The following is a 115343-nucleotide window of genomic DNA, read 5'->3' on the forward strand; positions in this document are numbered from 1 at the left end:
TGAAGTCTATATAAAAATAATAGACATTGCATTGAAAGATAAGCAAGATGAATTTTATTTTAAGTCGATATTTTCATCAATTTCAGATTATATTGACATAGAATATGCCATCCCTTTTGTACCGCAGCTCGACTTATCATTAATAAAAAATAACTTTGATAAATGCAAACAGGGTCACGCTATTCATTCAGAAATTTGTTCTATGCCATTTTATATGCAAGTAGTTACACCAAACGGTGATGTACTGCCTTGTTGCTCTATTGATATACCAATAGTTTTAGGTAATGTTAATAATGAAAGCCTGAAGCAATTATGGGAAAGTGAACAACAGAGGAAATTTTTATTAACTATGTTAAGCGATAGAGAATCTAATAAAGTATGTAGTCGATGTTCTGTACCGATATATGGATTGCAGGAAGGAGATTATCTCGATAGTTGTAAAGATAAATTACTTAAAGCTTTCGAAAATGGAGCACCGAATGCAAGCTAAGATTAAGCCTGGGTACGACAATCAGCGTAGACTATTAAGAGACATAGTTCCTCTAGACACTCCATTTACCTTATTTATAGCACCATCACAGGTATGTAATTTTAAGTGCAGTTATTGTTTGCATGCACTAAGCAACTCGGAAAAAAAAGCTAAGGGATTTAGTTTATCTAAAATGAAATTTTCTGTTTTTAAAAAAATTGTTTATCAATCTAAAAAATTTCCTAGAAAGTTCAAACGTGTGTTGTTGACTGGTCTTGGAGAACCAATGGCAAATCCAAGAATTGCGGACATGGTTAAGCTGATTTCAGAAAATGACATATCTGAAAAAATTGAAATATTTACTAACGGCTACTATCTTAATGAAAAGATTTCTAGTGAATTAATCAAGTCAGGATTAACTAAATTAAGATTATCCATACAAGGAATTAATGATGAGCAATACAAACTAAATACTGGAGTAAAAATAGATTTTTTGTCTCTTGTAGAAAAAATTTCTAATTTTTTTATTCAAAGCAGAGGGAAGTGTGAAGTTTACATTAAAGTAATAGAAGAAGAATTAAGAGACAAAACTGATCACGACCGGTTTTATGATATTTTTGGGTCTATCTGCGATGAAATTTTTATTGAGAATCTGACGCAGGCTCAACCAATGTTGGGCAACTACAACAATAAAATATCTAATGACAAAACATTTTATGGCGAACTTTCTGCTAAAAGAAATGTATGCCCATTCATATTTTATTCATTACAAATAGATATAAATGGTAATTGTTTCCCTTGTCCACCATTAAGTTTACCTTTGGAATTCAGTCTGGGTAATATTAACGATGAAGACATTACACTCATATGGAATGGAACTAACCATAAGAATCTAATGCTATCACATTTAATGGAAAATAGAGAAAAGCCAGATATATGTAAATTCTGTACCAATTATCTTTGCTTTACACCTAAAGAAGACAATTTAGATGAAATAGATAACAATTTAATTAAAAAAATTGAGGGATTATAATGGCAAGCATTGAACCTATTTGTGGCCATAATGATCGAGTAAGGTTAAAAGATGTTTTACCACTCAAAACACCTTTTACCTTGAATATTTTTCCTACTAATGCTTGTAACTTTAAATGTCACTACTGCGCTCAAGTACTTGGAAAGAAAAAACTAGCATCAGAATTTAACTATAATTCTTCAGAATTAATGAGCATCTCAACATTTGAAAAAATAATTGAACAGTCAAAAAATTTCCCACAACCTTACAAATTACTTTCTTTTATGGGGCATGGAGAGCCGTTAATAAATAAATTATTGCCAAAAATGATTGAGATGGCAAATTATAATAATATTGCAGAGCGTATTGAGATCATTACTAATGGCTCCTTACTAAGCCATGATCTATCAGATAAATTGATAGATGCAGGTGTCTCAAATATACGAGTTTCGATTCAAGGATTAAACTCTAATAAATATTCTTTAGTTGCAGGAGTGAAAGTTAATTTTAATCAATTAATTAAGAATTTAGAGTATTTTCACAAAAAAGGAAAAAAATTTAATTCTCATTTATTTATTAAAATCATGGATTGCTCTCTTGATTTAGACGAAGAAAAAAAGTTTTATGAATTATTTGATAACATTTCAACTCGAATGTACATCGAACAGGTAAAACCAGTTTATGCTGGAGTGAACATTGATGGTGAACAACATAATTTCTTGAAGACAGATCGTTATGGAAATACTCATGCTCCTCGTATAGTTTGTCCTCTTCCTTTTTTTTCTATGGCAGTTTGGCCCAATGGAGATATAGCTCCCTGTGACGCCATATATAAGCCAGCATTACTTGGAAATATCAGCGAAACAACACTAGCCCAAGCATTTAGCAACAAGACAATCAATTTGTTTCGCCAAGAACATCTAAATGGAAACAAAAATACTCTAAATGGTTGTGCCAAATGCTGTGCACCTGATGATGTAAGCAACGAAATGGATGAATTGGATAGTGCCCGGAAACAATTAAGCGCGCTTTATTCAAATTTTAAGTAAATTAAATACTGGAGTGTATTTCATGAATGTACTGTTAGTCAGCTGTAAAAAATTAGATTGGATGCAAGAATCAAAAGGGGCTATTCCCTTACCTCTGCTGTACTTAGCTTCAGTATTAAAAAGTAAAGGCCATGAACCAATCATACTAGATCTATCTGTGAAGGCTAGATATACAGAAAATTATAACAATATGGATGCACTAAGGGATATCGACGCCGCAATACAGCAACACGATCCGAGCTTAATTGGGTTTAACTGCTTTGTGAGTCAGCAGTTCCCTTTCATAATGCAAGCTGCTGAGCATATCAAAACATACACTGACATTCATATTACTCTTGGCGGGGCTCACCCTTCCTTATTCCCAGTTGAAATACTAGAACACTGCCCTGCAATTGATACAGTAGTTATTGGTGAAGGTGAAACGCAGATTATTGATATTATAAACTCTATTGAAAAAAATAATGTACACGTCTTATCATCAACTCAAGCCCTGGCATGGCGTAGCGACAGTAAAGTAATTAAAAATGATAGAGTTGGTTTTATTAAGGATCTAGATTCAATTCCCATGCCATCATGGGATCTTATTAACCTTGAAGACTACTACGGTGATCATACAGGGTGGCATAATCCAAAAGGCTTTGACATTAAGGTTTCAATTCCTATCTTAACTTCTAGAAGCTGCCCATTCAGTTGTAATTTCTGTGCGTGCTTCACAACAATGGGTAGAATGTTTAGAGTTCGTTCTCCCTATAAGGTTGTTGATGAAATCGAGTATCTTAATAAAGAGTTTGGTATGAATTACTTTGGATTTATTGATGATATAGTCAATATTAGAAAAGATCATATTATTGGTATATGTAATGAAATTATTAGACGTAAATTAGATATTCAATTTGAACCAACTTGTGGATTGTATCTAGGAAAAGTAGATGATGATATTGCAAAAGCAATGGCTAGAGCAGGATGTACATTTGCCAGACTTCCTGTAGAGCACGGTAGTGACTGGATTCGAACCAATGTAATTGGAAAAAAAATAAGTAGAGAATCAATCTTTAAGGCGCAAAAGGTTTTGAAAGCAAATGGAATAAGAACGAGCACCATGTCAATTATGGGTTTTCCTGAAGACACGGTAGAAACATTGCAGGAAACATATGACCTACTTATTGAATTAAACGCTGATTTAAATTACGTTTTTAATTTAATCCCTATGCCTGGATCAAGAGTTTTTGAACAAGCTGTAAATGAAGGACTATTAAATGTAAATTTTGATATCAATTCTCTATGGCGTGGTGATGTTGAGCTTGATCCTGTTCAAAAAGATCAGCAGTTCTATATTAAACCAAAAGATATGACGTTTGAGGAAATGGCAATGTTTAGGCAAAAGTTCAATCAAATTCGAATACTCAGTGACGAAATAAAAGAAGAAATAAGTAAAAGCAATGAAACGAACAAGCCATCACATTCCAGTTTAATAAACGATCTTGCCAATGGGGTTGAGAGCCAAGTCGAATCTGGAATGATATTGCAAGCTGGGCGCTGACTGTTAGTCAATAGAACTATTGTTTAAAGCTTATGAGATAGATAAGAAAATATGAAAATAATATCTATGTTTTAAGCAGCTATTAAAAAGCTAACACACTTGTAGCGCAAAGATTCTCTTCTATCAATTCTTAGCTAATAGAATAACCCAGTCTACGTGCATAATTGTTCAGTACGTTTTTAACCCCTATAAGATTTATTTCAGGTGCTAAGTAAAGCCCAAGTGCCAAAAAGCCATTTTGCATACATGATCTACAAATAGAATAATCATATCTTTGCTTTTGTATTTCTGTTATAGGCATATCTAGATAATTCCCAAGACGATACTTCTTCGCATCGTAAACACTGCAACAGAGCGTTGCATCACCGGATGAATCTAGCACCATCTCAACTTCTCTTAACCGACACCAATCCAACTTAACCTTCTTACAAGCATCAAGAGTTTCATCGTAACCTAGCGCCAGTAAGTCTAATAATTTTTTATCATCGTCTGTTACAATAAAATCATTTGCATGCACATCTCCCATCAATGCTAAACTTTTTTCGAGTGGCATAAACTGTGCCCAGGCTGACTGAAATCTCCACCCTAATTCTTCAGCATATGCTTTCATTAAAAATTCATCATCTATATTGTCATTGTAGCGTAGGTAAAACACATTAAGATTAGTATTAAGTTTAAATTCAGCTTTTATTTCAGACAAATATCTCATATTTTTTTTTACAACTTCAATGTCGCCGCCACGATGCGTTCTTTGATAGACCTCATTAGAAAAGCCTGATACCGATGCCTTAAGCGAGTCTAGGCCAGCGAGTAAGATTGATGCAAATCTTTTAGTAGTATTTAGGTTAGTACTTATGTGGCAGGGAATACCAAATGATTTCACAATTCTGATTAGTTCAGGTAGATGCTTATTCAAGGTTGGCTCAGTCCAATTATGTAAAAAAACTCCTCTGACACTACATTCTGTCACTGCTTTTGTTAAGATTTTATTTAACAACTCAGGTTGCATTATCTTTTTTGAATTTGTATCAATGCTGCCAATATTTCCAACAGGACATGAGGGGCAAGATAACTGGCATGTGCCAACCACATCAATAATAAAGTTATATTCTCTCAATTCAGCCATAATAAAAACCTTTTACTTTAGGATAAGACAACAAAATTACTTAATCTTAGTTAATTAGATGAAAGAAGTAGTTAATAAGTAATAAATAATACTTATCGACAATCTTTTGCCATTCGGAAAAGTTTGTCAGTAACAGGTAGCTAGAGGTCAGTCTCTAATTACGTACCCTAGAATGCTGCGCATTCACTAACGGGCGCTTATTGAACAGATGGCTTGGCAACTGACACGCGCCATGCTGTGCTGCTGCCAATCCCACTCCTGGCCATAAAGATCATAGGTATAATATTTAAACAATCAGGTATAATTAAGCTCTGTTCAGTATGTAGCTGTCAAGCGCAAAAACGTAATGGCAGCATTACGCGTTTGTTCCGGGTACGCTCAACCCTACATGGCAGCAGTATCAATGAGGATTTTGGGCAAAGACTTGGGTTCCCGGTCCTCTTCCAATCGACCACTGATGCCTACTTAGCTGGACGGCCTCGGTACTTTGGTTGCTCTGGAACAATCAGGTAATGCTCCCTACGTAATCGAAGTTAGGCATCTTCTTCCCAACTGAAACAGAGTGCATGAAACCTGAGCAGTTGTATCAGTCTTTCCATATTACTGCCCCAAACAATTTTGTGGCATAAATTTTTTAGTATAGCAACTAATATACAAAGCAAGCAGCCATTATGACCAGGTATTATGCTGAAAGAGAATTTGAGATTTTTAACAAGCAGGCAGAAATACTATCTAGCCTAGCTATTTATAACCCTATCGTATTTGATGTTGGTGCCAATGAAGGTCAGTCAATAGAGAAATATCACCAGTTATGTACTAGTGCCACAATTTATTCGTTTGAACCTAATCCTTTAGCGTGGGATAAATTACAAGAATCTTATGGACATAACTCTAAGGTTAAGTTATTCAAAAAAGGCTTAAACGAGCAATCAGGACTCTGTTCTTTTTTTGTAACCCGTGAGTTAAGTGCAAGCTCACTATTTCAGCCTGAAGTTAAGTTACAACGTTTAAGTAAAGATCGTAAATATGATTTTGAAGAAATTAAGGTTGACTGCATAACTTTGGATAAATTTTCTATAATGTTTGGTATTGACCAGATTGACATTTTAAAGATTGATGTACAGGGTGCTGAACTTAACGTTTTGAAAGGTGCCTGTAATCTACTCTCAAGAGGCAGTATTTCTGTAATTTTTCTTGAGATTACTTTTGCTGAAACCTACGTTAATCAAATGCAACTTATAGACTTACTAAGTTTTATTGAACAACACAATTATAAAATATGGGATTTAGCTCCATTTGTGTATACAAGAACGGGGAGGCTATGGGCAGCTAATGCTATTATTTTAAGTAGAGACGCATACAATAAGATCGAATCTACATGATCACATCTTAGCTTGCTATTTATATCATTTATAAATTTTTTATCTTTAAAGTTTTTTAATTATTCGGTCGAAAACAACTCTCCAGAACTTACTTTTTCTATAAATTTTAAGTATCCTTTCATTTTTTCCGGATTAACCATTACAAGGAATTCGCTAATATCTTTCTTAAGTTCTTCAATTCCAAGAATCTCTTTATTCACCCATTTTTCGCGTAATTCGCAAGCCTCTTTAAAGTATTTCCCTTTTCTTTCAGGATGATACCTTAAGGTGCTTTTTAAGTTGAGGTGCTTGATTTGAAAATATCTTATTATGGCCTCGTTGTAATCATCTGAAAATCCCATCCCTTTTTTAATTCCAAGTAAATAGTGATACACTTCTAATGATAAAAGCAAGTCATGAATTACTGTGAGCGATTCATCTAAATCTAACTGTCGGTAGTAATTTAAATGTGTAGATAACGATGCCTCACTACTATTCCAATTCAACATATCGTAAATAAAAAATGGAGAATTTGTAGCGTAAACCTTACCAAATATAATAATTGACGCCGTCAAAAGCAAATCATTAAAATGAAATACTGCCGGATGATTGTTATAGTACTTTACAAACATCTCCACAAATTTTCTTCGAATTACACTGAATAATATAACATTAAGTCCTCCAGCAGAATGAAAAAAACTCATCACTCGCTCGGTTGGACTATCATGATCTAGTGGATTGTATTTAAAGCTTTGAAACTCTCCACTTCTATCTAGATAATATCTACCTGTAAATGCAGATACTTCTACACCATAGGTGGATGAAAAAACTAGTTGAATCAGACTATCGAACCCTGAAGGTAGCAGCACATCATCATCTGTTCCTATGAATATATATTCACCTGATGCTTGTTCCATACCTATTTTAAGATTTGTTTTTCCATTTACATCTGGATTGCAAATATAGGTAATGTTCTTCCCATTTAGTTTCTTAAGAAAATCTGATTTTTCTTCATTTCCTGAATTATCAACAATTACCACTTCAATTTCATCTGATGCAAAAGCAATATACTCACATATAATTGAAATCGCCGTTCTTCCCGCCCTATTAGTGGGAATAATTATTGACAGTTTCATGAGCATGCCTCTTTATCAGTAGATGCATATTCAACAAATTTCATTTCAAAGCCTTTAACATACTGATATACCAAACTCATTAATGAATCAATAAGGTTCTTACTAGCTCCAGGGATCAAGCCTTTTCTTGCAGTGCCATGACCTTATAGGGCGTCATACTCAGGATATTGGCTGACATTACATGCCATTGTCTGGCGTTTTGAACTTTTGCTTAGTATGGTGTGTTTCCCGCTCAATAGCACGTATCCTCATCAGGTTCCAAATGCTTGCATCAGCCACCATGTCCATGACCACCTTCTGCCTAGGACGGACTTGTTCCAGAGATTGTTGCAAGGCAGCAGTGCTTTTTCACGGGTAAGCGTGGGATAAGAATCAAGAACCTCGTCAGTGCCAACCCATCAGCAAGGTTCTCGAACAGAACGGACACAAGGATTCTGGTTCCAGCGAAAACAGGGGTTCCACCAAGAACTTTAGGGTAACTCGTTACAACGTTTACACTCATGATGCCCCCCTCAATTCCAGTTTAGAATAAATAATACCTTTTTCTGAGTCTAACTCAAGGTCTAGTGACATATCAGGCTGATGGTATCTGATTGTAAAGTCACTCTTATTCAGGCGAATATTATGCAAAAGAATGTTCGTCTTCTGCATACCTGCTTACTCTTAGAGGAATTGTGCCGAAATATCTAAACCTACCGACTTAAGCATATCTTCTCTCTTCTTTTTAAGGTCCAGGGTAGGCGCTGGCCACCTGCGGTAAACATAGAGATAGTCGAGTACCAACTCAAAGTTTCGAGCTGCTTCTGTGGTGCTACGGCGGTTACCTACATTGATATAGTCTTTGTACACAATGGCAACTACCTGGTCCAGTGGTTTGAACTCAACCCTGGAGATCACTGACAGCACGAATTCCCAATCTTCAAAGGATCTCATGTGCGTGTCTTGCTTGATGCCGCGAATCAAGTGGGAGGGATAAAGACAGGCCGGGGTATAAATGAAATTCTTGACATAGATGCTTTGGAATTCATAGGTTGTGGAGGGCATTCGCTCTGGTGGATCAGGTAGGAGTACGCCCTTTTTTCTGTCCTCTTTTATTATTACCACATCTCCATATACGGCTTTATCGGGATTGGCCAGGGCAAAATCAACAAAGGACTGGTATCCGGTTTCTGGTAGCGCATCGTCATCATCCAGCAAGAGTACGCGACTGCCCTCGACCAGTTCCAAAGCCAGGTTTCTGCTCTCAGCCGGGCCTGGCTTACCATTTCTGACTATGAAGTAGTCTTTACCCCCCAGGTATTGCTCGGCCACTGCCGATATCTCCTGATCGTGCACATCAGAAACAAGGATGATCTGATAACTGCGCAGATTGCAATTTTTTACCGATTCAAGGCAGCGAACCAGTTCTCGGGTTCGTCCACCATGGGTCGGGATGATGATGCTTAGTTCAATCAATGGGCGCTCCTTTCACCAGGGCCTGCATCTTTTCTTCCAGATGGGAAACAAAGCGAGGTGTGTCGAATAATACGCCATTGATGCGCACCATCTTGGTACGCTCTCTTAGCTCTTGGTACTGGTGATGATCAGTTGCCAGTTCTACAGCCTTGTTTTCGTATTCAGCGAGATCATAGGTGATCAACTCGGGCAACTTGGCCGCTGTGAGCAAGGCTCCAGCCATGCGTGATGCAAAAGAACGGCCCGTCAGTGTCAGTACGGGCAGGCCCATCCAGATACAATCATTGGCCGTGGTTCCTGCGTTAAAGGGGAAGGTGTCGAGGAACAGGTCGGCCGTAGCGAAACGGGCCAGATACTCTTCAGGCGATACCCGTGGAGCAAAAAACAGGCGGTCTCCCTCTATCCCCTGTTCTTTTGCTGCGTTGCGCAGATTGATCTCGGACCAGGGATTGTCTGCCAATAACCAAAGCACGCTATCGGGTACCCTGCGCAAAATATTCATCCAGACTGCGAATACCTCGGGGGTGTATTTGTAGTTGTTATTGAAGGAGCAGAAGACAAAGGCATCTTCTGGCAGGCCACAGTCTGTTTTACTGGGCATGGGTGCATGTTTTCTCTGTCGGTCGCTGACCTGATAGACATCCGGCATGTAGATTGGCTTTTCCGAGTAATATTTTGTGTATTCTTCGGGTATGAGGAATCGGTCCGCTATGACGTAGTCGATAAAGGGGAGACCCGTGGTGGCGGGAAGGCCCAAATAGGTTATTTGAATGGGGGCGGGCCTATGGGCCAGCAAGTTGGGTCTTGCCCCCAGGGTTTGGCCCTGCAAATCGATCAGAATATCAATCTCATTGGAGCGAATCAGTTGCGCGGCCGTTGCGTCATCCATCCCCAGGATGCTGGTGAAGTGATCCATACCGTTGATAACACGCTGTCTTAGTGGAGAATTACCCTGATTGGTCCAACAGAATCCATAGATCTCAAAGCGGTCTCGGTCGTGCAACTCGAAGAGTTCGACGGTAAGCATGCTCACGGGGTGAATGCAGAAGTCCGACGAGCAGTAGGCAACACGAATCTTTTGATGCCTGTAGCCGCCGGACGGAGCCAATGCCGGCAGGTCGGTTTGCACCTTTTTCTTGACGAATTGCCGTGCCGTTGAAAGCTGGGTCTCGGGGTCATCGGATAGACTGATCATGGCCAGGGCCGAGGTGTGTTCCTTCATCAAGGCCTCGGTCACGCCCGCAAAGGGCTGATAGACCGGCCAGGCACAGTGTTTTGCCTTGAGAAATACCCAGTGGTGAATCACGTCTGGCTGGTTGGGTTCCAGCGTAAGGCTCTTGGTCATGTAGCCCAGGGCGCTGTGGTATTGCTTTTGGATCTCCAGCAGGCGGCCCAGATTATTCAACGCCATCAACAGGGTGGCTCGCTCTGCCACCTGATTGGGACGGACATGGTCATCGATCCAGCGCCATTGGGCTACTGCCTCCTCAGGTTGGCCCAAGTGCTCATAGGTCATGCCCAGATTGAAGCGGGGCTGGAAGAAGCTGGGGGCTAAGGCGATGGCCTGGCTATAGGCCTCCTTGGCCTGCTCCAGTTCACCCAACTTGAACAGAAGCGCACCCAGATTGAAACAGGCTACATGGTTGAGGGGAGTTTGGTTGCGTTTGAGCCAGGTTTGGTAGAGCACGGCGGCCAGTGAGGCAAAGCCTGCCGATTCAAGGGATTCCGCCTGAGGGAGGAGGTGGTTCAAGTCCAGATTGCCCTTCCAGGCATTCTGTATTGCGACTGCGAAACCGACTTCTACCGAGGATTCTTGCATGACCCACCCATCTACGCTTTGATTTCCTCGGACTTATCCCATAGAAAAAGTCATTTGTCAATTAATTACATTCCGTTGCCTTAGTATATGAATGCAAATTATTTTAATAAAAGCTTATTTTATTGTTTTATATGTACTTTATTAGATAAAGCAACACTTACTTTTTCCTGATTACCCACAAATCTCAGCCAATCGAATAGGGCGGCCCGTGGCCGCCGAGCAACCACTAGGGGCAGGCTTCATGGCTGTGGCTTGGCGGCGGGCGCGGCCCGCCCTAAGCCGCATGGCAAAGTCGGCCTCCCAGCCCGGGACGTGCATGGCTAGCCAACTATGTCGTATCTCCATCCCTTGCGGCCCAATCGTCTGTTGCTATTGCCTGTATCTGTGCGTAGGTAAAGGCCTGCTCCTGGGCAAGGGTCAACCACTCGATCTGTTCCGTGGTGAGAGAGGCGGCCTGCTCTGTGGTCAGTGACTCAATCTGATTGCTGTCCAGGGCCTTGATCTGCTCGGAACCGAAGCCATCCTGGATCTGGTCCGTGGTCAGGGCAGCTATCTGGGTATAGGCCATGACGGCGATCTGGGCGGCCTTCATGGCCTGCAAGTCCTCCGTCTCCAATGCCTGGATCTGGCTGGCATTGAGTTCACGCAGATCCTCGCCTTCTAACGCGCGCACTTGGTCAGTGGTCAGGGCGGCAATGTTGGTTGAGGACATTTGGCTCATCTGATAGGTGGTCAGAGCGACAATGTCCTCGGTACCAAACGCCTGCACCTGGTCTGTGGTCAGGGCCCCAATCTGCCCGCCGCTGAGATTGGCCGTTTGCTCTGTTGTCAGCGCTGCAATTTGATCTGTCTTCAGCTCCGAGAAATTATCCGTGCTGATGAACTGGATCTGGGTCGTGGTCAGCTCGGAAACATTGTCTGTCGTTATGGCCCGCAGCTGGTCACTGCCCAGGGTTCCTATCTGACTACCGGTCAATGCCTTGGTTTGATCGCTGCTTAGGGCCTGAATGTTCTCCGTACTCAGGGCCGCAACCTGGGTGGTGGTCATGGCTTGCAGGTCAGTCGTCTCAATTGCCTGAAGCTGATCCGTACTCAAAGCATTGAGGTTGTCCGTGGTCATGGCACGTATCTGTCTTGTACCCAAAGCGGCAACGTCTTCGGTACCAAATGCCTGAATCTGATCGGAACGCAAGGCAGCCAGCTGGGTGGTGGTCAGGCTCGCGGTTTGCTCTGTGGTCAGGGCGGCGATCTGGTCGGTGGCGAGCTTGTTCAGGTCGTCTGTCTCTATCGCCTGGATCTGGCTGGCGCTCAGCTGGGCAAGGTTATCGCTGGTGAGTGCATTGAGTTGTTCAGAACCCAGCGCCACAATCTGGCTTGTGGTCAGGGCCTTGGCCTGGTCGGAGGTAAACGCCTCAATCCCTTCCGTACTCAGGGCCGCTACCTGCGTGTTAGTCAAGACTGCCAGGTCATCGGTTTCAATGGCTGCGACCTGTTCAGTGGTCAAGGCATTGATATTTTCCGTGCTGAAGGCCCCCATCTGACTGGTGCCGAGGGCAGCAATGTCTTCGGTATCAAAGGCCCTGACCTGATCGGAGGTCATGGCCCCCAGTTGGTCGTTACTCAGGGCTGCCGTTTGCTCGGTACCCAGGGCGGCGATCTGCTCTGTGCTCATCTCCTTGAAATCGGCCGTATCAATGGCCTGCACCTGGTTTGCGCCCAGCTTGGCGATATTGTCCGTGCTCAGGGCCTTGACCTGTTCACTGGTCAGGGCGCTGATCTGGCTGGCGGTCAGGGCGGTTGCCTGATCAGAGGTCAGTTCCTTGATGTTGTCCGTGCTCAGGGCGGCAATCTGGGTTGCATTCAACTGCACCAGGTCTTCGGTCTCCATGGCGCGCATCTGATCGGAACTCAGGGCGGACAGGCTCTCCGTGGTCAGGTTACTGATCTGAGCCGTAATCAGGGCCTCGATGTCTTCAGTATCAAAGGCCTGCATCTGCTCTGAGGTGAGCGCGCTGAGCTGCGCCCCGGTCAGGTTGGCGGTTTGTTCCGTGGTGAAGGCCGCTACCTGGTCAGAGGAGAGCTGCTGGAAGTCATCGGTTTCAATGGCACGAATCTGATCTGTGCCCAGTTGGCCAATATTGTCCGTGGTGATGGCCCGCAGCTGCTCGCTCCCCAGCGCAACCATCTGGCTGGCAGACAGCGCCGTGGCCTGATCAGAGGTCAGTGCCTCGATATTTTCGGTACTCAAGCCCGTTACCTGATCCGTGGTCATGGCCCGCACATCCTCGGTTTCAAAGGCGCGGAATTGATCCGTACTCAGGGCGTTGAGGTTGGTTGTAGTCAACGAGGGTATCTGTCCGATGGTCAGGGCCGCCAGATCTTCTGTGCCGAAGGCGGTCATCTGATCACTGGTCAGGGCCCCCAATTGAGAGCCGGTCAGACTGGTCGTCTGCTCCGTGGTCAAGGCACCTATCTGTTCAGACTGTAGGGCCTTGAAATCATCGGTCTCTATGGCCTGTATTTGATCGCTGGTGAGGACGCTGAAGTTATCCGTAGTCACTGCCCTGAGCTGGTTGCTGTCCATCGAAACGATTTGATCGGCAGACAGCGCCCTTGCCTGATCCGAGGTCAGGGCATCGACATTATCCGTACTCAGACCCTTGACCTGGTCGGTCGTCAGGGCACGAATATCTTCTGTTTCAATGGCCTGGAACTGATCGGTGAGCAGGGTATTGAGGCTTTCTGTCGTCAGGGATTGAATCTGCTCGGTGCTGAAGGCCGCCAGGTCATCGGTTTCAAGGGCGCGCACCTGCTCCGTGGCCAGCAAACCAATTTGGCTAGCATTAAGGCCTGGTATCTGTTCCGTGGTCAGGGCCTCTATCTGTTCGGTGGATAGACTCGGGAATACGTCCGTATTGATGCTGCCGACCTGGTCTGTGGTCAATACCTGGAAGTTATCCGTGGTCATGCTGTTGAGCTGATCACTGACCAGTACACCAATTTGATCAACCGTGAACGCCTTGGCCTGATCGGAGGTGAGGTTTGCCATGTGCTCCGTATTCAGGCCGACCATTTGCTCTGTGGTAAGTGCACGCAGATCATCGGTCTCAACGGCTTGCAGCTGTTCCGTGCTCAGGGCATCGATGCGGTCCGTTCCCAAGTAGGATATCTGTTCCGTGACCAGGGCAGCGACATTTTCCGTTTCCAGCGACTGCACCTGGTCGGTGGTCAAGGCAGCAATCTGTACGCCACTCAACTGACCGACCTGCTCAGTGGTCAGGGCATTCAGGTTATCCGTGGTTAGCCCGGCTATTCCATCGGTTTGAATCGCTTGTAGCTGATCCCGTGACAATTTGGTCAAATTGTCCGTGGTCATGAAATTGATCTGATCGCTATTGAGCGTGTTGACCTGCTCCGTCAGCAACGCTTGGGTCTGATCCGAGGTCAGCGCCCCAATGTGGTCCGGGCTCAGGGCGGTAACCTGCTCAGTGGTCAGGGCCTGCAGGTCATCGGTTTCAATGGCGGCAAACTGGGAGCGGAACATGGTGCTCAGGCTATCGGTGGCAATAGCACTGACCTGGTCGGCACTCAGCGCCACGACATCATCGGTTGACAGAGCGCGAATCTGGTCTGAGTTCAGGGCGTTGATCTGCTCTGTAGTCAGTCCACCCACCTGCTCTGAGGTCAAGGAATCAATCTTGACTTCAGATAGGCTGGCAAGGGAGGCGGTATCGATCGAACGCAGTTGGTCCGTGGTCAGACCCACCATGGTATCCGTTGACAGGGCATTGAGCTGGTCGGTGGTAAAGGCCGCCACCTGCTCATTCTTCAAGGCTCCGACCTGCTCTGAGGTGAGTGAGCCTATGCTGTCCAGGCTCAGGGCCGTCACCTGCTCGGTATTGAGTGAGCGCAGATCATCGGTCTCCATGGCGGCCAGCTGCTGGGCGCTCAGGGCGGCAACATCATCGGTGTCCATGCTCGCGACCTGGGACTCGGTCAGGGCGGCCACATCCTCGGTCTGCAAGGCGCGTATCTGTGCCGAGGAAAGCGCAGACAGCTGGTCATTGGTCAGGCTGGCCACCTGGTCCGATGTGAGGGCGGAGATCTGCTTGGTCTCCATGTTCTGCAGATCATCTGTTTGAATCGACTGCACCTGGGTAGAACTCAGTTCCACCAGATTGTCGGTAGTCATGGCATTGAGCTGATCACTGGAAAGCGCGGCAATCTGGGTACCTGTCAGTGCCTTGGCCTGATCCGAACTCAGCGCCTCGATACTTTCCAGTGTCAAGCCGCCAAGCTGCTCGCCCGAGAGCAATTTCAGATCATCGGTTTCCAGCGCCTGTACCTGATCTGAGGCAAGGGCGGCAAGGGTATCAGTGGTGAGATTGGTTACCTGGTTGGCACTCAGCGCGGCAACATTCTCCGTACTCAAGGCCTGTACCTGAGCCGATCCCATGGAGGCCAGCTGATCAGTGCTCAGCGCCACCGCTTGCTCGGTATTCAGCGCGCCTATGAGATCGTTTGACAAGGCGGCAAAGTTATCCGTGCCTATGCTGGTTATCTGTCCTGCGGACAGTTTGGCAAAGTTATCGGTCGTCAGGGCATTGAGTTGGTCGCTGGACAGGGCACCGACCTGACTGGCCGTCAAGCCAGTAGCCTGATCGCTGGTCAAGGCGGCGACTCCATCCGCAGTCAAGGCACCGACCTGGTCGGTACTCAGGGCCTGCAAATCGGCAACCTCCAAGGCCTGTACCTGGTCTGTTGCCAAGGCGGCCAAGTTGTCTGTGCTCAGAACCCTAACCTGAGAGGTGCTCAGCGCTGCCAGGTCTTCAGGATCAAAGGCCTGGATTTGATCCGTGGTCAATGCAGCCACCTGATTATTGGACAGCGTACTGGCCTGATCAGAGGTCAACGCGGAAATGCTCTCCGTACCCAGGCTGGCAAAGTTATCCGTGCCTATGCTGGTTATTTGATCCGCGGACAGCTTGGTCAGGTTATCCGTGGTCAGGGCATTGAGTTGGTCGCTGGATAGCGCGGCTACCTGACGGGTAGTCAGGGCCTGTGTCTGGTCACTGGTAAAGGCGTTCACGCCATCCGTGGTGAATGCGCCGATTTGTTCGGCGCTGAGTACGCGAATGTCTTCAGTCTCAATGGCGCGCACCTGATCAGAGTCCAATGCGGCCAGGTTGTCCGTGGTCATGGACAGGATGCGCAAGGAGCTGATAGCAGCCACATCTTCTGGGTCGAAGGCCTGAATTTGCTCAGTGGTCAGGGCAGCCAACTGAGATGTCCTGAGACTTGCCGCCTGATCCGAAGTGAGGGCCGAAATTTGCTCGGTCGATATGTTTGAGAAGGTCTCAGCCGAGATCCTGCCCAGTTGGCCATCGTTGAGTTTGGCGAAGTTATCGGTTGTCAGGGCGTTGAGTTGGTCACTGGAGAAAACCCCAACCTGAATATTCATGAAAGAGCCAACCTGCTCAGAGGTCAGGGCAGCCATCTGTTCAGTGGTCAGCACAGACAGCTGTGAACTGCTCATGCTGGAGGCCTGCTCCGTGGTCATGGCCGCGATATTATCAGTAGTCAGAACCTGAAAATCATCGGTCTCGATTGCACGAAACTGATCGCCGGTCAGCGCCTTGAGGTTGTCTGTTGTAAAGCTATTGAGCTGCTCGCTGGAAAGCGCTCTGATCTGAAAGCCGGTTAATGCCTGCGTTTGATCCGAGGAGAGAACTTGTACGTTTTCAGTAGAAAGCGCAATGACCTGATCTGTGGTCATATTTCTCAGATCGACTGCCTCCATGGCTGCCATCTGCTCAGTACTAAGGGCTGCAACATTTTCCGTGCTCAGAGAACGCACTTGCTCTGTGGTTAATGCCACAATATCTTCTGTATCAAGAAAAGCTATCTGATCTGTACTTAGGGCTAAAATTTGATCTGTGGTAACTTGCCCAATTTGGTCAGAAGATAGTGCGGATATGAAATTGGAGTTAAGACTTGAAAAATTATCGGTTGTAATTCGTTCTAGCCAGTATGTCTTCATGCTTGCAACATTATCAGTTGCAAGTGCATTTAACTGATCACTATCGAGTGCTAAAAATTGTAGATAATTCCATGATTCAAATTGCTCATTTGATAGCGCAGAAACGCTATCGCTATTTAAAGATCGTATTTGCTCAGTAGTCAGTACTCCAATATTAAAGGTTTTAAGTGAAGCTGCTTGATCTGACGTCAGCGCACTGATAAAGTCTGTAGTAAGAACTTGTGCCTGAGCGTACTTCATAGAAGCAATATTATCAGTACTAATAACTTGCACTTGTTCTGAAGTTAACACTTGTAGCTGATTTGCGGTAAGTGACCGGAACTGATCAGCTGTCATCACATTAACTAAATCAGTTGTAAGTGATTTCACATTATCTGTAGTCAGACGACTAATCTGCCACGTCAAAAACTCAGAAAAACTTTCCGCTTTCATCCCGTTCAGCTGATCAGAGGTCATGGATTTTAGCTGGGGAGTAGTTACTGCCCTTGCTTGATCTGATGTCAAAGCAGCTATGCTGTCGGTTGAAAGAGATTGAAATTGCTCACTACTAAGAGCTCTAAGATCCCACGTCTCTATTGCTTTAACCTGATCAGTTGTTATCCCTGACAATGCCTCAGTTGTCAAAGCAGAGATCTGCCATGAATGAAATGCTTCTATAGTTTCAGTACTTAAAGCCGCAAGATGGTCCGAACGGAGTGCGGCAACTTGGGCACTACTCAGACGAGAAGTTTGGTCAGTCGTCAATGCTGAAATAGCACCAGTCGCAAGAGAAGTAACATTATCAGTGGAAATAGCGCGAACTTGATCAGCAGTCATGCTTACAACTTGCTCAGATGATAGCGTATTTATCTGATCACTGGAGAGCGCCTCAATCTGAGCTGTTCCCATCGACTGTACTTGATCAGTTGACAATGCTTTAACATGTTCTGTGGAAAGTACCGCCAATTGCGAGGCACTCAGCGCCTGTAAATCCCGAGTTTCCATGGCGCGCAACTGTTCTGTACTTAATGAGGCAATATGTTCAGTGGAAAGGCGACGCACTTGCCAAGAATGCATCGCTTCTATATCACCAGTACTGAATACCTGAAGTTGGTCTGAGGTTAACACCAGCAACTGAGATCCGGTCAAACTCTGTGTTTGCTCAGTCGTGAAAGCAGCCACTTGGTCTGTTGTTAATGAAGCAAAATTATCAGAACTTATTGCCCTAATCTGTGTAGAACCAAGACTTGCAACTGTATCAGTAGTCAAGGCATTAAGCTTATCACTAGAAAGAGCTGCTATCTGGGACTCCGTCAGCGCTCTTGCCTGATCAGTCGAAAGTGCTGAAAGGCTTTCATCTGTGAGTGCTGAAAGTTGCGTAGCACTTAGGGCCTGGATGTCCCATGTCTGCATTGCCCCGATCTGAGCCGTACTCAGTGCGGCCATACCATCTGTGGAAATACGGGAGAATTGCCAGGTTTTCATCCCTTCAATATTTTCAGTAGTGAGTCCCTGAATTTGCTGAGCGGTCATTGCAGCCATCTGGTCGCCAGACAAGGAGCGAACTTGGTCTGTCGTCATAGCAGCAATTTGAGAACTAGAAAGCTTTGAAAAATTATCAGTGCTGATTGATCGAATATTATAGGTATTGAGAGAAGCAAACTGGTCTGTTGAAAACGCTTCAAGCTGATCACTAGAAAGCGCTGCAATATGGACGCCCCTGGCCGCACTGACCAATTCAGTAGATAAGCTGGCTAACTGGCTTGCACTCAGTGAGCTAAACTGATCTGCATCTAGCGCTCGTAATTGCTGCGCCTTTACTACACCAAGTTGCTCTACTGTTAATGCTGAAATTTGATCGGTTGAAAGACGTGCGTACTGCCATGTCTGCAAAGCTTGTACATTCTCAGTCGCAAGGCTTTTAACCTGATCTGTCGTAAGACTAGTAATTTGCCCACCTGTCAGTGCATATGCCTGATCTGAAGTCATTGCCCCTATGGTGTCAGCAGAAAGGCGTGACAAGGTATCAGCACTGATAGATCGAATTTGCGACGAACCAAATGAGGCAAACTGTTGGCCAGAGAGTGCATTTAGTTGTTCGTCAGAAAGTGCAGAAATTTGAACATCACGCAAGGATCCAAGCTGCTCAGTACTCATAGCACTGAGATCAAGAGCATGAACTTGGGTGGTCCACAATGCACGTAGGTCTTGAGTCTGTATGGACTGAATTTGATTTGAGGTTAGAGCAGCCAAAGCATCAGTCGTCAGCTTGCTCATCTGCCCTGTACCAAGGGCAGCTATATCCTCTTCAGAAAATAGTCGTATCTGGTCAGACGTAATCGTATTAACTTGATTGGCAGTAAGCACACTCGTCTGCTCTGACGTCAGTGCAGTCATCAAATCATCAGAGAGATTTGCAAAATCCCCAATTTCAATGGCTTGAATCTGGTCATTACGGAATACTGCAAAATTTTCGGTAGATAACGCATTCAACTGTTCACTAGACAGATACCCAACCTGCGCCTCAGTCAAGGCCCGCAACTGCTCAGACCGCAGGGAGGCAATGTTGTAGGTATCTACCGCCTGTATCTGATCGGAACTCAGCACCACCAAATCTGTATTTTCAATCGCACGAACTTGCGCGCCTTCCAAGGCACCCACTTGCTCCGTGGTCATAGCCCTGAAGTCGGCACGGGTCAGATTGACGATCTGCTCAGTGGTGAATGCACTGATCTCTGATGGGCTCAATCCGATGACGATAGACATTCTCAACTCCTCAGCAGGGCTATGCCCTGTAAAACGTCGTGGTGAGACGGCGCAGGTTTGTACAGCAAATCACTAGGCTATTCAGGAATAAGCGGCAAGTATAATTTATTGTGAATTCAATGCATTATCTATCATAATGCAGTAGCCAGCCATTGATCTCCGGCCTGATTGAAGCCGCAAAAAATACCCCAACACGGGGTTCTTTGATTATCCTAGCGGCCGCTTGGCAAATATCTTTAGCCTTTTTTTCGGCCCTGGCCAGTAGTTGCTCCCTCAGCTAGGAGCCTGTCGGGTTTAGGTGCCCGTAGCGAGCAAGGTGGGAGAGCGAGAACAAATTTTCATGATTTTGAGGCGCATAGTTGGCCTACGCAACGAAAAATCGGGGCCAATGTTCAAAACAATTCTGGGCCGTTCTTCCCACCGGCGCAGTAGGTGCATCCTAAATCCGACAGGCTCCTAGCGCCCTGTTATTTGTCGGCAAGCATGTCAAGCCTCAATCCATCCTAGTACAATTAAGCACTTAAGCGCAATGTAGGCTGATTAACGGCAGTTTTTCCCATCTAAGCGATAACGAAACCCTGTTTACACTGTCCGGATCTGCCATGCGGGAAGCGCATACTAAGCAGCCCTGGCTGCACCCAAATAATCTGAGCAAGGCACCCCAGATGCAACGCTTCTTCAATAACGCAGGCCCCATCAAACCTGAACTACACTACCATTTGCCACTGCTACAACGGCTGGATTGGGTAGAAATTCAACAGCTTATTCACGAGCAACGCTACTTCGTGCTGCACGCCCCGCGCCAGACCGGCAAGACCAGCACCCTCCTGGCGATGATGCAGGCGCTCAATGCGGCCGGTGACTACGCCTGTGCTTACGCCAACATCGAAGGTGCCCAAGCCGCCCGGGGAGACGAGACCCAGGGCATACCGGCGGCTTGCAGCGCCATTGCACGCTCCATCTCCCTCTATCTGCCGCAAACGGCCATCAATGATTGGTACCAAACACAAGGGCGCAATCGATCCCCTCAGGATCAGCTCACTAGCTTGCTGGAGCACTGGGCGCAACATTCAGACAAACCCACCGTCCTGCTACTGGATGAGGTAGATACCCTGGTCGGCGATACCCTGATCTCCCTGCTGCGCCAGATTCGCGCCGGCTACGCCCAGCGGCCCGAATACTTCCCCCAATCCATCATCCTCTGCGGCGTGCGCGATGTGCGCGACTACCGCATGGAACAAGAAGGTGCCCAGGTCATCACCGGCGGCAGCGCCTTTAACATCAAGGCCAAATCCCTGCGCATGGGCAACTTCACCGAGGAAGAGACCCAGAGCCTTTGGCTGCAGCACACGGAGGAAACCGGCCAAGTGTTTGATTCCGCGATATTCCCCGAGCTGTGGCAAGACAGCCGTGGTCAGCCTTGGCTGGTTAATGCACTGGGTTACGAGGTGACCTGGGAGAACAAGGCGGCCCGTGATCGCAGCCAGAGCATCAGCCTGATCGATTACAAGGCTGCCCGCGAGCGGCTGATCCAATCCCGCGCCACCCATCTGGACCAGCTCAGCGACAAGCTCAAGGAAAAACGGGTGCGCGAAGTCGTTCAGGCACTGCTGGTAGGCGAAGAAACCGGCCTGCAGATGCCCGAGGATGACCTGCAATACGTCACCGACTTGGGCCTAATCGAACGCAAGCCGCAGATACGCATCAGCAACCGTATCTATCAAGAGGTCCTGCCCAGAGAACTGACCAGCGTGCTGCAGGACACCATGGTGCAGCAGCAAAGCTGGTACTTGAATGCCAACAACAGCCTGAACATGGCCAAACTCCTCACCGCCTTCCAACAATTCTTCCGCGAGCACTCCGACAGTTGGAGCGAGGGCTTTGATTACCGGGAGGCCGCACCGCAACTGCTGATGCAGGCCTTTCTCCAGCGCATCATCAACGGTGGCGGCCGGTTAACCAGGGAATACGGCCTAGGGCGCAAGCGCACCGATCTGTTCATCGAATGGCCGCTGGACCCTCAACAAGGGATGTATGGCCCGCTGCAAAGAGTCGTCATCGAACTCAAGCTGCTGCGCGGCTCTCTGGATGCCGTCATTGCCCAGGGACTAAAGCAGACGCTTGACTATTGCCAGCGTGTCGGGGCCGATGAGGCCCATCTGGTCATCTTCAATCGTGATCCCAAGGTGGCCTGGAATGAGAAGATATGGCAACGCAAAGTTCAGCACCAGGGCTGGGGTATCGGAGTCTGGGGGGCTTGATAATAACAACGCATGAAGGCATAGCGCCGGAATTTGAGCATCAAGGTAGGCTAAAAAATGCAACGATTTTTTAATAACGCCGGCCCGATCAAGCCGGAAATGCACTACCACCTGCCGCTGTTACAGCGGCTAGACTGGGATGAGATCGAGCAATTCATTCGCGAGCAGCGCTACTTCGTGCTGCATGCCCCGCGCCAGACCGGCAAGACCAGCACCCTACTGGCGATGATGCAAGCGCTCAATGCGTCCGGCGACTACGCCTGTGCCTATGCCAACATCGAAGGTGCCCAAGCCGCGCGGGGGGACGAGACCCAGGGCATACCGGCGGCCTGTGATGCCCTGGTCAATGCCATCGATGTCTATCTCCAACAACCGGCCCTGCTCAGTTGGTACGAAGAAAAAAAACAGGGCCTAGCCCCACAGCATCTCCTCACTCAGGTACTGCAACAGTGGGCCAAATCATCGGACAAACCCACAGTCCTGCTACTAGACGAGGTCGATACCCTGGTCGGTGATACCCTGATTTCCCTGCTGCGCCAGATTCGCGCCGGCTACGCCCAGCGCCCGGAGTACTTCCCCCAGTCCATCGTCCTCTGCGGTGTGCGCGATGTGCGCGACTACCGCATGGAGCAAGAAGGAGCCCAGGTCATCACCGGCGGCAGCGCCTTCAACATCAAGGCCGAGTCCCTGCGCATGGGCAACTTCACCGAGGAAGAAACCCGCAGCCTCTGGCTACAGCATACTGAGGAAACCGGCCAGCTATTTGACCCCGACATTTTCCCTGAACTCTGGCAAGACAGCCGCGGCCAGCCCTGGTTGGTCAACGCCCTGGGCTACGAGGTGACCTGGAAGAACAAGGCGGCCCGTGATCGCAGCCAGACCATCAGCCTGATCGATTACAAGGCTGCCCGCGAGCGGCTGATCCAATCCCGCGCCACCCATCTGGACCAGCTCAGCGATAAACTAAAAGAAGCCCGAGTGCATGGCGTGATTTCCCGACTGCTCAGCACCGAGGAAGAGGATACCGAAGGCCTTAAAACTGATGACCTGCAATATGTGGCCGACCTGGGCCTGATCACCCTGCGTCCATCGGTACGCATCAGCAACCGCATCTATCAAGAAGTGCTACCCAGGGAACTGACCTGGCCGACCCAGGTGATGATCGCCAATCAGGAAACCAGCTGGTACATAGACGCCGGCCATCGCCTGAACATGGCCAAGCTGCTGACCGCCTTCCAACAATTCTTCCGCGAACACTCCGACAGTTGGAGCGAGGGCTTTGATTACAAAGAGGCCGCCCCGCAACTGCTGATGCAGGCCTTTCTGCAGCGCATCATCAACGGTGGCGGCCGACTAACCAGGGAATACGGCCTAGGGCGCAAGCGCACCGACCTCTTAATCGAGTGGCCGCTAGACCCTCAACAAGGGATGTATGGCCCGCTGCAAAGAGTCGTCATCGAACTCAAGCTGCTGCGCGGCTCTCTGGATGCCGTCATTGCCCAGGGACTAAAGCAGACGTTTGACTATTGCCATCGTGTCGGTGCCGATGAGGCGCATCTGGTCATCTTCAATCGCAACCCCAAGACTCCATGGAGTAAAAAAATCTGGCAGCGCAAGGCCAATCATCAGGGCCAGGAGGTCGGAGTCTGGGGTACCTGAGGATAACAATCCGGGACCGCCCAGCGTCAAAATGCAACCATCAAGGTAAGCAAAAAATGCAACGATTTTTTAATAACGCCGGCCCGATCAAGCCGGAAATGCACTACCACCTGCCGCTGTTACAGCGGCTAGACTGGGATGAGATCGAGCAATTCATTCGCGAGCAGCGCTACTTCGTGCTGCATGCCCCGCGCCAGACCGGCAAGACCAGCACCCTACTGGCGATGATGCAAGCGCTCAATGCGTCCGGCGACTACGCCTGTGCTTATGCCAACATCGAAGGTGCCCAAGCCGCGCGGGGGGACGAGACCCAGGGCATACCGGCGGCCTGTGATGCCCTGGTCAATGCCATCGATGTCTATCTCCAGCAACCGGCCCTGCTCAGTTGGTACGAAGAAAAAAAACAGGGCCTAGCCCCACAGCATCTCCTCACTCAGGTACTGCAACAGTGGGCCAAATTATCGGACAAACCCACAGTCCTGCTACTAGACGAGGTCGATACCCTGGTCGGCGATACCCTGATCTCCCTGCTGCGCCAGATTCGCGCCGGCTACGCCCAGCGCCCTGAGTACTTCCCCCAGTCCATCGTCCTCTGCGGTGTGCGCGATGTACGCGACTACCGCATGGAGCAAGAAGGTGCCCAGGTCATCACCGGCGGCAGCGCCTTTAACATCAAGGCCAAATCCCTGCGCATGGGCAACTTCACCGAGGAAGAGACCCAGAGCCTTTGGCTGCAGCACACGGAGGAAACCGGCCAAGTATTTGACCCCGCGATATTCCCCGAGCTGTGGCAAGACAGCCGTGGTCAGCCTTGGCTGGTTAATGCCCTGGGCTACGAGGTGACCTGGGAGAACAAGGCGGCCCGTGATCGCAGCCAGACCATCAGCCTGATCGATTACAAGGCAGCGCGCGAGCGGCTGATCCAATCCCGCGCCACCCATCTGGACCAGCTCAGCGACAAACTCAAGGAAAAACGGGTGCGCACGGTAGTTCAGGCACTGCTGGTGGGCGAAGAAACCGGCCTGCAGATGCCCGAGGATGACCTGCAATACGTCACCGACTTGGGCCTAATCGAACGCAAGCCGCAGATACGCATCAGCAACCGTATCTATCAAGAGGTCCTGCCCAGAGAACTGACCAGCGTGCTGCAGGACACCATGGTGCAGCAGCAAAGCTGGTACTTGAATGCCAACAACAGCCTGAACATGGCCAAACTCCTCACCGCCTTCCAACAATTCTTCCGCGAACACTCCGACAGTTGGAGCGAGGGCTTTGATTACCGGGAGGCCGCACCCCAGCTGCTGATGCAGGCCTTTCTGCAACGCATCATCAACGGCGGCGGCCGGTTAACCAGGGAATACGGCCTAGGGCGCAAGCGCACCGACTTGTTCATCGAATGGCCGCTAGACCCTCAACAAGGGATGTATGGCCCGCTGCAAAGAATCGTCATCGAACTCAAACTGCTGCGCGGCACACTCAAAAGCGTCATCGCCCAAGGCGTGGAGCAGACGGTGGACTACAGCCAGCAAGTCGGTGCCGATGAGGCGCATCTGGTCATCTTCAATCGCAACCCCAAGACTCCCTGGAGTAAAAAAATCTGGCAGCGCCAGGCTGAGCATCAGGGCTGGCAAATAGGAGTCTGGGGAGCATGAAGATGACCACAAATTTAACCGCTCCAGTAAAAGTCAGCGCCATAGTACCAGCCTACAATCTTGAGGAATTTATTGGCCCATGCCTGGAAAGTTTGCTCAGCCAGAAAACCCAATATAGTTCTGAAGTCGTAGTCTGTAATGACGGATCAAATGACCATACTGGCCAGATAATCGATAGCCTGGCACAGCAATACGCAAATCTGAAAGTACTACATAACCAACCTAACCAAGGCCTGGCTAAGACCATGCGCCGCCTACTGGCAGCCAGTAGCGGCGAATATATTGCCTATCTGGACGGTGACGATCTCGCGCTACCGGGCAAATTTGAGGCACAGGCGAATTATCTGGATGCAAATCCGCAATGCAACATGGTCTATACCGAAATGGAAGTCTTTGATAGCGAAACCGGCCAGCGCCTCAGTCTATACAGCAGAGACTATTACAATGCCGAATTTATTCCGGCACAAGCAACAATAGAACACCTCATACGCTACGGTTGTTTTATGCAAGTAAGCAGCGTGATGATTCGCCGTCATCCAAGATTGACCGAATCTGTAGATGACCAATGCAAAATTGCCCTGGACATGCCCTGGCTTGCGTTAAATTTACTTTATGCTGGGGGAACGGTCGAGAAAATTGACCAGATACTGGGGCGCTACCGCATTCACGCCAATAGCTTTGGCGGACAGAATAGGCGCTCCAGAGAAAGACGTCTGCAGGTACATGCAGACCAAATGAGGGTATGCGAACTAGCCGAACAGCATGGCCTGGATCAAGAAATAGTGGCTGCCGGCAAACGCCACTATCAGTATGCAACGGCGTTATTTTTTCTAAAAGCAGAAGACTTTGATTTGTTTAGGGAGCATATTGAGCAATCCACGGATGGAGCTTGGTTTCTTCACGCCAGGCATCAAGACATATACCGGCTGAAAAATCACCCTGAAGAGCTGCTCAAGAAATATTTCTCAGCATAGATTTACCTGATAAGCCATATATCGAAGCCGTGGTTAAAAAATTGGCAAGCCGCATAGGGCAGGCCGTGCCCGCCGACTGCACTTATGCCTGTGTAGGGCTCCATTCAGAAACCTCAGCAGCCATCTGCATCGCCTTATACACTGCATCATCCATGTCATAATACTTGTATTCAGCCAACCTACCCAAAAGCGTCAGATTAGCAATGCCTGCTGCATGTTGCTTATATCGCTCAAACAGCGCCTGGTTTGCCTGAGTAAACAACGGATAATAAGGCATTGATGAATCATTAGAATCAACGTCATAAGCCATGGGAAACTCGCGCATGATCACGTCAGGGCCATTGGCCTTGCCGACAAAATGGCCAAACTCGGTGATACGGGTAAAGTCATGCTCATTGGGGTAATTGACCGTAGCCACCGGTTGCCAAGGTCCGCTCACCTGCTCTAGCTCAAAACGCAACGATCTATAGGGCAAAGCACCAAACTCAAAGCCAAACAGGGCATCAATCATCCCCGTGTATATCACCTGGCCGGTAAAAGGCATGCCATCAAACAAAAAGCCAGTGCCGTGCGGATTTAGCTGCAGATGCCTTCGCATGGGTGTGCCCAAGCGCACCTCAATGAGTGGATGATCGACTATCCGTTCCACCATTCTAGTGTAACCCTCTGCAGGGATAGCCTGATAGGGGTCCTGAAAATAACGATTATCCCGCGATACCAGAACAGGCACCCGCCCCGTTACTTCTGGATCTAATTGATCAGGGTCAATACCCCACTGCTTCAAGGAATAGCCGCGAAAGACCTTGTCATAAACATAGTCAGCCAACTGCCGAAGCAAGGCATCTGCGTTTTGCCGCAATAGCAGAATCGGAACCCTAGCCTCGGCTCCGTACTCTTGTAACAGCAACTGGCTATACTGCTGCGCCTGATCGGGGGGAAATAGCGCATCTATAGAGTTCAGGTTGAATGGCAAAGGCACCAGCTTGCCATCAATGCGCCCATGCACTCTATGTTCGTAAGGAATCCAATCGGTAAAACCCGATAAGTAATCCCAAACTTCGGCCTTATCGGTATGAAAAATGTGCGGGCCATAGCGGTGAATCAAGATCCCATCGCTATTGGACTCATCATGACAATTCCCAGCCAGATGATCCCGCTGCTCCAGAATCAAGACCCTCCAACCAGCCAGGCTAGCCAGGCGCTGAGCCATGACAGCACCGGACAGACCGGCGCCTAGTACAATCGCATCATAGCTAAACATAGCTTCAAATCCGTGGCTCAGGCCGGGCAATAATCACAGACCCCGTTTCCATTAACACTCATAAATCCTTGACGAAACTTACTATAGCCTTGACTAAACCAAATTTGCGCTAGATCACCATCCACCCCAATCTGGCCCAGATTAAAACAACAGGGATCCATGCGAATACAACAGGGTGTAACAAAACCATCAACAGAGACAAAAAGACCCGCGCTAGGCCAGTGACAACGACCTAACCGGGGTGAGGCGCCAGTAAAACTAATGCTTATGCCTAAGCTAAACAGCTCAGCCGAATAATAGGTAATTTGATCCCTATAGACCTGTTCCCATGCGGCAACAGAAGATGCAAGGGCATGCCCCCCTGAAAATTCAGGCTGGGTAGGGATAAACCAGTTCTCCGCCAACTGAAAATGCAGCTCTTGCGGGCGATAGCGCTTGGCAATATCAACCACCACATCAATGCCCGACTCATCACCAGCACAGAGAACATAATTAAAAGCCAGTCGCGTACGGCAATCGGCCGGACGATTAGCCAAATACCAGCCTAAATTATCTTCAAGCTTTCCCAGAGAACCACCGATGCGGCTCAAAAAGGCCCCCTGTTCATTGGCTTGATCAATAGACAGCACAAGCTTATACAGGGAATAAATCGCCTTGTGGCCCAGCCTGGTGAAACTGACCATGCCATTACTGGTTAGTGAGACATCAATAGCACGCTTGCGGCAATGCTCAATCATCAGGGGCAAATCACGATTGAGCAAAGGCTCACCCAGGCCTTGCAGGTGAATCCTTTTAAGATGATGCAGTGGTTCTATCCAGTGGGCAAACCGAGCAAAGTCCAAATCCATGGACTTCCTCGACTCAGGCAAGGTCTCCCTTGAGCAATAACTACAGGAAAGATTACAGCGTGCGGTAGGTTCCAGTTGCAGACTAAAGGGTTGCCACAGGGGTTGTGTAACTATGCGACCCAGGTCAATGCCTAAAGCAACCAGCTGATCTATAGCCACGGCCATATCCAAAGTGGCTAAAACAATCTCCGCCTGCGCAAAGTCATACAGTTGTTCTAGGGGAGCAACCGTTATGCCCGCTAAGCAGCTACCTATACGCTGATGATCATGATCCACAACCGCCAAAACCTGATCCCTCGGCAGTGCCTGCAGCACATGGGCAGCAAAGCCAAGGGAGCCATAAACAACGTAACTCAAGAATTAGGCCCTATCGTGGAACACGCGAAGTGCTCTATTACTCCCCCTCCCCCCGGGAGGGGGTTGGGGGGAGGGAACAATCTGGGGCGAGCAGACTTTCATTGTCTGGGGGGGACTCTGCTCGCCCCTTGATCGTTACTGTGAAACTCGCGAAGCGTTCGTTTGCTCCCCCTCCCTTCGGGAGGGGGTTGGGGGGAGGGAACAATCAGATGCGAGGAAACTTTCATTACCAAGGGTGGCTCAACTTGCCCCATGATTATTAGGTAAGCTATCTAAATGCTCGCGGATATAGCCGATGGTATCTTCAAGAATATAGTCCATATCAAAACGCGGCTGCCAGCAAAGCAGCTTCTTGGCCTTCTCAGAATAACCCACGCGGAAGCGCACATCAGCAGCAGGTGCTTCCAAGTGTTCAAACTCTGGCATAGCCATATCAGGATTGATCCTTTGCCAGATTACCTTGGCCAGATCACCCATCTTGTACGGTGTGGCACCACAAAAATTAAAGTCCTCGTTGACAATATCATTCTGCAGCGCCAGCACAGTGGCCTCCGCAATATCTCTGGCATGGGTCATGGTGCGGACTTGCTCGCCATCACCCAGAATCTGAAACGGTGATTGCTGAATGAGGGCCTTATAGATGAAATCAGGGATCACATGGGCCATACCAAAGGCCACTTGCCCTTGCCGATCCAGCATGGGTAGTTCACCACTACCCACGGCATTGAAGGGGCGAATAATCAAATAGCGTAAGCCATATTCCTGGGCTGCCCCCCGGACCAGATATTCGCCGTAGAGCTTTTGCATACCGTAATTGGTAAAAGGGACGAGCTGTTGATATGCATCTTCCTCGGTCACCGGGCGCTGTACGCGCTCATAAACCATGGAAGACGAATAATAAACAAAGAGCGCGTCCGGACAAGCTGCAAGGGTACAGTCAATGGCATGGGCCAGTATTTCGTTGTTATCACGAGCGATTTGATAAGGAATGCGGTGAAAATAGCGAATCCCACCGATAAGCGCAGCCAGACAGACGACCACGTCGTAGCCATTGAAGTCCACAGGATAGAGATTTCGGACATCCTTGATGACCAGATTGACCTGGGGATCACTGAAAAAATCATGTTCAAGATGACCGTATTTGCTGAAATTATCGACAATAGTGAGTTGATAACCCTGCTTGAGCATCTCGCGAACTGTGTACGAACCGACAAAACCGGCCCCACCCAACAACAGAATATTTTTGGACATAGTGTCTTCCTGATTTGTTATGAAGCTAATTGGGCTCTTTGACGTTTTGTCAGAAATTCAACGTGATTGCTCGATACTCTTCCATTGCGTCGAGGAGCCGTAAACAGACGTTAAGTGCTGTAGTAAAACATCTCGCCCTTGCCGCAGGCATTCCAGACATCAACAACTAGGACTCCATGGCGCAGGCCTTGCATCAACTCAGGCCACTGGTCGATGAAGGTGCTGTGGTTCATGGCCAGAATAACCACATCAGCGCCTACAACGGCTGCCTTCGGATCCAAGTTGGCAAAGCGCTCAAAGCCACAATCCAGCATGGTGCTAGCAGGCAGATTAGGTTCACTGACCCTAATCTGTCGCGGCACCTCTCGCAGCAGATAACGCAATAATTTTTGTATCAGACTATCCCGAATATCATCGCTGTCCCGCTTGAAGGTGAAGCCCAAGACTGCAACCCGCTTGTTGGTTATGCGCACCCGTTCACCAATCTGATCCACAATGGCCTTGGGCAAGGATTCATTGATACGCCATGCCGACGTAAACAGATCTGACTGGGGGAACAACTCGCTGATCATGGCAAAATCTTTGCGCAGGCAGGGTCCACCGGTGAACCCCGGGGTAAACAGGATGGGGCGGGGATAATCCTCGTTGGTGACTTCCAACAGGCGATAGATGTCTTCGCCGAATTCATTGGCCACCATGAAAAAGTAGTTCACCAGCGCGAAATAGACGTAGCGGCCGGTGTTGCAGAACAGCTTTACCAGTTCGGCACCACGAAAACTGACATGAAAGGTCTTGGCCGTCAGGCGAGTGAACAGGACCCGAGCCGATTGAAAGCTCTCATCGTCCTCGGCCCCAATGGGCTGCGGCAGCCGGCTCAACTCCTCCAGGGCCTTACCTTCGAGAATGCGTTCTGGCGCGAAGGTCAGCAGGAACTCGCGCCCCAACTGCCAGCCACGCTCGACCTCGATGCGATGACGGACGAATTCCGTCGTACCCACCGCAACTGTACTGCGCAGGATAATGGACTGGCCCGGCACCAGCACCGGAATCATCGCCTTCAACACTTCATTGACGTGACCCAGGTTCATCTCGATATGTTCGGAAAAAGGGGTGCCCACGGTAATGATGATCTTTTCCGCCCGGGCACAGTCAGCAATCCGATCACTGGTTTCAATGGCGCACCCCCGATCCAGCAATTCTTGGAACCCCTCTTCCTTGAAGGGCATCCGTCCCGAGTTAACGGGATCGAGAATGGTTCTGTCGCGATCCACCCCGAGGACACGCAACCCCTTTGAGGCAAACAGCAAGGCCAGCGGTAGGCCTACCCGGCCAATACCAACAACCGCGACGTCAAAATCAAATATTGATGAACTCATTGATCCAATCCGAAAATCTCAGGGAACAACACGCATCCAGGCCAACGGGGTGCTCACGGAGCAACGCAGCGCTTCAGGGCATGTTGTCACCACACGATCGACCGGGAATCATCCGATCAGGGAAGTACAACCTGCCACATGGGCGCTTTCATATCGTACAGCGGCAAAATCGTGGCCCCGACGCCCCTCGACTGAAGAAACTCATGTATCTTGAGACCCGATGACTCTGCCGCGATCAAGATCAAATCCGGGCGCAAGGTTTCCAATTCGTGCGGGGCCGCAACGATCCAGTTTGCCACCCGTCTCCCGGCAATGCCCTGATCCATCAGCCCCACAAGGTTCAAGCCCGGATAATGCGCGAGCATCTTCAGTACCTGGTCAGCCATTTCCCCGCGTGCCCCGTAGATCAATAGGCGGTGGCCACTATACAGGCACTGCCGCAGCAATTCACCCAAGCGCGTCAGATAGTCGTCGCCGGGCAGCGGCAAGGCACGAGACGACTTGAGTTCAAAATCGTTCACCACGCGCCCGGTAAACTGAATTCGAAACGCCTGATCGTAATGCCCAAGACAAGCGGCCAGCACCTCCCTCAGGCATTCGACTCGGATCAGCAGGTTGCACAGTGGGTAGAGATGGCCATCACTGCGTATCCAGGGCAACTCCTCGACCAAGGCGTCAAAAAAAGGTCCGCCGAGATGTTGCGGGTCCATCCGCTCAGAGAGTAGGACCCCCTTTATATCCTGCTTCTTTCGCTGAAGTACGTTGCCGTGCAGGCGATCGAGTTGCACGTAGCTGCGAACTCCCCACAGGTCAACCGATCGCCTTTCCCAGCCTGGCGGCATGATACTCCATTCCTGTCCAAGCACCGCCAGGGGCCCGGCGATGATCTGGCAAATATTGGACTCGAAGGCGATTGTCCCGGCCAACAGCGCGTCATACAGCGACTGCAGCTCCGACCTGTCGGCACAATAAAACGACTCTACCGACGGCGCATTCCCCGGTCGCCGGGTTCCAGTCTTGCGGAAAATGTGCTCGAGTCGGCGCTCGATGGCATGCTGTTCCCTGGCCTTGCGCGCCGCATTCCGACCCACACGATGGCGCTCCTTCCGGTCAGGAAGATAACGAGAAATCTTCTCTCCCAGGTCCTCAAGATCCCGATAAAAAACAATCTCCTCATTCTCCTCGAACAGGTCGGCCAGTTCCGGGTTTGCGTTGACGATCTGAAACAGGCCTGAACCTGCCACTTCAAAATGTCGCAACTTGGTCTGCCAGTCGAACACATCATCCGCGCTGAATCCCGGGTTGAAGAGTATGCGAGTACGACGATAGATCTCCTGCAGTTCGGCATGGGAGGGAAAGCCTTCATAGCACTCCTTGAGAACAGGATGTCGATCCCAGCCGTAGCCAAACAGGCTCAGCCGAACGTTTCGCTCCTGGCAGAGGTGATAGAGCCCCACCAACAATCTCTGCCTGCTGTCTCCATCACGATAATAATGGCCCGGGGCCGCCTCATGCTCCAGATTAGTTCCAACAAAAACGACATCGTAGACCTCCTCACTGGGCTCTAGGAGGGGAAACCGTTGGGTGTTATAGCCCCAGGGCAGGTATGAGACATGCTCGACACCCGAAGCCAAGCGTCGCTCCACCCCACGGCGAGAGGGGGAAAAGATCCCGTCGTAGCGATGATCGTGCACCTGATTTTGCCGAAACCAAACCTCTGGATCGTCATCGGCATGAAAGGTCAAGACCTCTACCCCTTGCGCGCGGACCTGCTCGAAAAACCCGTCCGAGAAAAAGGGCTGAATGGCATCGGAATAGAAAAACATCTGCTGCGGCCGATGCTCCCCGAGAATGCGTAACAGGTACGCCTCGGCGAAAGCCTCCCCCTCGGAATTTAGCAGCGGCGAAACGTCAACAAACAGGGCCTCATAGCGGCTCCTGATGGGCTCTACCCAATGCCAGCGCACGTACTCAATGGCCAGTGCGCCCACCACGAGGATCTTCATCGGCGCTCACTCATCCAGGTCAGAAAACACGGCATACAGGACCGTTTCCGTGCCCTTCAGGCTATGCTGACCGACGAAATAGCAGTAGCCCGGCTGGATGGCGTCGATCTGTTGCTTGATCTCCCACAGGTGTTCCACCTGATGATAAATGGATATCTGCAGTTTTGGCCTGAATTCGCGGATAGTCCCCGCCGCGCCAGCCAAAACCTGGGGCTCAGCGCCTTCCACATCGGACTTGATCAGGGACACCCGGTCCAAGCCCTCCTTCTCTACGAAGGAATCGAGTGAAACCACATGGATAAGGGACTCCCCGTGCTCGGTTATCTGATGGCAACCGGGCTCACTGTGCTCGGTACTGAAACGAAGCTCGGCCCGCTTATCCCAAAGCCCCATCTTGACGGGAGCGACACGCTGCCCGATACCCGACGCCTGCAGCTTTTCGATCATCCAAGGATAATTTTCCTCGCTGGGCTCGAAGGCATACACTTTGCCCTCGTCCCCCACAAAATCGGCGAACATCAGCGAGGTGTCTCCATTCATTGCCCCGACATCTATGACCCGATCCCCTTCCTTGGCCCGCACCTGCGGATGGGCGTACTGCGGATAAGTCGAAAGAGACAGAAATCCGTAATCGCCCTTGCCGATTGAGTGAATCAGGGATGAAAAGACCCTCCGCGATTCGTCGTCGGCAAGCCCCACCAAAATGGAATCAATCTCATCTCGTACCTTCTCGTACACCCAGGGACGAAACTCAGCTGCGCCTGCCAGATTGGACCGAACACAGACCCGACCAATGGTGGTATCGAATCCCATGCGCCTCAATTGCATGAAAATTGAGTCGAAGTACATGCTGGACACAATGATTCGGCAGTCCCCGTAGCCAGACAAATCATGGGGCGACAAGACAGGCACCCCGTCCTTTTGCGTTCCCCACAATTGTTCGTTGTTATCCACGAAGGCCAGTACTTCGACACCGTAATACTCCAGGAGGGCTTTGACCTTGCTGCCCAGGAGCCCGGCCCCAAACAAAACGGCCCTGCGAAAAGTGACAGGGCCATCGGGGAGCCACAGATAATGATTGGAAAGGGCATGCAAACTCAATGGGTTGATCCTCAGAAGAACAAGGGGTGCGATGGCGGATGCACCCAGAATGCCTAGAACCCGTTCAGTTGTTCACAGGCTACCGAATCCATTAGACTCGACGCCCATTCAGTCAGCACCGGATTCTCTCATGAAGATCCTTGTCATCGGTAACTTCAGCTCCGCCTACGTTGAGCAAAGTTGGGGAGCACCTCTTCGCAAGCGCCGCAACACGCAGGTAGTGGACATTATCCCCCTGCTTTCCCAAGGATTTCAGCATGGCGAGAGCGCCGAAGGCTATGTCCTTTCGCTGTTGCGCCAGGGCGACTTTGATCTCTTCTTCTTCTATTCGGACGGCATTCAGACCCTGTTCCCAGAGTCTTTTTTCGACGCCGTTCGCGCAATCCGGGTCCCGATACTGACGTTCCATGCCGATGACGAACCGGAAAAGCAGTTCGAGCTCAATAGCCGCCACGACGCACGCTTCGATATCATCGCTAGCTGCTCGGCCCGGGCGCACGCGCGGCGAGCCCGTGCGTCTTCTTCCCACTCCCTGTATCTACCCTGGGGGTTCAATCCCGACAATTTCTATCCGGTCCCGACATCGGGATACGACTACGATCTCGTCTTCATCGGCAAGCACAAGGTCGGCGGCAAAAACGCCCCCACCAATGAGGACGGGATTGAACGCCAGCAGATCCTGGTGGAACTCAAGGAGTTTGCCGATCGGGCAGGTATCCGCTTCGCCGTGTTCGGCATGGACTGGGATCAGCACCCCATCCTCAAAGAAGTCGACGGAGGCGCCCTGAACCACGACGAAATGCTGTCGGTCTATGGTCGCAGCAAACTGGTCTTCAACCCCGGCTGGTCATTCGATAGCGGCGTCCACAACTACCAAATCAAGCTCAGGCATTTCGAGGTGGCGGGCTGCCGGGCCTGCCAGATCACCAATCACAATCCCGAACTGGCCGAGCTGTTTCGCCCCAACGAGGAAGTCCTTTTCTACCGGGATCTGGAGTCTCTCAAAGACACGATCCTGCACTACCTGCAAGCGGACGAGACTCGGGAGGCCATCGCCGAGGCGGGGTATCTCCGGGCCCTGCGGGAACACACCATGGGACATCGGCTCGATGATCTATTCGAGGAATGCGCCAGACTCTTCCCGCCCAGCGCCAGCCCCCTCCAAACCACCCCCCAGGTCATACGGGTGATCGTGGGAGCCTGCGCGCCCGGCAATCCCCATGCCCGAGATTGCCTCCAGATCGAGCGGATGGATGATCTATTCAGGCCCGATATCGCCGAACAGCTTCCAAACGGCGGCTACGTCCACCTCATCTCGGGTACGATACTACCGCTGATTCGCACCACCGACTATGGTTCTGTCCTGCCCATGCTCGCCCGCTGCAAGGCACCGATCACCCACTGTGACAGCTTGCTGAGACTGCCGCCACTGGGTAAGAACCCGGTCCAGGTCGACCGAGGAAATTTCAACGGAAGCACACTAAATCAGGCACGCTCGCTTGGTTTGCCCCCTTCGATCGGGGCTTATTTTGAGGAAATGGTCATCTCGGGGCGGAACTATTTCCAGATCAACCTGCTGTTTGCCGCGCATCTGTTCAAATCGGCAGCGCCAGACCCATTGGACAGTCTTGACCGAAATGACATCTACGAGAGCCAGCGGCTCATCTGTGATCTGGACATTCCTCAGCGGGGCCCTGCGTTCAAAACTTGCCTGAACCAGCGGCTTGCCGATGCTTTCTGCGCCATCGAACAACTGGAGCTCAAATATGTCGTCTGGGGGGCGGCGGGAGAGATGTCCATTATCCTGCCCTGCTGGATAGACGACCACCCCAGCGGATTTCTTGGTTACCTGGATCGATCCCTGGCGGGACAATCCAAGGGGGGACACATCATTCATTCACCCGAGAGATTGGACGAACTGCAGCCCGACCTGGTGTTCATCGCCGCCACCATATCGGGGCCCACCATCTTCGAGTCCATGCGCGATCAGCGGGCCCGATATCTGCTGCTGCCGCTATACGATCTGAACCATCGCAACTGGTTTTGCGGATTCAGTTGATTCGGCAGGGCTCCTCCTAAGCCGCCGCCGTCTCCCTCTTGTAGCAATCCAGGATCCCGTCGGCTGCCACATCGCACTCCCGGGCCAGATTCCACATGGACTCCCGAGTGCAGGCATTTCTCGGGGTAAGAACCACGAAAGCACCTGGCCTCAGGATATCCTGAGGCTTGCGCACCGTCTTCCCCAACACCTCGCGTCCGGCCCACGCGTAGTCCAGTAACTCAACCCCCGGCTCGGCCAACAACGGGTGAAGATCGGGGAAGGTCTCCAGCATCAAAGCGAAGTCCGTACCCAGCCCCCAGATCATGACCGGAGCCCCCCGCCCCGCCCGTTCCCGGATCGAGTCTAAGATCCGTTGCCAGGCTTGATGAAGCCGACTATCCACCTTGGCCAGGCGGCCAAAATTCACGCTGCGGTGCACCGCCGCCTCCACATCCGGCATCCCCATATTGCGAATCTTTTCGGCACCATCACCACCCCAATCATAACTGGGGTCCGAGGTGGCACCATCGTAGCGTTCCAAGTGGCTCTGCTGGGCCAGGGTGGCCAGGGGCGTGCCCTCCAGGGTAGCGGTACCCGATTCCTGCAGCGAATCCAGAGGGAGCGAGGCAATGAAGCGTTTGGTATCGAGCATCTGCTCCGAGGTTTCGCCAGGCAACCCGTAGGTGAAGGTGCCATGTACCTTGAGACCTATGCTACTAAGGAAATCCGTTGTTTCCCGCGCCTTTTCAAGATCAAGACGCTTGTTGACAATATGATCCAGCACCCACTGATTGCCACTCTCGTAACCGATCTTGACCTTATAGCAGCCGCTCTCCTTCATGGCCACCCAGGTATCTTGCTTGATGGTGTCGGCCCGGCACATGGCGGCCCAGGGCAGGCCGATTCGCTCCATGACCTCACAGATACCCAGCACATGACGATCGCCCAAATTGAAGGTATCGTCATCGAAATAGAGCGTCTTGAAGCCAAAGCGATCCACATATTCCCGAATGTAGGCCTCCATGTAATCGGCGCTGTAATGGCGCACCGAACGTCGACCCGCTCCATCGGGATCATTCCCTGTCATCACTGCGGGCCAGACACAAAAAATACACTTATACGGACAGCCTCGGCTAGACCAGAGCTGGAATTCCGGCGGCTCATAGCCCCCTGAACGGGAAATTCCGTCGTAGTAGCGCGGGGCCAGGGTATTGTCCATGTAGGGAAAGGGGGCAGAGTTCATCTCCTCCAGACTGAGCAGATCGTTTTCGAGCAGGCCGGTGGCCCCCTCAATCACCTTCTGGGCCCCCTTCTCGTATTCGCCCTTGATCGCGGCGACGATAGGCACCTCTTCGAGAAGGGCCTCCCCCTTGGTGGTGATTGGCCCCACCAGGACCAGGCGTGATCGAGGCGCCAGTTGGTGAATTCGATGGACAATCTCCTGGTCGTGATCCCAGGAAGAGGAGGCGCTTTCCACAAAAATATAATCGAAACTGCTCTCTGAAAGGAACCGGTAGTAACTCTCGTAGGACTCACGTAGCGCAATGGAATCCCTGAACACCACATCGGCGCCGGTTTTCCGCTCCACCCAACTGGCCGCGTAGCCCATGAAAAAGGGATAGGGCAGATAGCTGCCAAAGATAAAGTCATCCGGTCTCGATGGAGTTGGAATGGTATGGGGCCAGCGTGAGCCGGCGCGCACGCCGGCATACCAGTCAATGCCTATTTCCGTATGCCGGTTGTTTGCTTCGCGCTTCTTCCACCAAGGTGGGTTTGAAAAAAGAACGTTCATCGGTTCCCCTGCTTCTGTTCAGTATTTACCGAGCGAAATGCCTTCGATAAGGCGTCGGCCCCCCCCATGCTTCACGGGACCAACCGTCGCACCAACTCCAACATTCCCTTGCACGCATCATCTCCCACAGCCGAATAGATCCGCTTCAGGTAATCATTTCGAGCCGGTTCAGTCCACCCTCGCCCCTCTCCGCGCAGCAAGGTTTCCAGTCGCGGCAGATCCGCCTCGCCAGCAATTGGTTCTGCCACACCTTCCTCTGCGTACGAACGTCCGTAGCAAACGGAGCTGAAATTGATCTCAGCCAAGGGCTTGCCCAAGACCAGCGCATCCAAACCTGCCGAAGAATCCAGCACCAAAGCAACGTCGCATGCCAACAGCCATTCCCTTGCCACGCCCTGTACAACACTGACCATGCGGCCCGAGAACTCGAGATCGCGAAAGCCTTTGATCACCTCGAACGATTCGCGCGGATGCCACTTGGCAACAAGGCGGACCGACTTTCCTCCGATCTCCAGGCCGGCCAGATAGTCGGCGATGAGACGCAGTGGAATGGCTTCAGCATAGCTCGCGTAGGGGTTGGGCAGGAGAAGCAACACCAGCGCCTGTTCCACATCCAAACCCAGTTGCTCACGGGCTGATCGGCATAGCTCGAGAGACTCCGGAGATCCAGCTGACAAAAGCCTTTCGACGCATAGATCGCCGATTGGCCACAGGCACCCGGCTGCGTCCGGGGCCTCCGCCGTGATCGCCTCCCGTGCTGCCTCGCCCCACAGAGCAACATCGGAAAACTCGGCCATCACCCGGTACTTGGCCCGATCCGTTTCGCTGCAGTGATAATGGCCTTCCTGGAACGTCAGGGCTGGGACAGCGGCCAAAGCGGCGCGGCGCGCCATGAGCTTGATCCAGAAATTGGCCTCGTGCAGCCCCAGCACAATATCGGGCGTCTCTTGCTCGATGACCTGCGCCATCAACCGATCACACTCCACCAGATCGATCACGGCCGAGGAAAACCAGCCCCGGTCTATGCCCGTGAAGAGATCGAGAATAGCCTTATCATCCGCTTCATCCAGTAAACCTTCGAGATCATCGAGGGCGTCTTCACTCTGCGCTGTGGATGAAGCGGTACGGTAATCGTAAAGGTGGCGATAATTGATTCCGATCTCATCCAAACCCGGCTCGAAGCAGGCGCTGTTTCCCTCCCCAAGGGAAGGCACATTACGTGCTGTCAGATAGATTATCTCCATGCCGCAGTCTTCCAGGGCGGCTAGGACGGGCCTCAAGCGATGGACATGATGAGGCAACCCCAGAAACACCAGTGCGCGCTTTCCGCGAAATGAGGGGAGACCGGTCACTGGCTCCGGTCACTTATTGGTTTCAAGCTGCCACCCCGATCGAAGAGAGCGCCTCTGCGGCCGAGATGACTAGCCAGTCCAGCGGCCGCGCTCCCCTTGGCTGCATACACCTCATCAGAAGAAAATACAGCCTCCGCCAGGGTTAGATCGTCACCCAACAATGTGTACCCACCGCCCTTCAATCGGGATTCCAACTTCAGATAGCGATCACAGAAGGCTCGTTCGGTGGTTATCCCGTTATAGCTGTCCCGATCCGAGCGACATTTCACCCAGACCCGCTCCCCTTGGGATACCCGTTCAGCCACTAACTTCCGAGCTTCCCAGCGCCACTTGAGATCAAAAACCACAAGCAAAGACACAGGCACTGTCGCCTTTTTGACGGGCGATTCCGAAAGACTCCGCGCGTAGGCCGCACCCAGAGGTCCCGCCAGATTGGCCACTTCGACCACTCCGGAGGGGCGAAGGGCGCGCACCAGCCTCGGGCCGAACAGGTTGGCTGTGAGATGAGTAGGCACCAGAACGAGCCGCACGCCTCGCGCCCTGAAGTGGCGCAACAACGCGACATGGTGCTGGGACCTGAGCGGCCCGACGTGGATCACGACCTCTGACCATGACTCCCGCGCCACGCGCTCGGCAGCCCAAGAATCCACACCAAAATGGCCCAAGGCATAGAAGACCAGCCGGTCGTAGTAGAGGCCGTTGAACAAAGGCCAGCCATCCTCAGGCCCAAGCATTCGCGCCATAACGGAATTTTTCGCGCAATACGCCATGCACTCCCGATAGCGATGGGCCACATCCTCCTTCCTATCGGCCAAACGCATCTCCAGGTGTTTTACCCTCATGCCGCGCTCGAACAATGCGTTGCTGATCGGCTGATCGATGCACCAAACTTCTGTTTCATCGAGGCGTTCGTGCACATGATCCAGGGCCTCACCGACCAGAGGCTCCAGCAACTGGGCCTCGACCAGCAATATCCCCCGTCTCACTCCCTTTAAGGCGACATCCAGATCGGCGATCATCCGCTCCCGATGACCCTGCGCCTCCTGCTCGAGTGTCTGGGTCTCCAGACTCGCCCAGCGACCGTACAGCCCAGTCTGGCTGGCCTGTAGCATGTCTACGGGAAGATTCGGCCCGTCTGCGCCGAGTGAGATCAAAGTATCCGTGGCAGCCAGGTTTTCCGGTGCGAGTGCGGCCAATCCGACCACATGAAATGGATCAGTATAACAGGCGCCCGAGAATATCCGGCATAACTCGGGATTGCGTGCAACCAGAGGGCCTATCTCAAGCCCACTACCCAACAATACCGTCCGACCACACCGATCAGGCCGGTATCCATCCAGCCAAGAACCGAACGCGGTCATCCGCTCCTCTTCCCGCCAGGGTGATAGCGAATTACGAAACAGGGCTATCGGCACCGTTCAGTTGGAGCAGGGCGCGGGCGGCACGGTGATCCGGTTCGTAATACAGACAACGCTCCAGCCAATGTTTCCGATCTGCACCGCGGCTCAAACGACCCAGGTGAAACAGGGCCGACAGGTGGCCCTGCTCACCGGGGCTGACCAGGGCAAGCCGTTGCTGCAAGTAGGCGCGGGCCTCTTCAATCGCCCCCATTTCCTCGGCCCGCAAGGCCAGCAGGTAACATGCAGCTTCGCTCCCAGCGCTCGCCCACAACTGCATGACAGGCATCAGGCTGTCCCAAGCAAAGACACCTTCCTCCAGCATTCTCAGTATGTGGGCTGTGCCCAAGGCATTCAGAAGATCGGCCGATAGGGGGGTATCACGAACGATCTCTCCCAGTGGTCGAATCGTCGGTATCATGCTGTCACCTGATTGATCCTTACGGCACAAGGCGATATTGAACCGCCCCCCCCAACAGGGCTGCACCTCATCGACCAACTGGCTCCCACCGCCGACCAGGGAGAATCCTGTGCTTTCCAAGAGCTGGCGAAACTCGTTAGACGTGTAGTGCCGAACGTGGTAAGGAAAGCTTTCATGGTCGAAGCCCATGACGTCTTCGTTAGGAGTGGAAACATAAAGCAGACCACCCGGCTTCATCATCCGCGCGATCAGACGGAGAAAATCCGCATCCCGAGGCAGGTGTTCGAGGGTTTCAAAGGAGCATACGACATCAAACTGCCCCGTGATCACCTCCCCAACACGATAGGCATCGCTCTCCACCCATCGGATAGCCGGATGATCGTAATAGGTTTTGGCCATGACCAGGGCATCGCCGGAGCGATCCACGGCAACGATTTCAGAAGCCCCGGAATTCTCGGCCAACAAAAAGGATCCGTATCCGATACCACAGGCGATATCAAGGATCCTTGCCCCACCCAATTCGGCATTGAGCGCAAACCGGTATCTCTCGATATGGTCTGCGCGGATATCTTGCAAGCGTTTTCCGGTTTGCCTCTCACTCATGCAGATGAACTCCCGATCCGACCCAGGATGTGGTTACTGAACACGTCGATGTCCGGAAAAAAACGCAGCGATCAGACCCGAAACATACTCAACATCGTCAGAGTTGAGATGCTCGCCGATGGGAAGGCTCAGCGCCTGACGAGCCACGACGGTCGCTTTCAGCTTCCCTGACTGGCCTAAATACTGATAGGCCGGCTGATCACACAGGGCAACTGGGTAATGAATCCCCGTTTCCACGCCATTGGCTTTCAGGAATTCCCTCAGTTCATCACGTCTCGCGGTGCGAATGACGAACAGATGGTAGGCATGGATCCCTGTGCGAAAATCTGCTGGCACGGACACCCCCTCAACATCTGAGAGCAGCCGACGGTAGCCCTTGGCCACCGAATTTCGCGCCAGAATCCAGTCATCAAGAAAAGGCAGTTTCACGTTCAATACTGCGGCCTGAACCGCATCCAACCGACTGTTTCTCCCCACTAATTCATGCGCCCACTTGGCGCTTCGCCCATGGTTGGCCAACATGCGGCATCGTCCGGCCAGATCGTCATCCTCAGTGACGATGGCACCGCCATCCCCAATCCCTCCCAACACCTTTCCCGGGTAAAAGCTAAAGGCTGCGACTCGACCGAAAGTTCCCACCTTGCGACCATCGACCTCTGCGCCGTGGGCCTGGGCGCAATCCTCGATGAGGCTCAGGTTGTAGCGCATACAAAGCGCCGATAATCCAGACATGTCGGCGGGTTCCCCATAGAGATGAACGGCAATAATTCCCACCGTATCGGGACCTATTCGCCCTTTCACGTCGTCAAGATCGAGTTGGTAGTTGTCTTCACGAATATCGGCAAAAACCACTCGATGTCCGGCGCGTATCACCGCCTCAGCGGTGGCTGCAAAGGTGTTGGCTGGAACAATAATTTCTCCAGTCGGAAGGTCGAGAGCGGCAAGCGCGATCTCCAGGGCATCCGTTCCATTACCCACTCCAATGCAGTTTTCTGCCCCCAGGTACTCGGCGAAGGCCATCTCGAACGATCGAACAGACGGCCCGCCAATGAATGCTGAATCGTCCATAACGGAGCAAATCGCCGCCACCAACTCATTACGCAGTGATTGGTGCTGAAGTTGCAGATCGAGGAACGGAATTAAGCGATTCGCCGTCACGGTTGCTGATTCTTCCCAAGATGGCTGAGCACGGGACGAAACCGAAGCCTTACCTCACGGCCGCTGGCCATAGACTCGTAGATCGCATTGAGCAACTCGATATTGCGCCGCCCCACCAATCCGTCCACCAACTGCTGGCATCCCGATTCAATACAAGAAACCACATGTTCATAGTAGGCCTTGTGCCCGAAGCCATAGACATCGGGAGGATTGACCGAATAGTCACGCTTGACCACTTCATCGCTCGGTAACGCATCTACAAAGCGCCATTCCTGGATCTCATTTACCGCAAACCCCCCGATAACAACAGTACCACCTTCGCCAAGAAGTGAGATTGAACCTTCCAGATTATCAGGGCGGGTAGCAGTGGTTGCTTCAATGATGCCTAAGGCGCCGTTCCGAAACTTTAGTATCACAGCCGCAGTATCCTCCGCTTCAATATCAGCCAAAGCCGTCATACCTGTAGCGTAAACACTGTCAACCTCACCCAGCATCCAGGACAACATGTCTATATGGTGGCTTGCTTGGTTTGCCAACACACCGCCATCCAATGCCCAAGTACCCCGCCAGTCGTCTTGGTCATAATAGTCTTGTGTGCGGCGCCATCTAACTCTTGCCGTTCCCATCACCAGACGGCCAAAGCGTCCAGCATCAAGCGCCTCTCGGAGTTTGATTACCGGAAGGTTGAACCGGTTTTGTTTGACCACGAATAAGCGTGAGCCATACCTATCACAGGCTTCCAGCATGGCATCGGCATCCTCCAACCGCAGTGCCATCGGCTTTTCAACGACCAGCGGCAATCCAAAACGGGCCAAGCGAATCACGTGCTCCGCGTGCATACCACTAGGCGTGAGGACTGATAATAGGTTGACCCTTCCATTATCTGCCATCTCTTCCATTTCTAGGTAGCCAGGAACATCATACTCATTAGTAAAGAGTCCCAATCGTTCTGCATTTAGATCACAAACAGCAGCAAGCCTCGCACCATTGATTTGACCTAGCCCCAGCAATTCGGCATGCCGCTTGGCGATGCGCCCACAACCAACTAATCCCACTTCTAACACTTCACGGCCCTATAATAATTGGATTTATTGTGTGGTACTCAGCATTCAGGCAGGGAAATACTAGAGCCACTGTGTGTGTATCAATGTGCTGCAACGCGTTCACCGATTAAAAGGAAACGCTGTCCAGAAGCGGGGAGGACCTCATGGACAACCAAAAAATCGTTGATCTGCGTCAGAGAGGCAATTACCTTCAGTCCCAGCATTTCCATCAAGGCTATGAGATCATGTCTGTCCAAAACAATCCCCATGTGAGAGTCTTTGCTAGGCGGTTGAATACCACTCAGGACAAATCTCCCTTTTACCGGAAGCAGATTTGCCCATTGTCGGCATACTGACAACGGCGTATTTATATGCTCCAGCATATCAATCAAACATATAGCCTGTGGCACTGGCAGAGTCCCGCTTTCCAAGCGTTGCTGGAACGACTCATTGTCCAGAAAGATTAAATTGGGTGATAAAAAATGCGACTTTGCAAATCTTATTTTTTTGTTATCCTGCTCTACAGCAACCACAGTCCCTGCAGTTTCACTAAGGATAGCCGAGCCAAATCCATAACCGCTATAGACATTGAGCACTAGGTCATCGGAACTAATATAATTTCCACAGGCACGATACAAGGCTTCAAGCTCGGGACGAAGACGGCGAATCTCATTGGGCTCAGTAACTCCCTGCAGCCGTGCATCACCCCCCTGTTGAATAAATTCAAGCTCTTTCTGGAACAGATCGCTCGGACCGATTACGGGACACAAGATTCCGGCATTTTTGACTGCCTGTTTCAAAAAATCTTCCGAAGAAATTGAAGTAATTATCACCAAGTCAATCTGCGCAGAAATTTTTGTCAAGTCTTGATCACCAATATACGGAGGCTGGCCACTCGTTGCAATGGGGTAATTATCCCAGACATAGCTAATCATTGATCCTAGCTCAGCCAAGCCATATCGTGCAATAACAGACAAGGCATCGCTACCCTGAAGCAGCACCTTGACTCCTTGCGTTACTGGTAATCGCTCGACAACCAGAGTCATAAAAGTTTCACGCAGAAACCTTTGGTAGTTTTCCCAGCGATAAAACTCAGGGGGTTTATTTTTAACTTTCTCAATCGTTTCTTCGGTTCTCCCCGGCACCTTTATCAAAGTACATCTCATTCCCTCTTCATTCTTACCTAACGAGAGATATGTATGACTAAAGTCAAAAATAACTTCAGCTCTGTCAAACATTCTCCTTAATTCGGGATAAGATTCCACAACAGTATCCAAGTGATTCCACCCATCCAGTTGAAAATGGGTACGCAACCAGGATGATTCTCGCTCGCTTCCAACAACACCATAAGTGTATGAACCAGCATCCCTAAGAATCAATGCGCGCCAGATACGCTCAGGCATCCCTTTGCCCGGATCTAGCCCTCGCGCCTCTGTCTGCAGCAGTGTCCACAGCGCTTCCCCCGCCAATCCGTATTTCCATAAATTCTGGGCAACAAATTCACGCAATACTGTTTCAAACCGCCATCGCTCATAACCCAGACGATCAATTGCTTCTCCCTCTGCGGCTACAAAATCGGTCTGGCTAAAATGCTGCATGACCGCCTCCATTAGGCGACCGGAAACCTCAGCTCGACCTTGCGCTGTTTGTAAATGGTTATAAGAAATCCCATCTCGCGGAGAAAGAATGCGTTGATACAAGGGCTCTTCAATATGTTCAAAGTGATCAGCCTTGGCAAGTAATTTAATCAGCAAATGCTTGTCTGAAGAAACTCGCATAGCCGTACTATAACCACCGACATCTTCAATGAGTTTTCTCGCACAGACAAAGTAACCGGAACAAACCTGTGTCATAGGTTCACGCAATAGTTTTTGCAGTGTACCTATACGCGACTCTTTTCGACCTCGATAACGGCTATTGAATCCGCCGTCTGGGTTAAAGTTTATGAAGTCGCAATAGCTGACAGTGCCTAGCCCATTTCCGTTCACTAATTCGAGATTACGTTCTAAGAATTTTTGGTCATATCGGTCATCTGAACCCAATACTGCAAGCCACTTACCGCGGCAACGCTCAATTGCATAGTTTAGTGTTCTGGGAATACCACTGTGCTCTTTCTCAAAGAAGCGAATACGCTCGTCAGAAAAGGTGCTAACGACCTCTTTGGTATTATCGGTAGAACCATCATCTACGATCACCATCTCCCAATCCTGAAATGTTTGTTCAATTACTGATAAAATTGCACGACTAATTAGCATGGCGCGATTATAGGTTGCCATATACACACTGATTAGTGGGGTGTTGCTCATAAGAATGAGTTAAGCAATTGCAAGTTATAAGAGTTTAAACTAAGCCAAGCACATCTTTAATAACAGAAATTCTAGCTTGAGTAAGAGCCCGGTTTTTTATCAAAAAAAACCATGGCGGCAGATTGCGTGCCGACAGTTGACCATGTAGGCAGATGGTGCTCCAAAATACTTCGTGGCAGAAGGCCTTGCCTAACAGGTGAATTGAGATTTAACTGGTCTGGAACGCCCCACCGCCTGACTGTTCTATCCGTGAGTTCGAATATGAATTCAGGAATTGAGAATAGGATATTGGAGGAGGCAGATGACAGGTACTGAAATGGATAATAATCAAAATCGTATTGTTGTGATCGTTCCAGACAACTTAATATGTTGCGAGCCGCACCGACCGGATTATTAAAACCACTATTGATAAATTCCAACGCTCGATCTATTTTATCCGTACGCAACTGCCGATCAACGATTATCTCACGCAGCTTTTCTTTAAGTGTATCAGGACGGACAGCAATATTTGGTCGATCAAAAGGTAGCGGTACCAGATCACGTTCATCAGATCCAATAAGACATGAGCCGCTACCCATTGCCTCATAGCCTACGCGAGGCACCCCGCCACAAGACAGCCTATCAAGCACAATGTCTGCTTCAGACATAGCCGCCAGTACACTTTGGTTTGGAACTGAACTCATGAGTGTGAACTGAAATCTGACTCGCTCGCGATGAAGATCTTCGACCACTTGAAGAATACGTGAAGTACCTTTCTGGCTCCAGTTACTGGGTGCATGAACAATAATGGGTTCAATACGATTTTGAATTTGTCGATTACAACGGGAGTAATCGACTGGTATAATAGTTGCGTAGTACGGACGAATTGCAAAACCATTATATGAAGGCTGTACCATCAGGACATCAGCAAAAAGCTCGCTTATGCGTGTATTATAAAGCTTGTTCGCAAAGAGTTGAAGATAAGGGTCATTGGATTCACAAATTTGCCTTAAATCACTAATTTGTTTAGTGGATTCAATTGACCGGAAACTTGGATATGTGTAACCCCGATCTTCCCAAATGCTCTTGAAGATTGACCAATGGTGCAACTCACTGCCAGTATGGAATTGCACAATTTTCTTTCCCATTGACTTTAGCATGGGCAAATCTGCATTACCCGGCAATAGACTACGGCCAGCAACAAAAATATAGAGATCAAAATCTAGATACCAACGTAATTCATTGGGAATATCCAGCACTACCGGGTAGGGCTCTTGATCAAAACCAATCCTGATATTACGACACTAGTGTCCCGTTAAAAAAGCCATAGATCCCTGCAAGATAATGTTTCTATTTGGTAATTTCTAAAATTTGTGGTGTTAGCAACTTGAAAATCGATCCGATGCCCATTGATCATTCCTGCTGGACTCCAACGAGGATAGATCATGTACACCGGCAGGCTGATTTTCTCGCAGGTCATGGCGCACTTGCCACTGCACACTTTTCGGCGTTGTGTCGCTCGCTATCGAGGCGAGCACTACGTCAAGCATTTCCGCTGTCTCGACCAATACTATGTCATGGCCTTTGCCCAGCTCACTTATCGGGAGAGCTTGCGCGACATCGAGGCTTGCCTTCGTGCCCACCAGAGCAAGCTTTATCACATGGGGCTTCGTGCTCCCTCCGTCGCGCGCAATACCCTGGCAAAAGCCAACGAGCGTCGGGACTGGCGTATCTACGCCGACTTCGCACAAGCCCTGATTCGTGTCGCCCGCCCTCTCTATGCCGACGAAGACCTAGGGCTGGAACTGGACAATACGGTCTATGCGCTGGATGCCTCCACCATCGACCTGTGTCTATCGATATTCCCTTGGGCGCTGTTTCGTACCACCAAGTCTGCCGTCAAGCTTCATACCCTGCTGGACCTGCGTGGCAACATCCCCACGTTTATCCATATCACAGACGGCAAGGTACACGACGTCAACGCCCTCGATATGTTGCTGCCGGAACCGGGCGCTTTCTACATCATGGACCGTGGCTATGTGGACTTCCGACGCTTATTCACCTTGAACGCCGCAGGTGCATTCTTTGTCATTCGTGCCAAATCCAATACCAAGTATCGGCGCCGCTATTCCCATCCCGTCGACACCGCCGGCGGGGTGCGCTGCGATCAGACCATCGTACTCACGGGTGTGCGCTCAGCCGTCGATTACCCGCAGCCGTTACGCCGGATCAAGTATCACGATACCCAGACCGGCAAGACATTCGATTTTCTGACCAACAATTTCAGCGTCAAGGCACAGACGGTGGCCGACCTATACCGCTATCGCTGGCAAGTGGAGTTGTTCTTCAAATGGATCAAGCAGCATCTACGCATCAAGTCGTTTTTCGGCACCACAGAGAATGCGGTCAAAAGCCAAATCTGGATTGCCATCTCAGTCTACGTGCTCGTGGCCATCATCAAAAAGCGCCACGACATCAAGGCCGATCTTTACACAATCCTACAGGTTCTGAGCCTAACCTTGTTTGAGAAAACATTTATAGAACAAGTACTTAATTTAAGAGATCGCACGTCGGAAGACCATGGTAACCCTAAGCAACTGGATTTATTCGATAATTTAACGGGACACTAGTGATATTACGACTTAAATTTCTATCTAATAAAATATTATACTTTTGGTCTTTGTATTAATTGTTGCATAAGTAATGGCAGTATATAATTGGCTGCATGAGCACACAGATCGAAATACGTGAACAGCGCCGTAGGGAGGTGGTCGAGGCCATCGTGTTGAGGCAAGAGCCTGTGCATTTAGTGCAGCGAATTTACAATGTGCCGGAACGCTCCGTGTTTAACTGGCTGTCTCTGTATCGCAGTGGTGGCTGGGATGCGTTACGTGAGGGAGCGCGCAGTGGCCGTCCGCGCAAACTGTCAACGGAAGACATGCGCTGGGTCTATTACGCGGTAACCCTGGGAAACCCGCAGCAGTACCAGTTCGATTTCTGCCTGTGGACACTCAATGCCTTACGGACGCTGATCGAAAAGGAACGCAAGGTCAAACTGAGCAAGAGCGCCGTCAGTCGTCTGCTGAGGCATTTGGGCCTCAGCCCGCAGCGCCCCATCTACAAGTCCTACCAGCAAGACCCGCGCAAGATCGACCGCTACCTCAAGGAAACCTTTCCCGAGGCCGTGGCACAGGCGCAGCGCCTTGGCGCGGCCATCTTCTTCGTGGATGAGGCTGCAGTGCGCAGTGATGCCCATCGCGGCCTGACCTGGGGCAAGATCGGCCAAACGCCCGTGGTGAAGAACAGCGGTGGCCGCTTTGGTCTGAAGGTGATCAGCGCGGTCTCGCCTCGCGGCGACATGCGTTTCAGCTTTATCGAAGACAAAATGAACTCGACGAAATTTATCGCCTTCCTGAAAAAGCTGCACCGTGATGCCGGCCAGCCGATCTTGGTCATTACCGACAATGCCCGCTATCACCACAGCAAGGAAACGCAGCGATTCATCGCTGAACAGGAGGGCAAGATACTGCTGGCTTTCCTGCCCGCATATTCCCCGGAGCTCAATCCCGATGAGCAGGTGTGGAACCATGCCAAGCGACGCTTGAGCCAACTTTCAATATTCAACCTGCGCGATATGAAGCGGCACCTGACGTCCATACTGCGCTCTATCCAGAAGCAGGGCTCGCTCATTCGCAGTTTCTTCAGAATGGACAGCACCCGGTATATATTGGAAGCCTTGGGATAAACTGCCAATACTTTTGCAACGATTAATATCCGATCGAGAAGGTCTGTGGCTGCGCCCATCAGTTTCTCCGCTCGTTCGACTTTCAGGGTCGGGAACTGATTTATTGCGATCCCCCTTATTTGCACCACACCCGCCGTTCCAAACGCCGTTATCGTTTCGAGTACGAGGAAAGTGATCATGTGCAATTGCTGGAACTGCTCAAGCAATTGCCTTGTGCGGTGATCCTCTCCGGCTATCCCTCGGCGCTCTACGACGATCGGCTGGGAGCGTGGCGTACCTTGGAACTGCAAGTGATGAATCAGGCCGGGGTCAGAACCGAGAAGCTGTGGTTCAACTTCACCCCGGACCGGGTGCACTGGCCGAGCTTTGCGGGGCGCAACTTCACGCACCGCCAGAGCATCAAACGCAAGGCACAGAGTTGGGGGCGACGCTATCAGGCCATGCCTCCTGCCGAACGGCTGGCGGTACTGTCCTCGATCATGGCGGTGGAAGCCGGCGAAGTGTTCGAGTAGCCCGGCCCATGACAATCGACAACATCCCGGTCGAGCAGACCCTCGAGTCGGTCAGACGGCAGCTCGACGAGGAGAAAAACCTCTCCCCGGCACTGCGTGCATCGCTGGAGCTGTTGCTGACCCTGACCACGTTGCTGTTGAACCGACTGGGTCTCAATAGCCGCAACAGCTCCAAGCCCCCGTCCACTGACCCCAATCGCAAGAAGGCGGGGAAAAACGGCAACAACAATACCCCCGGTGCCCAGAAAGGCCATACGGGCAACCACCTGGAACTGGTCGATGATCCGGACCATGTCGAGTGGCTCCCGGTGGATCGTGCCACGCTTCCCACCGATGGCATCTTCCGGTGTATCGGCTATGAGCGCCGCCAGGTGTTCGATATCCACATTTCCCGGGTGGTCACGGAATATCGGGCCGAGATCCTGGCCGATGCACGGGAGCAACGCGTGGTCGCTCCCTTCCCGGATCATGTCAAGGTCAAGACCCAGTACGCCGCCGGGGTCAAAATCCACTCGGTTTACATGTCGCTGTTCCAACTGCTGCCCTACCAGCGCATCGAGGAGCACTTTGCCGATCAGTTCGGCCTTCCCTTGAGTGCCGGCAGCCTCTACAACTTCAACAAGGAGGTTTACGAAATGCTGGCCCCGTTTGAGGACTGGGCAAAGCGCGAGCTGTCGCGGGCGCTCCTGTTGCATGCCGACGAGACCGGGATCAACATCGGCGGAAAACGCAAATGACTGCATGTGCTATGCAGTGCCACCCTGACCCTGCTGATGCCCCATGACAAACGCGGTGGCGAGGCCATAGCGGCGATGGGGGTCCTTCCCGGGTACGCCCGCACCCTGGTACACGACCACTGGAAGCCCTACTACCAGCTTCTTTGTTACCACGCGTTGTGCAACGCTCACCACCTGCGGGAGCTGGAGCGCGCCTGGGAGCAGGATCAACAGCAGTGGGCCAAACAGGTGCAGGAACTGCTGCTGGAGATCAACAAAGCTGTCGATGAGGCGGGCGGTGTGTTGAACAGCACGCAGGCCGAGGCCTTCCGGGAACGATACCGACAACTGCTCAAAGCGGGACAGATCGAGTGTCCACCACCGGATGAGTCTCAGCGGAAAACAGGACAGCGGGGCCGACTGAAACGATCCAAATCCCGAAACCTGCTGGAACGGTTGATTCAGTTCGAGACCGATGTCCTGCGCTTCATGGTGGAACGCGACGTGCCCTTTACCAACAATCAGGGAGAACGGGATCTGCGCATGAGCAAAGTTCAGCAGAAGATCTCCGGCTGTTTCCGTTCAGAGCTCGGGGCAAGAATCTTTGCCCGCATCCGCAGCTATCTGTCCACCTGCCAGAAAAATGGGGTATCTTCCGAACAGGCATTGCGGCTCCTCTACGAGGGGCGGTGGCCTGACTTCATGGGGATGACCCCTGAATAGTTACTTTCTGAGCAAAGTCTGCAACAGCTTTACCACGTTGTCCATCAAACCGGTAGGCGGTTTTCTCAACCCATAATGCTGCGGCGTTAGAATCTTTCACCCCTTCTTCCATTGCTTTTTCTACAGCACTAGTAATCTCCGTAGGATGCGAACATATATGCATAAATTGTTCGACTTCCTGATTAAATCCATCCAGATCATTCCTGAGATAAACAACGGGCATGCCAATCGCAGAAGCATGAATCATTACCGATGAGCACGTGGTAATAAGAACATTAAAGTTTGGCAGTATATCAGCTATATTTCCATGTAAAATCCCATCTGCGCCAAAAGTTTCTAAGGTAAATCTTTCTGGACTCTCTTTTTCTACTGGGTGCAACTTATAATATAGTTCAAATCCTACATGATTCTTTCGCAGCACGTCCCAAGATGAAATTGACTTTTCTCGCCAAGAGATAGGCCAGGTAGCTCCTGCGAAAATTGCAGAAGGTACTCCATCACGCTTTGGGGTTTTACCATACAGCCGATCCAGTTCGGGCGCACCTGTGATTTGAAGTTGTGAGCCAGGACACCCATACTGCTCAAAAATCCTTTTACCCTGCACCCCCCAGCACGTACTCACCGAACCGCACCCAAGCCAATTGCGATACCGCGCCTCACCGTTGTAGACAAGCAACGTGCCGTGCTCAATCACCAATACCGGCTTACCGACGTTGCGAAATTTCGCCCCCCAATTGAGTTCTCCCGGCTCCCAACCACTGCATACGATTAGTCCGGCGTAGTCCTCTACATTAATCTGATCAGTGAGGTAAGCAGCCAACCCGCCGGCTTCGGCCAGCCCTTCCAGGCGCTCGCTAACTGCTAGAATCCGTGCTTCCGGGAGATGTGGCAACACATCTTTCAGGATGTCGACATATCGTGGATGGCTGGCAAGAACCGCCAAGGCCGACTGAGGATCGCCGCTCATCGACGGCTCATCTCTGCTGGTAACCCCGCTACGCTCTCCGTTCATAATTCTCAACCCCACTATCAAATCAATGAAGAGGAGCCGCCGGGCAAAGAAGCGTTCTCCCGGCTCTCGCTGCTATCATGCAATGCGAAACCCAGCGGAGCCGCATCCCCCCTCGATGGCACCCGGAGATTGACTGGCATACCCGCGCGTAGTTCGGTTGCATCGGCCAGACATTCGATACCGAAGTCGCTCAGCAGCGGTGCTACTGCAGCGTGAACCGACGGATCAAGCACCGCTACCCGCAGCGGCTGCCTGCGACGAATAAGCCAGACGATGGCCTCCACTTCACGCTCGATGATCAAGTCGCTGGTCCGCAACCGCACCGGACCGCTACGCGAGGCTTCATTGGAGAACGGAACCTCCCGTTCAACCAGGGATCGATAGGCCGACGAACGGCCAAACTCCTTCATCACCTTCTCGAGTTCTCCCAGCAGCCGCCCCCGACGAGCGTCGGCGGCCTCATCCAGGGCGAAGCGGTATTGGGTCTCCAACGCACGGACCGCCGGCAGCTCACCAAGTCGATCGAAGATCAGCGTCGCGTGATCAACGCACGAGGTCCTGCTCTGCTTCTCGCTGATCGACGAGAGGGTGTCGGTGGCGAACTCCGCCACGGGTACCGTCTCCACTCCGAGAGCGATCAGCGCCGCGATTCGTTTGGCCCCCTTCAGCGGAACGATGACCCCGTCGGGGTTCTCCGCTACCGGCACCGGTTTTGCGAGATTAAAACCATCACCGATGATTCGTCGGTAGATTTCAACTACGTTGGCTGCGATCCGTCGGCAATAATCCCCTGCCGACCGGTTCACTCGCTGCTCGTACTGGTAAAGCGAAGAAGACTCCGCTCTCTTCCAAAAGGCTTCATCGGCCGTCTCAAAGCCAACAGGGTCGGCGAGATAGTAGTGGGCGATGAACTCAACCATCAGCCAAGTCAGCGGTGTGTAAGGATAGGTGAGCGCGACGCAAGGATAGTTGTAGAACGCGATCCTGCGCGCACCCTCCTCGAATCGCCTTGCATTGGGATCCCCGTACCCACGCTCCTGGTAGTAGTAGTCAATCTCCTCGCCAATCATCCGCTTACACCCCGCTCGACCAATCGTAGCTGGAGACGACCTCTTCGAGAGAGACCCATTTCTCCTCCTTGGCGCTCCGTTCCGCCGCCACTACGAGGTCGGACAGCGCGCACTCCTCGGCCCACCCCTTGGGATAGGGTTCGCCGAACTCAACGCTCCTGGCGAAGGTGACGATCTCGTCGCGATATACCTTCTCCAGGTCGAGCCCGCACAACAACCGTCGTCCGCCTGGGTGCGTAACCTCGGTCTTGCCGCTCTCCACGTCGGAGAAGGTGACCGTCGAATCCGCGGCCACGTCGAAGACGAACGTACCCGACGATGTGCTCACCCGTCCCTCTCTAACCGGCAGACGATCATGCAGGTCGATGGTGAGCTCGCCGCGTACGCCGCCATCCATCTCGACCATGAGATGGTAGCTGTCGTGAGCTTCGAAATCGAGGCGACTGCAGTGACTGTGGTATGCGACGACCCGCCTAGGCCGTCCCATCATCATCAACAGCGCATTCCCCTCGAATGCAACCATCTCGCGACCGGCTCCGGTTTTCAGGCGACCCGCATAAAAGTCGTTGGGGTTCTCTCGCGGATGCCACAACGGCAGGAAGGAGGCGTAGTGGTAACGAAAGGTATTGATCTGGTGTCCGTCCTCACGCATCTGCGCGAGACGCTCTCCCAAGTAGCTGTAGAGGGGGTGGAAGTACCATGTGCCCGACGGATAGCCATGCACGCCGCTGTTCCGTTCCCGCTCTTCAAACCAGTCAACCGGTGGACGCAGGATTCCCGCCTCGCAAAAAAAGGGAACCGCATGCTCATAGCACGCTTCAAGATACTCGATATGGGTGTCGGGAGGGGTGGAGATCACCGCTGCGTCGACGCCACTCCCGAGAAGAGCCTGCAGGCTCTCCGCCGCCTCCAGCTGAAACGAGTGGCGGTCGATACAGTCTTCTATTCGCCGTGGATTTGGATCCCAGACGACGAACTCATGTCCCTCGCCTCCGAGATCTCGAATGCGTCGATTTCCCATCGACCCCAGACCGATAACACCAATCCTCATTGCATCCCCCTCAGCGCGCCCCATCGACCCATCGAACATTCAAGACGCCCGCGTACCACCGTACGCAAACGCCACGATTCCGTATCAACAACGCTTGACCATATCCGGTATGCATGCGTCTTTCCCGTCAACGTCTCTTTAGAATGCCACACCACCGTAGCTCACGGAGAATGCATTAGACCGTGCGGATGGGGTGTTCACCACAAAACCCCGCTCGCCCGCTCGTTCCATCGCGCCCAATAAGTCTCCGCGACGCCCGAGTTGATCTCGATGAGTTCGGGCTTCGCCGCTAACAGCGCTTCTATCCGCCGGACTCCAAACACCTCTCCCGGCACATACAACTCCGCCAATACCGCTTCCAGAAAGGCGAGATCCTCTTCGTAGTCAAGGGTAAAGCGCGCCTCGCTTCCGCCGTATTTCTCCCCCTCGCCCACGTGCCCGCACTTCACCCAACCGGATTCGGTGAACAACAGTTCGTAGCCGGTATCCTGGTCAACCGGGACCCGCCGGTCCATAACGCGGTGCAGTCCGTCGCGAGTGAAACAGCGCGGCGCGAGCCCCAACGGAAGCCCTCGAGCACCGACGAACTCTAAATCGTCGTTGGCCAATAGATGATCGAGCACCGAATCCATCGATTCCGGCGCGCACAACGGATCATCACCGTCGATCTCCAAGATCACCTCGGCGTCCACCCAATCGGCGGCATCGCGGAAACGGCGAACGATATCGTTCTCGTCACCGCGAAAGCAGCGCACCCCACGGGCCGCAGCGAATGCCTCCAGCGGATCGTCCGCCGATGCGGTGGTGGTGCAGATCACGACTCGTTCCGACTCTTCGATGTAGCGGCACGCGCACACCCGCTCAATGAGGTGATGCAAAACCGGATGCCCATGCAGGTCGAGCAAGCACTTGCCAGGCAACCGCTCGGAAGAGAGCCTCACCGGAATAAAACAAAACACGCCTTCGACGGTTTCCATCAGCGCGACTTCTCCGAGCTCAAAATCTCTCTCACCGCATTGCTCACGATATCGACCTCCTGCTCGGACATATGGGAAAAGAGCGGAAGACAAAGCACCCTGTCGGCAACCCGCTCCGTGACGCACAGCTCTTCTCCGGGACGCTTGAAGCGGCTGAATGCATCCATCTGGTGAAGCGGCGGATAGAAGTACTTCTTGGTCTGAATACCGCGATCCGCCAACTGGCGAGCAAGTTCGTCCCTTCCGACACCGGTCACCGTTTCGTCGACAATGATCGCCAAGTCCTTGTAGACGCTGACGCTATGCTCCTCGATCCGCTGGAAGGTGACACCCGGCACCTCGCCGAGCATGTCGATATAGTGCTGAACAAACGACAACCGGCGCGCGACCAGGCTGTCGAAGAGCGCCAGGGCTTCCACCGCCAGCGCCGCATGGAATTCGCTGATCTTGCCGTTGAGACCCCATTGAATGATGTTGTAGTCCGCTCCGGCACCGTAGTTGCGCAACAAGCGAAGGTTTTCCGCCACGCTATCGTCGTTGGTGGCGACCAGCCCTCCCTCACCGGCGGTCAACACCTTGGTCCCCGAGAGGCTGAACACCTCGGCGATGCCGAAACAGCCGATCTTTTCCCGGTGCCAGACACTGCCGAAGGCGTGGGCCGAATCGAACATCAAGGGAATATCGTGATGGGCCGCGATCCTCTCCAGTGCACGCAGGCGACAGGGGTTCCCGAAGATATGCACCCCGAGGATGGCCTTGGTTCGCGGGGTGATTCGCGCCTCCACTGAGGCGGGGTCGAGATTGAAGGTGTGTTCGTCGATGTCGGCGTAGACGGGGACCAGATTGTTCCACACTGCGGAGATACCGGTCGCACCGAAGGTGAAACTCGGCATGATGACCTCGCCCCCCTCCTCACCACCCAGGATGCGCAGCATCATCATCAACCCGGTGGTGCCACTGGTTGTCGCGACGCAGTGACGTACGCCGAGATAGCGTGCGGCACGCGCCTCGAGCTCCTCGCACTGCGCGCCGAAATTGCTCAGCATCCTGGTCTCGAAAATCGCCTGGATACGACCGGTAAGCTTTTCCAGCATCGGCAACGTCGGCTGCGCCACCGGAAGAAAGGTCCGCTCCGCGCTCTCCTGCGGTCGCGACAAGTAAATGTTGTCCGAGCGCCCCATGTACATCTGGGGCCGTTGCCCACGCACGGTGTGGCTGTCGGGGATATCGGCGACCACCGGAGTACCCGCGCCGACCATGCAATTGCGGCCGATGACGATGTCGGGAATGACCGACGAACCGATACCGACGAACGCCGCCTCGCGCACTCTCACCCGACCGGCCAACTGGGCCCCCGGCGCAATATGCACGAACGGTTCGAGCGCACAATTGTGCTCCACAATCGCACCGCTGTTTACGATCACCCCGTCACCCAGCTCCGCGCCGCGGTTGATCACCGCGCCGGCACCCACGAAGACGCCTTCTCCCAGGGTGACCTGAGGGGAGATGGAGGCATCCGGGTGAAACAACGAAACGAAACGTTTGCCCAGCGCTCGTGCCCGAGCGAACAGCTCGCGTCGACCAAAGTTGTCCCCGGCCGCAGCGAACAGTGGGAAACCGTCCGGCACCAACGCCAAGTCCTCCGTAGACCCTACCACCGGAATACCGTCGACGAGGCGGCCGAAGAGATGCTCGCTGCAATCGAGCACCGCCACCGGCCGATAACTGCGTCGCCGGTAGAGAACATCGAGGACCACCCCACAGTGCCCGTCTATTCGCCCACCGAGAAGCACCAGCGGTTCTTCACCGGCACCGCTCCCGTTCCGCCCCAAGCGCTCAAACCAGAAACCCATGCGCTCGCTACGTAACGCCTCTTCATCCACGAGGTAGCCCGCGCGGCTGATCAGTCGCGAGCGCTCCCTCTCGCCGCCCTCGGCGAACAGCGAATCCAGTCGCGTGACGTCATCCTTCAGGACGACACCGCAGAAACGGCTTCTCCGCGCGATACGCTCCAGCTCGTCGCTGGTGAGTTCTTGCTGGGGGAAGTTGGCCGATCCGAGCCAGTAGGGTTCGAGGTCGTACGCGGTGACGGGGAGATCACCGGCCTCCAGCGCGCGGGCGACAAGCGCGGCATCGAGCAGCGACGCTCGAAGCCCAAAGGGGAAACGGGCATTGGCGAGCACGCCGCCGTCCAGAGATGCTGCCACCGCCAACAGGTCATCGAGAATCAGCAGCGACAGCGGGGAGTAGAGGTCGAGCACCACCACGCGACCGCGTCCCGTGAACTCGACCGCCGCGGAGAACAATCCCGCCAATCCCGCGCCGCCATCCACCTCTCGCGGCTCCGCGTATTCGAAGTGGGATGCCAACTCGACATCGACGAACAGTGGATAACGTTCAAGGGCGGAACATTCGCTCCACAGCCGCTGCCAAAGAGCGATCAAGCGGGCGAACTCATCGCTCTCCGCGCCGAGCCAATGACGACCCGCGTCACCAACGATTACGACACTATGGTTCATGCCACCCTCTTCGGACCAGTCAGTCCCCGCGCGATCACATCCACCACGCGAAGCAGCCCACTCCCGTCCACCAGTGTCCGCCCCGCCCTAATCATTTCGGCACGAACAGCGGATTCGTTTAGCACGGTTTCCAACGCCCGCTCCAACGCCACATCATCGAACCCGCCATCGCGACACGCGATGGCGGTCGCGCCGAATCCTGCCAACCGTTCGATGTGCTCCATCTGCTGCTCGGATTGACACACCGCGACCCCGGGAGTCCCCGCCGCGAGGCGTTCAAAGAGCGTATTTCCGCCGGCGGTGACGGCGAGCGCCGCGCCACGCAATCGGCGGGGGAAGTCGTCCACGTCTTCGCTCCAAGCGAAGCGTACCGAGCGGCGCCGAAGTTCCTCCTCGATCGCCTCCTTGCCGCAGTAACCGCCGCCGGTGACGATCTCCAACGACCACTCCTCGGGCAGGAGCCGCGCCACCGTATCAATCACCGGCCCGATCAGATCCCGCTGATCAACGCCCCCAAGGGAGACGAGAATCGTCCGCTCGCGCGCCGCTTCGGCAACCGGCGCGGCGGCATAGTCAACCGGCATCACAAAATAACGAGGTCCGTAGTGGTAGGAGACTCCATTGATCACTTCGTCGGAAGCGCCGCTGAGTCCGGGAGAGGTAAGGAAGACGTGATCGGCCACCGTGGTTATCTTGTGATTTTCGTCGGACACCGCGCAAACCAGGTAATCCTCCGAACGCAGAGGCGACACCGCCTCGGCCCGCGCCACCCGCTGGAAGACGTCCACCCAAATCATCTTCGCGCCCAAGCGCTTGGCCAAGCCGCGAAACGCCTCGTTCTCGGCCTCCAAGTCATCACCGGTGGAAAGTCGCGTAGTCGGGATTCCGGCGCGATCCAACACGCCTTCGGCCAACGGATCGGGTCTCACCAAGGCATGAAGTTCGAGGCCTGTGCGCCGCGCCAACGCCTCGCCGACGAGCAGGCTGCGGCGTATGTGGCCGAGACCGACCTGTTTACCACCATCACATCGAAGAAGGATCATGCTCAGACATCATCCCACGACAGCAACTGATCCTCCTTCAAATCCCGTCTTGCCGCGCGCCCGACGATCAACTCCAGATACTTCGGCTGGATGCCGTCACCCGGCCGCTTGATCGCCAACATCTCGCGCGTGATAACCGTCCCCCGCGCGATCGGGCAGTCGGCGACGATGCTGCGCCGCAACGCATGGACGGTGCTGCGTTCGTCGTCACTGACCCGTTTCTCTGTTCCGCCAAGCGCCCGCTCCACCGAGCGAATCTCCCGCACCATCTGGCCCAGTTCATTGACGGAAAGCGACGCTTTGTGGTCCGGCCCCTCGGCATTACGATCGAGGGTAAAGTGTTTCTCGATCACGTCTGCCCCCAACGCCACCGCCGCCACAGACACTCCGATGCCGACCGTGTGATCGGAGTAGCCAACCGGACAGTTGAATGCCCGGCGCATGGTCTCCATCGCATTTAGATGCACATCCTCCAACCGTGCAGGGTAATTAGAAGTGCAGTGCAATAGACACAATGGAGTATTAAATTTACGGAAGAGGTTAACTGCGTCCTCGATATCCCCTAAAGACGACATACCTGTAGATAAAATCACCGGACATCCGGCTGCAGCAATATATCGCAACAGTGGAGTATTAGTAAGGTTGCCAGAGTCTACTTTTATCGCAGAAACGCCTAGACTTAATAGCAAATCAACGCCACCTTCATAAAATGGCGTGGATAAGAAAGTGATTCCCAGGCGATTACAGTGATCATATATGCGTTGGTGAGTGCACTCGTCAAGCTCCAGTTGTTTTAACATGTAGTACTGAGAGCCATAGCCAGTATTAATCTTTTGATACGGAGCTTTCTGGAGGGCGCGAGTTACCAAATGCTCAGGTTTGAAAGTCTGAAACTTAACCGCATCAGCACCTGCAGAAGCAGCTGCAGCTACTAGTGCCAAAGCCGTCGCTAATTCTCCATTATGATTAACACCAGCTTCGGCTATTATATACGTGCTATTCTTGGGCCCAATTAAACGAGAGCCCAACTGAATTGTATCAACCGAAATCGGCATTAAACTTTCTCCATACGGGCTTAATTGGTTCGCCAATATAATGTTGGCTAAGTGGCGGATTATCAATAGCTTTACGGCATTCTTCAAGAGCAATTTTAAATGCTTTTATTGTAATATCAAGTGTCTCGTCATCATGAGAGTAGCTGATTGCTATCCAAGGAGATAAGATGCCTTGATTAATCATCCTAGATTGAAAGATAGTTAACAACTCGTACGAGACTCTAGCATCAACTCCTAATGCTTTTAGCCGAGGGCTGCAGGGGTATCCTACCATGGTCAACCGTCTATCAAGCCCATATTCAGAAGAAATTTTATTGAAAGCCTCCATCATCAGGCGACCATAAGTCCACATGTGTTCAATTACTGGTTCTCGCCGCATAAAGCGAATTGTTGCCAAGGCAGCAGCCAGGCCATGTGCTTCAGCACCGTGGGTACCCGAGAGTAAAAAAACTCTTGGCTTGTCATGACATAAACCACCGAGTTCCATAATCTCTCTACGCCCACAGAGCATACTTACGCTAAAGCCATTTGCACAACCTTTCCCAAAAGTACATAAATCTGGTGATATCCCAATTAAGTTTTGTGCTCCACGTAGATCATAGCGAAATCCAGTAATTATCTCGTCAAATATCAATACAATGCCCTCCTTCTCAGTAAGGGCCCTGAGATGCCTCAGAAAATCATCCTCAGGTTGGAATCGATCTGAAAGTGGCTCCATAATTACTGCTGCAATATCTCCTGGATGCTGATCAACTAATGTCTGAAGTGAAGAAATATTGTTATAGTGAAACTTCAATGTAAGCTGTGCAATTTCCTGAGGTATTCCGCTATTACAAGGAGTAGAACCAATAAACCAATCATAAAATGAGTAGAAAGGATCTTCACCACAAACCACAATGTATTTTCTGCCGGTATATGCGCGGGCCAAACGTACGGCTGCCGCAGTAACATCGGAACCATTCTTGGCAAACTTCACCATTTCTGCGGCAGGAATTAAATCAATAATTTCTTCAGCTAAATCCAGTTCAATCGTAGATGGTCGAGTAAAATTAGAACCTTTATCTAACTGTGCCTTTACAGATTTTAGTACATAGGGGTGGCAGTGACCCAAAGTCACTGACCTTAAGCCCATTCCATAGTCGACATAACGATTTCCATCAACATCATAAATATAAGCGCCTTGGCCACGTTCAATAAGGCCTGGTGCAGGAAAAGGGAACTGATCTCTACCTTTACTATAAGTATGACAGCCTGCCGGTACTATTAACTCAAGCCGCTCAGATGAATTAGAGCTTATCATAGGCTCAACCTGCAATGAAAAATAATGCAAAGAATATTAGAGACTAGTAAGACTATTCTTGATTGAAGAACTTAATTCTGATAAAGATATAATTTTATCTGGAGAGAACCAGTAACCGAGTACAATTACATCATCCATATATTCAAAAGAAAAATTTTCATTCATTATTAAATTGGCTTTTTCAGTAGAGCCAATTAAGCTAAGTGCGATAACCTTTAAAGGCAAAAGCAGATAGTCATTATCCATAGAACACAAAAAATCGCCACCTTCATCAATCATTCCTAAGTGACAAAAATGCCACGCCAAAAGATGCGCTTGATATTCTCCGCCTTGAAATGACTTTAGTATGAATTCGGCATTTACTTCAGATTGACTTTTATTATTATAAATACGAGATAATGTACAGCAAAACCCTTTGTCACCACTACTGCGATTGACTGCCAAGTCACGCTCGATACCTTCTTCTAGATTACTAATGTTCCCCGTTTTATTGAATTCTATATATCCATGAAACGAAAATATATCTATGCATGCAGAACATCTTGAGTATAAAAATTCTGTTACTCTTTTTGCACTATCACGATCACCGACAAAAGCTAGTAATTTTGAAAATACATCTAAAGACCAATCGTCGAGATCCTGTAACCTAGTAGCATCCTTAAACTGGCTAATTAGAGTTAACTTCTCATCATTGCTGATAAAATGCATAACTGAAATCAAGAAACGTAAGAATAAAGAAGGCGATGATTTTACATCAATTGGGAAATAATTAAGGACTAGTTTTGCCTCAGTTAAAAACCCCATTCGCGCCATAATCACGCTTAAATTAAGCAAAACAGAAGGGTCTGATGGCGATAATGACTTGATAAAATCAATCAAGGCTGATCTATCAAAATCCCCTAATGCGATTTGAGTTGCATACTTACTTCTTGCGACATCAAGGATTCCACCTTTTCTTGGGAAATAGAATTGGGGAGTAGTTTTCTTGGAAAGTAAGTTATATAAATCAAGGTAGTCTAAATTATTCATAACACTCAACCAGTATGAGCCAAGTTGTCTGTGCCAGCATCTTTATAAAGTTACCGCATGTATGATTGAATCTTGTTCTGTTATCGACAAGTCAGGGTGCATGGGTAAACTAATTATTTTTAAAGCTATATTATCTGCAATTGGTGTGTCTTTATATCCATAACAAATGTACCCTGGCTACTTGCTGATCAGAAGCGGATAATGTATCGCAAAGCTAATGTTGTGTGCCATTAAATTAGCCTGAACTTTTTCGCGGAATTCAACCTCTATTGTATATTGAGAATACACATGAGTCAGATTTTTTGGTAAGCGCCCAGTTAACCCCATCCCCCGACCTCTGCTGGTTTGGGCATCAGCCATGGCATCAGATCGTCCAAGGGCTTTCCGTCTTGCAGGTACTGGGGTAGTTGCGTGAAGAGTTCCTTCAGGTAATGGTACGGTTCCCAACCGTTGGCCTTGGCCGTGGCGATGACGGAATACCAGGCGGCGGTGGCATGGACACCGACTTCGCTCTGGGCAAATAGCCATTGCTTGCGATCCTGGGCAATGGGGCGATTGAAACGCTCGGCGTGGTTGTTGTCGATATGCAGACGACCGTCTTCCAGATACACCAGCAGCTTGGGCCACTGGTTGATTACATAGGTATAGGCGGTCTTCAGCACACCCTCGCGCACCTCGGCCAGTATCAGGGTCTCGTCGATCCATTGGCGAAACTGGCCCAACACCGGCCGACTGTGCTGGTCCCGATAGGCCTTTTTCTCCTCGGGTGATTGGCCCTTGATCAGCCGTTCAATGGCGTAAAGCTGGCGAATGAATCCCAAGGCCTTTTGCGCCTGAGCACGAGCACCAGGCCCTGATGCACTCTTGGCAGCGACATCGAATTTGCGTCGGGCGTGGGCCCAGCAGCCCACTGGCGTCACATCCACACGTGCTGCCGTGCCGTTATAACCCCCATAGGCATAGGTTTGGAGATAGCCCGAGAAGCCCCTCAACAACTCATCCGCCACCGCACCGGCGCGGCTGGCGCGGTAATCGATCAGGACGATGGGTGGCCCGTGAGTGAGGCGCGTAACCAAAGATAGGATTTTTGCCAGGCCCCTCGGCCCGGTTCATCCAACACCTGGAGGGTGGTTTCATCGGCCTGTACATAATCACTGAGGATGAAGTGCTGTCGCATCACCTCAATGACTGGCTTGAGCAGGTGTTCATGGCCCTTGATGGCCCAATCGGCCAGGGTGGTCCGGTTGAACGGGACGCCGAAGCGCTGCTCCATGATCTGCGCCTGGCGGTACAGGGGCAAGCCATCAACAAACTTGGCCGTGCCGATATAGGCCAGCAGGCCGGGAGAGACCTGGTAACGGGGCAGCGGGGCCGCCGGGGCCTGGGCCGTCTTCACGCCCTTGGCGCAGCAGGGGCAGCTGTACTTGATGCGCACCTGCTGAAGCACCCGAAACACTGGGGGGATCACATCGTACTGCTCGCTGATCTCCTCACCCATGGGCATCAACTCTGCACCACAGGCGCACTGCTTCTCGGCCTCGTCCAGGTCATGCACCACCCGCACCCGTGGACCAGTTCCAGGTGGTGGCCCGTATGGCCTTTCTGGGCACCGGGGGTATTGTTGTTGCCGTTTTTCCCCGCCTTCTTGCGATTGGGGTCAGTGGACGGGGGCTTGGAGCTGTTGCGGCTATTGAGTCCGAGTCGGTTCAACAGCAACGTGGTCAGGGTCAGCAGCAGCTCCAGCGATTCACGCAGCGCCGGTGAGAGGTTTTTCTCCTCGTCGAGCTGCCGTCTGACCGACTCGAGGGTCTGCTCGACCGGGATGTTGTCGATTATCATGGGCCGGGCTACTCGAACACTTCGCCGGCTTCCACCGCCATGATCGAGGACAGTACCGCCAGCCGTTCGGCAGGAGGCATGGCCTGATAGCGTCGCCCCCAACTGTGTGCCTTGCGTTTGATGCTCTGGCGGTGCGTGAAGTTGCGCCCCGCAAAGCTCGGCCAGTGCACCCGGTCCGGGGTGAAGTTGAACCACAGCTTCTCGGTTCTGACCCCGGCCTGATTCATCACCTGCAGTTCCAAGGTACGCCACTCTCCCAGCAGATCGTCGTAGAGCGCCGAGGGATAGCCGGAGAGGATCACCGCACAAGGCAATTGCTTGAGCAGTTCCAGCAATTGCACATGATCACTTTCCTCGTACTCGAAACGATAACGGCGTTTGGAACGGCGGGTGTGGTGCAAATAAGGGGGATCGCAATAAATCAGTTCCCGACCCTGAAAGTCGAACGAGCGGAGAAACTGATGGGCGCAGCCACAGACCTTCTCGATCGGATAGTCACACTCAAAGTGGGCCAGTGCAGCCGGATCGAGATCGATGGCAATATTGCGCAGCGCCGGTGGCTTGCGCTGCATGATGGCGCCACCGCCAAGATGGGTCTCGATATAGGTGTCGTGGGGCGGCATCAGGGCAATGATCGGTTGACACAGACCTGAAGTCGCTTTGGAACCAAAGTAGTTGCTCATGAGAACAGCCCATTCTCAAACAGAGGATGGAACACAGCATAGATGGGCCTTCCTATGCTGTCAAGGGCAAATGTAGGTGATTTTTTGGTTCGGAGAGTTATGGCTTGGCTCTGACGGGCACTTTATTGAAGCGCCCCTGAATAGTTACGCTGGGTTTTTAGATCAATGAATTCGATGGGCTTTTGGCCTTGGTCTAGGCGGAGATAGGCCTCGGGGCTGATGGTTTTTTCGGGGTATGTGGCTAACAGGTGATCATCGCGGGTCAGGAGTTTGATGCTGCCCTGTGGGAAGCGATCAAGTGCGCGGAGGAGTTGCTCATCCTCTGGATCATGGGCGTCAAAAACGGGGCCTTCATTGGCTAATGCGGCAAGCTATTGTTTATGGCTCCTCGACGTTTCATGTGGATTTGAGTATAGAAGCGGCTGGGCTGGCGATCAGGTAAGGGACGCGGAAAAAATAGATTACCCCAATTTCTAGCTGCATATATTTTCGAATTGTTTTAAAATTTGCCCATGTTAACCGCACAGATAAATCAGATGTAAAGGTACAACAAATATGGATAAATACTGCTACTGAGCTTTCTGGCTCAGCGCGGCGGATATTCATGGCACAAGTCGTTGAGCTCATCGGGTGGGGTGGTCAACGGTTTGCGGAATCGGTATTGGGGTGGGATAGAAAAACAATACGAAAAGAACAGAAAGAGATTCAATCTGGCTCGCCTTACATAGACGGCCGTCGTCGTTCAGGCCGCAAGAAAGCCGAAGCGCATTTCCCTCAACTTCTCGACGATATTGATGCGGTCGTTGGCCACACGGGACAGACGGACCCGACGTTTAAAAGCACCCGTGTCTATATTCCGATTACGGCCAAAGAGGTCCGACGCCGGTTGATTGATGATAAAGGCTACCGTTCACGCGAGATCATCGGTGAACGGAGTCTGCGTACCAAGCTCAATGAATTGGGCTACCGCCTCAAACGGATCAAAAAATGTCTCCCTCTTAAACGCATCGAAGAAACCGACGCCATCTTTGATGAAGTGCATCGGATCAACCAGGAAGCCGACGAGCAAGCCGGTGTGCTACGGATCTCTCTGGACACCAAGGCGGCCGTCAAGGTTGGGCGATTCTCCCGCAATGGACAGAGCCGAACCCCTCAAGCCGCCCTTGACCATGACTTCGACCCGGACACGACACTAACGCCCTTCGGCATCCTGTTACCCCAGCAGGCCAAGAGTTACCTCTGGTTCACGGAAAGCAAGGTCACTGCGGACTTCATGGTGGATTGCATCGAGCAGATGTGGGGCAAAATCGAGAACCGGGAGCGCATCCACACCCTGGTGATCAACGCCGACAACGGCCCTGAGAATAGTGGCCGACGCACGCAGTGGTTGAAGCGGCTGATTGAATTCAGTGATTGCCACGGGATCCATATCCAGTTGGCTTACTATCCGCCCTACCACAGCAAATACAATCCGGTGGAACGGCTCTGGGGTATTCTCGAAAATCATTGGCGCGGCGAATTGCTGGAGACCGTGAAAAAGACCCTGGGGCTGGCAAGGAGCATGACCTATAAAGGCATTCGGCCCGTTGTTAGAAAGGTGACGAGAACATACGAGTCTGGGGTGACCTTATCCAAGCAAGCCATGCTTGATGTCGAGCAACGACTGGAGAGAAAATCCGGCTTGGAGCCTTGGTTTATTTCGATTCAGCCAATGGCTGATTTGGGGTAATCTATTTTTTCCGCGTCCCTAAATCATGGTCATGAAGGTCTCTGTATTGCGGTAACCCCTGGCCCTTGCTCTGGCCGCTTGGAACAGGCTGTTTAAGCCCTCCATCCGAGCGTTGGTGTAGGTAGAGGTCCAGCGCCTGACCACGCGCTTGGCATGCCGCTCTAGGCTGTTCAGGGCCTTGCGCACCGGCTCCAGTAGTTTGTTTTCACCCACCAGCAAGCGGGTGTAGTTGATAAACCGGCTGATTCGCCATTGGGCCGCACGAGGGGTCTTCGCTTCGCGTATCCAGCGCAGTCGCTCTTTGACGCGCCACGCCGTGGCCGTGTCCAAGCCCTGCTCCAGGAGTTCGGCCAAGGCATAGAGCTGGTTGCTGGTCAGGTTGTCCGGCTCACCTTTCTTCAGCACGGCCCAACGCAGATGGCGGGGCATGGGCTTGATCCGACCCTCTTGCTTTCTGACCTCGTCCACCGCGTGGGTAAACATCTGCACGATATGAAACCAATCAACGGTGACCTCCGCGTTGGGCAGGTTATCGGCAATGCCGCTGAGAAAGGCCGGGGACATATCGCAGACGACTTCAAGAATCTGCTCTGGCTGGCCTTGATGCGTTTTCAGGAATTCGGCGAAGTGCTTGAGGGTGTCCTTGCCTTTGCCCGGCGTGACGAAGAGCACCGGCTCATGGGATTTGGCCATGTCTATGAAGACGGTGACGTAGTGGTGGCCTCGCTTTGAGGCGGTCTCATCCAGACCAACAGCCTTCACGCTCGACAGGTCGAACTGCGCAATGGCGCGCTTGACGTAGTGCTTCACCACGCGCCACAGCCGCTGATCGGTGATCGCCATAATCCGTGCTGCCGCCTCTACGGCATCTCCCGCACCAAGGTCATGGCGGCTTGCTCAAACAGCAGGGTGAAGCGACTGCCTTTGCGAGCCCAAGGCACCTGTATCCGCCTGACCCCGTGTTCAGGACAGCGCACGCGGGCCGTGGAGGCATGCACATAGCAGCGGTGCTGAAAGAAGTTCAGATGCCGCCAGCGGAATGCCTCGAAGTCATGTGCCTTACACAGCTGGCCGCATTCTGGGCAGGGGAACAGACTGCCACGCGGCGCTTCGACCCAGAGGTGCAATTCATGGGGCTGCTTGTCCTTGTCCAGTGCTTGGTCAACCAACTTCCATGGGGCTTGAAGGCCCAAACCGAGCATCAGGATTTCACTGCTGTCCACCATCATTCCTCCACGCAAAAGCGCAGGCTACACCGGTGGGAGTTCAGGGACAATTCCACAGGTTTTGTCGAGGAGCCTTGTTTATCTTTTACAAATTCTGTGAGTAAGCGCCTTGCTTTGGACAATACAGTTTTATTTGTTTCTGGCTTACCTGCTGCGATATTCTCTCTGCTTAGCTGTTTATAGAGATTGTATTCAAGGGTTTGTGTCGATCCACAATATAGCCAAAGGCGGACCTCATTTGAAGCGGCCATATCGATGGCAAGGGCACTTGTTTCTGCATGTGGCTTTCGCTGAGAACATATATCGATGGCGACATTAACGTCAATGAGCAGATTCATAGTCAACGCAATCCTTTTATTTCCTCGCGTAAGCGAAGGCCTCAATTCGATCTAATTGTTTTTCAGTCAATTCTGGCAGTTCATCATCTGGTATTAATCGTTGCAAAAGTATTGGCAGTTTATCCCAAGGCTTCCAATATATACCGGGTGCTGTCCATTCTGAAGAAACTGCGAATGAGCGAGCCCTGCTTCTGGATAGAGCGCAGTATGGACGTCAGGTGCCGCTTCATATCGCGCAGGTTGAATATTGAAAGTTGGCTCAAGCGTCGCTTGGCATGGTTCCACACCTGCTCATCGGGATTGAGCTCCGGGGAATATGCGGGCAGGAAAGCCAGCAGTATCTTGCCCTCCTGTTCAGCGATGAATCGCTGCGTTTCCTTGCTGTGGTGATAGCGGGCATTGTCGGTAATGACCAAGATCGGCTGGCCGGCATCACGGTGCAGCTTTTTCAGGAAGGCGATAAATTTCGTCGAGTTCATTTTGTCTTCGATAAAGCTGAAACGCATGTCGCCGCGAGGCGAGACCGCGCTGATCACCTTCAGACCAAAGCGGCCACCGCTGTTCTTCACCACGGGCGTTTGGCCGATCTTGCCCCAGGTCAGGCCGCGATGGGCATCACTGCGCACTGCAGCCTCATCCACGAAGAAGATGGCCGCGCCAAGGCGCTGCGCCTGTGCCACGGCCTCGGGAAAGGTTTCCTTGAGGTAGCGGTCGATCTTGCGCGGGTCTTGCTGGTAGGACTTGTAGATGGGGCGCTGCGGGCTGAGGCCCAAATGCCTCAGCAGACGACTGACGGCGCTCTTGCTCAGTTTGACCTTGCGTTCCTTTTCGATCAGCGTCCGTAAGGCATTGAGTGTCCACAGGCAGAAATCGAACTGGTACTGCTGCGGGTTTCCCAGGGTTACCGCGTAATAGACCCAGCGCATGTCTTCCGTTGACAGTTTGCGCGGACGGCCACTGCGCGCTCCCTCACGTAACGCATCCCAGCCACCACTGCGATACAGAGACAGCCAGTTAAACACGGAGCGTTCCGGCACATTGTAAATTTGCTGCACTAAATGCACAGGCTCTTGCCTCAACACGATGGCCTCGACCACCTCCCTACGGCGCTGTTCACGTATTTCGATCTGTGTGCTCATGCAGCCAATTATATACTGCCATTACTTATGCAACAATTAATAGTAGCGGTGCATTTTTAATTGCCTCCATGCGTTGAAGTAGGGCCCTGGCTCGCTCTATTTCTTCTGGTGGCAAATTGTATGGTGTTTTTTCTTCTATGGCGTCGTCAGGCAATGTCACCATAACTGTGAATTTTTTGTTCTTGAGATGCAAGGGTTGTTTGAATTTTAACTTGCCATTTTCATAGATGGCTTCAACTTGCATGGCGTGCTCCCATTTTCTTTAGGTCTTTATCTTGTAGTTGGTAAATCTCCCCTGTGTGATAACAGGTGTAAGTGCATTTTCCTTGCATGGGTAGGTCAATCCGTTCACCGTACTCACTCATCCAGCCAATCTGGCGAGCTGGTACGCCGACCATGAGGGCATAGGGCTTGACGTCGCGGTTTATGACGGCACCGGCACCAATGAAGGCGTATTCACCGATGGTAACTCCACAGACTATGGTGCAATTGGCACCCAGTGTGGCGCCTCGTTTGACAAGGGTATCGCGATATTCCTCTTTACGGGGTACAGCCGAGCGGGGATTGTAAACATTGGTGAAGACCATGCTCGGGCCGCAGAATACGTCATCTTCTAAGGTGACGTTGTCATAGACGGATACGTTGTTTTGAATCTTGACGTTGTTGCCTATTACCACCCGGTTAGCGACAAAGACGTTCTGCCCGAGGGTGCAGCCTGTGCCGATCTTGGCGCCACCACAGACGTGGACCCAGTGCCATATTCGGCTTTCCGCACCGATACTTGCGCCCTCATCGATGATGGCTGTGGGGTGAATTTGTGCGTTCATTGGGTTTCGTCAGTATTCCAATGGCAGTGCTACTTTCTTGCCATCCCGGGCTGAGAGATAGAGGGCAATGAGGAGTTCCAGGCTTTTGAGGCCTTCTCGCCCGTCGGTTTCTGCTTCGGCTTTGCCTTGGAGGGTTTGGATGACGTTTTCATAGTAGAGCGGATGGCCAAATCCGTACACGCTGGTGGTGGTGTAGCTGGCTTGGTGTATGTGTTCGTCTTCTGGCTTGGGGTCGGCGAATTCCCAGTGTTGGATTTCATTGACAGCAACACCGCCAATGCGCACTGTGCCTTTTTCGCCGATTATGCTGATGCTGCCCTCCAGGTTTTTTGGATAGGTGAGCATGGTGACGTTGAGTGTGCCGAGTGCGCCATTGCGCCAGCGCAGTGCGGCTACGCCACTGTCTTCTACCTGAATATTGCGCGCCAGGGTTCCGGTGTAGGCCATGACGCTTTCGACGGGGCCGATCAGCCAGTCGAGCAGGTCAACATAGTGGCTGGCTTGGTTCATGAAGGTGCCACCATCGAATTCCCAGGTACCGCGCCATTTGGCGCTGTCGTAGTAGGCCTGAGGACGGGTCCAGAAAACATTGATGGCTACACTGTATATGCGCCCAAAGCGGTTTTGCTCCATTGCCTGCTTGAGCAACTGCAAGGTGGCATTGCGCCGGTTTTGCTTGACCACGAAGAGCTGAACCCCGGCCTTATCGCAGGCTTCGACCATGGCCAGCCCATCCTTCCAGCGTGTGGCCATGGGTTTTTCAGTCACCACATGCCGGCCTGATTCTGCGATGGCGATGGTTTGAGCAGCATGAAGGCCGCTGGGAGTGGCTAGGGTTACACAATCCACTTCGGCTTCCTGTAGTAGTTTTTCAAGCTCGAGATAGACAGGCACTCCCGTTTTGTTTTGTGCTTCTTGCAGGGCCTTGGGGTTGTTGTCGCAAAGGGCGACTAGCTCACAACTGCCCTTGTGCGCTTCAAAGGCGGCGAGGTGGTTTTGGCCGATGCGACCACAGCCGACAAGGGCGAAGCGGATTGGACGCTGGGTGATGGGGGTCATGGGGCTTGTCACAAAGCTCGTCTCGCCGAAATGCGCGGCATCTTGATTGAATTTTGATTTTTGGGGTCGTTCATGACCGCGCTTCAAGCGCGGTCATGACTGCACGGGCGAAATTGCTGAAGTCTTGCAGATTGTGTTGCACAATGCTGTGGACGATACGCCAGTCGATGGCATCGTAGTTATGCATGGCGATGTTTCTGAAGCCGACTGCTTTTTTTAGTCTTGCCGCAAGTTCGGCATCGATGATACCGACCTGCGCCAACAGACCAAAGGTTTGTCCCATGGTCGCAGGTGCCGGGAGTTCGGCTGTGGCAATGCAGTGCGCGGCAATATCAACGCAAAGCTGGACGGCACGACTCAAATTCAATGCAACTATATCTTGCAGGTCAAAGTCGGTTTCCAGCACGGTGAGGTCAGCTGGGCACCGAGTGTGAACGCGGTGCAGACAGCGGCGCAGGGACTCAAGCTTTTGTTCGACTACTTGCCGATCCATGCCTCTCGCCTTTCTTTGAGGATGCGGTTGAGGAGGGGCATGAAGTCGGCCATTTCGACTAAATGGCGACTGATCAATTCGCCATGAGCGGCGGCGCTGCCGAGCACGCGCCTACCATGCATGACAATCTGACTGAGCAGTGGCTGGCCGATGCTGTTCAGGTCAATCAAATCGATAGGGCGTCCGGTGTGGTCAGCCAGAGCGGTGATCAGCGCCATTTTCTGCTCGGCGCTCAGGTGGTGGCGAGCAGCCACGGCGATGTCGAGGTCGCTGCTCGCAGTCGCTGTGCCTTGTGCAACCGAGCCAAACAGCATAGCCAGGGTGATTTCAGGGAATTTTTCCAGCACCTTGCGCAAACTGGCGTCGGATGCCTGGGGTTCCTCGTTTGGCTGTGGTGTTGTCGGGGTTTGAAGTTTGGTCATTGTTGATCTATCTGTTTTCTCCCTCAGTGTCCCACGACCATCGAAGCCAGGTGTCAGGTGACGTGCCGTCAGTTAAACATCTCATCCGGGCTTTCGGCGCTGAGGATGGCTTCTGCCCAGTGTTCCAGACTATCCAGGTCGGCCTGCCTGATGCGCGCCTCATGCTGCTGGGCAACTTGGTGGCCAAATTTTCGGCTTATCTGGCGCAGCAGCAATTCGGCTTCGCCGTGCTGCATACCTTGCTGCATACCTTGCTGCATGCCTTGTTGAATACCTTTTTGGAAGCCTTCTTCTCTCATTCGAACGGATAATGCGGTCATGGCAAGGTTCTCCTCTGCATATTCTTGCTGGTAGCGCTTGAGTTCATTGTCGTCCAGTGCCGTGTAGATGTCGATGAAGTCGGCATATTTACTTCGCCGTTCGGGGTCGGGTTCCAGTTCCATCAAGCCGCGGGTGGCGGCGGCGTAGATGGCCAGCTTGTCTTCTGGGGCGTAGTCCATGCAGGGCAGCGTGAGCCGGGCGACGATGTTGGGGCTGTCGAGATACTGGTTTGCCGGGGTGGCGAACAGGGCGGTGCTGAGGTAGCTGAAGTGGAGATAATCCCGGTTTTCGCTGCCCAGTCGCAGTTGTTTGGGGTAGCTGCCAGGATGCAGGAAGATGACCACCGGCACCAGGCGTTCGGTATCGAAAAGTTCGGCCAGGTCCAAGCAGTAATGGGCCAGGCGGTGGATGGAGAAGCGCTTGGGGTCGGTTTCTTCTTCCAACACGAACAGGATGGCGCTGCGGCGGCCATCGCTCCATTCCACCAGCAGTGGCACATCCAGTTCCCGAAAACGCTGGCCGAGGCGTTCTTTGATCTGCTCTTCTCGCACCGGAATTATCCGCGCACCCGCATCTATGGCCTTCGCCTCAGAAGCCGCGAAGAAGGCCAGCGATTCTCGTGGATAGTCGAGAATGAGGTTTTTGTAGTTCTGGTCGTGGTCCATGGCGTTTCTCTCCTGCGGGGGGATTCACCCACAAACCTCAGTCAGTGGATGTTGCCAAACAGACTTTCCAGACTGGAGGCTTCCAACACCTGATCTAGCCAACCTTCTATCTGCTCCGCTGAGGCTCTGCTGATTTGTTCTGCCACACCAGCAGGGATCTCCCCAAAACGCTTGCGCAGCAGACGCTGCAGGGCTAAAGCTTCGCCTTGCTGCATACCTTGCTGCAATCCCTGCTGCATGCCCTGCCGCATACCTTCGGCCCTGTAATCTTTTGCCCATTGCTCTACTCGGTCTGCCAGTGCCACGTTGAGTTCCTCCAAGTCGTTAACTTCTGGTAAAACAATACGGTACTCAGCCCGCCGCATCAAGCTGCCGCGAATCCAATGGGCAAAGATTTTGCGCAGGTCCGGGCGGTCGGCCAGCCAGTGCTTCAGGGTTTCAATGATCTCGCGCAGGTTGTCCGGGTTGGATTGCTGCTCCAGCCGAAAGGCGGCGATCACGCGAGTCTTGTCAGTGAGTTCATGCCGGTTCGTGGGTAACACGGCAGTCACGCTGCTTCTTACCTTTGTGGTAGACCAAGTCTAACGGCTTCGGCTTGTACGTTTTCAATGACTTCAAACAACATGTCGCACGCTTGCTGTGCGGCCAACAGGCTGTCTAGAAAAGTCTGGGCATCGTGCATGTATTCGTGCACCAAGGCATTGCGCAGCCTGCGCGCAGCAATGAAGGCGTCGGCACTTGGCAGAAGCTCCAGCCTTTCGGCAACGGCAAGTGTATCAAGCAGCGTTTTGCTGGTTTCACCCACCAGTGCTGCCATGCGTGGCAGCAGTTTTTCGCCTATGTGGTCTTGCAGTCTGCCAAAGCGGCTAACAAAGGCTTCGACCTTTTCAGCCATCTCAGGCTGGTCACTTAGGCGCTGCACCCAGAGCAAATCGATGGGCAGCGCAAACAAGGTGGTTTGGCTGTAGCGCAGGTGCTTAGCCTCCTTGTTTGCCAAGTCGAGCGCCAACAGCGCAGGTTGTAGGTGTTCGGGCAGGTATTTAAGGCTCATAGCTGGATGCCGGTTTGTTGTGCGACTTCCAGCACGGGGGCTGAGGGGGTTGCGCTGTCTTTTAGCAGGATGTCGATTTTGCGGTCTCCCAGCTGGCGGATGAGGGCAACGTAAATGGATCCGACGGTGGCGGCACGGTTGCTGACCAGTTGGTCGGTTTCAAACAGCAGATCAATATCGCCTCCCTTCTTCGCGTCGTCCACGCGCGAACCAAAGAGGATGACGCGAGCGCCATCACCCAGCACTGCACGGGCGGTTTGCTTTATGCATGTGATTTGGTGTTGGGTCAGGCGCATTTTTCAAGTTGCAAGTTGCAAGGCTCAAGGCTCAAGGCTCAAGGGGCAAGGGTCAAGGGTCAAGTTCTTGATCGGATGGTTTTTATCAGGGCATGGAGCATTTTAGATATTTCTTGGGCTTCGTTTAGCCAGTGGCGGCCGGTGTCTTTGGGGATGTAGCCGATTTCCATGCCGATGTAGATTTGGGTGCGCAGTTCGCCTGCGGATCCTTTGCTGTAGTTGAGAAAGTTGGCGATTTCTTTGTTGCTGTCTCGTTCGTAGCCTTCGGCGATGTTAGATGGTATCGATAATCCTGCCCGTGTAATCTGGTCGCGAAAGCCATAGTCTCGTAGCTCGGCGAGGGCTTTGTAGATTTCTGCACTCAGCCGCGCCGAGCGCTTCCAAACCTCCAACTCCTCAAACCGCATCCATTTCCCCTTGAATCTTGACACTTGAGCCTTGCACCTCGCTTGGTTCCGTGCCGTCAGCGCCCACGGCACCCATAGACAAGGGTACCAGCCACAAACTTCAGTCAGTGGATGTTGCCAAAAAGACTTTCCAGACTGGAGGCTTCCAACACCTGATCTAGCCAACCTTCTATCTGCTCCGCTGAGGCTCTGCTGATTTGTTCTGCTACACCAGCAGGGATCTCCCCAAAACGCTTGCTTAGCAGACGCTGCAGGGCCAAAGCTTCGCCTTGCTGCATACCTTGCTGCATACCTTGCTGCATACCTTGCTGCATACCTTTCTGCATACCTTTCTGCAATCCCTGCTGCATGCCCTGCCGCATACCCTCGGCCCTGAAGTCTTTTGCCCATTGCTCTACTCGGTCTGCCAGTGCCACGTTGAGTTCCTCCAAGTCGTTAACTTCTGGTAAAACAATACGGTACTCAGCCCGCCGCATCAAACTGCCGCGGATCCAGTGGGCAAAGATTTTGCGCAGGTCCGGGCGGTCGGCAAGCCAGTGTTTCAGGGTTGCGATGATCTGGCGCAGGTTGTCCGGGTTGGATTGCTGCTCCAGCCGAAAGGCCGCCGCTACCAGGTTTTCCAGTGCTTTGAGTGTGCTGTCTTGGTAAGAGTTCTCTTCGATGAGCAGGTATTCCATGTGCGGCTTGAACTGCTCTACCAATCCGGGCACCGGGGGGGGTCAGATCGGCGATCTGGGTTTTCGCCTTCCAGGTATCGCCGCCGTTGTAGAGCACGATGGGCAGCACGGGTGGCAGGGGATCACCTGGCTTGATGGCCTTGGCCTTGATCAGGTCCTGATAGAGCAAGCCGACATAGACCATCATGCGCAGCGCCATGTGGGGGTCATCGGTGCTCTGAAACTCGATCAGTAGGTAGAGACACAACCATTCCTTGCCGACCTGGATGCGCCAGACCACGTCGTCTTCGCGTTTCTGAAAATCTTCGCTGACGTAGTGGCCTGAGACCTTTTCCAAGGTATTGAGGTCCAGGCTGTGCAACCAGGCATCAGGGATGAAGCCAAGAATCAGGTCCCGCACCATCTCCGGGATGGAGAACAGGTGCTTGTAGCCGATGTCGTGGTGGTTGCTCATGGGTGGCAAGTGATTACGCGGGTCCTCATATTGTTGTAGTAACGCATCATACTTTAGTGAATAAATTCACCTAGGCATGTTTCGCGCAGGCCAGGTGACGTGCACCAATGCCTTGCGTTTTATTTTTCTAACTTCGCAGATCAAATTCCATAATTTTTCTTACAAAACTCAACTAGATTTTTGTGCCAGTCAATCAGCACCGGTGTTGCTAGTAGAAGGCCGCTGAAAAATTCAGCCAGCCACCTAGGATTCTCTTCGTATTCGTGATTGATGGCATTGCGCAGTTCACGCATTTCTTTCCATGCTTGTACGCTTTCGATGACGCCGAGCTTCTCCATGTATAGCAATACGGCTGTGAATGGGTCTGTTTTTTGCTCTTCCTCGATAGCCACGGCACGCATGGTCTTTCCGATATGTTCCTGAAAATCGCTGAAGCGTACTCGAAAGGCTGCTAGTGTTTCGTGGTCTTCTGGTGTCAGGCTTTCCCAGTCGTCTATGGGAATTAGTCGTTGTGCCTGTTCAAGGGAATAGTCCAGATAGGCAAGCATGCGTTGTAAGTGATCGAGCTTTTTTTCAATCAGTTGAAGATGCTCGGTCATAGGGGCAAGCCTTCTCGCTTTGCTATGGCACCTATCGGGGTGGTTTCTCCAAAGCTGCGGACGATAAGATCCACTGGGATATCAAGCGCTTCTTCGAGAGCAATTTTGCAGCGAATTTCATCATTCAATGCATGAGGACTTGCCTCGACGTAGAGGTCAAGGTCGCCACCTTTTTTGCGATCATCAAGACGAGATCCAAACAGCCATATACGCGCATTTCTACCCAGATGATAGCTGATGCTTTGGGTAATGGCTTCGGCTTGTTCTTGGCTTATGCGCATGTTTTCAGCTAGTTAGCGCGAACCTGAACAGTAACAGGTCTGGATTACTTACCGCGTATCGAGCAGTTAGAAGTCAGGTTCGATTTATGTGTAGGCGGCACACTAGGATCCTCAGCCTGCTACACGGGTCTATCTGGATTTCTCTCTCACTATCCCACGCTTCCCTATGCCAGGCTAGGTATCGCGCTGTCACTCAAACAGCTCATCCGGGCTTTCGGCGCTGAGGATGGCTTCTGCCCAGTGTTCCAGACTATCCAGGTCGGCCTGCCTGATGCGCGCCTCATGCTGCTGGGCAACTTGGTGGCCAAATTTTCGGCTTATCTGACGCAGCAGCAATTCGGCTTCGCCGTGCTGCATACCTTGCTGCATGCCTTGTTGCATGCCTTGCTGCATGCCTTGTTGAATGCCCTTTTGGAAGCCTTCTTCTCTCATACGAACGGATAATGCGGTCATAGCAAGGTTCTCCTCTGCATATTCTTGCTGGTAGCGCTTGAGTTCATTGTCGTCCAGTGCCGTGTAGATGTCGATAAAGTCGGCATATTTACTTCGCCGTTCGGGGTCGGGTTCCAGTTCCATCAAGCCGCGGGTGGCGGCGGCGTAGATGGCCAGCTTGTCTTCTGGGGCGTAGTCCATGCAGGGTAACGTGAGCCGGGCGACTATGTTGGGGCTGTCGAGATACTTGCGCGCCGGGGTGGCGAACAGGGCGGTGCTGAGGTAGCTGAAGTGGAGATAATCCCGGTTTTCGCTGCCCAGCCGCAGTTGTTCGGGGTAGCTGCCAGGATGCAGGAAGATGACCACGGGTACCAGCCGCTCGGTGCCGAAGAGTTCGGCCAGGTCCAGGCAGTAGTGGGCCAGGCGATGGATGGAGAAGCACTTGGGGTCGGTTTCTTCTTCCAGTAGGAAGAGGATGGCGCTGCGGCGGCCATCGCTCCATTCCACCAGCAGGGGCACATCCAGTTCCCGAAAACGCTGGCCGAGGCGTTCTTTGAGCTGCTCTTCCCGCACCGGAATTATCCGCGCGCCCGCATCTATGGCCTTCGCCTCAGAAGCCGCGAAGAAGGCGAGCGATTCGCGTGGGTAGTCGAGAATGAGATTTTTGTAGTTCTGGTCGTGGTCCATGGAGTTTCTTTCCCGCAGGGGATTAACCCACAATCCTCAGTCAGTGGATGTTGCCAAACAGACTTTCCAGACTGGAGGCTTCCAACACCTGATCGAGCCAACCTTCTATCTGCTCCGCTGAGGCTTTGCTGATTTGTTCTGCCACACCAGCAGGGATCTCCCCAAAACGCTTGCTTAGCAGACGCTGCAGGGCCAACAAGCTTGCATCGGCTGGTTCCACTGAGACTCCGGTATAATCGGCGATCTGACGTACCTCATGAGCGCGGTTCAACAGGCGTCCCAGCTCTCTTGGAACGCGTCCATCATTAACTAAAACTTGGCCGAATGCGCCGATGAGACCGCTATGGGTGCGGCCAACATCGGACTCCATGTGTGCAAGTCCAGAAGCCATTAACGCAGCGCGAGCCGCATCAAACATAGCATAATAAGCGCGGTTAACCGCACCATCGGCATCGCCCAGTTCAAGCATGGAATGCGCAGACGAAGCGGCCGTGATGGCCTTTGCGATCAGGGCTTCTAGCGTCAATGCTCGGTGCCTTATACCTGAACCCCATCCCGAGCGATGTTGTGCAGCAAATCCGGATTGGCGTAGTCCTCTGGATGTTGTTATTCGTCGAGCCAGATGGGTAAGGGTGAAATGAGAATGCCGGTTTCAAGCAACACATCAAAGGTGACATCCGCCATGTCGAGCTTGGCAGCTAGGTTTCATGTTCCGGGGCGGCGCTGTCCGCTCCATCCTCCTTGGGAGACCGATACGCCGTATCAGACTACTTGCGCTCAGCCTGCCTCAGCAAGGTGGCATACACCTCACTTTTACACCCTACACTAAGGCCATCAGCCCCACTCAACAGCGTTGCCGTACCCAAGGGCGGGCCGTGCCCCAGCCAAGCCACAGCCATGAGGCCTGCCCCTAGTGGTTGCGCGGCGACCACGGGCCACCCTATTAGTTGGCTGAGATTTGTGGGTGATCAGGTACCCAGGGGTCAGTATTCGGTCTGTTACTGCTGCCGTTCAATAATCAAGCGAAACATCCCATCTTGAAAATCAAAGCGGGGTTCCTTGCGGCTACTTTGCTTGGCACTTTCAATGATTTTCAATGTGCCACTGCCCCAGTTTTCAAATAGACCCATCAGGTAAAAGACTCGTGCTATGAGCTTATTCCCCGGTCGGGATGGATGATGTCGTTTGAGCGTTTCCAGGGTAATGGTGGGCGTGAACAATTGAGCCGGGTTATAAAAACTTATCCATGAAGGCCGGACTTCAATGGTTGATTTCACATCGATGCGGTAGTCGCGATGGACGATCATGTTGACCAAGGCCTCGCGCAGCATGGCTTTGGGAAATTCATAGTGCTCGCTACCTGATTGCTCTCCCTTTTTGTAGCTTTTTCTCAGGCTGTTTAACAAGAAACCCTGGGCCTTGGCAAAGACATCAATGAGGTTGCCGTTGTATTCTTGTTCATTGGTCATTTCATCATAGCCCGTATCTGCGGGGAAGCTGGCAGCCTTGATCTCATAGTGCCCTGAAAAGAAACGCTCAGGGTTCTTGCCGAATAATAGTATGCCAGCATTGCTGATGATTCCTTGTTTGAGCAGATCCAGTTTCTCCATGACCTGGTCAACTGGCAAGTAGATACTTTGGTTGAGATCTCTGACGGCATTAGCCGTTTCTATGAACTGCCGTACGCTGGCCTCATCAATATCTGCCATGCTGGCCTGTGTACAGGGCTGAAAGTCAAAGCCGTAACCATTGTTCCTTTGCTGCAGCATGAGCTGGTATTGGTCTTGGCTTAATTGCTGGGTTGTGCTGCCAACGCGGATATAGGCCCTTCCGTAAGCAACATGGGGCTTCAGTGGACTCTGCTCTATGCTGACTCTTATGCATGTCATACCGTCAAACTGGACTTTTTCAATTTGTGGATAGAGCTTTGGTTCTGTATTGAGTTTGACTGTATTGGCTATGTTCTTAAGGGTGTCATCGGTTACCGATTGCCCAATAATTTGGCCATCATCCGCTACGCCAAAGTAGAGCACTCCACCCTTGTGATTGGCAAAGGCACATAGGCTTTGGATGGCTTCCTTGAGCAGTGAGGTGGAGCGCTTGAACTCGATGCCTTCGGATTCTCCCGCGTTGATCTCTTGGCTGTATTCGGTCATCTAGGAGCCTGTCGGGTTTAGGTGCCCGTAGCGAGCAAGGTGGGAGAGCGAGAACAAATTTTCACGATTTTGAGGCGCTGAGTTTCCCTACGCAACAAAAAATCGGGGCCAATGTTTAAAACAATTCTGGGCCGTTCTTCCCACCGGCGCAGTAGGAGCATCCTAAATCCGACAGGCTCCTAGTATGTTCCAAAGGGTCAACAACCTTGGCTCGGGCGAAGCCACGCGGAAAGATATAGCGAAACTCTTCCTTGTGGCTGTCATTGACGAACCTCACCTCAGGGCAGTGCCGTTCTATGCGCCTGATTCCACTACCCAGACCGCTGTAGGGCAACAGATATTGCCCCAGAGAGTTGAGAATGGGGTTGCGGTGTATGGCCAAACCCTGCCTGATCTTTTCCACGGTCAAGGAGTTCACCAGCTTGCCTGGGCTGATGATTTCTAGGCGGTCATGAAAGAGAAACAGCTTGATGCTGGCGTTGATAAAGTAATCGCGATGGATCAGTGCGTTGATCAAGGCCTCAGTGAGGCAGATCTCAGGGATCTCCGGCAAGCCTGGGCTGTTGAATTGATCGCTATTTTGCCGATGGCGCAGATTGCTGTTGATGAAATTGAGCGACTGCTTGAACAGGTTGGGCAGCGTACCGCTGAATGTATCCTTGCTCAGGTATCGATCGCAGCCCAAGTCCGTGCCATCAAAATACGCCGCCTGAACCGTAAAGGGCTTGGAGAAACGCTGTGGGCTTTTGCCAAACAGCAGATTGCCCGCCAGGGTCAACTGCCCTTGTTTGATCAGGTCCAGGTTTTCACAGAGGGTTTGCAGCGCAACCCGCTCTGCCCTCAGTTCTTCGTAGCTGTGCGAATCACGCTTGAGGAGGAATTCATACAGCAACTCCGTATTCAGATCCTGGATGTTGGTGCCAGCCACCGGGGACTCATCCGCAGACAGACCGCCAGATTCAGCGAACAGTCTTTTGAGCTCCTCCGGCGACATCTTGCGCTTATCCGCTCCGGACTTGGTCAGATACAGCCCACTGCTGGTGGCATAGGGTCTCGCCTGCCCTTTTCTTACCCCTATGGCGAGTAGTTTCTTGCCCTCGAACACCAGGGTTTGCACCAGCGGATAGACCGGCGGCTTGACATTCTCATTGGCAGCGTTGGAGACCAGCTGATTCAGGCGATCAATATCCCCATCCTCCAGCCCTTTGACCTCGCGATTATCCGCCACGCCTAGCAGGATCAGACCACCCTCGGCATTGGAAAAGGCAGCCAGTTCTTCGGCCAGCTTTTTCGCCTCGAAGATATTCTCCTTGAACTGGGTGAAGCTATCTTCTCCGGCTACAATCAGCCTGCCCAGATCATCCGCCAGCAGCATCCAGTAATCCCGTGTCTTGATAGAGCGCTTCGGCGCTGAGTTTGAGGCCGATGGAGTGCAACTCGATTTCCTCGTCCTCCTGGATGATCTGATGCAGCCAGCCCTGGTCGGTAAGCCGGTACAACTCGACCCAGGGGCGGGTTTGGTCGATGAGGACATATTCTTGCAGGCTCGCCAGCTGCCGGTAGGAGCGCAGCTTTTCCTTGCGATCGATGGTTTCGGTGGATTCCGACAGTACCTCGATGATCAGGCAGGGGGCCTGCAGGTAATCCTGGGGAGCACTTGGCTTGAGATCGTCGGCATCGCAGGTGGCCACCAGGTCCGGGTAGTAATAGGCATTGTCTGCCGCCACCCGCACCTTCATGTCAGCCATCCAGACACCGCAGGGCTTGCCCCGCAAGTGTTGGCGAATGGCTATGGCGGCATTGAGCGCCAGGGTACCGTGGGTCTTGGAGGCACCGGCCATGGCATAGACATCGCCGTCCAGGTATTCGTGCTTGATTTCTGAAAGCCTTTCTCCGTCCAGGTAGTCTTGCTCGGAGATGATTTGTACCGGATTGAGCATGTTTTACCTCTGTTCCGTGCCAGGAACCGCCAGTTTCAACAGAATTTTTAGCCACAGAGCCACAAAGCACACAGAGAAAAATCCTTTGGGGGTTTGCAGTTTTTACGTTGCGTTTTTACTGTCGCTCTCTCTGGCGCTCAGCGTCGGAGGTGCAACGGGATAGGGTTGGCCATGTCTAGCGGCAACCCCGGATTCCGCCCTTCGACAGGCTCAGGACATCGCTTCGCTGCATCCGGGCTACAGGCTTTGCGCGCTTTGCGATCCATTTAGGGTATCAGCACCTGAGTCTCAGGCAGAGCCGCCCGCAACCGCTGTGCTAGGGCGCTCTTGGCGCCGGCGTCGCCATGAACCAGGCGGATTTCTTTTGGTGGTTGGGCCATGCCGCTGGCGAAGTTGATCAGGTCCTGCTGATCGGCATGGGCGGAGTAGCCGCCGATGGTGTGGATCTGGGCGCGAATCTCATAGCGCTGGTCATCCAACACTACATAGCCACCGCGAGGGCCATACTGCTGAATGGCGCGGCCGGGCGTGCCAGCGGCCTGATAGCCGACGAAGAGCACATCGTGCCTGGGGTCGCCGAGCATGGCCTTGAGATAGTTAACCATGCGGCCACCGGCGCACATGCCGCTCGCGGCTATGACAAGGGCCGCCTGGCGGCTGTGGGCCAGGTAGTTGACCATGCGCTGGTGGTCGGTGTGGCTGTCCACCGTCACCAGTTGCTCGAAGTCCAGGGGGTGACGGCCCTCGGCAAGCCGTTGCTGCGCCTCCTCGTCCCAGAACTGGCGCAGTCGCCGATAACCGGCAGTGAAATCCGCCGCCAGGGGTGAATCCAGCACCACTTGCAGCTGCTGCCAGGCCTCGCGCGCGTCGGCGCCGTCTTCGCCATGCTGGTGGAACAGGCCTTCCAGCTCGTAGAGCAATTCCTGGGTGCGACCGACGCTGAAGGCCGGGATCAGCACCGTGCCGCCGTCCTTGAGGGCGTGTTCGATCACCCGCCGCAGGCGCAGCGCCCGCTGGCTGCGGTCTTCATGCAGGCGATCGCCGTAGGTGCTTTCCAGCACCAGCACATCGGCCTGCTCCGGCGGCTCGGGGGCTGGCAGTAGCGGCGTGTTGGGCGCGCCCAGGTCGCCGGAGAAGACCACTCGCTGCCCCTCCAGCTGGCACTCCACATAGGCCGAGCCGAGGATATGCCCGGCCCGCTGCAGGCGCAGTGCTATGCCCGGCTCCAGCTCATGCCACTGACCGAAGGGGATGGCCTGGGTGCGCTGGCGCAGCACTGCCAGGACCTGCTCGATCAGCTTGCGGTTACGGGTAACGCCAATTTTCAGCGCATCTTCCAGCACCAGCGGCAGCAGCTCCGCCGAGGAGGGGCTACAGAAGATGGGGCCGCGATACCCCGCCGCCAGCAGATAGGGCAGGCGGCCAACGTGGTCGATGTGCACATGGGTGATGACCAGGGCACGCACCTGATCAATGGGAAAATCGATCGCCAGCCGATCGGCACCAGAACCATCCGGCCCGGCCTCGGCACCCTGGAACAGGCCGCAGTCGATCAGCAGCGAGCGGCTGTCGTCCAGCATCAGCTGATGGCAGGAGCCGGTGACGCCATCCACGGCACCATGATGGAGGATTTGCATGAGTCTCAGATCCCGCTCATTCGCAGTGGGACAGGGCGGTGTAGCCGTGACGGCTGATCAGCTCATCGCGCTGCGCGGCGTTGAGATCGGCACGCACCATCTCGGCCACCAGCTGGGCAAAGCCGATCTTTGGCGTCCAGCCCAGTTTTTCCCGCGCCTTGCTGGCATCGCCCAGCAGGCTTTCCACCTCGGTGGGGCGGAAGTAGCGCGGGTCCACCTGGACTATGGGCGCTTGCTGGCCTGGCCCAGCGGCGTTGGCATTGGCATTGAGCCAGTAAGCCTTTTGTTCCAGGCCGCTGCCGCGCCACTCCAGCACCATCTGCAGCTCGGCGGCGGCGGCGTCGATGAACTGGCGCACGCTGAACTGCTGGCCGGTGGCGATGACGAAGTCCTCCGGCTGCTGCTGTTGCAGCATCAGCCACTGCATCTCCACGTAGTCCTTGGCATGGCCCCAGTCGCGCTTGGCGTCCAGATTGCCCAGATAGAGGCAGTCCTGCAGGCCAAGCTTGATGCGCGCCAGGGCGCGGGTGATCTTGCGCGTGACGAAGGTCTCGCCCCGGATCGGGCTTTCGTGATTGAACAGAATGCCGTTGCAGGCATAGATGCCGTAGGCCTCGCGGTAATTGACCGTGATCCAGTAGGCGTAGAGCTTGGCCACGGCATAGGGGCTGCGCGGGTAAAAGGGCGTGGTTTCCCGCTGTGGCGTTTCCTGTACCTGACCGTACAGCTCCGATGTGCTGGCCTGATAGAAGCGGGTCTTGCCCTCCAGACCCAGGATGCGGATGGCCTCCAGGATGCGCAGGGCGCCCAGGGCATCGGAGTTGGCGGTGTATTCCGGCTCCTCGAAGCTGACCGCGACATGGGACTGCGCCGCCAGGTTGTAGATCTCATCCGGCTGCGTCTGCTGGATGATGCGAATCAGACTGGAGCTGTCGGTGAGATCGCCATGGTGCAGAAAAAAACGCACATCCTGCTCATGGAGATCTTTATATAAATGGTCGATGCGGTCGGTGTTGAACAGGCTGCTGCGGCGCTTGATACCGTGAACCCGGTAACCCTTGTCGAGCAGGAACTCCGCCAGATAGGCGCCGTCCTGACCGGTGATGCCGGTGATCAGGGCAACCTTGTTTAAACCCTCGGCCATATCAGTTGTGTCCCGCCTGTTGCTGTAAAAAATCCGCATAGGCGGCGCTCAGACCGATATCCAACGGGGTTTCTGGCTCCCAGCCCAGCTTGCGCATACGCGAGCTGTCCATCAGCTTGCGCGGCATACCGTCGGGCTTGCTCGGGTCAAAGCGGATATTCCCTCGGTAACCCACCGCCCGGGCCACGGCCTGCGCCAGTTGCTGGATGCTGATCTCTTCACCTGAGCCGACGTTGATATGGCTGAGTCGCGGGCTGACCTGTGATGCCAGCCGATCCCGATCCAGCTGCATCAGCAGCACGCAGGCGCGGGCCAGGTCATCCACATAGAGAAACTCGCGCAGCGGGGTGCCGGTGCCCCAGACGCTGACCTCGGCCGCTCCGGCCTGCTTGGCCTCATGGATGCGGCGGATCAGGGCCGGAATCACATGGGCATTCTCCGGGTGGTAGTTGTCACCGGGGCCGTACAGATTGGTTGGCATCAGGCTGCGGTAATCCAGGCCATGGCTGGCCCCGTACTGGCGGTTGTAGCTCTCGCACAGCTTGATGCCGCCGATCTTGGCGATGGCGTAGGGCTCGTTGGTCGGCTCCAACGGGCCGCTGAGCAGGGCCTCTTCCGTCATCGGCTGCTCGGCCAGGCGGGGATAGATGCAGCTGGAACCCAGATAGAGCAGGTGTTTGACGCCATTTTTGAAGGCCGCGTCCACCACATTGGCCGCCACCATCAGATTGCTGTAGATGAACTCCGCCGGATAACTGTTGTTGGCATGGATACCACCAACCTTGGCCGCCGCCAGATAGACCTGGTCCGGCCGCTCGCGGGCAAAGAAGGCCTCCACCTGGCCCTGCCGGGTCAGGTCCAGCTCCTGATGGCTACGCAGCAGCAGCTGTTGCGGCGGCAGGCCATTGGCCAGCAGCCGACGCACAATGGCCGAGCCCACCATGCCGCGATGGCCGGCGACGTAGATGCTGGGCTTGCTATTCATTGCATAAACCGCAGATTAGGCCGATTTGCACAGATTAAGCATATATTTTCCTGATTACCCATGTATCTCAACCATTATCTTGGCTGGTCGTGCACGTCCTGGTGGGAGGTCGACTTTGCCGTGCGGCATAGGGCGGGCCGCGCCCGCCGCCAAGCCACAGCAATGAAGCCTGCCCCTAGTGGTTGCTCGGCGGCCACGGGCCGCCCTATTCGATTGGCTGAGATTTGTGGGTAATCAGGTATATTTTTCATTGGATTATGCTGCCTCATAGCAGCAAATCCGGGGGCTGTCCTGGACTTTGCCCCTCCGAGCCAGCGCTCGGAGCTTCCAGGGGGCTACCCCTGTCCTGCCGCCCGTAATGATCCTCGAAGCGCAGTATGTCGTCCTCGCCCAGGTAGCTGCCGGACTGCACCTCGATGATCTCCAGCGGGATGCTACCGGGGTTGCTCAGGCGATGGGCCTCGCCCAGGGGGATGTAGGTGGATTGGTTCTCGCTGATCAGCAGGCTCTTGTCCCCGCAGTGGATCTGCGCGGTGCCCTTGACGACCACCCAATGCTCGGCGCGGTGGTGGTGCATCTGCAGGCTTAGGCTGGCCTTGGGCTTGACCTGGATGCGCTTGACCTTGAAGCGGTGGCCTTGGTCGATGCAGTCGTACCAGCCCCAGGGGCGGTAGATCTTGCGGTGCAGGGCCTGTTCCTCGCGGGACTGGGCGCCCAGCTGATCGACGATCTGTCGCACCTGTTGCGCCTGAGTCTTGTGCGCCACCAGCACGGCATCGGCGGTCTCCACCACCACCAGATCATCCACCCCCACCAGGCTGACCAAGCGGCTGCTGGCGTGTACCAGATTGCCCCGGCTCTGGGTCAGCAGCACGTCGCCGAGCAGGGCGTTGTCGGCCTCGTCCTTGGGCAGCACCTTCCATACCGCATCCCAGGCGCCCAGGTCATTCCAGCCGGCATCCAGGGGCGTCAGGCGCAGCGGATGGTCGGCCTCGGCGCTGAGCGGCTCCAGCACCGCATAGTCCACCGACTCGGCGCTGACGCGGGCGAAGGCCTGGGCCTCGGGGCGCAGAAACTGGCCCTCGCTGCGGCGGCCTTGCCAGGCCAGCTGGGCGATCTGCGCCATCTCTGGCCGCTGCTGCCGCAGGGCATCCAGCCAGACCGAGGCCCGCAGCACAAAGATGCCCGCGTTCCAGTAATAGCCGCCCTGTTGCAGATAGCCCTCGGCGGCGGCGGCTGAGGGTTTTTCGACAAAGCGCGCCACCTGGCTAATGCCGTTGGTCTCATCCGTGACGGTCTGGATATAGCCGTAGCCGGTCTCCGGCCCCTGGGGCGGGATGCCCAGCAGGCCAATCAGGCCATCGGCGGCCAGGGCCATGGCCTGGCTAAGGGCCTGATGAAAGGCTGCCTGATCCGACAGGGTTTGATCCGCCGGGGTCACCACCAGGATGGGGTCATCGCCCTGTTCCAGCGCCGCCAGGGCGGCCAGGGTCAGGGCCGGCGCGGTGTTCTTCGCCTCCGGCTCCAGCAGGGCCAGGCCCAGCGGCACCGCCAGCTCGCGCAGCTGCTCCTGCACCAGAAAACGGTGCGCCTCGCTGGTTACCACATAGGGCGCGCCCAGCTGCCAGCGGCTGTCGGCCAAGCTATTCAGGCGCAGCACGGCCTGCTGAAACAGGCTGTGCTCGCCGGTCAGACAAAGAAACTGCTTGGGAAAGCCGGAGCGCGACAGGGGCCAGAGGCGCGTGCCCGAGCCACCGCAGAGGATTACCGGCTGGATGCGGATGGGTGTGGATTCGGTGTTCATTTTATCGAGTTAACCCAGCGAAGCCGGAATCAAAAGCGGATCGCAAAGAACGCGAAGAGTTAGAAAACTGTAGCCCGGATGCAGCGAAGCGCCGTCCTGAGCCTGTCGAAGGGCGGAATCTGGGGTGGCCGCTAGGCATGGCCACACCTACCCTGCTGCACCTCCGAGCCAGCGCTCGGAGCTCCCAGGATGAGTGGCGAACCACAATCTTGTTTCACAGTAAGGACCATGGAGCGTGGCAACCACTCCAGAAGATGAGCGTTGCCTCACTCCAATTCTGCCCTCCCCCCAACCCCCTCCCGGGGGGCTGTCTATTACCCACACTGGACACAATCCCTAAGGCCCGCCGGGTACCGATGGGTGAAAGATGCGGAAGCCCTCGGTGAGGTAGTAGAGTTTATCCAGCCCGCGCCATAGGGTGGTCGCACCGGGGTGACCATCGCCCTTGCGTCCGAGAAAGCCGCCGAGCTTGGCCACTCGACGCATGGCATCACCCAGCGGAGGCGGGCTTTCGGGGGGTACGGGGGTCTTGTCGGTGTAGCAGTACAGGGCTTTCCATTCATCCACTTCGAAGCACACCGAGCAGGGCAGATCGGGGGCCTCGCGGCCAAGTTTGGTGAGATAAAGGATGCGCCAGGCGACCACCAGGTCAATGGCCAGGCAGGATGCCAGGCTATCGGCATCGCCCAGGCGACGGTCTTCGATGCGACAACCGCTCTTGAGGGTGCGGTGATAGACCTCGATGTTCCAGCGTGCGGCATACCAGCCCAGGCGCTCACTGGCCTCCTCCAAGGTCTGGGTAGGGACCGTGGTGAGCAATAGCCATTCGACCGCATCGCCCTCTTCTGGGGGGCAGGATTCAATGGCATGGATCGCCCAGAGGTCAATCGGCTCGGCCTGGAGTCGCTTGGGTGGCTGCAGCCGGATGGGGGCAAGGCGCAGCGCCAGCTCGGCCAGCCGTGCCTTGCGTCCGCCACGGCTGGGAATCTGGATCAGCTGCCGACCGATCAGGGGCTGAGCCGGCAGGTAGTCCCACAAGGGGGCGATACCCTCATCGATCTCGACCTGGCGCTGCGTGGTGCGGTTGGCACGGATCAGCAGGTGCGGACCTTGGGGATCCCGGGTGGCTTCTTGAAACAGTTCGTACAGATCGGATTCGCGATCGGCGATATTCACCAGCCGGGTCTGAGGACAAAGGCGCTGAAACTCGGCGGTACGTCGAAAGCTGGTGAGCCAGCGCAGGCTCTCCTTCTCTTCGATGGGCCGCTGCTTGCGCTGCCTCGCCTGGCCCATGGCCTCGGCATCACGGGCCCAGAGCTGGATATCCACCAATCCCAGGGGTACGCCCTCGGGAGTCAGGGCCAGACTGTCGTGCAGCTTCAGGCCCAGGGCACCATCGGCGCGGGTATTGATGGGGCCCAGACCCGACGTGGCGGGGTGGGCTGCGTAATTGAGGCTGGTGGTGTCTTGTGCCACCAGCACCCAGGGGTGGGCCGTGATACGCGCCAGGGTATTTTGGTAATGGGGTTGCAGCAGGGTTTGGAGAGTCACTTGGGGGTTCTTGAAGAAACGGTAAGCGGCCTTGGTTTGTCCGGCATCGCCCTGCAAGGCGCTGCTGAGGGTGGCGGTCGGCTGGGCGAAAAAGGCCTCGGCCAGACGGATTAGGCGTGTGCGCAGACGTCCATCGGGCAAGGCCAAGGTGCCGAATTCCTGCGCTGCCCAGGAACCACCGCCCGTTGGGATCGCCCCAGGGTCTAGGGGCTCCGGTATGCGCAGCTCGGGCTTGGGCTCCTAGCAGAGTACGCTACGCCAGTTTGGCGTCAGCGGCAAGGCATAGACGGCCTTGCTGACACCCGCGCCGCGATCCTGTCGTCCACGTCCGCTGGTCTGCCCCAGCCGCTGCCAGTTGGCGGCACGATAGACGGTTCCGGCAAACTGGGTTTCATCGACAAAGGTCTCCAGCAACACCGGCGCCTGGCCATAGTCCCGCGTCCAATCCGCCACCACCTGACGGCTGGCCAAAGCCAGCACGTGGGAGCCCAGATGGGGAACCTGAATACTGGGCAGCAGCAGAAAACGGCTATTGGCCACCACCCGCGACAGATTGGCCCGGCGGGCCTGCGGGCTCCAGCCGATCCAGCGGTCCCGTTCCCGCAAATGCCAGGCCGAGCCACTGAAGGCCAGCCCGCCCAGCCAGCCCATCTGCGGCGAATGGATCAGATAGCGTCGTTGCGCACCACACAGGGGCCCCGCTCCCTGCGGGTGATGGGTGGCCATCATGCGTCGCCAAAGCAGGCTCAGTTCCTCACCGGTCACCGCCACCAATTCCACCCCGCCCAGCTCTGCCAGCGTGCCGCTGAAGCGCGGTCCCTGCCAGGGCTCCAGTGGCGCATCATCACGCTGCTGTGGCGGCAGACGATGTGGCGGGGGTAGCTCGATCAGGCCACGCCGATCCAGTTCCAGCAAGGCCTTGCGGGCACGAACCTCCTGCAACCGCCCGTTCGCACCACGCCAGTTGAGCCAACGGCAAAGCTCACGCGACAAGGCGCTGCGGCTGAGGTCGGCCCCCACCGACAGCCGCTCGCGAATCCGCCCCAGAATAGACGGCGTAAAAACGTGCCCGCAAATCTGCATGGGGCGCTAGGATAGACATTCAGGAGCATTGTGTCCAGTGTGTCTAATAGACAGCCCGGGGGGAGGGGTCGGTGAGCGCTCCCAGCAACACCGACACTTCCGCCTTCCCTGGCGGTCGGGAGCAATCGAGCACTTCGCGAGTTTCACAGCAACTGCCAGCCCCACGATGGGTGGGAGAGCATAGGGCGGCCCGTGGCCGCCGCGCCGGAGCCAGGGGCCAGCCTCATTGCTGTGGCTTGGCGACGGGCGCGGCCCGCCCTATGCGGCACGGCAATCCAATCACTGCCGCATGTTTCGGCTTAATCTGCGGTTCATCGAATCAAACCTTCCAGCTTAGCCAGGCATTGACCCAGGTCGGCCTGCTGGCCTCGGGTTTCCAGGTTCAGGCGCAGCAGGGGTTCGGTGTTGGAGCTGCGCAGGTTGAAGCGCCAATGGGCGAACTCCAGGCTGAGGCCATCGACGCTGTCTTGATGCAGGGCCTGTGGGGCAAAGTGCGCCCGCACCCGCTCAATGACAGCCGCCGCATCGCCCACTTTATAGTTGATCTCGCCGCTGCAGGGGTAGGCGGCCATGCGCGCCTCCACCTGTTGCGCCAGGCTCTGGCCGCTGCGCGAGATCAGCTCGGCGATCAGCAGCCAGGGGATCATGCCGCTGTCGCAATAGGCGAAGTCGCGGAAGTAGTGATGGGCGCTCATCTCGCCGCCATAGACCGCGTCTTCCTCGCGCATACGCTGCTTGATGAAGGCGTGGCCGGTCTTGCACTGGATCGGCACGCCGCCGGCCTGTTGCACCTGCTCGATGGTATTCCAGGTCAGGCGCGGGTCGTGGATGATCCGGCTGCCGGGGTGCTTGGCCAGCATCATCTCCGCCAGCAGGCCCACCAGGTAATAGCCCTCGATGAAGCGGCCCTGGGCGTCGAACAGAAAGCAGCGGTCGAAATCGCCATCCCAGGCGATGCCCAGATCGGCACCGCTGGCCACCACCGCCTGCGCGGTGAGGCTGCGGTTTTCCGGCAGCAGGGGGTTGGGCACCCCCTGCGGGAACTGGCCATCGGGCTCTGCCTGGATGCAGTCGATGACGAAGGGCAGATGCGGCTGCAGCAGACGCAGTACCAAACCGGCCGGGCCGTTGCCGGGATTGGCCAGTATCTTCAGCGGCCGCAGTGCGTCGGTATCGATATACCCCAGCAGGTGCTGGATGTACTCACTCTTGTCCGGTTCCGCTCGGGTCTGGCCCGGTTGCGCTGCCTGGGCGAGGGGGCTATCCGCCAGGGCCAGATCGCGGATGGCGAGCAGGCCGTTGTCGCCACTGATGGGTCGTGCCCCCGGTCCCACCAGCTTCATGCCGTTATAGCCCTTGGGGTTATGGCTGGCGGTGACCATGATGCCGCCGTCCACCCCATCCCCCTGGCGCTGGAAGGTCTGGAAATACACCTCCTCGGTGCCGCACAGGCCGATGTCGATGACATCCACCCCGGCGGTGTTCAGGCCCTCGCTCAGGGTCTGGGCCAGGGCCGGGCTTTCCAGACGCACATCCCGACCAACCACCAGGCAGCGGGGGCGAAACACCTGGGCATAGGCCTGGCCGATGCGATAGGCCAGCCGGGTATTCAGCTCCTGCGGCACCTGGCCACGGATGTCATAGGCCTTGAAGGGGTTCATGTTCGTCCAAAAAGCACGCTACCGCCCTGTCGTGTCCTGGGCGGAAACAACATAGGGCGTTGATTTAAAAAAATTCTGGCCCTTGGGACCAGAATTAGCGAGGGGCAATCCTAGCAGAACTGCGCCGTCTCCGCAGGGCCTACAGGCCTACCTAGCGGCCAAGTCGGCGCAAACTTGAACCTAAAAAGAGCATTTGGCCACAGAGCCACAGACGACCCCATGGACGGAGGAGGTAGGGCGAAGCCTGGAGCCAGAGCCGAGCACACAGAGAAAAATCAATGAGTTAGAAAGCGAACATTCAACACCTTCTAGGTGAGCCTGGTCTGATATGTAACTCTTTGAAACAACTCTGTGATCTCTGTGTCTCTGTGGCTTAACTGAGGAATATAGGGTGAACAAACCCCAGCCTAATCCAGCAAATCCCAGCGCAGGGCGGTGCCCCTGGCGATGGCCTGGCGCGCCCGTTTGCCCAGTATCTGGCTAAGCTCGCGGGGGTGCAGGCCGAAGCCGGGGCGGATGGAGCGTACGTTGTCCGCGGTCAGGGGCGCCCCTGCCGGGATGTCCTGCACCGCATACAGGGAGCGGCGATTGGCGATGTGGCTGGTCTCTGCCGGGGTGGGTTGAAAGCTGGCGCGGCCCAGGGCGCGCCAGGCCTCGCGGCAGCCTTGCGCCAGCTGGCGAAATTCATCCGGCTCCAGGGAGAACTCCGCATCCACGCCACCGGCCTGGCGCGAGAGCATGAAATGCTTTTCGATCAAACAGGCCCCCAGGGCCACCGCCGCCGTGGCCACCGCCGATGATTGGCTATGATCCGATAGACCTACCGGCAGATCAAAACACTGGCGCAACACCGGGATGCTGTTGAGATGGGCCTCATCCACCGGCGTCGGGTAGCCGCTGGTGCAGTGCAGCAGCAGCAGATCGCCATGACCAGCAACGCCATTGAAGGCGGCTATGGCCTCCTCGATCTCGCCCAGGCTGGCCATGCCGGTGGAGAGGATCACCGGCTTGCCGGTGGCGGCGACCTGGGCGATCAGGCCTAGGTCCACCAGCTCGAAGGAGGCGATCTTGTAGGCTGGGCAGCCCAGCCGCTGCAGCATCTCCACCGCGCTGGCATCAAACGGCGAGCTGAACAGAGGCACCCCGAGCTGATGGGCGTGCTGGAACAGGCGCGGGTGCCAGTCCCAGGGCGTGTGCGCCTGCTGATACAACTCATACAGGCTGCGTCCCTGCCACAGGCCTTGCTCCAGATGAAAGCCGGGGCCGTCGTGATCCAGGGTGATGCTGTCCGGGGTGTAGCTCTGGATCTTGATGGCATCGGCCCCGGCCTTGGCCGCCGCCTCGATCAGCTTGAGCGCCGTTTCCAGGCGGCCATTGTGGTTACCGGACAGCTCCGCCACCAGCAGCGGCGCATGCCCCGGCCCACAGCTCTTGCCCAAGAGTTGGATGGGCCGGGTCATCAGTCCAGCTCCAGCCAGCTGCCGGCGATGTGGCGGATGCCGCTGCTATCGGTCAGGTAATAGCACACCAGCACCCGGCCATCGGCCAGCTGTACCGCCCAGGGGTAGCCCAGGTCCGGGCAGGTGCCGTCGGCGCGCAGGATGATCTCGGGGAAGTCGTCCGGGTTGGCGCTGGGCCGATCCAGCAGGCGGGCGCGGATGCCGAAGGGCTGGCTGCGGTAGCCATAGGTCAATAATAAACGGCCATCGGCCAGGGGCAGGGGGTGAAACGGGTGGCCGATCAGCTGGTGCAGCACCGGTTCGGACCAGTGGCGGCCATCGCTGCTGCGGCAGCTGGCCAGACGACCACCACCGCCGCCAGTGCGCAAAAAGGCGATCAGGTCGCCCTGTTCATCCCGACACAGGGCAGGCTCCTGATAGCTCAGCTTGGCCGTCGCGTCCTGGGCGATGATGCCGCGCAGCTGCCAGTGGCGGCCCAGATCGGCGCTGGCGAACAGGGCCGCGCCTTCTTCTGTGTTGCCATAGACCGCCAGCAGGATCTCGCCCCCATGCCACAGGGCGCTGCCGCGATTGGCGCCGATGAGCTGCTTGCTGCCGTCGGGCGAGATGCTGCGGCCATAGCCGCCATCGGGCGGGATAAAGCCATGGTGATAGACCCAGCTATGGGGCTGACGGCCGCGCAGGTTGGCGTGACTGCCCCAGAACAGAAAGCGGCAGCCGGAATACTCATCCCCCGGTGGCCGCCGTCCCGCCAGGTGCTGGGCGGCATCGGAGGGCAGCGGATACCAGCTAAACGAGGATAGAAACACCTGCCCATCGGGCAGCAGCAACAGCGAGGGGTCTTGATCCGCCGCCTCCGGGTCCATGGGCAGCAGCTCAGGCTCCGTCGAGCTCGGCGTGCCGTCCGGCTCCAGCTCCAGCAGGGCGATGTGCGAGCGGCTGTCGATGTGGTCCATGCGCGCCAGGGGGTCTAGGCCCTCGCGGCGGTCCTCGGGGATCAGCCAAAGCCCATCGCGGGCACGGCGAAAGGCCAGCAGCAGCCGGTCATCGCCAAAACGCAGGATGCTGGGAAAGGCGGCGTGAAAGCGCGGCTGGCGGTAGAGAACCCGCTGTTCTAGTATCTTAACCATGGTCAAACCCGTTGCGGATGGGCGCGTTGCCCGGATCTCAGCGGCCCAGTGTAACAGCGCTTGAATCCGACATCACGCAGCGCAATAACGGCCCCTCAGAGCCCGGCGATCTTGCGGTTGAGGGTGCGCAGGCTGATACCCAGCTCCAGCGCCAGCTCTGCGCGGCCTTTGGGGTAGCTGAGCAGCAATCGCTGTAGATACAGACGCTCGACCTCCTTCAGACTCAAAACCCTATCGCTACTGGCCTCCAGCGCTGTATCCAGCCGGGCTTCGGTCGAGGCCTGCCCGGATGCAGCTGGCCCGGATGCGGCGCAGGGCAATCCTGGGTTATCGCTACTCGGGCCATCGCCGTTGCTGGCACACAGCGCCGGGAAATGCACCGGCAGCAGGCTGTGGCCGCTGCACAGGATGCGCGCCCGCTCCAGCAGGTTGACCAGCTCGCGGATGTTACCGGGGAAGGCATAGGCCTCCAGCAGGGCGGCGGCCGGGTCCGACAACTCAAGCCGACGCTCTGGGTGGCTGCGCAGCAGAACCGACTGGGCCAGCAGGCGGATGTCCTGCGGCCGCTCACGCAGGGGCGGCAGGCGGATGGGGAAGGTGCTGATGCGGTAATACAGGTCGGTTCTGAAAGCCCCCTCGGCCATCATCCGGTCCAGATCGCGATGGGTGGCGCAGACCAGGCGAAAATCCGCCTGGCGGGTCTGGGTCTCGCCCACCTTGCGGTAGCTGTGGGATTCCAGCAGGCGCAGCAGTTTCACCTGCAGGCCCAGGGGCACATCGCCGATTTCATCCAGAAACAGGGTACCGCCCTGCACCGCCTCGATCAGGCCGGGCTTGTCCGCCAGGGCACCGGTGAACGAGCCCTTGCGGTGGCCGAACAGCTCGCTCTCGAACAGGGTCTCCGTCAGGCCGCTGCACTCCACGGCGACAAAGGGCCTGGCGGCGCGGTCGCTGGCATCGTGCAGGGCGCGGGCAATGAGTTCCTTACCGGTGCCCGACTCCCCCAACAGCAACACCGGCACCGCGCTGCGCGCCACCTTGTGCACGTCATCCAGCATCTGGATGAAGGGCGGGCTGACACCCACCAGACCCTGGGCGCGGGGCTCGGCGCTGGCGATCAGGGTGCGCTGCTGCAGTTCGCGGAAATACAGCAGGCGACCGCGCTCATCGAACAGCGGGGTGATCTCCACCAAGACAAACTCCTTGCCCTGGGCCAGCTGGTGGATATGCAGCATCTGCTCGGCCACGCCGGATTCGGCGGACATCTTCAGCGGACAGCACTCGCCGGCCTCATCGCAGGGCCGGTCAAAGCCGTGGGAGCTTTGGTAGCAATGCAGCCCGGCACCGTCCTGCTGCCGATGAAAGGCCTCCTGATAGCGTTCGTTGCTGGCCAGAATGCGGTACTGGCGATCCAGCAGGGCCGCCGGTGCGGTCTGGGCATGCAGATCGGCAAGGTCTTGCGTGCGCGGGTTCATCTCATAAGCTGTATATTACAATTATTTCAAACGCTTAGTGTGCCTATTTATCACCCAGAAACTACTATCCCCTCTCAATCATTAAGGAGAGAGGCTCAACCCCCCCTTTACAAAGGGGGCAGGGGGATTTCTTCAGCCCCGTAGCCCGGATGCAGCGAAGCGATGCCCTGAGCGGTGTCCTGAGCCTGCCGCAGGGCCTGTCGAAGGGCGGTCCCTATCGGCATCCTCGGCTTTGGCATCCTGCGACGCCCTACCTCCTGCATCCGTGCAGTCGTGCCTCACGGGACACTCGCACATCCCTGTGCAGCGGAATCCGGGGTTGCGCTACACAGCGTGGGAGGCCAGCTGTGCTGGGCGACCGGGGACGGGCCGACACCTTGCGCCTCTGAGTCTGCGCCCAATTTTGACCGGACAATTCTGTCTCTTTATGCCAAATATGTCCAGTATTCTGGGCTGACCCGCTTCATCCGTCCTCGCCAAATCTGGTTTTCTCCTTGTTTAAAAATGAAATTATCAGAGAAAAACAAACTGGCATGATTCCTGTCTTACACAGGGAACAACCCAACCCCTCAGGAGAACCCCATGCTCGATAATCTACTCCCCCTCGCCCTCGCCTCCGGCCTTGGCTATGTCCTGCTGCGCCTGTTGTTGGGCATGCAGGACATCTGGCAAGACCGCAGTAACGGCAAGCTCCGGCTGGGCCGTTGATTGCCAGGCCCCCTGAACGGGATCGGACGGGCTGAATTCCCCCGACAGCCCGCCCGGTCTGGGGCATAATGCCGCCATGGACAGCTCAAGCCAAAACCCCAAGCCCATGACCCCCGAGCGTAAGGCCTTCCTGCGCAAGTGGGTGGTGCTCTTCTCCGCCCTGGAGTCCCTGGTCGAGACCGGCATCAAGCTGGGCGCGGCCCTGCTCACCGGCAGCGTCGGCCTGATGGCGGACGTCATCCACTCGGCAGTGGATGTGGTCGGCTCCCTGCTGGTCTGGGTTGGGGTGCGGATAGCGCCAAACAAATACCGCAGCTTTCCCTACGGTTTTTACAAGATCGAAAACCTGCTGGCCCTGGCCATAGGCCTTGCCATCCTGTTCGGTGCCTTTGAGATCTTCAAGATCTTTCTCGCCGGCAAATCCCCCCTGCCCAGCAACGTCCCCATCGGCGTAGCCGCAGTGCTGCTGGGCATGGCCCTGGACTTCTTCTGGGGTCGCTTTGAGGCCCGCGTGGGGCGCGAGATCAACTCCCCCGGCATCGAGGCCAGCGGCACCCACACCCTATCCGATGTCTTCTCCTCCCTGGTGGTACTGGTCGGGCTGCTGGGCTCCCTGTTCGGCTACAACCTGGACCGCTGGGCGGCGCTGATCGTCTCCCTGATGATCACCCGCATGGGCCTGATCATCATCTGGGATAACGTCCGCGTGCTGCTGGACATCGCCGTAGAGCCGGAACGACTGGCCAGCTACCGCAAGATCATCGAACGCCAACCTGGGGTGCTCGACGTACACGCGGTGCGCGGGCGCAACTCCGGCAGCTTCCGCTTCGTCGATGCCGAGGTGGTGGTATCCGCCTTCGAGATCGACGCCGCAGAGGCCATTGCCCAACAGATAGAGCAGGCCCTGAAGGAGGAAGACTCGGCAATAGACTCGGCCTTCATTCACTACCGCCACGAACTGCCCAGGCAGATAAAGCTCTACGTCCCCACCGATGCCAGCGGAACCATCATCAGCGACTGCTTCGGCAAGGCCAGCCACTTCAGCCGCATCCTCTACGACCGCCAGACCCAGCAGGTGCTGCAACGGGAGGTACAGCAAAACCCCTTCAACGACGAGGAAGAACACCGCGGCATCCGCCTGGCCAGCCACCTGATCGACCAGGGCGCGGACAGCGTCTGCTGCCGTGAAGACCTGGAAAACAAAGGCCCCGGCCTGATGCTGCACCGCTTCGGCATAGACCTGCGCCGAACCGAAGAGCCCCAACTCGACCGGGTGCTGGAGGACTACCTGGAGAGCACCAAATCCATGTTTCAACCCAGAAGGTAAATGCTCAGGCCGACAGGGCGGGCCGTGCCCGCCGCTGGGCCGATTCAGCTTGAGCAAGCCCCATCTGCAACAGCACGGCGGCCAAGGGCCGCCCTATGGGGTTGTGACAGGCCTGGCCTTAGTGTGAAACAGCCTTGCCGTTGCAAAACATCCTGGGAGTTCCGAGCGCTGGCTTGGAGGTAAACGCCGGGTCTCAGCCCGGTGCGACTCGCGACGCAGCGCATCGCCCCTGGGTACCCACGCAGCGCGTGGGTATTAATTGTTGCATAAGTAATGGCAGTATATAATTGGCCGCATGAGCACACAGATCGAAATACGTGAACAGCGCCGTAGGGAGGTGGTCGAGGCCATCGTGTTGAGGCAAGAGCCTGTGCATTTAGTGCAGCGAATTTACAATGTGCCGGAACGCCCCGTGTGCTGACTCAGCAGCAGGCTTTGGCCTTGCGGGCTGGTGAGGATCTGTTGGCTTGGGTCGAAGTGCCAGGTCAATAGCGCGGGCGTTGGGCTGGGCTGGTTGTTGTGTATGCGTTGCCAGAGGTTGTCGATGCGCAGGTGGAGTTCATCCGGGTCCACCGGCTTGACCAGATAGTCGTCCGCGCCCGCGCCCAGGCCGGTGAGGCGGTCGTCTCGGCCGCCACTGGCCGTGATGATAATGATGCCGCAGGCGCTGTGCTGGCGTAGATGTTGAGCAAGGCTGAGGCCGTCTTCCCCGGGCAGACCGAGATCGACCAGGACGATGTCGGCTTCCTGGTGCATGAGTTGTTTGTAGAAGGCTTCGGCGCTGCCGACACCCCAGCAGGGGTAGCCCTGGCCGGTCAGCAGGCTGAATGGAGACGCTGACACTGCGGCGGTGATCGGCATGGCCCGCCAGCGGGGATTGATACCCTCCGCCAAGGCGGTGTTTGCTCGTTTGCACGCCTCCGACTTTCGCATTTCTGCCGCCGTGATCTCGACGATCTTGCGCCAGGTGGGCGAGGCGGATTGAGGGCTCAGGGTTATTTAATCTGCCCCGCCGTCCCGCCAGCGCCGATACTCAATGGCCATCAAACACAGCCGTCACGCTCGGCGCGTCCAGAATCCGGTCAGCCCAGAGATCGAGTTGATCAAGGGTCGCTTCCGACAAGCGCACGCGGGTCTCCTCTGACAAAGGGCCAAAGCGTTTGGTCAGTAGCCGAGCTAGAATGGCGGTAGCCTCTTCACGTTTGCCCTGCTGCATACCCTGCTGCAGCCCCCTCTCCGTCGCCGCCCGCAGTGCCGACGATTCATCCATCATCGCCCGTTCGCGCACAAAGGCCATGCGCCGGGTTTCCTCGTCGGCGCTGAGGCCTTTGAGTTTGTCCAGTGCCTGTTGTACCGGTGGGTAGTCGATGGTTTGCATGGTGTTGTCCTCCTGCCAGTGTTCAAACAGTTTGATCCAGTCCGCCAGAGGGCCCTGGGTATGGCCCAGGCGGTCCGCTTTGCTGAGTTCAATAATGTGCAATTTTAGCTCATCGCCGAGCTTGACCTGCGGATTGTTGCGGTCGCGCAATTCAAAGCACCATTGTGCCTGGTTGGCGTTTTCCGGCTGGTCGAACAGGTCAAAATCCAGCAGATGGATGCCGATGACGGGTTTCAGGTTGAAGTAATCCTCGCCGCTGCTGATTTGGCCGGAAAGGGCGCGGGCGAGGTAATAGGTGCTGCGGGCGCTCCAGGGGTCGAAGCGGCGGATCTGCATTTCGACATTGAACAGGCGGCCGTGCTGATCCTTGACCAGGATGTCGAGGACGATGAATTTGCCAGTGATTTCGTCGGGTTCGATGCGCGGATTGAGGACCTCCACCACCTCAACCGGCGGTTTGTCGCTGCGCACGGCGTTGATCAGGGCGGCGAGCAGGGCCGGGGCCTCAGCAAACAGCCTCTTGAAGACGTAGTCGTTTTTCGGGTCGAGCAGGTCGTCTGGCGGGATTGATTGATTCATGGCGGTAATAGGGAATGTGAAGACAACATCCATTCTGACAGTGGCGTGTTAGGCCACATAAATTTCGCTAATGTAAGAATACTAGCACGAGCCCGGAAAAATGAAGCATGACCTCGGGCGGGAGCATTACCCACTTGTCCCACCTCGATCAGCAAGCTGCTGCAATCGCGGGCAAGCCCGCTCCCACTGGGCCTGGCCTATTGATGCGGTAAAAAATGACCCGTTTGGGCTGGAACAAATGGGTAATGCTCCCCCTCGGGCCGCCCTATGTGTATGGACCATCTGCCCTTCCTTGGCCCAGGGTTTCCACCTCAAAGGCAATCAGATTACGCTGCTCCGTGCTGAACTCTATGCCGATGAGGTGGATGGGCTGTTTGAGTGATTGATACTTTTCGGCATAGTTCTTGATCTTCAGCTGCTCCAGCGCCTTGCCCTCCGGGAACAGTTCCACCACCTTGAATTCGAACAGCCAGACCTGGCCGTTGAACAGCAGGGCCATGTCCAGCCGACCCTGATTGGTGGCGTCTTCCAGGCGGATATCCAGCCCCAGGGCGGCGAAGTGGCTGTAGAAGACGCTGGCCCAGTAGCCTTCGTACTGGGTGATGGGGTTGTTGCGGTACCAATCGTGGGGGATGCTGGCGTAGAGGCTGTGGAAGTGCTGGTGTAGTCGCTCGAAGTCGCCGCTCATCAGGCTGTCGTAGAGGCGGCTCATGCCCCGGCTGGCCTGGCTGCGATCCCCCATCAGCGCCTTGGTCAGGCTGTTGTTCAGGGCGCTGCGCACCTCCAGATTGGGATAGCCGAGCTGGTAGTCGATACGGGCACCCGTGTGGCGCTGACCCTGGATGGTCAGGTAGCCGGTCTGCCAGAGCAGGGCCTCGGTGCTGATGTGATCGATATCGAACGAGCCCAGCAGATCCTCGTCACCGCTCAGGGATTCCAGGTTTGGGCTGAAGACACCCCGGCCAGTCATCACATCGATCAAAAAGGTCGGCGTGCCCGTCTCGAACCAATAAGAGCGGAATTGCCGGTTACGCAGCAGCAGCAAGAGGTCATAGGGGTTATACACCGCCTCGCCGGTCCAGTTGTAGCCATTGTACCAGTCGCGAATTTGCTGCCGGTCCAGGCCTTCCAGCTCCGGGGCGAATACCTCATCCAGATCATCCTCGGTATAGCCACAGATGGCCGAATAGCCGGCATTCAGGGTGATGTCTTCCAGGTTGTTCAGGCCAGAGAAGATGCTCACCTTGCTGAACTTGGACACGCCGGTGATGAAGGCGAATTTGATCTGGGCGTCGTTGTCCTTGATCACCGAGTAGAGGTTGCGCAGGCCATCGCGCATCTCGCGGGCCAGGTCAGGCTGGGTCAGGTTATCGACAATGGGCTTGTCGTATTCGTCCACCAGAATGACCACGCGCTGGCCGTATTTTTGCTCGGCGCTCTGGATCAGCTCGGCAAAACAGCCCGGAGCGGTGGGTTGGCGGCAGCTGATGCCCAGCCTGGCCTGGTTGATATCGAGCAATTCGCGGAACTTGGCCTCCAGCTGCGCCCGATCGCGCATCAGGCCACCACCAAAGCTCAGCCGAATGACAGGGTATTGGATCGACCAATCCCAGTGGCCGTGGGCATGGAGGCCACGAAACAGCGGCTCATTGGCCTGAAACAGCTCGGCCAGGGTATCGAGAAAAAGGGATTTGCCAAAGCGGCGCGGGCGGGAGAGGAAGTAGTATTTGCCCTCATCGATCAGCCTCAGGGCATAGGCGGTTTTGTCCACATAGTAATGATCCTCCTCGCGCATCTCGCGCAGGTTGGCAATGCCGGTGGGGAGTTTCTTGCGTTTCATGCCACCATGATAGCACCGCACAGGGCGCTCCGCGCCTGCCGCTGGGCCTTCCAAACTGGATCAGTGCATCATAGCGACGGCACGGCGGCCATGGGCCGCCCTATGCCCGCGACGCGGCGCGTGGGTACCAGAAACCTTCTATCCTCTGGCTTCTGATTTCAGAAAACCCATTCCTTGATACTGCGGGCATGGTAGAAGCGATAGGCCAGCAGGCCGACCAGGATGGCGGCGTACCAGAGCACGTCGGTGGGGTTCCAGGTGCGAACCAGCAGGTAATGCAGTACCGAGAAAAAGGTGATGGGATAGACCATGGAATGGATGCGCTTCCAGTTCTTGCCGGCCTTTTTCATCATCGGGTCATTGGCCGTGGCCGCTACCGGGATCAGCATCAGCCAAGCGAGAAAGCCCACGGTGATGTAGGGCAGCTTGGCCACGTCGAGGAAGAACTCGTGCACAATGAAGTTGTCCTCGCGCCAGATGTACACCAGAAAGTGCAGGGTGGCGTAGAAAAAGGCGAACAGACCGAGCATGCGGCGGATCTTGATCAGGCCGTTCCAGCCGGTCCACTTGCGCAGCGGGGTCACGCTCAGGGTCAGTAGGAGGAAGATGAGCGAGGCCTCGCCGGTCATGCCGATGATCTCCCAGGAGGGGTAATCACCAAAGCGCCCGCTCAGGGCGTACCAGGCGATCTCATACAGGGGCGAGAGGGAGGCCAGAAACAGGCCGATCTTGATCAGTTGCAGCCTGGGGTCGCTGACCCTGGTGCCGGGTGCCGAACTGGGTGCTATGCTCATGGGGTTTCGACTCTGCGTGCTCTGCGCTGGTTTGCGCCCTTGCCTTGGGATTTGGCCGATAAGGATACGCCAGCGGGGCTGGAGTCTCCAGCCTATTTCTTATCCCCCTCGGCGTCCCCGCGCTTATCCTTGGCCAATGCCGGTCGGCCGATCTGGTCCAATCCCACATGCACCTCGGTGGTCTTGGCGCAGCGGCCCTGGCGGCCCAGGTTGGGGTTGAGCGCCCGCTGCACGCGCAGCACCAGCCAGACCAACAGCACCACGGCGGAGATACCCAGGGTGAGATAGTCGCCAAAGGTCAGCTGTTGTGTCTCCATGGGTCATCCTTCAAGGCTATAGCCGAGCAGGCCCTGGGGGTCCTGCCGTGGGTCGCTGGGGTCGAGTACCTTGGCGATCTTGCGTCCATCGGAGCGGTCTTTCTGATACAGGTCCACATCCATGGGCTTCATCAGGTTCAGGCCCTGTTTGGAATAGAAGATACGCACCTTGGGGCGCAGGGCATCACGCCAGTTCACCTGGGTCACCAGGCCCTTCTCGCCGGTATCCAGCTGTACCGCGCTGGATACGGGATAGACGCCGACCAGCTGGATCAGCAGTTCGATGAGTTCCATGCTGTGGCTGCCCTTTTGACCTGCCAGATAGATCTGCTTCAAGGCCGTGGCCGGGATCACCGGGCCGGAGTCGTAATAGCCCTTGATCAGGCTGTCGTAGTGGTCCGCCAGGGCCATGATCTGCGCCATCAGCGGCACGTCCGCGCCCCGGTACTGGCTGAAATAGCCGCTGCCGTCCAGGTGTTCATGATGCTTGGCCACCAGATCGATGATCTGGCTATCCACCCCGGCCGACTCCAACAGCTCCACGCTCAGGTCCACATGGGTCTGCACCTGGGCGTACTCATCTTCGGTATAGGGCACCAGGTTTTTCAGCAGTTGCGTGGGCAACCTCGACCAGCCCACGTCCATCAGTAGGCTGGCGCTGCCCAGCATGGACAGCTCATCATCGCTCATATCCATGCGTTGACCCAGCATCAGGGCCAGGCTCATCACTCCATAGCAATGGGTGGCCAGGTCATCGTAGCGATTGGACAGGTGGAACAGGTTGATCAGGGCGTGTGCATTGCGCAGTGTGGAATTGTGCGTTTCTTCGACGATACTGGCCATGGCCGAGACATCCATGCTTGCCCCTTCCTCCATGGCCCCATTCAGCATCACCCCCAGCTGTTTGACCGACTGTACGCGCAGGTTCTTGGCGTGACTCAGCTCCTTGCTCAGGCTGGCCGGCGGCAGCTCCCGGTTGGCCGGTGGCGGGGCCTTGGCTGGTTTTTTTTCCTCGCCGTCAAAGCTGCACGTGCTCTTGTCCCGGTCCACGCTGATCTGCTTGACCCCGCAGGAGGCCAACTGCTTGATCATGTCGGTGGAGCTGAGCAAAAAACGATGCTTGTAGAAGGGGCTCTTCATCCAGGAGACATCTATGCCTACCAGATACATACCCACCTGGGCCTTTTCAATCGGAACCTTGATTTCAGACATAATTCAGAAGACAGAAGACAGAAGACAGAAGACAGAAGACAGAGCATTGCGGCGCTGCGCGCCGTTTTATTAAAAACGTCGCGTAGCGCCGCAAAAATCTGTTCTCAGTCCTCTGACCTCAGTCCGCTGACCTCAGCCCTCCTTTTCCAATTTCGTGAGCGTGAAATGACAGAAGACGAAGGACAGCGTGTTGCGGCGCTGCGCGCCGTTTGTATGAAAAACGTCGAGCAGCGACACAAAAATCTGTCCTCAGTCCTCAGTCCTCAGTCCCCTGTCCCCTGTCTTCTGTCCGCAGCTTGCGCAGATGCCGTACAGATTGAGGTCGTGGTACAGGGGGCGGAAGCCGCTGGCCTGGGCCAGGGCATCGAGCTTGGTCTCCAGTCCGGCATCGCAGAATTCCTCTACGGTACCGCAGTGCTTGCAGATCATGTGGTCGTGGTGGGCCTCATCGGCCAGTTCATAGACCGAGCGATCGGCGTTGAATGCCAGGCGCTTGACCATGCCGGCCGCCTCGAACTGGGCCAGGATACGATAGACACTGGCCACGCCCACATCCTCTCCCGCTTCTAGCAGGGTACGGTAAACATCATCTGCACTTAAATGATTATCCTGATATTCCTCCAATACAGCAAGCACCTTGAGACGGGGTCCGGTAACGCGCAACCCGGCCAGACGCAGTTCGTCTTCTGACATTGACAATCCTCAATCGGTGAAATGACCGCCAGTTTAGTGGCGTTTTGGCGGCAAGGCCAGCCTGCGTCCTGAGATTGGTATTTGACCCACCCGCAGGCTGCGGGTAGAATCCCGCCTCTTTCATTTCACGATAAGGGTTTCAGCCGCCTCTGGCGCGCTGGACAAGCGGAGAACTGCTATGTATGCCGTAATTCAGACCGGGGGCAAACAGTACCGGGTAGCGCCCGGTGACACGGTGCGAGTCGAAAAGCTCGACGCCGAAACCGGTGCCAGCGTAGAGCTGGACAAGGTGCTGATGCTCGCCAAAGACGATGACATCCGGGTGGGAACCCCCTATGTTGACGGCGGCAGGGTCAGCGCGACCATCAAGGCCCACGGGCGTCACAAGAAGGTCAAGATCATCAAGTTCCGCAGGCGCAAGCACCACATGAAGCGGCAGGGTCACCGGCAGTGGTACACCGAGCTTGAAATCAACGAAATCAACGGGTAAAGGGGAAGGAAATGGCACATAAGAAAGCCGGCGGCAGCTCCAGAAACGGCCGCGATTCAGAATCCAAACGCCTTGGCGTCAAGGTCTTCGGTGGCCAGGCCATCCGCGCCGGTGGCATCATCATGCGTCAGCGAGGCACCCGCTTCCATAATGGCGAAAATGTCGGCCTAGGCCGCGACCACACCCTGTTCGCCAAGGCCGATGGCGTGGTGCGCTTTGTCACTCGTGGTGCCAAGCAGCGCAAGTTTGTCGAGGTGGTCCCTGCTGAATAGGCAAGGCATCATCCCACGGCAGCTGAAGGGCCCCGCTCCGGCGGGGCTTTTTGCGTGAAACCCCATGAAATTTGTTGACGAAGCAATCATCAAGGTCGAGGCCGGCGACGGCGGCAATGGCTGCGTCAGCTTTCGGCGGGAAAAATTCATCCCCAAGGGCGGCCCCGACGGCGGCGACGGCGGCGATGGCGGCAGCGTCTATCTGCTCGGTGACGAGGGCCTCAATACCCTGGTGGATTTTCGTCACTCGCGCCAGTACCGCGCCCAGCGCGGTCAGGACGGCATGGGTCGGCAATGCACCGGCCGCAAGGGTAGCGACCTGCACATCAAGGTGCCGGTAGGCACTCGGGTACGGGATCTGGACAGCGACGAGATCATCGGCGAGGTGTTGGCCGATGGTCAGGCCCTGCTGGTGGCCGCCGGTGGTCAGCACGGCATAGGCAACGTCCACTTCAAGAGCAGCACCAACCGCGCCCCCCGTCAATCCACCTCCGGCACCCCAGGGGATAGGCGACAACTGCATCTGGAGCTGATGCTGCTGGCCGATGTCGGCCTCTTGGGCATGCCCAATGCCGGCAAATCCAGCCTGATCAACAAGGTCTCCAGCGCCCGGCCCAAGGTGGCCGACTACCCCTTCACCACACTCTATCCCAATCTCGGCGTGGTGCGCCTGGATGAGCGGCGCAGCTTTGTCCTGGCCGACATCCCCGGCCTGGTGGCCGGTGCCGCCGAGGGTGCCGGGCTGGGCATACAGTTTCTCAAGCACCTATCACGCACCCGTCTGCTGTTGCACCTGGTGGATCTGGCCCCCATGGACGAACACGATCCCGCCGATGATGCCCGCCAGGTGCTGGAGGAGCTGGAGAAATTCGGTGCCGACCTCTGTGACCGGGAACGCTGGCTGGTGCTGAATAAGTCCGACCTGCTGGACGACGAGGCCTGGCAGGCGCGGCTGCGGCACCTGACCCAGGCCATCGGCTGGCAGGGGCCGCTGTACTCCATCTCCGCCATTACCGGCGCGGGCCTTGAGCCCCTGCTGCGGGATCTGATGGCGCGGCTGGAGGCCATCTGGCTGGCGGAACGTCGCCAACCGGAAGACCCCGATGCCCCCTGGGACCCGCTGGCATGATCAGCCGCGAGACCCTGGCCAATAGCCGCCGCTGGGTGGTGAAGATCGGCAGTTCCCTGCTCACCGCCGATGGCCAGGGCCTGGACCGCGACACCCTGACCCCCTGGGTGGATCAGATGGCCGACCTGGCCGAGGCCGGGGTGGAGCTGGTCATCGTCTCCTCCGGTGCCGTGGCCGAGGGCATGAGCCGCATGGGCTGGAAGCAAAGGCCCAAGCCCCTGCACGAGCTGCAGGCCGCCGCCGCCATCGGCCAGATGGGCCTGGTCAAGGCCTGGGAGTCCTGTTTTCAGCGTCGGGGCCGCCACACCGCCCAGGTCCTGCTCACCCATGATGACCTGACCAACCGCTCCCGCTACCTCAATGCCCGAGGCACATTGCTCACCCTGCTCCGCCTTGGCGTGGTGCCGGTGATCAACGAAAACGACGCCGTGGCCACCGAGGAGCTGCGCTTTGGCGACAACGACACCCTGGCAGCCCTGGTGGCCAACCTGATCGAGGCCGACCTGCTGATCCTGCTCACCGATCAGTCCGGCCTGTTTGAGCGCGATCCGCGTTTTGATCCCACAGCCCAGCTCATCGGCCAGGCCAGGGCCGATGATCCTTTACTGGACAGCGTCGCTGGCGACTCCCTCTCCGGTCTGGGCCGGGGCGGCATGATCACCAAGATCCGCGCCGCCCGTCTGGCGGCCCGCTCCGGCACCGCCACCCTCATCGTCGGCGGGCGTGAGCCGCAGGTGCTGGCGCGCACCGCAAGGGGCCAAGACCTGGGCAGCCTGATCATCCCCAGTCAAGAGCCGGAGGCGGCGCGCAAGCGTTGGCTGGCCGGTCATCTGCAGGTGCGCGGTCGGCTGATCCTGGATGCCGGCGCGGTGCAGGTGCTGCGCCAATCCGGCAAGAGCCTGCTGCCGGTGGGGGTGCTGCGGGTCGAGGGCAGCTTCCGCCGTGGCGAGGTGGTGGCCTGTCTGGATGAAAACGGCCGGGAGGTGGCCCGCGGCCTGGTCAACTACAGCGCCGAAGAGGCGGAACGCATCAAGCGCCAGCCCAGCAGCCGCATCGCCGAACGGCTCGGCTACGTCGCCGACGCCGAGCTGATCCACCGCGATAATCTGGTGTTGGCCTAACAGAAGACAGAGGACAGAGGACAGAGGACAGATTCTTGTGTCGCTGCGCGACAGATTAAATCCAATGGCGCACAGCAGCCTCTGACCTCTCCCTTCTATCCCTCGAATTCTGCCTTCTGTCATCTAGGAGCCATTGCCCTACTAGCTATGCCCTGTATCATTGCGGGTTCGCTTTTCACAATTGACCACTCCCATGCAGCCCGTCTATAGCGCCATTGCTCAGTTGTCCCGCGAACACCCCCTGATCCGCCAGGGCCTGGTGTCTGTCCTGCTGCTGCTGGTGTTCAGCTTCAACCTGGGGCTTTGGTATCTGCTCGAACAGCGTGAACAGGCCCAACTGTATCAGCGCATCAGCGGCCAGGCGCAACAGATGAGCCAGCGCTACCACGCGGCCCTGGATGAGCGGGTATTCGCCATAGACCGCATGGCCAGGCGCTGGGAGGCCGCCGGGGGTACGCCGCGCAAGCTCTGGCAGCTGGATGCCGAGGCCTACCTGCGCGACATGCCGGAGGGCTTCATCGGCCTGCGCTGGAGCGACAGCCAGGGCCAGGTGCGCTGGAGCCTGGCCAAGAACGAGGCCGAGGGTGCGAACCTGCCCCGGCCATCCCGGCCCGAACCCTTGACCGAGGCCATGCTGCTAGCGGCCCAGGACAGCGCCCTGCCGGTGTTCAGCAAGCAACTGGAGCTGGCCGATGGCAGCAACGGCATGGACCTGGTGCGCGCCTTGCGGCTGGATGACGAGCGTGCCGATGGCTATCTGATCGCCAGCTTTCACACTCAGCAACTGCTGGCCGGGCTTGCCCACGAGATAATGCAGGAGCACTTTGGCATGCAGCTGGGCTGCAACGGCCAGGCCCTGTTTGAGTACGGTCAGGCAGAAAAGACCGACGCCCACGTCGTCAACCGCATCCCCTTCGCCAGCGGCCACTGCCAGTGGCAGCTGACAATCTGGCCCTCGGCGGAACTGGTGGCGGCAAGCCGCACCCTGTTGCCCGAGGTGGTGCTGGGCATAGGCCTGCTGTTCGACCTGCTGCTGGGCGGGTTGTATCTGCTCTGGCGGCGCGGCGAGTTGCGCGCCATCGAAGCCCAGGCGGTGCAGGACATGCTGCAGACCATACTCGACACCGTGCCCCTGAGCATCTTCTGGAAGGACCGCCAGCTCACCTATCTGGGCTGCAACCGCCCCTTCGCCCGGGATGCCGGCAAGCAAGGCCCCAGCGAGGTGGTGGGGGCCAATGACTTCGATCTGGGCTGGTCGGCCATTGCCGAACAGGTGCGCAACGACGACCGCCAGATCATGCGCACCGGCCAGGGGCAGCTGGGCCAGGAAGCAGAACGCATAGACGCCGAGGGCAGACCCTACTGGCTACGCATCTCCAAGGTTCCCTTGTTGGACCCGGCGGGTGCCGTGGTGGGCCTGCTCGGGGTACATGAGGACATTACCCACGAAAAGGACGCCGAGTTGCAGCAGCGCCTGGCGGCAACGGTGTTTGAAAAGAGCCATGAGGGCGTCACCATCACCGATGCCAGCGGCCGCATCATCCTGGTCAACCGGGCCTTCAGCGAGATCACCGGCTACGCCGCCGAGGAGGTGCTGGGGCAAAATCCCAGAATCCTTAAATCCAGTCGTCAGGATGCCGCCTTCTATCGCAAGATGTGGCAGGGCATCCGCGCCCAGGGCTTCTGGCGCGGCGATATCTGGAACCGGCGCAAGGATGGCGAGGTCTATCCCGAGATACTCTCCATCACCGAGGTACGCGACGACTCGGGCCGACCGCTGCATTACATCGGCGTGTTCACCGATATCGGCGAGCGCAAGGCGATGGAGCAGTCCCTGCATGCGGCCAAGGAGGCGGCCGAGGCGGCCAATCGGGCAAAAAGCGAATTTCTTGCCAGCATGAGCCATGAGCTGCGCACCCCGCTCAATGCCATTCTCGGCTTTGCCCAGCTGTTTGGCATGGACGAGCAGCTCAGCGCGGAGAGCCGCGAGCACGCCCAGGAGATCGAACGGGCCGGTCACTACCTGCTTGGTCTGATCAACGACCTCATCGACCTGGCGCGTATCGAATCGGGCAAGCTGCAACTGTCTTCAGAGCCGGTGGAGGTCCAGCAGGTGGTCGCCGATGCCCTAAAGCTGGTCGAGCCCATGGCCCGCGAGTGCGGCATCCGCCTGCTTGGCATGACGCCTGGGCAGCCGCCCTGCGTGGTACAGGCCGACCACATGCGCCTGCGCCAGGTGCTGATCAACCTACTGACCAACGCCATCAAGTACAACCGTCCCCAGGGAGAGGCGCGCATCTACTGCAAGCGCGAGTCGGAGCAGGTGTTCATCTATGTGCAGGATAGCGGTCTGGGGATTGCCGAGGACAAACGCGAGCGGGTATTCGGCTATTTTGACCGGCTCGGTGCCGAGCGCGGCACCATAGAGGGCAGCGGCATCGGCCTGGTGGTATGCAAACACCTGGCCGAGGCCATGGGCGGCGACATCGGCTTTACCAGCGCCCAGGGCCAGGGCAGCACCTTCTGGATTCGCCTGCCCCAGGCCGAGGCCGCGCAGCCGCCGCAGGCAGAGGCCGTCGAGGAGATGGCCAGGCAGCGGCAGACCGGCCCGCAGCCGGATGCCGCCAAGGCCAGGCCGCTGATCCTGCACATAGAGGACAACCCGATGAACCGGCGCCTGATGCAGCAGATCATCACCGCCGATGGCCGCTACGCCCTGTGCGAGGCCGATTCCGCCGAACAGGCCATGCAGATGATCGCGCAACAACGCCCGGCCCTGGTGCTGATGGACATCAACCTGCCGGGAATGAGTGGCTACGCCGCCCTGCGCGCCCTGCGCGATGATCCGGCCAATTGGGACCTGCCGATCATCGCCATCTCCGCCAACGCCATGATGGGGGATGCCGAACAGGGCCGAGCGGCGGGTTTCGACGACTATTTCACCAAGCCCATCGACATCCCCGCCCTGCTGGCCAGCCTGGAGCGGCATCTCGATGGCCAAGGGAGCGCCCCGCATGACTGACCACAACCCCCTGATGCAAGGCCGACAGCCGCCCTGGAAGGCCCTGTTCGACATGCTGCCCGATGGCGTGTTGATACTCGACCCGGATACCACCAAGCCCCTGTTCTTCAACCACACCGCCTGTGCCCAGCTGGGTTACAGCGCCGAGCAGTTCCGCCAGACCCCGATCTCCGCCTACGAGTTGCTGGAGACCCCGCAGCAGACCCGCGCCAGGGTGGAGAAGATCAAGCATCAGGGGCGTGACGACTTCATCACCCGTCATCGGCGTCGGGACGGCAGCCTGATGGACGTACGGGTCACCGTCATGGCCCAGACCCTCGATGCCAGGCAGGTATTCCTCTGTATCTTCCGGGATATCGGCGAACTCAGGCAGGCAGAGGAGCAGTGCCGCACCAAGAGCCAATTCCTGGCCGGTGTCAGCCATGAACTGCGTACCCCGCTGAACGCCATCCTGGGCTACGCCCAGTTGATCGAGATGCAGCCGGGGCAGGCCGACATGGCCCTGAACAACGCCCGCGAGATCACCCAGGCCGGCCAGCAACTGCTCGACCTGCTCAATCAGATGCTGGACCTGGCGCAACAACAGGGCCAGAGGGCAGAGGCCGAGCAGGAGGCCCGGCCCCCGGCCGACCCGGCGGATCGGCCGACACGGGTACTGATAGTGGAGGATCACCCGGCCAATCAGATTCTGCTAAAAAACCAGTTGCGGCGCATCGGCTACCCAGCGGACGTGGCGGGCGATGGCCAGGCCGCCCTGGAGCAGTGGCGCAAGGCCGATTACGACATCATCCTCACCGATCTCAACATGCCGCGCATGGATGGCTGCCAACTGGCGCGCAACATCCGTCAGCAGGCCGGCGACAAGCGCCCGGCGATCATCGCCATCACCGCCGCCGCCATCTCGGAAGAGCTGCACCGCTGCCGCGAGGCGGGCATGGACGATGCCCTGGCCAAGCCGGTGGACCTGGAGCAACTGCGCCACCTGATGGCCCGCTGGCTGCCCTCCCCGGCCACCGGCGAAGGCCCGGGCGAGACGCCACCCGCAGCGCCGCCAGGGCCCGAGTCCAGCCCGCCAGTGCAGGATCAGAGCCTGGACCCGGTGCTGGACATACCCCAGCTGTACGGCCTGCTGGGCAGCCAGGAGCGCGGCCTGTGCGCGGAGATCCTGCAAAGCTTCCTGGACAGCGCCAGCTCAGGCCTGGCGCAGCTCCAGGCAGGGTCTGGCGGGGCCGCGGCCATCGCCCAGGAGATGCACAAGCAAAAATCCTCGGCCCGTACCGTGGGTGCCCTGCGCTACGCCCGCCTGGCCGAGACCCTGGAGCGGCAGGGCCGCCAGGGGAGGGTGCAGGAGGGCCTGCTGGCCGAGCTGGGCAGGCAGCTGGAGCAGGTACGCCAAGCCGTGGAGGGCTACCTGGCCAGTCCGGAGACGGCGGTTACGGCCAGTCCCGCCGATGAAAAGATGGCCCTGTCCATCCTGGTGGTGGACGACGACCCCGTGCTGTTGTGCCAGTTGCGCGCCCTGCTGCAAGGCATAGGCGTGCGCCGGGTGGTCACCGCCAACACCGGACGCGAGGCCCTGGCGCGGATGAGTCAGGCCAAGGCTCCCTTTGAGTTGCTCATCTGCGACCTGAACATGCCGGAGATGGATGGCGTGGAGTTCACCCGCAAACTGGCCGAGCAGCACTACACCGGTGGCATTGTCCTGATCAGCGGCGAGGATGGCCGTACCCTGCAGGCGGCCAGTACCCTGATCACCGCCCAGGGCCTGCAGGTGGCCGGCAGCCTGTCCAAGCCGGTGACCCAGGCGGCCCTGCTACCCCTGCTGCAACGCATAGCGCCGAGCCAGTCAAGCGGCCAGCGCGCCCGGCCAGATGGGCCGCGCTACACGGCAGAGCACCTGCGCCAGGCCATCCAGCGCGGTGAGCTGGAGAACCATTATCAGCCCAAGATCGAGCTGCGCAGCGGTGACTGGATCGGCGTGGAGACACTGGTGCGCTGGCGTCACCCCCAGGATGGCCTGGTGTTTCCCGACCGCTTCATCGACCTGGCCGAGGCCCATGGCCTGATCGAGGAGCTGACCCGGTGCGTATTGGATCAGGCCCTGGTCCAGGCGCAACAGTGGCTGGCCCAGGGGCTGGACCTGCGCCTGGCGGTGAATGTCTCGATGGATAATCTGGGCGATCTGGACCTGCCCGACCGCCTGGCGCGTCAGGTAGAACAGGCCGGGCTGGGCGCGGAGCGCATCATCCTGGAGGTGACCGAGAGCCGCCTGATGCGCGATCGGCTCACGGTGCTGGACATTCTCACCCGCCTGCGGCTGAAGAAGTTCCACCTGTCCATCGACGACTTCGGCACCGGCCACTCTTCCCTCAGCCAACTGCGTGACCTGCCCTTTGATCAGCTCAAGGTCGATCGCAGCTTTGTCCACGGTGCCCGCAACGACCCCACCAAACAGGCCATCTACGAGGCCAGCCTGCGCATGGGCCAGCAGATCGGCATGGAGGTAGTGGGCGAGGGGGTGGAGGACCGGGAGGACTGGGATTTTCTGCGTAACAGCGGCTGCCGCATAGCCCAGGGCTATTTCATCGCCAGGCCCATGCCCGCCGAACAATTGATCGACTGGCACCGGGGCTGGTGCCAGCGCCTGCGGGACGAGGAGTTGGTCTAGGGGCACCGAGCGCTGGCTAAGAGTTGGCCCTCCCTTTGAAAAAAAAGGGGGGGGGAGTTGGCCTCCCCCTTTGCAAAAGGGGGGGGTTGCATGTGCGTTAGCATCCGTCACCACCTTGCATCTATCGGGGTCTGCTGCCATGTCCATAACAGCCACTAACAAGCCAGGGGCTTATGTCCAGACCCAGGCCGCGCCGACCCAGCCGGGGCGGCGCGGGTTTCTCAAGCAGGGGGCCGCGACCGTGGCCGCCCTGGGCTTTCCGTCCATCATCAAGGCGGTCAACCGCCCACCCACCCTGCGCGTGCTGGGCACCCACGTTACCCTGCAGGAGGTGCTGCGCCAGCAAGCCGAGCGCGATCTGGGCATCCAGATCGAGTTTTCTCCCGGCGGTGATGCCGAGATCCTGCTCCAGGCCTCCACCGACCCTGCCTCCTTCGATCTCTACGAACAATGGTCCAACAGTCTCAAGGTGCTCTGGCAGGCCAATGCCATCCAGCCCATCGACATCAACCGGCTACGCTACTGGGACGAGATCAACGACCTGACCAAGCGCGGCCGCATCAGCCCCAAGGCCCGCCTGGGCAGCGGCGATGCCCCCTACAAGCTGCTCTATGTACAGGCCGATGGCCGCCTCGGGCCGCAGCCAAGCGAGGCAATCAGCTTTCTGCCCTATGTACACAATGCCGATTCCTTCGGCTACAACAGCGCCATCATCCCCAGGGGCACGCCCTATGAGACGGAAAGCTGGGGCTGGCTGCTGGAGCCGACCCACCTCGGCCGGGTGGCGATCACCAACGAGC

General features: G+C 55.2%; 91 protein-coding genes and 4 pseudogenes (2 of these 95 cut by a window edge). 24 read left to right on the top strand and 71 right to left on the bottom strand.

Features of this window, described 5'->3' with window-relative positions:
* The 4 genes in view from D5125_03715 to D5125_03730 are tightly spaced (at most 22 nt apart) and all read left to right on the top strand, a layout consistent with a single transcriptional unit that may run on beyond the window.
* Nucleotides 1-490: the 3' portion of a radical SAM protein gene (locus D5125_03715; GenBank protein QFY88659.2), read on the top strand. 509 nt of this gene lie to the left of the window's left edge; the window shows 490 of its 999 coding nt (coding positions 510-999); its start codon lies off the left edge, out of view; the stop codon is at nt 488-490.
* Nucleotides 480-1502: a radical SAM protein gene (locus D5125_03720; GenBank protein QFY88660.2), complete on the top strand. Its 1023-nt coding sequence runs from the start codon at nt 480-482 to the stop codon at nt 1500-1502. The genes D5125_03715 and D5125_03720 overlap by 11 nt, the downstream gene beginning before the upstream one ends.
* Nucleotides 1499-2530 (top strand): radical SAM protein, encoded by a 1032-nt coding sequence (locus D5125_03725; protein ID QFY88661.1) that lies wholly within the window; start codon nt 1499-1501, stop codon nt 2528-2530. The genes D5125_03720 and D5125_03725 overlap by 4 nt, the downstream gene beginning before the upstream one ends.
* A 22-nt stretch (nt 2531-2552) precedes the next feature.
* Nucleotides 2553-4070, top strand: coding sequence for a B12-binding domain-containing radical SAM protein (locus tag D5125_03730; GenBank protein QFY88662.1), 1518 nt, complete (start codon nt 2553-2555; stop codon nt 4068-4070).
* Nucleotides 4071-4200: 130 nt separating this feature from the next.
* Here D5125_03730 and D5125_03735 read toward each other — a convergent pair whose 3' ends face one another.
* Nucleotides 4201-5196 carry a radical SAM protein gene (locus tag D5125_03735; GenBank protein ID QFY88663.1) on the bottom strand — a complete coding sequence of 332 codons (996 nt, stop codon included), beginning with the start codon at nt 5194-5196 and terminating at the stop codon, nt 4201-4203.
* A gap of 671 nt (nt 5197-5867) precedes the next feature.
* Here D5125_03735 and D5125_03740 point away from each other — a divergent pair.
* Nucleotides 5868-6578: an FkbM family methyltransferase gene (locus D5125_03740; GenBank protein ID QFY88664.1), complete on the top strand. Its 711-nt coding sequence runs from the start codon at nt 5868-5870 to the stop codon at nt 6576-6578.
* Between the two features lie 59 nt (nt 6579-6637).
* On the opposite strand, the gene D5125_03745 is transcribed toward D5125_03740, so the two are convergent.
* From D5125_03745 to D5125_17320, 5 genes and pseudogenes are all read right to left on the bottom strand, one after another.
* Entirely contained in the window at nt 6638-7693 is a 1056-nt protein-coding gene (locus tag D5125_03745) for a glycosyltransferase (GenBank protein ID QFY88665.2), read from the bottom strand.
* A 251-nt stretch (nt 7694-7944) separates the two neighbouring features.
* Nucleotides 7945-8195, bottom strand: a pseudogene (locus D5125_03750) (DUF433 domain-containing protein).
* 161 nt (nt 8196-8356) lie between these two features.
* Nucleotides 8357-9148, bottom strand: a complete 792-nt coding sequence (locus D5125_03755) for a glycosyltransferase family 2 protein (GenBank protein ID QFY88666.1) — start codon at nt 9146-9148, stop codon at nt 8357-8359.
* The gene (locus D5125_03760; protein ID QFY88667.1) at nt 9141-10967 is read right to left on the bottom strand and encodes a tetratricopeptide repeat protein; all 1827 of its coding nucleotides are present in this window, start codon (nt 10965-10967) and stop codon (nt 9141-9143) included. Before D5125_03760 ends, D5125_03755 begins: the two co-directional genes overlap by 8 nt.
* A 328-nt stretch (nt 10968-11295) precedes the next feature.
* Nucleotides 11296-19752: a hypothetical protein gene (locus D5125_17320; GenBank protein ID QPB72201.1), complete on the bottom strand. Its 8457-nt coding sequence runs from the start codon at nt 19750-19752 to the stop codon at nt 11296-11298.
* Nucleotides 19753-20417: 665 nt separating this feature from the next.
* Between D5125_17320 and D5125_03770 the strand changes: the two genes are divergently transcribed.
* The 4 genes from D5125_03770 to D5125_03785 are packed head-to-tail and all read left to right on the top strand — an operon-like array spanning nt 20418 to nt 26298.
* On the top strand, nt 20418-22013 hold the full coding sequence (locus tag D5125_03770; GenBank protein QFY88669.1) for an AAA-like domain-containing protein: 1596 nt from the start codon (nt 20418-20420) through the stop codon (nt 22011-22013).
* A gap of 57 nt (nt 22014-22070) precedes the next feature.
* Nucleotides 22071-23672 carry an ATP-binding protein gene (locus tag D5125_03775; GenBank protein ID QFY88670.1) on the top strand — a complete coding sequence of 534 codons (1602 nt, stop codon included), beginning with the start codon at nt 22071-22073 and terminating at the stop codon, nt 23670-23672.
* Between the two features lie 56 nt (nt 23673-23728).
* Nucleotides 23729-25324 carry an AAA-like domain-containing protein gene (locus D5125_03780; protein QFY88671.1) on the top strand — a complete coding sequence of 532 codons (1596 nt, stop codon included), beginning with the start codon at nt 23729-23731 and terminating at the stop codon, nt 25322-25324.
* Nucleotides 25321-26298, top strand: a complete 978-nt coding sequence (locus tag D5125_03785; GenBank protein ID QFY88672.1) for a glycosyltransferase — start codon at nt 25321-25323, stop codon at nt 26296-26298. The genes D5125_03780 and D5125_03785 overlap by 4 nt, the downstream gene beginning before the upstream one ends.
* A gap of 82 nt (nt 26299-26380) precedes the next feature.
* On the opposite strand, the gene glf is transcribed toward D5125_03785, so the two are convergent.
* From glf to D5125_03815, 6 genes are all read right to left on the bottom strand, one after another.
* A complete protein-coding gene (gene glf / locus D5125_03790; GenBank protein ID QFY91046.1) occupies nt 26381-27559 on the bottom strand; it encodes a UDP-galactopyranose mutase in 1179 nt (392 codons plus the stop codon).
* A 17-nt stretch (nt 27560-27576) separates the two neighbouring features.
* Nucleotides 27577-28764 (bottom strand): SPASM domain-containing protein, encoded by a 1188-nt coding sequence (locus D5125_03795; GenBank protein ID QFY88673.1) that lies wholly within the window; start codon nt 28762-28764, stop codon nt 27577-27579.
* A gap of 240 nt (nt 28765-29004) precedes the next feature.
* Complete coding sequence (locus D5125_03800; GenBank protein QFY88674.1) at nt 29005-30015, bottom strand: NAD(P)-dependent oxidoreductase; 1011 nt, start codon at nt 30013-30015, stop codon at nt 29005-29007.
* Between the two features lie 110 nt (nt 30016-30125).
* Nucleotides 30126-31391, bottom strand: coding sequence for a nucleotide sugar dehydrogenase (locus tag D5125_03805; protein QFY88675.1), 1266 nt, complete (start codon nt 31389-31391; stop codon nt 30126-30128).
* A gap of 116 nt (nt 31392-31507) precedes the next feature.
* Entirely contained in the window at nt 31508-33397 is a 1890-nt protein-coding gene (locus tag D5125_03810; protein QFY88676.1) for a glycosyltransferase, read from the bottom strand.
* A gap of 6 nt (nt 33398-33403) precedes the next feature.
* Nucleotides 33404-34498 (bottom strand): FkbM family methyltransferase, encoded by a 1095-nt coding sequence (locus D5125_03815; GenBank protein QFY88677.1) that lies wholly within the window; start codon nt 34496-34498, stop codon nt 33404-33406.
* 130 nt (nt 34499-34628) lie between these two features.
* Between D5125_03815 and D5125_03820 the strand changes: the two genes are divergently transcribed.
* A complete protein-coding gene (locus tag D5125_03820) occupies nt 34629-36557 on the top strand; it encodes a glycosyltransferase (GenBank protein QFY88678.2) in 1929 nt (642 codons plus the stop codon).
* A 16-nt stretch (nt 36558-36573) separates the two neighbouring features.
* Here the strand turns inward: D5125_03820 and D5125_03825 are convergent, their stop codons facing one another.
* From D5125_03825 to D5125_17325, 8 genes are all read right to left on the bottom strand, one after another.
* Nucleotides 36574-38331 (bottom strand): radical SAM protein, encoded by a 1758-nt coding sequence (locus D5125_03825; protein ID QFY88679.1) that lies wholly within the window; start codon nt 38329-38331, stop codon nt 36574-36576.
* Between the two features lie 71 nt (nt 38332-38402).
* Nucleotides 38403-39575, bottom strand: coding sequence for a hypothetical protein (locus tag D5125_03830; GenBank protein ID QFY88680.1), 1173 nt, complete (start codon nt 39573-39575; stop codon nt 38403-38405).
* A gap of 104 nt (nt 39576-39679) precedes the next feature.
* Nucleotides 39680-41044 (bottom strand): hypothetical protein, encoded by a 1365-nt coding sequence (locus D5125_03835; protein ID QFY88681.2) that lies wholly within the window; start codon nt 41042-41044, stop codon nt 39680-39682.
* A gap of 31 nt (nt 41045-41075) precedes the next feature.
* Nucleotides 41076-42104: a methyltransferase domain-containing protein gene (locus tag D5125_03840; GenBank protein QFY88682.1), complete on the bottom strand. Its 1029-nt coding sequence runs from the start codon at nt 42102-42104 to the stop codon at nt 41076-41078.
* Between the two features lie 33 nt (nt 42105-42137).
* Nucleotides 42138-43172 carry a DegT/DnrJ/EryC1/StrS family aminotransferase gene (locus tag D5125_03845; protein ID QFY91047.1) on the bottom strand — a complete coding sequence of 345 codons (1035 nt, stop codon included), beginning with the start codon at nt 43170-43172 and terminating at the stop codon, nt 42138-42140.
* Nucleotides 43173-43258: 86 nt separating this feature from the next.
* Nucleotides 43259-44326 carry a Gfo/Idh/MocA family oxidoreductase gene (locus tag D5125_03850; protein QFY88683.1) on the bottom strand — a complete coding sequence of 356 codons (1068 nt, stop codon included), beginning with the start codon at nt 44324-44326 and terminating at the stop codon, nt 43259-43261.
* 80 nt (nt 44327-44406) lie between these two features.
* Nucleotides 44407-46581, bottom strand: coding sequence for a glycosyltransferase (locus tag D5125_03855; protein ID QFY88684.2), 2175 nt, complete (start codon nt 46579-46581; stop codon nt 44407-44409).
* 101 nt (nt 46582-46682) lie between these two features.
* On the bottom strand, nt 46683-47849 hold the full coding sequence (locus D5125_17325) for a glycosyltransferase (protein QPB72202.1): 1167 nt from the start codon (nt 47847-47849) through the stop codon (nt 46683-46685).
* Nucleotides 47850-48035: 186 nt separating this feature from the next.
* Here D5125_17325 and D5125_03860 point away from each other — a divergent pair, with 186 nt between their 5' ends.
* From D5125_03860 to D5125_03875, 4 genes and pseudogenes are all read left to right on the top strand, one after another.
* Nucleotides 48036-49220 (top strand): IS4 family transposase, encoded by a 1185-nt coding sequence (locus D5125_03860; protein QFY88685.1) that lies wholly within the window; start codon nt 48036-48038, stop codon nt 49218-49220.
* A 95-nt stretch (nt 49221-49315) separates the two neighbouring features.
* On the top strand, nt 49316-50335 hold the full coding sequence (locus D5125_03865) for an IS630 family transposase (GenBank protein QFY88686.1): 1020 nt from the start codon (nt 49316-49318) through the stop codon (nt 50333-50335).
* A gap of 119 nt (nt 50336-50454) precedes the next feature.
* Nucleotides 50455-50847, top strand: a complete 393-nt coding sequence (locus D5125_03870; protein ID QPB72203.1) for a hypothetical protein — start codon at nt 50455-50457, stop codon at nt 50845-50847.
* An 8-nt stretch (nt 50848-50855) separates the two neighbouring features.
* Nucleotides 50856-52286, top strand: a pseudogene (locus tag D5125_03875) (IS66 family transposase).
* Here the strand turns inward: D5125_03875 and D5125_17330 are convergent.
* The 13 genes from D5125_17330 to D5125_03930 all read right to left on the bottom strand — a co-directional run bounded on the left by D5125_17330 (nt 52264) and on the right by D5125_03930 (nt 65864).
* Nucleotides 52264-53253 carry a hypothetical protein gene (locus D5125_17330; protein ID QPB72204.1) on the bottom strand — a complete coding sequence of 330 codons (990 nt, stop codon included), beginning with the start codon at nt 53251-53253 and terminating at the stop codon, nt 52264-52266. The pseudogene D5125_03875 and the gene D5125_17330 overlap by 23 nt on opposite strands.
* A gap of 62 nt (nt 53254-53315) precedes the next feature.
* Nucleotides 53316-54368: a hypothetical protein gene (locus D5125_03880; protein QFY88687.1), complete on the bottom strand. Its 1053-nt coding sequence runs from the start codon at nt 54366-54368 to the stop codon at nt 53316-53318.
* A gap of 4 nt (nt 54369-54372) precedes the next feature.
* The gene (locus D5125_03885; GenBank protein QFY88688.2) at nt 54373-55419 is read right to left on the bottom strand and encodes a Gfo/Idh/MocA family oxidoreductase; all 1047 of its coding nucleotides are present in this window, start codon (nt 55417-55419) and stop codon (nt 54373-54375) included.
* A gap of 197 nt (nt 55420-55616) precedes the next feature.
* On the bottom strand, nt 55617-56396 hold the full coding sequence (locus D5125_03890) for an NTP transferase domain-containing protein (GenBank protein QFY88689.1): 780 nt from the start codon (nt 56394-56396) through the stop codon (nt 55617-55619).
* Nucleotides 56396-58915, bottom strand: coding sequence for a NeuD/PglB/VioB family sugar acetyltransferase (locus D5125_03895; GenBank protein QFY88690.1), 2520 nt, complete (start codon nt 58913-58915; stop codon nt 56396-56398). Before D5125_03895 ends, D5125_03890 begins: the two co-directional genes overlap by 1 nt.
* Nucleotides 58912-59958, bottom strand: coding sequence for a hypothetical protein (locus tag D5125_03900; GenBank protein ID QFY88691.1), 1047 nt, complete (start codon nt 59956-59958; stop codon nt 58912-58914). Before D5125_03900 ends, D5125_03895 begins: the two co-directional genes overlap by 4 nt.
* A gap of 2 nt (nt 59959-59960) precedes the next feature.
* Nucleotides 59961-61013: an N-acetylneuraminate synthase gene (neuB, locus tag D5125_03905; protein ID QFY88692.1), complete on the bottom strand. Its 1053-nt coding sequence runs from the start codon at nt 61011-61013 to the stop codon at nt 59961-59963.
* Nucleotides 60997-62313, bottom strand: a complete 1317-nt coding sequence (locus tag D5125_03910; GenBank protein QFY88693.1) for a glutamate-1-semialdehyde 2,1-aminomutase — start codon at nt 62311-62313, stop codon at nt 60997-60999. Before D5125_03910 ends, neuB begins: the two co-directional genes overlap by 17 nt.
* 36 nt (nt 62314-62349) lie before the next feature.
* Nucleotides 62350-63342 carry a hypothetical protein gene (locus D5125_17335; protein ID QPB72205.1) on the bottom strand — a complete coding sequence of 331 codons (993 nt, stop codon included), beginning with the start codon at nt 63340-63342 and terminating at the stop codon, nt 62350-62352.
* Between the two features lie 317 nt (nt 63343-63659).
* Nucleotides 63660-64418, bottom strand: coding sequence for an IS66 family transposase (locus D5125_03915; protein QFY88694.2), 759 nt, complete (start codon nt 64416-64418; stop codon nt 63660-63662).
* The gene (locus D5125_03920) at nt 64379-64897 is read right to left on the bottom strand and encodes a transposase (GenBank protein ID QFY88695.2); all 519 of its coding nucleotides are present in this window, start codon (nt 64895-64897) and stop codon (nt 64379-64381) included. Before D5125_03920 ends, D5125_03915 begins: the two co-directional genes overlap by 40 nt.
* On the bottom strand, nt 64846-65181 hold the full coding sequence (locus D5125_03925; protein ID QFY88696.1) for a hypothetical protein: 336 nt from the start codon (nt 65179-65181) through the stop codon (nt 64846-64848). The genes D5125_03920 and D5125_03925 overlap by 52 nt, the downstream gene beginning before the upstream one ends.
* A gap of 8 nt (nt 65182-65189) precedes the next feature.
* Entirely contained in the window at nt 65190-65864 is a 675-nt protein-coding gene (locus tag D5125_03930; GenBank protein QFY88697.1) for a DNA adenine methylase, read from the bottom strand.
* 493 nt (nt 65865-66357) lie between these two features.
* Here D5125_03930 and D5125_03940 point away from each other — a divergent pair, with 493 nt between their 5' ends.
* A complete protein-coding gene (locus tag D5125_03940) occupies nt 66358-67593 on the top strand; it encodes an ISAzo13 family transposase (protein ID QFY88698.1) in 1236 nt (411 codons plus the stop codon).
* Between the two features lie 18 nt (nt 67594-67611).
* Here D5125_03940 and D5125_03945 read toward each other — a convergent pair.
* From D5125_03945 to D5125_04085, 31 genes and pseudogenes are all read right to left on the bottom strand, one after another.
* Nucleotides 67612-68816, bottom strand: a pseudogene (locus D5125_03945) (ISL3 family transposase).
* 2 nt (nt 68817-68818) lie between these two features.
* Nucleotides 68819-69157, bottom strand: a complete 339-nt coding sequence (locus tag D5125_17340; protein ID QPB72206.1) for a hypothetical protein — start codon at nt 69155-69157, stop codon at nt 68819-68821.
* Between the two features lie 119 nt (nt 69158-69276).
* Nucleotides 69277-70296: an IS630 family transposase gene (locus tag D5125_03950; GenBank protein ID QFY88699.1), complete on the bottom strand. Its 1020-nt coding sequence runs from the start codon at nt 70294-70296 to the stop codon at nt 69277-69279.
* Between the two features lie 25 nt (nt 70297-70321).
* Nucleotides 70322-70540, bottom strand: coding sequence for a hypothetical protein (locus D5125_17345; GenBank protein QPB72207.1), 219 nt, complete (start codon nt 70538-70540; stop codon nt 70322-70324).
* Entirely contained in the window at nt 70530-71123 is a 594-nt protein-coding gene (locus D5125_03955; protein ID QFY88700.1) for an N-acetyltransferase, read from the bottom strand. The genes D5125_17345 and D5125_03955 overlap by 11 nt, the downstream gene beginning before the upstream one ends.
* Nucleotides 71124-71132: 9 nt before the next feature.
* Nucleotides 71133-72182, bottom strand: a complete 1050-nt coding sequence (locus D5125_03960; GenBank protein QFY88701.1) for a Gfo/Idh/MocA family oxidoreductase — start codon at nt 72180-72182, stop codon at nt 71133-71135.
* A gap of 70 nt (nt 72183-72252) precedes the next feature.
* A complete protein-coding gene (locus tag D5125_03965) occupies nt 72253-72675 on the bottom strand; it encodes a DUF86 domain-containing protein (protein ID QFY88702.1) in 423 nt (140 codons plus the stop codon).
* Entirely contained in the window at nt 72660-73097 is a 438-nt protein-coding gene (locus tag D5125_03970; protein ID QFY88703.1) for a nucleotidyltransferase domain-containing protein, read from the bottom strand. Before D5125_03970 ends, D5125_03965 begins: the two co-directional genes overlap by 16 nt.
* Nucleotides 73098-73165: 68 nt before the next feature.
* Nucleotides 73166-74083, bottom strand: a complete 918-nt coding sequence (locus D5125_03975) for a DUF4351 domain-containing protein (protein QFY88704.1) — start codon at nt 74081-74083, stop codon at nt 73166-73168.
* A gap of 41 nt (nt 74084-74124) precedes the next feature.
* Nucleotides 74125-74634: a DUF4351 domain-containing protein gene (locus D5125_03980; protein ID QFY88705.2), complete on the bottom strand. Its 510-nt coding sequence runs from the start codon at nt 74632-74634 to the stop codon at nt 74125-74127.
* An 8-nt stretch (nt 74635-74642) separates the two neighbouring features.
* The gene (locus D5125_03985) at nt 74643-75134 is read right to left on the bottom strand and encodes a hypothetical protein (GenBank protein ID QPB72208.1); all 492 of its coding nucleotides are present in this window, start codon (nt 75132-75134) and stop codon (nt 74643-74645) included.
* Nucleotides 75131-75430 carry a nucleotidyltransferase domain-containing protein gene (locus D5125_03990; GenBank protein QFY88706.1) on the bottom strand — a complete coding sequence of 100 codons (300 nt, stop codon included), beginning with the start codon at nt 75428-75430 and terminating at the stop codon, nt 75131-75133. Before D5125_03990 ends, D5125_03985 begins: the two co-directional genes overlap by 4 nt.
* Nucleotides 75431-75489: 59 nt before the next feature.
* Nucleotides 75490-75837: a four helix bundle protein gene (locus tag D5125_03995; GenBank protein ID QFY88707.1), complete on the bottom strand. Its 348-nt coding sequence runs from the start codon at nt 75835-75837 to the stop codon at nt 75490-75492.
* A 104-nt stretch (nt 75838-75941) separates the two neighbouring features.
* Nucleotides 75942-76968, bottom strand: a pseudogene (locus D5125_04000) (Rpn family recombination-promoting nuclease/putative transposase).
* 140 nt (nt 76969-77108) lie between these two features.
* Nucleotides 77109-77567 carry a hypothetical protein gene (locus tag D5125_04005; GenBank protein ID QFY88708.1) on the bottom strand — a complete coding sequence of 153 codons (459 nt, stop codon included), beginning with the start codon at nt 77565-77567 and terminating at the stop codon, nt 77109-77111.
* A complete protein-coding gene (locus D5125_04010) occupies nt 77564-77848 on the bottom strand; it encodes a nucleotidyltransferase domain-containing protein (protein ID QFY88709.1) in 285 nt (94 codons plus the stop codon). The genes D5125_04005 and D5125_04010 overlap by 4 nt, the downstream gene beginning before the upstream one ends.
* 189 nt (nt 77849-78037) lie before the next feature.
* Nucleotides 78038-78967: a DUF4351 domain-containing protein gene (locus D5125_04015; protein ID QFY88710.1), complete on the bottom strand. Its 930-nt coding sequence runs from the start codon at nt 78965-78967 to the stop codon at nt 78038-78040.
* Between the two features lie 40 nt (nt 78968-79007).
* Nucleotides 79008-79508, bottom strand: coding sequence for a HEPN domain-containing protein (locus tag D5125_04020; GenBank protein QPB72261.1), 501 nt, complete (start codon nt 79506-79508; stop codon nt 79008-79010).
* Between the two features lie 457 nt (nt 79509-79965).
* The gene (locus D5125_04025; GenBank protein QFY88711.1) at nt 79966-81123 is read right to left on the bottom strand and encodes a putative DNA binding domain-containing protein; all 1158 of its coding nucleotides are present in this window, start codon (nt 81121-81123) and stop codon (nt 79966-79968) included.
* 115 nt (nt 81124-81238) lie between these two features.
* Complete coding sequence (locus tag D5125_04030; protein QFY91048.1) at nt 81239-82495, bottom strand: putative DNA binding domain-containing protein; 1257 nt, start codon at nt 82493-82495, stop codon at nt 81239-81241.
* A complete protein-coding gene (locus D5125_04035) occupies nt 82482-83063 on the bottom strand; it encodes a Uma2 family endonuclease (protein QFY88712.1) in 582 nt (193 codons plus the stop codon). Before D5125_04035 ends, D5125_04030 begins: the two co-directional genes overlap by 14 nt.
* Before the next feature lie 266 nt (nt 83064-83329).
* A complete protein-coding gene (locus D5125_04040) occupies nt 83330-84700 on the bottom strand; it encodes an MBL fold metallo-hydrolase (protein ID QFY88713.1) in 1371 nt (456 codons plus the stop codon).
* A gap of 16 nt (nt 84701-84716) precedes the next feature.
* On the bottom strand, nt 84717-85844 hold the full coding sequence (gmd, locus tag D5125_04045) for a GDP-mannose 4,6-dehydratase (GenBank protein QFY88714.1): 1128 nt from the start codon (nt 85842-85844) through the stop codon (nt 84717-84719).
* A gap of 1 nt (nt 85845) precedes the next feature.
* A complete protein-coding gene (locus D5125_04050; protein ID QFY88715.1) occupies nt 85846-86829 on the bottom strand; it encodes a GDP-L-fucose synthase in 984 nt (327 codons plus the stop codon).
* A gap of 265 nt (nt 86830-87094) precedes the next feature.
* Entirely contained in the window at nt 87095-88633 is a 1539-nt protein-coding gene (locus D5125_04055; GenBank protein ID QFY88716.1) for a mannose-1-phosphate guanylyltransferase/mannose-6-phosphate isomerase, read from the bottom strand.
* A 336-nt stretch (nt 88634-88969) separates the two neighbouring features.
* Nucleotides 88970-90331, bottom strand: a complete 1362-nt coding sequence (locus D5125_04060) for an IS4 family transposase (GenBank protein QFY88717.2) — start codon at nt 90329-90331, stop codon at nt 88970-88972.
* Between the two features lie 93 nt (nt 90332-90424).
* On the bottom strand, nt 90425-91267 hold the full coding sequence (locus tag D5125_04065; protein ID QFY88718.1) for a DUF4338 domain-containing protein: 843 nt from the start codon (nt 91265-91267) through the stop codon (nt 90425-90427).
* A gap of 311 nt (nt 91268-91578) precedes the next feature.
* Nucleotides 91579-92928, bottom strand: a complete 1350-nt coding sequence (locus D5125_04070; GenBank protein QFY88719.1) for a phosphomannomutase — start codon at nt 92926-92928, stop codon at nt 91579-91581.
* Nucleotides 92929-93335: 407 nt separating this feature from the next.
* On the bottom strand, nt 93336-94388 hold the full coding sequence (gene pseI / locus D5125_04075) for a pseudaminic acid synthase (protein ID QFY88720.1): 1053 nt from the start codon (nt 94386-94388) through the stop codon (nt 93336-93338).
* The gene (locus tag D5125_04080) at nt 94388-95518 is read right to left on the bottom strand and encodes an exo-alpha-sialidase (GenBank protein ID QFY88721.1); all 1131 of its coding nucleotides are present in this window, start codon (nt 95516-95518) and stop codon (nt 94388-94390) included. Before D5125_04080 ends, pseI begins: the two co-directional genes overlap by 1 nt.
* Nucleotides 95519-95613: 95 nt before the next feature.
* The gene (locus D5125_04085; protein QFY88722.1) at nt 95614-96993 is read right to left on the bottom strand and encodes a sigma 54-interacting transcriptional regulator; all 1380 of its coding nucleotides are present in this window, start codon (nt 96991-96993) and stop codon (nt 95614-95616) included.
* Nucleotides 96994-97777: 784 nt separating this feature from the next.
* Here D5125_04085 and D5125_04090 point away from each other — a divergent pair.
* The gene (locus tag D5125_04090) at nt 97778-99028 is read left to right on the top strand and encodes a cation diffusion facilitator family transporter (GenBank protein ID QFY88723.1); all 1251 of its coding nucleotides are present in this window, start codon (nt 97778-97780) and stop codon (nt 99026-99028) included.
* A 390-nt stretch (nt 99029-99418) separates the two neighbouring features.
* Here D5125_04090 and D5125_04095 read toward each other — a convergent pair whose 3' ends face one another.
* Nucleotides 99419-99871, bottom strand: a complete 453-nt coding sequence (locus D5125_04095; protein ID QFY88724.2) for a response regulator transcription factor — start codon at nt 99869-99871, stop codon at nt 99419-99421.
* Between the two features lie 16 nt (nt 99872-99887).
* On the opposite strand from D5125_04095, the gene D5125_04100 reads away from it, so the two are divergent.
* Nucleotides 99888-100013 (top strand): DUF3368 domain-containing protein, encoded by a 126-nt coding sequence (locus tag D5125_04100; protein ID QFY91049.1) that lies wholly within the window; start codon nt 99888-99890, stop codon nt 100011-100013.
* Nucleotides 100014-100061: 48 nt separating this feature from the next.
* Here D5125_04100 and D5125_04105 read toward each other — a convergent pair whose 3' ends face one another.
* The 6 genes from D5125_04105 to D5125_04130 form a co-directional block, all read right to left on the bottom strand.
* Nucleotides 100062-100985, bottom strand: a complete 924-nt coding sequence (locus D5125_04105) for an Rpn family recombination-promoting nuclease/putative transposase (protein ID QFY88725.1) — start codon at nt 100983-100985, stop codon at nt 100062-100064.
* 265 nt (nt 100986-101250) lie between these two features.
* Entirely contained in the window at nt 101251-102825 is a 1575-nt protein-coding gene (locus D5125_04110) for an ATP-binding protein (protein ID QFY88726.1), read from the bottom strand.
* Between the two features lie 158 nt (nt 102826-102983).
* Entirely contained in the window at nt 102984-103619 is a 636-nt protein-coding gene (locus D5125_04115) for a sulfoxide reductase heme-binding subunit YedZ (GenBank protein ID QFY88727.1), read from the bottom strand.
* 92 nt (nt 103620-103711) lie between these two features.
* The gene (locus D5125_04120) at nt 103712-103936 is read right to left on the bottom strand and encodes a hypothetical protein (protein QFY88728.1); all 225 of its coding nucleotides are present in this window, start codon (nt 103934-103936) and stop codon (nt 103712-103714) included.
* Nucleotides 103937-103939: 3 nt separating this feature from the next.
* Nucleotides 103940-105148: a DUF3391 domain-containing protein gene (locus tag D5125_04125; GenBank protein ID QFY88729.1), complete on the bottom strand. Its 1209-nt coding sequence runs from the start codon at nt 105146-105148 to the stop codon at nt 103940-103942.
* A gap of 249 nt (nt 105149-105397) precedes the next feature.
* The gene (locus D5125_04130) at nt 105398-105841 is read right to left on the bottom strand and encodes a transcriptional repressor (protein ID QFY88730.1); all 444 of its coding nucleotides are present in this window, start codon (nt 105839-105841) and stop codon (nt 105398-105400) included.
* 178 nt (nt 105842-106019) lie between these two features.
* Here D5125_04130 and rplU point away from each other — a divergent pair, with 178 nt between their 5' ends.
* The 7 genes from rplU to D5125_04175 form a co-directional block, all read left to right on the top strand.
* Nucleotides 106020-106331: a 50S ribosomal protein L21 gene (rplU, locus tag D5125_04135; protein ID QFY88731.1), complete on the top strand. Its 312-nt coding sequence runs from the start codon at nt 106020-106022 to the stop codon at nt 106329-106331.
* Nucleotides 106332-106342: 11 nt separating this feature from the next.
* Nucleotides 106343-106603, top strand: coding sequence for a 50S ribosomal protein L27 (gene rpmA, locus D5125_04140; protein ID QFY88732.1), 261 nt, complete (start codon nt 106343-106345; stop codon nt 106601-106603).
* Nucleotides 106604-106667: 64 nt separating this feature from the next.
* Entirely contained in the window at nt 106668-107732 is a 1065-nt protein-coding gene (gene cgtA, locus D5125_04145) for an Obg family GTPase CgtA (protein ID QFY88733.1), read from the top strand.
* Nucleotides 107729-108853: a glutamate 5-kinase gene (locus D5125_04150; GenBank protein QFY88734.1), complete on the top strand. Its 1125-nt coding sequence runs from the start codon at nt 107729-107731 to the stop codon at nt 108851-108853. Before cgtA ends, D5125_04150 begins: the two co-directional genes overlap by 4 nt.
* Before the next feature lie 193 nt (nt 108854-109046).
* Nucleotides 109047-111875, top strand: a complete 2829-nt coding sequence (locus tag D5125_04155) for a PAS domain S-box protein (protein ID QFY88735.1) — start codon at nt 109047-109049, stop codon at nt 111873-111875.
* The gene (locus tag D5125_17350; protein QPB72209.1) at nt 111868-114543 is read left to right on the top strand and encodes an EAL domain-containing protein; all 2676 of its coding nucleotides are present in this window, start codon (nt 111868-111870) and stop codon (nt 114541-114543) included. Before D5125_04155 ends, D5125_17350 begins: the two co-directional genes overlap by 8 nt.
* Before the next feature lie 139 nt (nt 114544-114682).
* Nucleotides 114683-115343: the 5' portion of an extracellular solute-binding protein gene (locus tag D5125_04175; GenBank protein ID QFY88736.1), read on the top strand. It continues 653 nt past the right edge of the window; 661 of the gene's 1314 nt are visible here — the first part of the coding sequence; the start codon lies at nt 114683-114685; its stop codon lies beyond the right edge, outside the window.

Source organism: gamma proteobacterium SS-5 (assembly GCA_009497875.2).
Classification (GTDB): domain Bacteria; phylum Pseudomonadota; class Gammaproteobacteria; order Chromatiales; family Chromatiaceae; genus Magnetovirga; species Magnetovirga frankeli.

What these genes read in the sequence shown, in the direction of transcription:
- D5125_04010 (QFY88709.1), bottom strand. Translation starts at nt 77,848, where the DNA reads ATGCGCATAAGCCAAGAACAAGCCGAAGCCATTACCCAAAGCATCAGC.
- D5125_04015 (QFY88710.1), bottom strand. Translation starts at nt 78,967, where the DNA reads ATGGACCACGACCAGAACTACAAAAATCTCATTCTCGACTACCCACGC.
- D5125_03855 (QFY88684.2), bottom strand. Translation starts at nt 46,581, where the DNA reads ATGGCAACCTATAATCGCGCCATGCTAATTAGTCGTGCAATTTTATCA.
- D5125_04080 (QFY88721.1), bottom strand. Translation starts at nt 95,518, where the DNA reads ATGGTTAAGATACTAGAACAGCGGGTTCTCTACCGCCAGCCGCGCTTT.
- D5125_03880 (QFY88687.1), bottom strand. Translation starts at nt 54,368, where the DNA reads ATGATTGGCGAGGAGATTGACTACTACTACCAGGAGCGTGGGTACGGG.
- D5125_03925 (QFY88696.1), bottom strand. Translation starts at nt 65,181, where the DNA reads ATGATAATCGACAACATCCCGGTCGAGCAGACCCTCGAGTCGGTCAGA.
- D5125_03780 (QFY88671.1), top strand. Translation starts at nt 23,729, where the DNA reads ATGCAACGATTTTTTAATAACGCCGGCCCGATCAAGCCGGAAATGCAC.
- D5125_03865 (QFY88686.1), top strand. Translation starts at nt 49,316, where the DNA reads ATGAGCACACAGATCGAAATACGTGAACAGCGCCGTAGGGAGGTGGTC.
- D5125_03985 (QPB72208.1), bottom strand. Translation starts at nt 75,134, where the DNA reads ATGAGCCTTAAATACCTGCCCGAACACCTACAACCTGCGCTGTTGGCG.
- D5125_03970 (QFY88703.1), bottom strand. Translation starts at nt 73,097, where the DNA reads ATGACCAAACTTCAAACCCCGACAACACCACAGCCAAACGAGGAACCC.
- D5125_03990 (QFY88706.1), bottom strand. Translation starts at nt 75,430, where the DNA reads ATGCGCCTGACCCAACACCAAATCACATGCATAAAGCAAACCGCCCGT.
- D5125_04150 (QFY88734.1), top strand. Translation starts at nt 107,729, where the DNA reads ATGATCAGCCGCGAGACCCTGGCCAATAGCCGCCGCTGGGTGGTGAAG.
- D5125_04155 (QFY88735.1), top strand. Translation starts at nt 109,047, where the DNA reads ATGCAGCCCGTCTATAGCGCCATTGCTCAGTTGTCCCGCGAACACCCC.
- D5125_03760 (QFY88667.1), bottom strand. Translation starts at nt 10,967, where the DNA reads ATGCAAGAATCCTCGGTAGAAGTCGGTTTCGCAGTCGCAATACAGAAT.
- D5125_04110 (QFY88726.1), bottom strand. Translation starts at nt 102,825, where the DNA reads ATGAAACGCAAGAAACTCCCCACCGGCATTGCCAACCTGCGCGAGATG.
- D5125_17350 (QPB72209.1), top strand. Translation starts at nt 111,868, where the DNA reads ATGACTGACCACAACCCCCTGATGCAAGGCCGACAGCCGCCCTGGAAG.
- D5125_03775 (QFY88670.1), top strand. Translation starts at nt 22,071, where the DNA reads ATGCAACGATTTTTTAATAACGCCGGCCCGATCAAGCCGGAAATGCAC.
- D5125_03890 (QFY88689.1), bottom strand. Translation starts at nt 56,396, where the DNA reads ATGGAAACCGTCGAAGGCGTGTTTTGTTTTATTCCGGTGAGGCTCTCT.
- D5125_04055 (QFY88716.1), bottom strand. Translation starts at nt 88,633, where the DNA reads ATGAACACCGAATCCACACCCATCCGCATCCAGCCGGTAATCCTCTGC.
- rpmA (QFY88732.1), top strand. Translation starts at nt 106,343, where the DNA reads ATGGCACATAAGAAAGCCGGCGGCAGCTCCAGAAACGGCCGCGATTCA.
- D5125_03740 (QFY88664.1), top strand. Translation starts at nt 5,868, where the DNA reads ATGACCAGGTATTATGCTGAAAGAGAATTTGAGATTTTTAACAAGCAG.
- D5125_04065 (QFY88718.1), bottom strand. Translation starts at nt 91,267, where the DNA reads ATGCAGATTTGCGGGCACGTTTTTACGCCGTCTATTCTGGGGCGGATT.
- D5125_03975 (QFY88704.1), bottom strand. Translation starts at nt 74,083, where the DNA reads ATGGACCACGACCAGAACTACAAAAACCTCATTCTCGACTATCCACGA.
- D5125_03820 (QFY88678.2), top strand. Translation starts at nt 34,629, where the DNA reads ATGAAGATCCTTGTCATCGGTAACTTCAGCTCCGCCTACGTTGAGCAA.
- D5125_03720 (QFY88660.2), top strand. Translation starts at nt 480, where the DNA reads ATGCAAGCTAAGATTAAGCCTGGGTACGACAATCAGCGTAGACTATTA.
- D5125_03805 (QFY88675.1), bottom strand. Translation starts at nt 31,391, where the DNA reads ATGAGTTCATCAATATTTGATTTTGACGTCGCGGTTGTTGGTATTGGC.
- D5125_17345 (QPB72207.1), bottom strand. Translation starts at nt 70,540, where the DNA reads ATGCAAGTTGAAGCCATCTATGAAAATGGCAAGTTAAAATTCAAACAA.
- D5125_04100 (QFY91049.1), top strand. Translation starts at nt 99,888, where the DNA reads ATGGCCCGCCAGCGGGGATTGATACCCTCCGCCAAGGCGGTGTTTGCT.
- D5125_03800 (QFY88674.1), bottom strand. Translation starts at nt 30,015, where the DNA reads ATGTCCAAAAATATTCTGTTGTTGGGTGGGGCCGGTTTTGTCGGTTCG.
- D5125_03785 (QFY88672.1), top strand. Translation starts at nt 25,321, where the DNA reads ATGAAGATGACCACAAATTTAACCGCTCCAGTAAAAGTCAGCGCCATA.
- cgtA (QFY88733.1), top strand. Translation starts at nt 106,668, where the DNA reads ATGAAATTTGTTGACGAAGCAATCATCAAGGTCGAGGCCGGCGACGGC.
- glf (QFY91046.1), bottom strand. Translation starts at nt 27,559, where the DNA reads ATGTTTAGCTATGATGCGATTGTACTAGGCGCCGGTCTGTCCGGTGCT.
- D5125_04050 (QFY88715.1), bottom strand. Translation starts at nt 86,829, where the DNA reads ATGAATAGCAAGCCCAGCATCTACGTCGCCGGCCATCGCGGCATGGTG.
- D5125_04120 (QFY88728.1), bottom strand. Translation starts at nt 103,936, where the DNA reads ATGGAGACACAACAGCTGACCTTTGGCGACTATCTCACCCTGGGTATC.
- D5125_04005 (QFY88708.1), bottom strand. Translation starts at nt 77,567, where the DNA reads ATGACCGAGCATCTTCAACTGATTGAAAAAAAGCTCGATCACTTACAA.
- D5125_03730 (QFY88662.1), top strand. Translation starts at nt 2,553, where the DNA reads ATGAATGTACTGTTAGTCAGCTGTAAAAAATTAGATTGGATGCAAGAA.
- D5125_03840 (QFY88682.1), bottom strand. Translation starts at nt 42,104, where the DNA reads ATGAGTGAGAGGCAAACCGGAAAACGCTTGCAAGATATCCGCGCAGAC.
- D5125_17330 (QPB72204.1), bottom strand. Translation starts at nt 53,253, where the DNA reads ATGAGCGGCGATCCTCAGTCGGCCTTGGCGGTTCTTGCCAGCCATCCA.
- D5125_03930 (QFY88697.1), bottom strand. Translation starts at nt 65,864, where the DNA reads ATGAGCAACTACTTTGGTTCCAAAGCGACTTCAGGTCTGTGTCAACCG.
- D5125_03950 (QFY88699.1), bottom strand. Translation starts at nt 70,296, where the DNA reads ATGAGCACACAGATCGAAATACGTGAACAGCGCCGTAGGGAGGTGGTC.
- D5125_03885 (QFY88688.2), bottom strand. Translation starts at nt 55,419, where the DNA reads ATGAGGATTGGTGTTATCGGTCTGGGGTCGATGGGAAATCGACGCATT.
- D5125_03830 (QFY88680.1), bottom strand. Translation starts at nt 39,575, where the DNA reads ATGGAGATAATCTATCTGACAGCACGTAATGTGCCTTCCCTTGGGGAG.
- D5125_03825 (QFY88679.1), bottom strand. Translation starts at nt 38,331, where the DNA reads ATGAACGTTCTTTTTTCAAACCCACCTTGGTGGAAGAAGCGCGAAGCA.
- D5125_04115 (QFY88727.1), bottom strand. Translation starts at nt 103,619, where the DNA reads ATGAGCATAGCACCCAGTTCGGCACCCGGCACCAGGGTCAGCGACCCC.
- D5125_17320 (QPB72201.1), bottom strand. Translation starts at nt 19,752, where the DNA reads ATGTCTATCGTCATCGGATTGAGCCCATCAGAGATCAGTGCATTCACC.
- D5125_03900 (QFY88691.1), bottom strand. Translation starts at nt 59,958, where the DNA reads ATGATCCTTCTTCGATGTGATGGTGGTAAACAGGTCGGTCTCGGCCAC.
- D5125_03895 (QFY88690.1), bottom strand. Translation starts at nt 58,915, where the DNA reads ATGAACCATAGTGTCGTAATCGTTGGTGACGCGGGTCGTCATTGGCTC.
- D5125_04025 (QFY88711.1), bottom strand. Translation starts at nt 81,123, where the DNA reads ATGACCGAATACAGCCAAGAGATCAACGCGGGAGAATCCGAAGGCATC.
- D5125_03860 (QFY88685.1), top strand. Translation starts at nt 48,036, where the DNA reads ATGTACACCGGCAGGCTGATTTTCTCGCAGGTCATGGCGCACTTGCCA.
- D5125_03835 (QFY88681.2), bottom strand. Translation starts at nt 41,044, where the DNA reads ATGACCGCGTTCGGTTCTTGGCTGGATGGATACCGGCCTGATCGGTGT.
- D5125_04105 (QFY88725.1), bottom strand. Translation starts at nt 100,985, where the DNA reads ATGAATCAATCAATCCCGCCAGACGACCTGCTCGACCCGAAAAACGAC.
- D5125_03960 (QFY88701.1), bottom strand. Translation starts at nt 72,182, where the DNA reads ATGACCCCCATCACCCAGCGTCCAATCCGCTTCGCCCTTGTCGGCTGT.
- D5125_03745 (QFY88665.2), bottom strand. Translation starts at nt 7,693, where the DNA reads ATGAAACTGTCAATAATTATTCCCACTAATAGGGCGGGAAGAACGGCG.
- D5125_04125 (QFY88729.1), bottom strand. Translation starts at nt 105,148, where the DNA reads ATGTCTGAAATCAAGGTTCCGATTGAAAAGGCCCAGGTGGGTATGTAT.
- D5125_03845 (QFY91047.1), bottom strand. Translation starts at nt 43,172, where the DNA reads ATGGACGATTCAGCATTCATTGGCGGGCCGTCTGTTCGATCGTTCGAG.
- D5125_03995 (QFY88707.1), bottom strand. Translation starts at nt 75,837, where the DNA reads ATGCGGTTTGAGGAGTTGGAGGTTTGGAAGCGCTCGGCGCGGCTGAGT.
- D5125_03965 (QFY88702.1), bottom strand. Translation starts at nt 72,675, where the DNA reads ATGGATCGGCAAGTAGTCGAACAAAAGCTTGAGTCCCTGCGCCGCTGT.
- pseI (QFY88720.1), bottom strand. Translation starts at nt 94,388, where the DNA reads ATGACCCGGCCCATCCAACTCTTGGGCAAGAGCTGTGGGCCGGGGCAT.
- rplU (QFY88731.1), top strand. Translation starts at nt 106,020, where the DNA reads ATGTATGCCGTAATTCAGACCGGGGGCAAACAGTACCGGGTAGCGCCC.
- D5125_04070 (QFY88719.1), bottom strand. Translation starts at nt 92,928, where the DNA reads ATGAACCCCTTCAAGGCCTATGACATCCGTGGCCAGGTGCCGCAGGAG.
- D5125_17340 (QPB72206.1), bottom strand. Translation starts at nt 69,157, where the DNA reads ATGAATCTGCTCATTGACGTTAATGTCGCCATCGATATATGTTCTCAG.
- D5125_03955 (QFY88700.1), bottom strand. Translation starts at nt 71,123, where the DNA reads ATGAACGCACAAATTCACCCCACAGCCATCATCGATGAGGGCGCAAGT.
- gmd (QFY88714.1), bottom strand. Translation starts at nt 85,844, where the DNA reads ATGGCCGAGGGTTTAAACAAGGTTGCCCTGATCACCGGCATCACCGGT.
- D5125_04035 (QFY88712.1), bottom strand. Translation starts at nt 83,063, where the DNA reads ATGCTCAATCCGGTACAAATCATCTCCGAGCAAGACTACCTGGACGGA.
- D5125_03810 (QFY88676.1), bottom strand. Translation starts at nt 33,397, where the DNA reads ATGAAGATCCTCGTGGTGGGCGCACTGGCCATTGAGTACGTGCGCTGG.
- D5125_03910 (QFY88693.1), bottom strand. Translation starts at nt 62,313, where the DNA reads ATGATAAGCTCTAATTCATCTGAGCGGCTTGAGTTAATAGTACCGGCA.
- D5125_04130 (QFY88730.1), bottom strand. Translation starts at nt 105,841, where the DNA reads ATGTCAGAAGACGAACTGCGTCTGGCCGGGTTGCGCGTTACCGGACCC.
- D5125_03770 (QFY88669.1), top strand. Translation starts at nt 20,418, where the DNA reads ATGCAACGCTTCTTCAATAACGCAGGCCCCATCAAACCTGAACTACAC.
- D5125_04090 (QFY88723.1), top strand. Translation starts at nt 97,778, where the DNA reads ATGGACAGCTCAAGCCAAAACCCCAAGCCCATGACCCCCGAGCGTAAG.
- D5125_04085 (QFY88722.1), bottom strand. Translation starts at nt 96,993, where the DNA reads ATGAACCCGCGCACGCAAGACCTTGCCGATCTGCATGCCCAGACCGCA.
- D5125_04040 (QFY88713.1), bottom strand. Translation starts at nt 84,700, where the DNA reads ATGCAAATCCTCCATCATGGTGCCGTGGATGGCGTCACCGGCTCCTGC.
- neuB (QFY88692.1), bottom strand. Translation starts at nt 61,013, where the DNA reads ATGCCGATTTCGGTTGATACAATTCAGTTGGGCTCTCGTTTAATTGGG.
- D5125_17335 (QPB72205.1), bottom strand. Translation starts at nt 63,342, where the DNA reads ATGAATAATTTAGACTACCTTGATTTATATAACTTACTTTCCAAGAAA.
- D5125_03735 (QFY88663.1), bottom strand. Translation starts at nt 5,196, where the DNA reads ATGGCTGAATTGAGAGAATATAACTTTATTATTGATGTGGTTGGCACA.